Below are 115,343 nucleotides of genomic sequence, written 5' to 3' on the forward strand. Positions count from 1 at the left end.
CCTTCGTCGTCTTTGGCGCGGCGCAGATGGCAAACGTGCTGGATGCTGACTGGGCGAAAGCCCTGACGCTGGCGGTTGCCTTGTCGATGGCGGCGACACCGATTCTGCTGGTGCTGCTGACCCGTATGGAAGCACGTAAAAGCGGCGGTGAACAGCGCGAAGCGGATCAGATTGATGAAGAGCAACCGCGCGTAATTATCGCGGGCTTTGGCCGTTATGGTCAGATTACCGGTCGTCTGCTGCTCTCCAGCGGCGTGAAGATGGTGATCCTCGATCACGACCCGGATCACGTTGATACCCTGCGTAAATTCGATATGAAGGTCTTTTACGGCGATGCGACGCGCGTCGATATGCTGGAATCCGCTGGGGCGTCGAAGGCGGAAGTGCTGATTAACGCCATTGACGATCCGCAAACCAGCTTACAGCTTACTGAACTGGTGAAAGAACACTTCCCTAACCTGACGATTATCGCCCGTGCCCGCGATGTTGAGCATTATATTCAACTGCGCCAGGCTGGGGTGGAATCACCGGAACGTGAAACCTTCGAAGGCGCGCTGAAGTCGGGCCGCATGGCGCTGGAATCGCTGGGGCTGGGCGCTTATGAGGCGCGTGAACGTGCTGACCTGTTCCGTCGCTTTAACACCCGTATGGTGGAAGAGATGGTGGAAATGGCTGAGAACGATGCGTCGACACGTGCGGCGGTGTTCAAACGCACCAGCGCGATGCTGACGGAAATCATCAATGAAGATCGTAATCATCTGTCGCTGATTCAGCGTCACGGATGGCAGGGAACGGAAGAGGGCAAACACAGCGGTAACCCCGCGGATGAGCCCGAAATAAAGCCTTCTGCCTGAGCGTAAAAATGTGATGTTACGCAGGGTTTACGGCTAACTCGCTGTTTCTACTTACCTGTAATGCTGGCGGTCCACTTCACACTCGTGGACTCGCCAGCAATTCTGAAAATTTTCGTATTCTTTACTCTGCGCCCAGTCGACGAAAGATTATGCTTTCCGTATAGTGGCGACAATTTTTTTGTATCCGGGAAACACTCAATGATCAGTCTGATTGCTGCGCTAGCGGTAGATCGCGTCATCGGCATGGAAAACGCCATGCCCTGGAATCTCCCCGCCGATCTGGCGTGGTTTAAACGCAACACGCTTAACAAACCTGTCGTAATGGGTCGCCTGACCTGGGAATCGATCGGTCGCCCGCTGCCGGGCCGTAAAAACATCGTTATCAGCAGCCAGCCAGGCACCGACGATCGCGTCCAGTGGGTTAAATCTGTGGATGAAGCCATTGCCGCCTGTGGTGATGTGGAAGAGATTATGGTGATTGGCGGTGGTCGTGTTTACGAGCAGTTCCTGCCGAAAGCGCACAAGCTGTACCTGACGCACATTGATGCGGAAGTGGAAGGCGACACGCACTTCCCGGATTACGATCCGGACCAGTGGGAATCCGTGTTCAGCGAATTCCACGACGCGGATGAGCAGAATTCGCATAGTTATTGTTTTGAGATTTTAGAGCGCCGGTGATCCCTGAGGTATCAGGGCCTTCAAATGGAGCATTGGATGAATCATTTTTATCAGCTTAAAGTCTCGCTTAAAGGTGTCGAACCCTCCGTCTGGCGCAGAATTGTGGTTCCGGCAGACATCCCCCTTGATCGTCTCCACGATGTTATTCAGATAGTTATGGGGTGGCAGGATAGCCACCTGCATAGCTTTACGTTCAAGAAACGCAATTTCGTGGAGTGTCCGGATTCACCCAATGATGAAAATGAGGCTTTCATTCGATTGAATGAATTGCTGAAAAAGCATGGAAACACCCTGCGCTATGTTTATGACTTTGGCGATGAGTGGGAACATGAGATCTATCTTGAAGACAAAGCCTATTTCGACGATCAAATGCCCGGCCCGATTGAATGTATTGCAGGCCTGATGGCTTGCCCTCCAGAGGATTGCGGTGGGGCAGCGGCATATATGCATATTTTGCAGGCCATTTTTGATCCGCAAAATAATGAAGACGTGTATGAAGAATTTCTCGAAGAGATGGGTTTGCCGGATATTGATGTAGCTGAATTACAGGCCGTTATTTTTAATTATGATGTTGATGCCGCGAACTACGCTTTGGCACAGTATTTACGCTGGTCAAGGGAGCGAGCGCTGCCTTTGATGGAAGATGAGGGTTAAAAGATTCAGGTTTAGTGTCGTTTGTATCCCCTCACCCTAACCCTCTCCCTCAAGGGAGAGAGGACTGATTGAGCTTCATGGTTAGATGTGAGCGATTTTCTCCCTCTCCCTGCGGGAGAGGGCCGGGGTGAGGGCATTAAGACGCCACAGCCTCGCCCATTCCGGGATCGATATGTCGATTCGATGCCTGAGTAAAGTACTGCTTATCTTCCCAGCGCAGACAGGTTAAATCCCCGCCCCAGCAGCATCCGGTATCCAGTGCGTACACGCCTTCCGGTGTACCGCGACCTTCCAGAGACGCCCAGTGGCCAAACACTACGCTGTACTCCTCCGTAACCGGCCCTGGTATCGCAAACCACGGTTTGAGCGGCGCAGGGGCGTTTTCCGGCGCTTCTTTGGTATACATATCCAGTTGCCCGTTCGGGAAACAGTAGCGCATGCGGGTGAACGCGTTAGTGATAAACCGCAGACGCGCCAGGCCCGTTAACTGTGGCGACCAGTTATTCGGCATATCGCCATACATCGCGTCCAGGAAGAAGGGATACGAGTCGCTCGACAGCACCGCTTCGACGTCGCGAGCGCACTGTTTTGCTGTTTCCATGTCCCATTGCGGGGTGATCCCGGCGTGGGCCATCACCAGCTTCTTCTCTTCATCCACCTGCATCAGCGGCTGACGACGCAGCCAGTTGAGCAGTTCGTCGGCGTCCGGGGCTTCCAGCAGCGCATTAAGCCTGTCTTTGGGCTTATTGCGGCTGATCCCGGCAAACACCGCCAGCAGATGCAGGTCATGATTACCGAGGACGATACGCACGTCGTCGCCCATCGATTTAACATAGCGCAGCACGTCCAGAGAGCCAGGGCCTCGCGCGACGAGGTCGCCGGTCAGCCACAGCGTGTCTGTCCCAGGGGTAAACTCCACCTGATCGAGCAATGCGATCAACTCATCAAAGCAACCGTGAATGTCGCCAATAAGGTATGTAGCCATGTGTTTTTAATGGATTAGTGTCGGGACAAAGAGACGGAATACGGGAATGTCGATAGAGAACGGTTTGCCGTCGATATCGACCATTTCATAGTGGCCCTGCATGGTGCCAAGCGGGGTTTCGAGTACCGCACCGCTGGTGTACTGATATTCGTCACCGGGTGCGATATGCGGCTGGACGCCAACGACGCCCTCGCCCTGTACTTCGGTTTCACGACCATGGCCGTTGGTGATGAGCCAGTAGCGGCCCAGCAGCTGAACCTGAGTTCGCCCGAGATTGCGGATGGTTACCGTGTAGGCGAAGACATAACGCTCTTCGTCCGGTAGAGACTGCGATTCAATGTAAACACTTTGAACCTGGACGCAAACTCGAGGCGAATCAATCATGGTTTAGCTCTCCTTCGGCGGCGCGTTCTCTGCCAGATAGTTGGCCATCTTGCAGTACTGCGCAACAGAGATATTTTCTGCCCGCATCGTCGGGTCGACGCCCAGCTCTGTCAGAACTTCAACGCTGAACAGGTTGCCGAGACTGTTGCGGATCGTTTTACGACGCTGGTTAAACGCCTCTGTGGTGATGCGGCTCAGCACGCGAACGTCTTTCACCGGATACGGCTTGGTACTGTGTGGCACCAGACGCACGACGGCGGAATCGACTTTTGGCGGCGGCGTAAAGGCGCTCGGCGGCACTTCGAGTACCGGGATAACCTGGCAGTAATACTGCGCCATCACCGTTAAACGACCATACGCCTTGCTGTTCGGCCCTGCAACCAGACGGTTAACCACCTCTTTTTGCAGCATGAAGTGCATGTCGGCGATCGCATTAGTATAGCTAAACAGATGGAACATCAGCGGCGTCGAGATGTTATACGGTAGGTTGCCGAATACGCGCAGCGGCTGGCCCAGCGTTTGCGAAAGCTCACCGAAGTTCATGGTCATGGCATCCTGCTGATAAATGGTCAGCTTCGGACCCAGGAACGGGTGGGTTTTCAGACGTGCGGCGAGGTCACGGTCAAGCTCGATGACGGTCATTTCGTCAAGACGTTCGCCAACCGGCTCGGTCAATGCGGCAAGACCCGGGCCGATTTCAACCATCGCCTGGCCTTTTTGCGGATTGATCGCCGAAACGATGCTGTCAATAACGAACTGATCGTTAAGGAAGTTTTGCCCGAAACGTTTACGGGCTAAGTGGCCCTGATGGACTCGATTATTCATTTAGAGTTAACAATCATTTTGATGGCGAGATTAAGCGCCGTAATAAAACTGCCGACCTCTGCTTTTCCGTGACCTGCCAGTTCAAGGGCAGTGCCGTGGTCAACAGAGGTTCGAATAAAGGGTAAACCGAGGGTGATATTCACGCCACGGCCAAAGCCCTGGTATTTTAGCACGGGTAGGCCCTGATCGTGGTACATTGCGAGCACCGCGTCGGCATTATCAAGATACTTAGGCTGGAAAAGGGTATCGGCAGGCAGCGGCCCGCTCAGATTCATTCCTTTCGCGCGCAGCGTATTCAGCACCGGGATAATGGTGTCTATCTCTTCCGTGCCCATATGGCCGCCTTCGCCCGCGTGCGGGTTGAGGCCACAAACCAGAATATGCGGCGTAGCGAGGCCAAATTTGGTTTGCAGATCGTGATGCAGAATGGTGATCACTTCGTCGAGCAAATCGACCGTGATCGCATCGCTCACGTCCTTTAACGGCAGATGCGTCGTCGCCAGCGCCACGCGCAGTTCTTCCGTCGCCAGCATCATCACCACTTTCGGCGCGTGTGAGCGCTCTTCAAAGAACTCCGTATGCCCGGTAAAGGGCACGCCCGCGTCGTTGATGATGCCTTTGTGCACCGGCCCGGTAATCAGGGCGGCAAATTCGCCACTCAGACAGCCGTCACAGGCGCGTGCCAGCGTATCCACCACATAGTGACCGTTCTGCACGTTAAGCTCGCCTGGCGTCACTGGCGCGCGTAGCGGCACAGAGAGCAGGGTGAGTGTACCGGCGCGTTGCGGTTGGGCGGATTCGTCAGGGGAGTAAGGCAGAAGAGAAAGCGGAAGGCCGAGGAGAGCGGCTCGCTCACTGAGGAGTGCGCCATCGGCGCACACCACCAGTTCAACGGGCCAATCGCGCTGGGCGAGCTGGATAACCAGATCCGGACCAATCCCGGCGGGTTCGCCGGGCGTGATCACCACACGATGGGTTGTCGTCATTAGTTGCTCAGGATTTTGACATAGGCGCTGGCGCGTTGTTCCTGCATCCAGGTTGCCGCTTCTTCAGAGAACTTACGGTTCATCAGCATGCGGTACGCTTTGTCTTTCTGCGCGGCATCGGTGCGGTCAACCTTACGGGTGTCCAGCAACTCAATCAGGTGCCAGCCGAAGGAAGAGTGAACCGGGGCGCTCATCTGGCCTTTGTTCAGTTTCATCAGCGCATCGCGGAACGCAGGATCGTACATATCCGGCGTTGCCCAACCTAAATCACCGCCCTGGTTAGCAGAACCTGGGTCCTGAGACAGCTCTTTTGCCGCTTTATCGAAGGTGGTTTTACCGCTACGAATATCCGCAGCAACCTGTTCCAGTTTCACACGCGCCTGCTCGTCGGTCATGATCGGCGACGGTTTCAACAGAATGTGGCGAGAGTGAACTTCGGTCACGGAGATGCTCTGAGAGCCGCCACGCATATCGTTGATTTTCAGGATATGGAAGCCGACGCCGGAGCGGATCGGGCCGACGATATCGCCTTTTTTGGCGGTAGTCAGCGCCTGCGCGAAGATGCCCGGCAGTTCCTGAATGCGGCCCCAGCCCATCTGGCCGCCTTTCAGCGCCTGCTGGTCAGCAGAGTAGGAGATAGCGAGTTTGCCAAAATCAGCACCGCCGCGCGCCTGCTCAACGATAGACTCCGCCTGGCTCTGCGCTTCGTTCACCTGGTCAGAGGACGGGTTTTCCGGCAGCGGGATCAGGATGTGGCTCAGATTCAGTTCAGTGCTGGCGTCGTTCTGGTCGCCAATCTGGCTTGCCAGCGCGTCCACTTCCTGCGGCAGGACGGAAACGCGACGACGCACTTCGTTGTTACGCACTTCAGAGATGATCATCTCTTTGCGGATCTGGCTGCGATAGGTGCTGTAGTTCAGGCCATCGTAAGCCAGACGGCTACGCATCTGATCGGTTGTCATGTTGTTCTGCTTCGCGATGTTGGCGATAGCTTGATCCAACTGATCGTCAGAAATTTTGACGCCCATTTTCTGACCCATCTGCAGCATGATCTGGTCCATGATCAGACGTTCCAGGATCTGGTGGCGCAGAGTTGCGTCGTCCGGCAGTTGTTGCCCCGCCTGGCCCGCGTTGAGCTTGACGGATTGCATCAGACCGTTGACGTCGCTCTCAAGTACGACACCATTGTTTACGACGGCTGCTACTTTATCGACAACCTGTGGGGCGGCGAAACTGGTATTCGCGACTAACGCGATACCAAGAAGCAGCGTTTTCCAGTTCTTCATACTTTTTCCATTTCAATTAACAAACCGCTCGGCGGCTTAAGTTTCTGTCAGTGTCGTTACAATGAGTTCTGGTACGGCAGTATGTTCGAACGCAGCATCTGCTGGGTACCCAGTCCATAGTTCGAACTCAATCCACGAAGCTCAATATTAAAGCCGATTACGTTGTCGTAGACGGCGTGATCTTTCGCCCCTTCGTTATCCCAGCCGTTCAGCTTACGTTCGTAGCCGACACGGATGGCATAGCAGCAGGAGTTATACTGCACGCCCAGCATTTGATCGGCCGGTTTGTGACTGTTGGTGTCGAAGTAATACGCGCCCACAACAGACCAGCGATCGGCGATCGGCCAACTGGCTACGCCGCCCACCTGCGAAATCCCGTTCTTATACTGCTCTGACGTCGAGTAGTTAGACGGCAATGTCGCCTGGATATATTCCGGGCTGGCGTAACGGTAGCTCAACTGGACTAAACGGTCCTGGTCACGGCGATACTCAAGGGTGGTGCTGCTGGTGGAGATGTTATCCAGACGTTTGTCGTACTGGATGCCGCCACGCAGGCCCCAACGGTCGGTCAGACGTAAATAGGTGTCTCCCGCCCACACCAACGAACCGGTGTTGTCATCATTTTGCCAGGTCGTTGTATCATCACCGGTACGAGACTCGGTGAAATAGTAGATTTGACCAACAGAAACGTTAAAACGTTCAATCGCCGATTCATCATATACGCGAGATGTGAGGCCGGTCGTCACCTGGTTGGCTGACGCAATGCGGTCAAGGCCGCCGTAGGTACGGTCACGGAACAGCCCGCTGTAATCGGATTGCAGCAGCGAAGAGTCGTAGTTGTAGATGTTGCTCTGATCGCGATAAGGCACGTACAGGTACTGCGCGCGCGGTTCCAGCGTCTGGGTATAGCCCGCAGACCAGTCCATATCGCGCTCAAACACCATCTTACCGTCGACTTTAAACTGCGGCATCGTGCGGTTTACCGAGTCATCGTACTGGGTATTTTCAACGTTCTTTTGCTGATAATGAGTCGCTAACAGCTTCGCTTCAGTGTTCAGACTCCCCCAGCCGTTAGACAGCGGCAGGTTGATTGTCGGCTCAAGGTGCAGACGCGTCGCTTCCGGACGATTGCTGTTGGTGTTAACGAAATTCACCGCCTGGCCATAGATACGCGTATCAAACGGCCCAACATCGTTCTGATAGAAGTTCACATCCAGCTGCGGCTCAGCAGAGTAGGAGTTACTGTTGTTACGGTCGAAGACCTGGAACTGTTTCGTTGACACGGTGGCGTCGAAATTCTGCACCGCATAGCCGACGCTGAATTTTTGCGTCGCGTAGCCGTCGGTACTGGAACCGTATTTGGAGTCAAAGTCGTTGAAGTAGTTCGGGTCGCTGACTTTGGTGTAGTCGACGTTGAAGCGCCACACCTGATCCAGCACGCCCGCATGACGCCAGTAGAACATCCAACGACGGCTGTTATCGTCATCCGGGTGCTCATCGCTATAGACTTTATCCGATGGCAGGTAATCGAGTTCCATCAAACCCGCGCCCGCTTTGGTCAGATAGCGGAATTCGTTCTCCCACATGATGCCGCCACGCCGGTGCATATAGTGCGGCGTGATGGTCGCATCCATGTTCGGCGCGATGTTCCAGTAGTAAGGCAAATAGAACTCAAAGTAGTTCTTCGTGCTGTACCGGGCATTGGGGATCAGGAAACCAGACCGACGCTTATCGCCGATCGGTAACTGTAAATAAGGGCTATAAAAGACCGGAACCGGACCCACTTTAAAACGGGCGTTCCAGATTTCCGCAACTTCTTCTTCACGGTCCTGGATGACTTCAGAACCGACAACGCTCCAGGTATTTGAACCCGGCAGACACGACGTGAAGGTGCCGTTTTCCAGAATGGTATAACGGTTTTCGCCGCGCTGTTTCATCAGATCCGCCGTCCCGCGGCCCTGACGACCCACCATCTGGTAATCACCTTCCCAGACGTTGGTATCTTTCGTATTGAGATTCGACCAGGCTTTCGGACCTTTCAGGATCACCTGGTTATCGTCATAGTGTACATTACCGAGGGCATCAACCGTGCGCACGGGCGCCGTCTGGCCTTCAGGCTGTTTTTGATGAAGCTGAACTTCATCGGCCTGCAAGCGGCTATTTCCCTGGTTGATATCGACATTGCCGGTAAACACCGCGTCATCAGGGTAGTTCCCTTTTGCGTGATCGGCGTTTATCGTGACAGGCAGATCGTTAGTCTCGCCTTTCACTAATGGACGGTCGTAGCTCGGCACGCCCAGCATACATTGCGAAGCGAGATCGGCAGCCATGCCCTGCTGGCTGTACAAGGCACTGGCAATCATAGTCGCCAGGAGGGTGGGAATACGTTTTTTCATACGTTGTATTTGTTGTTCCGTCATCTATAGCATTGCGGCTTGCAAACGGTCAGAGACTAACGTACTCAACGGCTTGACGCTAGTACTTATCCTGCCCGTCCCGGCCAGAGGTGTTAGGCACGGCATTGAATGACGGGTATGATAATGCATATTTTAGCCGCTGGCATGACGATTTGGGGAGTATATGCAGTATTGGGGTAAAGTGATTGGTGTGGCCATCGCCTTAATGATGGGTGGCGGGTTCTGGGGCGTAGTCCTCGGATTGCTCGTGGGCCACATGTTTGACAAGGCGCGCAGCCGCCGGATGAACTGGTTTGCGAATCAACAGGAGCGTCAGTCTCTCTTTTTTGCCACCACCTTTGAAGTCATGGGCCACCTGACCAAATCGAAAGGGCGTGTCACGGAAGCGGATATTCATATCGCCAGTCTGTTAATGGACAGAATGAACCTGCACGGCGCTTCTCGCACCGCGGCACAGCAGGCGTTCCGCGTGGGCAAATCAGATAACTACCCGCTGCGCGAAAAAATGCGTCAGTTCCGTAGCGTCTGCTTTGGTCGTTTTGATCTGATTAGGATGTTTCTTGAAATTCAGATTCAGGCGGCGTTTGCCGACGGTTCACTGCATCCGAACGAACGTGACGTGCTGTATGTGATTGCCGAAGAACTCGGGATTTCGCGCGCGCAGTTCGATCAGTTCCTGCGCATGATGCAGGGCGGGGCGCAGTTTGGCGGCGGTTATCAGCAGCAGTCGCAAGGCGCAGGCGGCTGGCAACAGGCGCAGCGCGGCCCGACGCTGGAAGATGCCTGCAACGTGCTCGGCGTGAAAAGCACCGACGATGCGACGACCATCAAACGTGCGTACCGCAAGCTGATGAGCGAACATCACCCGGATAAGCTGGTGGCGAAAGGTTTACCACCCGAAATGATGGAGATGGCGAAGCAGAAGGCGCAGGAAATCCAGAGTGCGTACGAGCTGATTAAGGAACAGAAAGGGTTTAAGTAGGATTGTGCAGTGGGGACCCCTCACCCTAACCCTCTCCCACAGGGAGAGGGAACAGACGGTGCGGTTTTCTCCCTCTCCCTGTGGGAGAGGGCCGGGGTGAGGGCATCAGGCCGCAGAGGCCTCAAAAATCCACCGGTGCTTTAAACGTCATACTGTTGCCAAACTCAGGATGCGTAATGGTCAGCGTCTGCGCATGCAGCAGCAGGCGCGGAGCCATCGCCAGCGCTTCGGGCGTCGCGTAAAAACGGTCGCCCAGAATCGGATGCCCTAACGCTAGCATGTGCACGCGCAACTGGTGCGAACGCCCGGTAATCGGCTTTAACAGCACGCGGGCGGTGTTATCGTCCGCGTACTCCAGCACTTCATACTCCGTTTGCGCCGCTTTGCCGGTTTCATAACACACCTTCTGCTTTGGCCGGTTCGGCCAGTCGCAAACCAGCGGTAAATCCACCAGACCCTCTTGCGGTTTAGGGTGTCCCCAAACGCGCGCTACGTACTGCTTTTTCGGCTCACGCTCGCGGAACTGACGTTTGAGCTCGCGCTCAGCCGCTTTGGTCAGGGCCACCACAATCACCCCGCTGGTCGCCATATCCAGACGATGGACGGATTCGGCCTGCGGATAGTCGCGCTGCACGCGCAGCATCACGCTGTCTTTATGCTCTTCCTGGCGGCCCGGCACGGACAACAAGCCGCTTGGCTTGTTGACCACCATAATGTGCTCGTCCTGATAGAGAATAACCAGCCACGGGTCCTGCGGCGGATTGTAGTTTTCCATTCCCATTGCGGGCTCCTGTTACTGGTGCGTCACGACGATCAGGCGCAACGCATCCAGACGCCAGCCAGCCTGCGACAGGCTTTCCATCACCTGCTGGCGGTTGCTTTCGATAGCGGAAAGCTCGTCATCACGAATGTTCGGGTTCACCGCTTTCAGGGCTTCCAGACGCGACAGTTCGGCACTCAGTTTTTCATCGGCTTCACTGCGAGCAGAATCGATCAGCGCCTGCGCGGCTTTGGCAATCTGGCCTTCACCCAGTTGCAGAATCGCGTGAACGTCCTGCTGTACGGCGTTAACCAGCTTACTGCCCGTGTGGCGGTTAACCGCGCTCAACTGGCGGTTGAAGGTTTCAAACTCCACCTGAGCCGCCAGGTTGGTGCCATTTTTATCCAGCAGCATGCGTACTGGCGTTGGCGGCAGGAAGCGGTTGAGCTGCAGTTGTTTCGGCGCATTGGCTTCCACGACGTAAATCAGTTCTACCAGCAGCGTACCGACCGGCAGCGCTTTGTTTTTCAGCAGAGAAATCGTGCTGCTGCCCGTATCGCCGGAGAGGATCAGATCCAGGCCGTTGTGGATAATCGGGTGTTCCCAGGTGAGGAACTGCGCGTCTTCACGGGAAAGCGCAATATCACGCTCGAAGGTCACCGTACAGCCATCTTCCGGCAGGCCAGGGAAATCCGGCACCAGCATATGGTCGGACGGAGTCAGGACAATCAGGTTTTCGCCACGATCGTCCTGATTGATACCGACGATATCAAACAGGTTCATGGCGAAGGCGATCAGGTTGGTATCGTCATCCTGCTCTTCAATGCTTTCGGCCAGCGCCTGCGCTTTCTCGCCGCCGTTGGAGTGGATTTCCAGCAGACGGTCGCGGCCCTGTTCCAGCTGTGCTTTCAGCGCGTCATGCTGTTCGCGACAAGTTTTAATCAGCTCATCAAAGCCTTCACTGTTTTCCGGCGCGGCTAAGTAGTTGATCAATTGATCGTGCACGCTGTCATAGATGGTGCGACCGGTCGGGCAGGTATGCTCGAACGCGTCCAGACCTTCATGGAACCAGCGAACCAGCACGGACTGTGCGGTGCGTTCCAGATACGGCACGTGGATTTGAATATCGTGCGCCTGACCGATACGGTCCAGACGACCAATACGCTGTTCCAGCAGGTCCGGGTTGAACGGCAGGTCGAACATCACCAGATTGCTGGCAAACTGGAAGTTACGCCCTTCAGAACCGATTTCAGAGCACAGCAGCACCTGAGCACCGCTGTCTTCTTCTCCAAACCAGGCTGCTGCGCGGTCGCGTTCGATGATCGACATCCCTTCATGGAACACGGCGGCGCGGATACCCTCGCGCTCGCGCAGAACCTGTTCCAGTTGCAGCGCGGTGGCGGCTTTGGCGCAAATCACCAGCACTTTCTGCGAGCGGTGGCTGGTCAGGTAGCCCATCAGCCATTCCACGCGCGGGTCGAAGTTCCACCAGGTGCCGGTATCGCCTTCAAATTCCTGATAAATCTGTTCCGGATAAAGCATGTCGCGAGCGCGCTCTTCCGCACTCTTACGCGCGCCCATAATGCCGGAGACTTTAATCGCGGTTTGATACTGCGTTGGCAGCGGCAGTTTGATGGTGTGCAGCTCGCGTTTCGGGAACCCCTTCACGCCGTTACGGGTGTTACGGAACAGCACGCGGCTGGTGCCGTGGCGGTCCATCAGCATGCTGATCAGTTCCTGGCGCGCGGCTTCTGCGCCGTCGCGGTCGCTGTTCGCCGTTTGCAGCAGAGCTTCGATATCCTGCTCGCCAATCAGCTCGCCCAGGGTGTTCAGCTCGTCGTTGCTGAGTTTGTTGCCCGCCAGCAGCAGCGCAACCGCGTCGGCTACCGGGCGATAGTTTTTCTGTTCTTCGACAAACTGCTCAAAATCGTGGAAGCGGTTCGGGTCGAGCAGGCGCAGACGTGCAAAGTGGCTCTCCATCCCCAGCTGTTCCGGCGTTGCGGTCAGCAGCAGGACGCCCGGCACGCGTTCCGCCAGCTGCTCGATGCACTGATATTCACGGCTTGGCGCGTCTTCGCTCCACACCAGGTGATGCGCTTCATCGACCACCATGATGTCCCATTCGGCGTCGCACAAATGCTCCAGGCGTTGCTTGTTGCGGCGCACGAAGTCCAGCGAGCAAATGACCAGCTGTTCGGTTTCAAACGGGTTATAGGCGTCGTGTTGCGCTTCGGCATAACGCTCATCGTCAAACAGCGCAAAGCGCAGGTTGAAGCGGCGCAGCATCTCAACCAGCCACTGGTGCTGGAGGGTTTCCGGCACGATGATCAACACGCGCTGGGCCGCGCCAGAGAGCAACTGCTGATGCAGGATCATCCCGGCTTCGATGGTTTTACCTAAACCCACTTCATCGGCCAGCAGCACGCGCGGCGCGTGGCGGCGACCCACATCGTGGGCGATGTTGAGCTGGTGAGGGATCAGGCTGGTACGCTGCCCGCGCAGGCCGCTGTACGGCATGCGGTACTGTTCGCTCTGATATTTACGCGCACGGTAGCGCAGGGCAAAGCGGTCCATACGGTCGATTTGCCCGGCAAACAGGCGGTCCTGGGGTTTACTGAAAACCAGTTTGCTGTCGAGCAGCACTTCACGCAGCACGACATTGGCTTCTTCAGTATCCAGACGGGTGCCGACATAGGCCAGCAGGCCTTTTTCTTCAATAACTTCATCAATGTGCAACTGCCAGCCATCATGGCTGGTAATCGTGTCGCCAGGATTGAACATCACGCGGGTCACGGGGGAGTCGCTTCGGGCATACAGACGGTTCTCTCCGGTAGCCGGAAAGAGCAGGGTGACGGTGCGTGCATCCATTGCAACTACAGTACCAAGTCCCAGTTCGCTTTCTGTATCGCTGATCCAGCGTTGACCAAGTGTAAAAGGCATAAGTGTTCGGCTCTATCTCTTTGTAAATTGCAGGCAATACCCATCCACCGCCTGAAGGAGAGGCGGCGAATGAATGAGGTCCAGGAATGGAAAGGGCGCTATGGTACTGGATGGCGCGGCGTTAGTCACCTGTCAAAATAGCCCCAGTTGCCCTGTCACTATTGTAGCAAAATCGTCGTCGACAAAGGGGAGAATTCCTTCGGCAACGGGCTCTAATTGCTTAGTAAGGTAGTGCTCGTAATCAAGCGGCGACTGTTGATAATCCAGCGGTTCCGGGCCGCTGGTAGTCCAGACATATTTTATACTGCCGCGTTGCTGATACTGAAGTGGGCGGCCCAGACGCGCGTTGTGTTCGTCCGCCAGACGCGCGGCGCGCACATGCGGCGGCACGTTGCGCTGATATTCAGCCAGCGGGCGACGCAGGCGCTTGCGGTAGACCAGTTTACTGTCGAGCTTGCCCGACATCAGGTTATCAATGGTTTCAAGAATGTAGTCGCGGTAAGGCTCGTTGCGGAAGATGCGCAGGTAGAGCTCCTGCTGGAACTGTTGCGCCAGCGGCGTCCAGTCGGTGCGCACCGTTTCGAGACCTTTGTAGAGCATTCTTTGTTCCGTGCCTTCCTGAATCATCCCGGCATAGCGTTTTTTACTGCCCGTATCGGCGCCGCGAATAGTGGGCATCAGGAAGCGACAAAAGTGGGTTTCAAACTCCAGTTCCAGCGCGCTGGTTAAGCCCGATTTTTGTAGCTCATCGGCCCACCACTGGTTAACAAATTCAACGAGCTCACGGCCAATTTTCGCCGCGGCGTTTTCATCATGCGCTTTTTTAAGCCACACAAAGGTGGAGTCCGTATCGCCATAGATGACGTCGTAACCTTTGGATTCGATAAGCGCTTTGGTCTGGCGCATGATCGCGTGCCCGCGCATGGTGATCGACGACGCGAGGCGGGGATCAAAAAAGCGGCAGGCGCTGGTGCCGAGCACGCCGTAAAACGCGTTCATGATGATCTTCAGTGCCTGCGAGAGCGGTTTGTTTTTATGCTGTTTGGCGTCATCGCGAGCGTGCCAGATTTGGCCGACGATCCCCGGCAGGCAGTGTTTATCGCGTGAGAACCAGGCACCAAGAAAACCTTCGGTACTGTGTTCCGCATCCGGCTGGCTCATCCCTTCAACCAGCCCCACCGGGTCAATCAAAAACGAGCGGATAATCGACGGATACAGGCTTTTGTAATCCAGCACCAGCACCGAATCGTACAAACCGGGGCGTGAATCCATCACGTAGCCGCCGGGGCTCGCCTGCGGGGGCACTTCGCCTAAATTAGGGGCGACATAACCCAGGCGATGCATACGCGGGAAATAGAGGTGGCTGAAGGCGGCAACTGAGCCACCGTGACGGTCAACCGCCAGCCCGTTAACCGTGGCGCGTTCCAGCAGGAATGGCATGATCTCCGTTTTGTGGAAAATCTGCGTTACCAGCTCGCAATCTTTGAGGTTATATTTCGCCAGCGCGGGCTTATCTTCGGCGAAACGGCGGTCAATTTCGTCCATTCTGTCCCACGGATTATCAATCGCTTTGCCTTCGCCCAGCAGTTCCTGCGCCACCGCCTCCAGCGAAAACGAAGAGAAATTCCAGAACGCGGATTTCAGCGCTTCAATGCCGTCGAGAATCAGCCGCCCGTTCGCCTGGGCGAAGAATACGCCATTCTTAAACCCGTGTTCGCGCCACTCCAGCTCGCTGTTGCTACGGCCCAGCATCAGCGGAATACGGTAGCGCTCGGCATGTTTTTGCAGCACGCGTAAATCGAACTGCACCACGTTCCAGCCGATGATCACATCCGGGTCGTGCTGAGCGAACCAGGCATTCAGTTTTTCTAAGAGCTGCGGGCGGCTGGCGACATACTCCAGCTCAAAATCTATCGCCGACGCCTCACCGTTGGCCGGGCCGAGCATGTAGACCACGCGCTGGCCGCAGCCTTCAATGCCGATGCAATACAGCTCGCCGTGACGGGTGGTTTCGATATCGATAGAGGCCCATTTTAGCGCCGGGCGATAGGTGTCATGAGGTTTAAGCCGTGCATTCACCAGCCCATTACCGCGTGCGTCGCCATCGAACCACACCGGGGCGGTGATAAAGCGCTCCATCAGATAGCGTTCTGGCGGGCGAATGTCCGCTTCATAAACGGTGATGCCGTTTTCGCGCAGCAGTTTATCGAGGCGCATCAACTGGCGATGAGAACGGCAGTAGAGGCCGAACACCGGCTGGCGGTGAAAATCTTGTAAGGTGAGCGGGGCAAGGCGGGCATCTCGCTCACCCTGTAACAGGCGTTCCGTCTGCGCGCGCTGCGCTTCCGGGATAAAGGCGACCGACTCCTGCGGCGGCAGCGTCACGGCTCGCGGGCCTGCATCCGTCGCCAGCCAGAAGGTGACTTCTGTCCCCTGGGGAGTGTCCCGCCAGTGGCGGGTTAAGATAAAGCCAGCTTGCGCCTGCGCCACACGCGTTTCTCACCTGATGAATAAGCGCTGATTATAACCTGGTTTAGTTGGTTTTAACTGGTTTTTTGTACAGGTGCGTTTTCAATACGATTGAAATTTCCCCGGCTCGCCTTCGCAGTAAAACGCCACCTGCTCACACAGCGACTGGTAGTCGGAAAAAATGACCCACTTTGTCCCGTGGCCATATCCCAGAAACCAGGTGGTTTTCTGCCCCGCGTGGTCCGTGATCGCCAGATGGTATTTTTTATTCATTGGGTAAATATTTGGGGTGAGTTTTATGGTCTCAATGTTTTTCCATTGCCAGCTTTTATTATCTATGATGATGGCATCAGAGGTGAGAACGATTTGCGCCGGCGTTCTTGATTTTATCCAGTGAGAATAAAGAAAGATGGCCAGCGCCAGCAGAAGCTCGGCAACCAGTGTTACACCAAGCGCACCCAGCGCCATTGAGAGAAACGGTACGCCGATAAACATTGAAAAAATGAGTAGAATCAGAAGGCTGACGGGAATGGTTGCCACAATAAAAAAGTTATCTTCGAGAACGATACGTGAGATTACTTTTTTGTTGAGGGTATATTTTATTTCAGAGGCCAAGATAAAGGCTCCAATATATTCATGGTGTAAATGAATGACGGTTTTTGTTGGTGGGTAAAATAGCGTGATTGGTATTAAAATTAAAGGGTGCTGCCAGGCAAATCTAAAAATAACGATCTCTTATAGAGAATTATTTTTCTTTAAATGCAGATGTGTTATTTCTGAACAAGAATTTAACATGTGCGCAAAATGTTGAGTAGTTCTCGAAGACCATATCTTCAGAGGCAAAGCCGCAGCCTAAAAAGAAGCGATGCTTTTTGTTATCATTCCCTATGATGGTTAAGTAACATTTTTCATTCTTCGGGTAAATGTCTGGCGTCAGCTGTAGCGTTTTGATGTCGTTCAATGACCAGCACTGATTATCGACTCGAATATGATTTTGGGCGAGGGCTATTTCTGCGGGAGTACGTGATAAGGTTTTAACCTTCAAAGCGACGGTGAATGGATAAGTGAAAAACTGGAGTATCATGCTATAAACGAAGGTTAATAGAAAAACCAGTAAGCAGCCTACTAAAAATGACCACAGACTTTCGCTCAGAAAGATACCCATTGCACCATATAAAACCATTACACCGATTGCCGCACCGAACGGTGAAGCAAAATCAATTTTAAGTCTCTTTAGGAGAATTGATTTATGTAGCTTATATATTATCTCTTCCATGCTATTCATTCCATTGAATGCCACGGAATGACTATAAATGAAAGAGTAGAGGAATCAAAGTCAGCGCCTGCGATCAGGCGCTGATGCTAATATTCACTGCCCGTAATACGCCTTCGCACCATGCTTGCGCAGATAGTGCTTATCCAGCAGCGTTTGCTGCATATCCGGCAACTGCGGCGCAAGCTGGCGGCAGAAGATACCCATATAGGCCACTTCTTCCAGCACGATAGCGTTGTGTACCGCATCTTCCGCGTTTTTCCCCCACGCGAACGGGCCGTGAGAGTGCACCAGCACGCCCGGCATTTGCGCAGCGTCGATGCCTTGTTTCTCAAAGGTTTCGACGATCACGTTACCAGTTTCCCATTCGTACTCACCGTTGATTTCCGCATCGGTCATTTTGCGCGTGCAGGGAATGGTACCGTAGAAATAGTCAGCGTGGGTGGTGCCGGTCGCAGGAATAGCTTGCCCCGCCTGCGCCCAGATGGTGGCGTGGCGGGAATGGGTATGCACGATGCCGCCAATGGTCGGGAATGCCTGATAGAGCAGGCGATGGGTGGGCGTATCGGAAGACGGTTTTTTGTTGCCTTCTACCACCTCGCCGGTCGCGATGCTGACCACCACCATATCGTCGGCGGTCATCACGCTGTAATCTACGCCGGAGGGTTTAATCACAAAAACGCCTTTCTCCCGGTCAACGGCGCTGACGTTGCCCCAGGTGAGGGTGACCAGGTTATGTTTTGGCAGCGCCAGGTTGGCGTCGAGCACCTGGCGTTTGAGATCTTCTAGCATGTTGGCTCCTGTGTGCCCCCTCACCCTAACCCTCTCCCCGAGGGAGAGGGATGAGACAGTGCTCGGTGTGGGGTTTTCACCCTCTCCCTCAGGGAGAGGGCCGGGGTGAGGGTGTTAACGACGTAACCCGTAATAAACCTCGTTCCAGCGCAGCGCGTCTTTAAACGCTGGCAGGCGGGTGTCGTTGTCGATAACCGTGATCTCGATACCATGCAGTTCAGCGAACTGGCGCATATCGTCCAGCGTCAGGGCGTGGCTGAAGACGGTGTGGTGCGCGCCGCCGCCGATGATCCACGCTTCGGAGGCGGTTGCCAGATCCGGCTGCACTTTCCACAGCGCGTTGGCGACCGGGAGTTTCGGCAGATCGTGCGGCGTTGCTACCGTTTCGATAATGTTGACCAGCAGACGGAAGCGATCGCCCAGATCCACCAGGCTTGCGACAATCGCAGGGCCGGTTTGGGTATTGAAGATCAAGCGTGCCGGATCGGCCTTGCCACCGATGCCCAGCGGCTGCACGTCGAGGATCGGTTTCTCTTCCACGGCGATTGACGGGCACACTTCCAGCATGTGCGAACCGAGCACCAGGTCGTTGCCGTTATCGAAGTGGTAGGTGTAATCCTCCATAAAGGAGGTGCCGCCCTGCAGACCGGTTGACATCACCTTCATGATGCGAAGCAGGGCGGCGGTTTTCCAGTCGCCTTCGCCCGCAAAGCCGTAGCCTTGCTGCATCAGACGTTGTACCGCCAGGCCCGGAAGCTGTTTCAGGCCGTGGAGATCTTCAAATGTCGTGGTGAAGGCATGGAACCCGCCCTCTTCGAGGAAGCGTTTCATTCCCAGTTCGATGCGCGCGGCATCCAGCACGTTCTGGCGTTTGTCGCCGTTGATTTGCGCGGCAGGCGTCAGGCGGTAGCTGCTTTCATATTCATCAACCAGCGCGTTGATATCGCCATCGCTGACCGCGTTGACCACCTGCACCAGGTCTCCCACCGCCCAGGTGTTGACGGAGAACCCGAATTTGATCTGCGCCGCGACTTTATCGCCGTCGGTGACCGCCACTTCACGCATGTTATCGCCAAAGCGGCACACTTTCAGGTGACGGGTATCCTGCTTCGAGACCGCCTGACGCATCCACGAACCGATACGCTCATGCGCGTTTTTATCCTGCCAGTGGCCGGTCACCACGCTGTGCTGCTGACGCATACGCGCGCCGATAAAGCCGAATTCACGGCCGCCGTGTGCGGTCTGGTTCAGGTTCATAAAGTCCATGTCGATGCTGTCCCACGGCAGGGAAGCATTGAACTGGGTATGGAATTGCAGCAGCGGTTTATTGAGGATGGTCAGGCCGTTGATCCACATTTTCGCCGGTGAGAAGGTGTGCAGCCACACCACCATGCCCGCACATTTATCGTCGTAGTTGGCATCGCGGCAAATCGCGGTGATCTCATCCGGGCGCGTGCCCAGCGGTTTCAGCACCAGTTTGCACGGCAGTTTCGCTTCCGCATTCAGGGCATTGACCACCTGTTCTGCGTGCTGCGTAACCTGACGCAGCGCTTCCGGGCCGTAAAGGTGCTGGCTGCCAATCACAAACCAGACTTCATAATTATTAAAAATGGTCATCGTCGTATCCTTAATGAGTCAGCGCTGCTGTGGCGGACGGCGTGGTAGCCGATGGCGCAGCGACAGGGAGATAGTGTTGTTCGGCGCTCAGCGCCCATTGTTGGTAGCGCTGATAAAGCTGCTCGAAGCGTTTCGCCTGCAGCGGATCGGGCTGGAGCGTGCTTTCGACGCGACTGGCCATCAGCAACTGCGCGGCAGGGATATCGCGGTAAACGCCTGCGGCGACGGCGGCAAAGATGGCAGCGCCGAGCGCGCAACACTGGTCAGAGGCGACAATCTGTAACGGGCGATTGAGCACGTCGCAGCAGGCCTGCATGATGACGCGGTTTTTACGCGCAATGCCGCCCAGCGCCATCACGTTATTCACCGGGATGCCCTGGCGGGTGAAGCACTCCATAATGGCGCGCGCGCCGAAGGCGGTGGCAGCAATCAATCCGCCAAATAATGCCGGCGCGTCGGTGGCCAGATTCAGGTCGGTGATCACCCCTTTCAGACGCTGGTTGGCGTTTGGCGTGCGGCGACCGTTAAACCAGTCGAGTACCACTGGCAGATGATCGAGGGACGGATTGTTGGCCCAGGCTTCGGTCAGCGCAGGCAGGAGTTGCTTCTGGCTCTCTTTAATTTGCGTCTTCAGTTCGGGATGCTGAGCGGCGAGTTGTTCCAGCGGCCAGCCCAGCACGCGGCCAAACCACGCATAGATATCGCCGAACGCCGACTGGCCCGCTTCCATGCCGATGAAATCAGGCACTACGCTGCCGTCAACCTGGCCGCAAATGCCTTTCACCGTGCGATCGCCTACGCTCTCTTTCTCCGCGACAAGAATGTCGCAGGTGGAGGTCCCGATGACTTTCACCAGCGCGTTTGGCTGTGCGCCCGCGCCGACTGCGCCCATATGGCAGTCAAATGCGCCGCCGGAAATCACCACTTTTTCGGAAAGCCCTAAACGCTGCGCCCATTCCGCGGTGAGCGTGCCCACGGGAACATCGGCGGTCAGGGTGTCGGTAAACAGCGGGCAGGGAAGGTGCTGATTGAGGATAGGGTCGAGTTCATCAAAGAATGACGCCGGTGGCAGGCCGCCCCAGCTCTCATGCCACAGGGATTTATGCCCGGCGCTACAGCGGCCACGGCGAATATCCTGCGGGCGCGTGGTGCCGGAAAGCAGCGCCGGAACCCAGTCGCACAGCTCAATCCATGACGCGGCGGCCTGGGCGACCGCGCTGTCTTCGCGGGTGACGTGCAGAATTTTGGCCCAGAACCATTCGCTGGAGTAAATACCGCCAATGTAGCGTGAGTAGTCTTCTTTGCCCGGCTGATGGCACAGGCGAGTGATGGCTTCGGCTTCTTCCACGGCGGTGTGGTCTTTCCACAGCACGAACATGGCGTTCGGGTTTTCGGCGAACTCGTCGCGCAGCGCCAGCACGTTGCCGTCGGCGTCTATCGGTGCAGGGGTTGAACCGGTGCTGTCAACGCCAATCCCGACCACGTCGGCGCGTTGGGCGTCGGTGAGCTGTGCCAGCACGCTTTTCAGCGCCGCTTCCATCGACTCAATGTAGTCGCGCGGGTGGTGGCGAAAACGGTTATTCGGGGCGTCGCAGAAGCGGCCCTCCTGCCAGCGCGGATACCATTCAACGCTGGTGGCGATCTCTTCGCCATTCGCGCACTCCACTGCCAGGGCGCGGACCGAGTCGCTGCCAAAATCGAGGCCAATTGCGATTGCCATCGTGTCACTCCATCGTAATAAAACAGGATGAGTTAACACTAGCGATCGCCCGGAAAAATCGTCAGGCAGGAACCGCTAATCTTATGGATAATTTTGCTGTCACATCCCAAAGTGTGACGCTGTGCAAATATTCAATGTGGACTTTTCTGCCGTCTTTATAGACACTTCTGTTACACGCCAGAAACCGTATGTCTCGCGGAATTGTTATCAAAATCGCGGCTTGTCGCGGGGTTAAATGTTTATCGTGAGCGGTGATGGTTTGCACAGGTCGCCGGGAAGGGTGAAAACGTGAATATGGATAATTGGTTTCTTCACAACATGCGGAGAGCAGACTGAAAATGCCTGAATTGCAAAACGATCCCCTGCTGCCGGGTTACTCCTTTAACGCGCACCTGGTCGCCGGGCTGACGCCGATTGATGCCGGAGGTTATCTCGATTTCTTTATCGACCGGCCGTTGGGCATGAAGGGGTTTATTCTTAACCTGACGGTGAAAGGGGAGGGGGTGATTGAAAATCAGGGGCAGCAGTTTATTTGTCGGGAAGGCGATATGCTGCTCTTTCCCCCTGGCGAAATTCATCACTACGGACGTCATCCGGACGCCAGCGAATGGTATCACCAGTGGGTTTATTTCCGCCCTCGCGCCTACTGGCATGAATGGCTGAACTGGCCGACCATTCATGCGCAAACCGGTTTTTTCCGCCCGGATGAAGCGCATCAGGCGTCGATTTCCGCGCTGTTTGGGCAAATTATTGATGCCGGGCAGGGCGTTGGGCGTTATTCAGAATTGCTGGCGATCAACCTGCTGGAACAGCTTTTGCTGCGACGTATGGAAGCCATCAATGAATCGCTGCATCCGCCGATGGATAACCGGGTACGCGATGCCTGCCAGTACATCAGCGATCACCTGGCCGATAGCCATTTCGATATCGCAAGCGTCGCGCAGCACGTCTGCCTGTCGCCGTCGCGTCTGTCGCATCTGTTCCGTCAGCAGCTTGGCGTGAGCGTGCTGAGCTGGCGCGAAGATCAACGCATCAGTCAGGCGAAATTGCTGCTCAGTACCACGCGTATGCCGATTGCCACCGTGGGGCGCAACGTAGGCTTTGAAGATCAACTCTATTTTTCTCGCGTCTTTAAGAAATGTACCGGCGCAAGCCCGAGCGAATTCCGCGCGGGTTGTGAATAAAAAGTAAAGAAAAGGAAAGGCGGTGTGTGGAGTATTGTCTTTGCCAGTAAACTATTCAGACAATTGATGGCTTGACGAAAGGCGGGGTGATGACCAGAATCCCCGATTCGTTTTCAAACCGGACACACTATGCAAGCACTGCTGGAACACTTTATTACCCAGTCCACGACCTATTCACTTGTCGCGGTCGCGCTGGTGGCTTTTCTGGAATCATTAGCGCTGGTCGGTCTGATTTTGCCGGGCACGGTGATGATGGCGGGTCTGGGCGCACTGATTGGCAGCGGCGAGGTTAATTTCTGGCAGGCGTGGCTGGTCGGTATCGTGGGCTGTTTGCTGGGTGACTGGATCTCCTTCTGGCTCGGCTGGCGCTTTAAAAAGCCACTGCATCGCTGGTCGTTTATGAAAAAGAACAAGGCGCTGCTGGATAAAACCGAGCACGCGCTGCATCAGCACAGCATGTTCACCATTCTGGTCGGGCGCTTTGTCGGGCCAACGCGCCCGGTGATGCCGATGGTTGCCGGAATGCTCGACCTGCCGGTTTCGAAGTTTATTCCGCCGAATATTATTGGTTGCCTGCTCTGGCCGCCGATTTACTTCCTGCCGGGGATTCTGGCGGGGGCCGCGATTGATATTCCTGCTGATATGCAAAGCGGTGGCTTTAAGTGGCTGCTGCTGTCAGCGGCGTTGCTGCTGTGGATTGCTGCGTGGTTGTGCTGGCGCTTGTGGCGCAGCGGAAAAGCGGCGAAAGATCGTCTGACCGTTTACCTGCCGCGCCAGCGTTTGCTGTGGGTGGCCCCGTTGATGCTCGGTGTAGGTGTCGTGGCGCTGGTGGCGGCAATCCGCCATCCGTTGATGCCTGTTTACATCGAGATTTTGCGCAAGGTGGTTGGGCTTTAGCGCAGTTTGCCGGATGGCGGCGTAAACGCCTTATCCGGCCTACAAAAATAGATGCGAACGAGTAGGCCGGATAAGCGAAGCGCCATCCGGCGCAGCGATGCCGAGTAAATGCGACGCGCTGGCGTGACCGCTCAGCAGCGCCGTCGTTTCGCCATCCCACGCAATGCGTCCGTCGGCAACCACTATCGCGCGTGGCGCAATCCGCGCCGCATCTTCCACGCTGTGAGACACCATCAACAACGTCATCTGCTCACGTTCACATACCGCTTTCACCAGTTGCAACATCTCCTGACGTAGCGCCGGGTCGAGGGCGGAAAAAGGTTCATCCAGCAGCAAAATCGGCTGCTGACGGACCAAACAACGCGCCAGCGCCACACGTTGACGCTGGCCGCCGGAAAGCTCACCCGGCAGGCGCGTCAGCAAGGACTCAAGCCCCATCTGTTGGGCGATCGCCTGCAACTTCTGTTTTTGCGCATCGTTCAGTTTCAGCGAAGGCGACATCCCCAGCCCAATGTTTTGCTGCACGCTCAGGTGGCTGAACAGGTTGTTTTCCTGAAACAACATCGATACCGGGCGACGGGCGGGCGGCGTACGGGTATGCGTCTCGCCGTTAATCACAATTTCGCCGCTGGCAGGCGTCAGAAAACCGGCAACCAGATTCAGCAGCGTACTTTTCCCCGCCCCGCTCGGCCCAAGAATGGCGAGGGTTTCGCCCTGCGCCACGGAGAGACTAAAGCGCATCGGTAAATGCTGATAAAGCCAGGTAACATCATTGAGTTTTAGCATCGCGTCCCGGTAGTTTTTCAATCACGGTAAAAAGCAGGAAACAGAGCAGCAGCAGAAGCAGGGCGGTCACCGCGCCATCCTGGCTGCGATAAGAGCCTATTTGCTGGTAAAGATAAAACGGTAGCGTGCGGAAATCATCATTGCCAAACAGCGCCACCACACCGAAATCGCCAATCGACAGGACGCAGGCGAACGCCAGCGCCTGGGCGAGGGGCCGTTTAAGTGCGCGCAACTCCACGATTTTTAAACGGTTAAACCCTTCCAGCCCCAGCGACTCACACAACGGTGTATAACGCGCGGTAATATCGCGCATCGGCGTCTCCAGCACTTTCAACGCGTAGGGGATGGCCATCAGCGCATTGGCGAAAATCACGATGCCATCGGCGGAGTCAGGCAGCCCGATAGTATTATTCAGCAGCAGGAAAAAGCCGGTCGCCAGCACAATCCCCGGCATGGCAAGAATCAACATGCCGCTCAGTTCCAGCGTTTGCCCGGCAAGCGGCGCGTTACGCGCACGCAGTTCGCGGCTGCTCCACAGTAGCATCATGGTCAGCACCACGCTGAGCACGCCAGCGGAGACGGCGATGCGCAGCGAGGTCCACAGTGCCTGCCAGAGCGGCGGTTGTCGCAGGGCGTTGAGCATCGCCGTGTTGATGCCATCGACCAGTACCGCCAGCAGCGGCGGCAGCATTAATAACAGGGCCAGCGTAATCAGCAGGCCATCGCTAAGGCGGCTGTGCAGACGATCGTCCGGGTCGCGCCAGCCCTGCATTTGCGTATTACCGACGGCAATCGCCTTGCTCAGACGCTGGCTAACCAGCACCAGCGTCAGGCAGCACGCCATCTGGATCAGCGCCAGCATCGCCGCCCGCGCCGGGTCATAATCAAAATTGAGCGCCTGATAAATCGCCAGTTCAATGGTCGTGGCTTTCGGCCCGCCGCCCAGCGATAGCACGGTGGCAAAGCTGGCAAAACAGAGCATAAAGATCAGCGTGCTGATGGGCAGAATTTGCCGACGCAGCCAGGGCCATTCCACGAAGCGAAAGAAATTGAACCCGCGCATCCCAAGCTGAGCGGCAAGCTGGCGCTGCTCGCCGGGGATTTGCTGCAGCGCCTGAAGCAGCAGGCGGGTTGCCATTGGCATGTTGAAGAACACGTGCGCCAGCAGGATGCCCTGCAATCCATAAGGCGAGAAATGCCACTCCAGCCCGAGTGATGTGAGTATCTGCGCCAGCCAGCCCTGACGCCCGTAGACGCTGAGGATGCCGAATACCGCGACCAGTACGGGCAAAATCAGCGTCATTGCGCACAGGCGCAGCAATGTTTCGCGGCCAGGGAAACGACGGCGATAGAGCGCGCGGGCGAGGAAAATAGCGGGCACAACCGACAGCAGCGCGGAGAGAAACGCCTGCCAGAAGGAGAAACGCACGACGTGCCAGAGGTAGCTATCCGCCAGCAGCGTCTGCCCGCTGGCATCCGGGGCGCTAAACCACAGTGCCAGAAAGGCGGCCAGCGCCACGGCGACGATAAGCGTCGCCGCCGTCACTCCAGGCCAAATCCAGCCGGGAATTAACGGCTGACGGCGCGTTGCCATGTCGCGATCCAGTTCTGACGCTGTGCGGCGACGTCCTGCGGGGTAAATTCTAGGGCAGTTTTCGGTTTATCGAGCGTCTCAAAGCCGGCGGGCAGCGTCACGTCAGCCACCGGATACATCCAGTTACCCGTCGGAATGGCCTGCTGGAACGCAGGGGAAATCATAAACTTGAGGAATTTTTCGGCCAGTTCAGGCTGTTTGCTGGCGGCGGTCCGCGCCGCCACTTCCACCTGCAAATAATGCCCCTCGGCAAATGAGGCGGCGGCGTAGTTATCTTTTTTCTCTTCGATAATGTGATACGCCGGAGAGGTGGTGTAGCTCAGCACCAGGTCGCTTTCCCCTTTCAGGAATAAACCATACGCTTCGCTCCAGCCTTTGGTCACGGTGACGGTTTTCGCCGCCAGTTTCTGCCAGGCTTCAGCTGTTTTATCGCCATACACTTTTTGCATCCACAGCAGCAGGCCCAGGCCCGGCGTGCTGGTGCGCGGGTCCTGATAAATCACCCGCCATTTCTGGTCGCTCTCGACCAGTTCTTTCAGGCTTTTCGGCGGATTCTTCAGTTTGTTTTTATCGTAAACGAAGGCGAAATAGCCGTAGTCGAAGGGAACAAAGGTGTCATCTTTCCAGCCGCCGGGAACGGTAACGTTACTCGTCGGCACGCCGCTTTTGGCGAACAGATTTGTCTGGCTGGCGGCTTGCAGCAGGTTGTTATCGAGCCCCAGCACCACGTCGGCTTTGCTCTTTTTGCCTTCCATGCGCAGGCGGTTAAGCAGTGAAACGCCATCTTCCAGCGCCACAAATTTCAGCTCGCAGTCACAGTCGGCTTCAAAGGCTTTTTTCACCACCGGGCCTGGGCCCCAGTCGGCGGCGAAGGAATCATAGGTGTAAACCGTGAGTACCGGTTTGGCGAAAGCTGGCAGGGCGAGAAGCGCCAGCAGCGGCAGACATTTTTTTAACACTTTGCACCTCAGTGAGCAGGTGGCAAAGGATTTTGAGTTGGCCTCAAATCCCTCCGCCGGCGTTATCCGGATCAGGTTCGACGGGTATCTCTCAGCAAATTTATGCACCCCGTTGAGTAGCTCGCTATTGTAATGATTACGTGAATAAATCAAAAGCGCTATGGATCCGGCGGGGCAAACCACGCGGATTTAAAGTCGAACCAGCCGAGGGTGTTCATGCGCACGCCGCGCATACTGCGTTGCCCCTGAATGCGCAGCCAGTGGTGGATGAGCGGCACAATTGCCTGTTGTTCCAGCAACTGTTTGCACCAGGTCGGGAGATCCAGTTCGCCCGCATGCCACTGTCGGATATCTGCCTGCCAGTCACGGGCGATGCAGTGCTGAAGCAGCGGCACTTCGCAAAGATGCGCGAACAGGGAGAAGTTTAACGGTAGCGTGAAGTTGGCGCTGTTGAGCCAGACATCGCTGACCACCTCGCCGCTGTGCCATTCGTCATAGTCCACTTCGTTAATCTCAAGTGTGACCTGATGCTCGGCCAGCAGTTGTGCCATGATGCGGGCAATCACTTTATGTTCGACATGATCGCGATAGAAACCAATCGTGATGCGCTCCAGCCCGGCGGGTTTTTCGTGGGTTTTGCTGTGCGCGTGGTGCCAGCGGGGCAGCAGGCCGTAGGCCGGGAACCAGTACTGTTGGTACTGTTCGCTGGCGTGATAGAGCAAATTCGCCGGGGCCAGCACGTGGCTTAACCACTGGCGTACGTGCTGATTGGCGCCGCGCGACGAGCGGGCGTCAAACAGCAGATAGTAGCATCCCTCTTCAAGCCGGCTTTCGACGGCCTGTTCGCTCTGGGTAGTGCCCTGTAACGTCAGACCACAGCTGAGATCTTCCGCCACGTCGGGTAATACCCAAACATTCACCTCATCTATTAATGCGCGAAACCCGAAATACTCTTCAAAGGCGTGAATTTTGAGCTGATTCTGGTTATTGCGCACCACCGCGTAAGGGCCGGTTCCAACCGGCTGGCGGGAGAAATGCGGCATGGATGACCACTCGTGCGGCAGGATCATTGCCGGAGTATGACCGAGCAGCCACGGTAGCCAGCGGTCCGCGTGGGAGAGATGGATATCCAGCGTCCATGCGGTTGGTGACACTATTTGAGTGATATGAGAATAGAGCGGCAGCCTGTTAATGCGTTCCAGCGAATGGATGATGTCTTCTATCTCCAGCTCGCGGCCATTATGAAAATGAATGCCTGGACGCAAATAAAAGCGCCAGTGCAGAGGGGATATCTCCTTCCAGTGGTGCGCAATATCGGCTTCCAGTTCCCCGTTTTCCTCATTTATGCGCGTCAGGGCGCTGAAAATTTGCCGCGCGATATGGGTTTCAGATCGACGTAACGCCGTGCCGGGCAACAGATTTTGCATCGGGCGGTAGTAGAGCACACGCAGAATGTGTCGCCCCTGGCGGAAGCTACGGCCCAGGTGAGAAACCAGCATCTGTCGCACCGTCGATTTGTCGCCAACCAGCTGTACCAGTTGGTCAATTCTGTCCTGCTCCAGCAGGTCTTCCGCCCGCTGCTGCTGCAATGCCAACCCGGTATAGAGGAAGGTTAATCGCGAGCGTTTACCGCGCCCGGCCTCGGCTTCCCAGGTTAGCCAGCCGCGCGCTTCCATGGTGTTTAACAGGGTTCGCATATGGCGACGCGAGCAGCTCAGCAGCTCCGCCAGTTCGTTCAGCGTCGTTTCCTGCGCTTTGCCGTCGCAGCATTGCCACAGACGGATGAATTGTTGTTGCAGTCGACCAGAAGGCATAAAAGGGGAACTCCTGATAAAAACTCAGCAATTTATTAATCCCTATATTAAGCCAATAATCAATATCGATGAAGCGGGGAGGTGAATATGAAGAGGTCAACCACAGGTCAGTTTTATCAGCACTATTTTAACGCAACACGTCATGTTTCCTGGCTGGCCCGCCAGATGGCAGGGATGCGGTTCAAAATGCTTGATGATCTGATGCAGTGGGAGGTTACGCGCTCGACCTCTGAACACTAAATCGCCAAATCATGTGTGACTGAGTATTTGCCAGCAGGTATTATCTGCTGGCTTTTTTTATTTCTCGCGCGCTAAAGGATTTCTCATGCTCTGGATTATGACGATGGGACGACGTCTCAACGGTGTCTACGCGGCCTTTATGCTGGTGGCGTTTATGATGGGCGTGGCGGGGGCGCTGCAGGCGCCGACGCTGAGCCTGTTTCTCAGCCGGGAAGTCGGCGCTCAGCCGTTTTGGGTGGGGCTGTTTTACACGGTGAACGCCATCGCCGGGATTCTGGTCAGCCTGTGGCTGGCGAAACGCTCCGACAGCCAGGGCGATCGTCGCAAGCTCATTATGTTCTGCTGCCTGATGGCGGTGGGTAACGCGTTGTTGTTTGCGTTTAATCGCCACTATTTAACGCTGATCACCTGCGGCGTTTTGCTCGCGTCGATTGCCAACGCCGCGATGCCGCAGCTGTTTGCGCTGGCCCGCGAATATGCCGACAGCTCGGCGCGGGAAGTGGTGATGTTCAGCTCGGTGATGCGTGCGCAGCTCTCGCTGGCGTGGGTCATTGGCCCGCCGCTGGCGTTTATGCTGGCGCTGAATTACGGCTTTACGATGATGTTCGCCATTGCCGCCGGGATTTTTGCCATTAGCCTGGCGATGATTGCGCTGATGCTGCCCTCGGTGGCGCGCATTGAACAGGCGGCGGACGTTGAAATCACTCAGGTCAGCGGTTGGAACGATCCTAACGTGCGGATGCTGTTCATCGCCTCGACGCTGATGTGGACCTGCAACACCATGTATATCATCGACATGCCGCTGTGGATCAGCAGCGATCTTGGCCTGCCGGATAAACTGGCCGGGATCCTGATGGGTACCGCCGCCGGGCTGGAAATTCCGGCGATGATCCTCGCGGGGTATTACGTCAAACGCTTTGGTAAGCGTCGTATGATGGTGACATCGGTGGCGTTTGGCGTGCTGTTTTACGTTGGGTTGATTCTGTTCCACAGCGAAACGGCGCTGTTGATTTTGCAACTGTTTAACGCGGTGTTTATCGGCATTGTCGCCGGGATTGGCATGCTGTGGTTCCAGGATTTAATGCCGGGCCGTGCAGGGGCGGCGACGACGTTGTTTACCAACAGTATTTCCACGGGCGTGATTCTGGCCGGGGTGATTCAGGGGGCCATTGCGCAAAGCTATGGTCACGCGATGGTGTATTGGGTGATTGCCGGGATCTCGCTGGTGACGCTGTTTATGACCAGCAGGGTGAAAGACGTTTAAGGGTGTTGCGCATCAAACCGCCGGATGGCGGCTACGCCTTATCCGGCCTACAAAGGATTCACGTCCGTAGGCCGAACAAGCGAAGCATCATCCGGCAAAGCTGCACTAGCGCATAAACGCTGGCTGCTTATTCTCATACGCCGAAATAGCGTCTTCGTGTTGAAGCGTCAGACCGATGCTGTCCAGACCGTTCAACATGCAGTGGCGGCGGAAATCATCAATCTTAAAGCTGTAAGACTTCTCGCCAGCTTTCACCACCTGCGCTTCCAGATCCACCTCAAAGCTGATGCCCGGATTCGCCTGCACCAGCGCGAACAGTTCATCAACCTGCGCATCGCTGAGCGTCACCGGCAGCAGCTGGTTGTTGAAGCTGTTGCCGTAGAAGATATCGGCGAAGCTCGGGGCAATGACCACTTTAAAACCGTAATCGGTCAGCGCCCACGGTGCGTGTTCACGCGAGGAGCCGCAGCCAAAGTTTTCCCGCGCCAGCAGAATCGACGCGCCTTTGTACACCGGGAAGTTCAGCACGAATTCCGGATTCGGCTGCTCGCCTTTATCGTCCAGGAAACGCCAGTCGTTGAACAGGTGCGCACCAAAGCCGGTGCGCGTCACTTTCTGTAAAAACTGTTTTGGAATGATGGCGTCGGTATCGACGTTCGCCGCGTCCAGCGGAACCACCAGCCCGGTATGTTGGGTAAATTTCTCTGCCATGATGGTTTCCTTATTTCAGACTGCGAATATCGGCGAAATGACCGCTAACGGCGGCGGCGGCGGCCATTGCCGGGCTGACCAGATGCGTGCGGCCACCACGGCCCTGACGGCCTTCAAAATTACGGTTGCTGGTGGATGCGCAGCGTTCGCCCGGATTCAGACGATCGTTGTTCATCGCCAGACACATGGAGCAGCCCGGTAAGCGCCATTCGAAGCCCGCTTCGATAAAGATCTTATCCAGACCTTCCGCTTCCGCCTGCGCTTTTACCGGGCCGGAGCCTGGCACAACCAGCGCTTGTACGCCCGGTGCGACTTTACGCCCTTTGGCGATTTCAGCCGCCGCGCGCAAATCTTCGATGCGCGAGTTGGTACAGGAACCAATAAACACTTTATCGATCGCCACTTCCGTCAGCGGTACGCCCGATTTCAGGCCCATATAGGCCAGCGCTTTTTCCGCTGATGCGCGTTCCACCGGATCGGTAAACGAAGCAGGATCAGGGATATTGTCATTGACGGAGATCACCTGGCCTGGGTTGGTGCCCCAGGTGACCTGCGGGGCGATCTCTTCGGCCTGTAAGGTAACGGTAGCGTCAAATTTCGCGCCTTCATCCGTATGCAGGGTTTTCCAGTACGCGACCGCATCGTCGAAATCTTTCGCTTTCGGCGCGTGCAGACGGCCTTTGACGTAGTTAAAGGTGGTGTCATCCGGGGCGACCAGGCCCGCTTTCGCGCCCATTTCAATCGCCATGTTGCACAGGGTCATGCGGCCTTCCATGCTCAGGGCACGGATAGCGTCGCCGCAGAATTCCACCACGTGTCCGGTGCCGCCTGCGCTGCCGGTTTTGCCGATAATCGCCAGCACGATGTCTTTCGCGGTGATGCCCGGTGCGGCGGTGCCTTTGACTTCAATCTTCATGGTTTTGGCGCGACCCTGTTTCAGGGTTTGCGTCGCCAGCACGTGTTCCACTTCGGAGGTGCCGATACCAAATGCCAGCGCACCGAATGCGCCGTGGGTGGCGGTGTGGGAGTCGCCGCAGACGATGGTCATGCCCGGCAGGGTAATACCCTGTTCCGGCCCCATCACGTGCACGATGCCCTGATACGGGTGGTTCAGGTCGTACAGTTCGACGCCGAACGCGTTGCAGTTTTTAATCAGTTCCTGCATCTGAATACGGGCCATCTCGCCGGACGCGTTGATATCTTTGGTTTGCGTTGAAACGTTATGGTCCATGGTGGCGAAGGTTTTACCCGGCTGACGTACCGGGCGATTGTGCGCGCGCAGGCCATCAAACGCCTGCGGAGACGTGACTTCGTGCACCAGATGACGGTCGATGTACAGCAGCGGCGTTTCGCTGGGCGCTTCATAAACCACGTGGGCATCGAACAATTTTTCATACAGCGTCTTTGCCATGATTACACCCCTTCAGCGATATAGCGGGCCACGATATCGCCCATTTCATCAGTACTCACCGCCGCGCCGCCGCGTGCTAAATCGCCGGTGCGGATACCTTCTTCCAGCGCGCGGTTGATCGCGTTTTCAATGGCATCTGCCGCGTCGTTCGCGTCCAGGCTGTAGCGCAGCAGCAGCGCCAGCGACAGGATCTGAGCGATCGGGTTGGCGATGTTTTTCCCGGCGATATCCGGCGCAGAGCCGCCCGCCGGTTCATACAGGCCGAAACCTTGCTCATTCAGGCTGGCGGAAGGCAGCATGCCCATTGAGCCGGTGATCATCGCGCATTCGTCAGAGAGAATGTCGCCGAACAGGTTGGAGCACAGCACCACGTCAAACTGCGACGGATCTTTGATCATCTGCATGGTGGCGTTGTCGATATACATATGGTTCAGTTCAACGTCCGCATATTCCCGGCCAATTTCGGTAACGATTTCACGCCACAGAATGGAGGACTGCAACACGTTGGACTTATCAATGGAGGTCACTTTGTGACGACGTTTGCGCGCTGATTCAAACGCGATACGCGCAATACGCTCAATTTCGAAACGGTGATACACCTCGGTATCAAACGCTTTTTCGTACTGACCGCTGCCTTCGCGGCCTTTCGGCTGGCCGAAGTAGATACCGCCCGTCAATTCTCGCACGCACAGAATGTCGAAACCGTTGGCGGCGATATCGGCGCGCAGCGGGCAGAACTCCTCCAGCCCCTGATACAGTTTGGCCGGGCGCAGGTTGCTGAACAGTTTGAAGTGCTTACGCAGCGGCAGCAGCGCTCCGCGTTCAGGTTGATCGTTCGGCGGCAAATGTTCCCATTTCGGGCCGCCTACGGAGCCAAACAGCACGGCGTCAGCCTGCTCGCACCCTTCAACGGTGGCTTTCGGCAGCGGCGTACCGTGATTATCAATCGCGATACCGCCCACATCGTAGTGGCTGGTGGTGATACGCATATCGAAACGTTGACGAATCGCTTCCAGTACTTTCAAAGCCTGTGTCATGACTTCCGGGCCAATACCGTCACCTGGTAACACAGCAATATGGTAATTCTTCGACATTACACGGTTTCCTTTTTGTTCTCGTTATTCTGAGCTTTGCGTTGTAACTCTTTTTCCACTTCGGCGGCACGCCAGATGTTATTCAGGACGTGAACCATCGCTTTCGCTGAGGATTCAACGATGTCAGTCGCCAGGCCAACGCCGTGGAAGCGACGACCGTTATGGGTAACGACGATATCCACCTGACCCAGCGCATCTTTGCCGTGGCCTTTGGCGCTCAGGCCGTATTTCACCAGTTCGATGTCGTATTGCGTGATACGGTTAATCGCGTGGTAAATGGCATCGACCGGGCCGTTACCGTTGGCGGCTTCGGCTTTCACTTCATCGCCGCAGGCCAGCTTGACGGATGCGGTGGCGATATCGCTGGAGCCTGATTGCACGCTGAAGTAGTCCAGACGGAAATGCTCTGGCTCTTCCTGCTGTTTGTTGATGAACGCCAGCGCTTCCAGGTCGTAATCGAAGACCTGGCCTTTTTTGTCTGCCAGCTTCAGGAAGGCGTCGTACAGCTGATCCATGCTGTAATCGGACTCTTTGTAGCCCATCTCGTCCATGCGGTGTTTCACTGCCGCACGGCCAGAGCGAGAGGTCAGGTTCAGCTGTACCTGATTCAGGCCGATGGATTCCGGGGTCATGATTTCGTAGTTTTCGCGGTTTTTCAGCACGCCGTCCTGGTGAATACCGGAGGAGTGCGCGAAGGCGCCGCTGCCAATGATCGCTTTGTTGGCCGGGATCGGCATGTTGCAGATCTGGCTAACGGTCTGGCTGGTACGCCAGATTTCATTGTGGTTGATGTTGGTGTGCAGATCCATGATGTCTTTGCGCACCTTAATCGCCATGATGACTTCTTCCAGCGAGCAGTTACCGGCGCGCTCACCGATACCGTTCATCGCGCCTTCAACCTGACGCGCACCCGCATGGACTGCGGCGATAGAGTTGCCAACGGCCAGGCCTAAATCGTCATGGGTGTGAACGGAGATAATCGCTTTATCGATATTCGGCACGCGTTCATACAGACCAGTGATGATATTGCCGAATTCGAACGGCATAGTGTAACCGACGGTATCCGGGATGTTGATGGTGGTGGCGCCCGCGTTAATCGCTGCTTCAACCACGCGCGCCAACTGGTCAATCGGGGTACGGCCCGCATCTTCACAAGAGAACTCAACGTCATCGGTGTAGTTACGGGCGCGTTTCACCATATACACCGCGCGCTCAATCACTTCGTCCAGCGTGCTGCGCAGCTTGGTGGCGATGTGCATCGGTGAAGTGGCGATAAAGGTATGAATACGGAATGCTTCCGCCACTTTCAGGGACTCGGCTGCCACATCAATGTCGTGCTCGACGCAACGTGCCAGTGCGCAGACGCGGCTGTTTTTGATGTTGCGGGCAATGGTCTGTACCGATTCGAAGTCGCCCGGTGAAGAGACCGGAAAACCGACTTCCATCACATCGACGCCCATACGCTCAAGGGCGAAGGCAATCTGCAGCTTTTCTTTCACACTCAGGCTTGCCTGTAACGCCTGTTCGCCGTCACGTAAGGTGGTATCGAAGATAATGACTTGTTGGCTCATGTTTGAGGTCCTTAGTTCACTTGGGGCGCCTTGCTACGAGCGAAAAAAAACCCGCGCAACGGCGCGGGTTCTGATTCTTACTGGATGATGACTTAACGCTTAACGTCGTCCAGCAGTCTACCGCGCACAAAAGAGGCGTTTAGTAGTAGTAGACCGTTGAAACGAGTAGTGCGGATCATTGTCGTCATGCTCCAGATGAATTCGATATGCTTTTAGTGGTACTGGATATGATGATTGATGTCAACACTTGTTGGTTAAAAGCCTGTGCCAATGACCTTCCTGGATAGGGTTTAAATTAGCTAATTGTGCTGACGGATGTCACAAAATGCAGAGGATCGTTTTTTGGTCCGGCAATCATTTTTATATTTTGTCGCAAATAAAAATATTTTTTGGCAATTGCTTACGATGTTGTGGCGCCTGGGCCGCTGGCTTATCGCGCTGATTCAATGGTGTTTCTTCAACTTAAACATTTTTATTGTGAATATATCGGAAGGGGAATTGCTAAAAAAACGTTAATAAATTTCAACGGGAAATATAACAGTTTAATAAAACTTAAAGTATCGTTAATTATAAGTGCTGTTGTTTATTTACCAAATCTATGGGTACACTACATCTAATTAGTTTTCTTGATGTGAATTTCATTTATGGCCTGGATGACTCGCCGGCTTTCGCCTTTATGAATTCCTAATTTTATCAATTTCTCTTTTTTGGATCTTATATGCATGGTAAATCATATTGTCATAATATATTTCTGCGATTTTGCAAAGGGAGTTTAGCATGACAGTGGAGTCAGAAAGTGTAGTAATGAAACCGGAACAGCATAGCGGTAATCTTCATGAAAGTAGCAAACCTCAACTCAGAATGGTTGACCTCAACTTGCTGACTGTGTTTGACGCCGTGATGCAGGAACAAAACATTACTCGTGCCGCACATATGCTGGGTATGTCGCAGCCTGCGGTCAGTAACGCGGTGGCGCGTTTGAAGGTGATGTTTAATGATGAGCTATTTGTGCGCTATGGTCGTGGTATTCAACCTACCGCGCGTGCATTCCAGCTTTTCGGTTCTGTTCGCCAGGCTTTACAACTGGTGCAAAATGAACTGCCAGGGTCGGGTTTTGAACCTGTCAGCAGCGAACGCGTATTTAATCTTTGCGTATGTAGCCCACTGGATAACTATTTAACATCGATTATTTTTAACCGCGTTGCAGAAATAGCACCAAATATCCATTTAGTATTTAAGTCATCCTTAAATCAGAATACCGAACATCAGCTGCGCTACCAGGAAATTGAATTCGTTCTGGGATATGAAGAGTTCCGTCGCCCGGAATTTGCCTGCGTACCGTTATTTAATGATGAGATGGTATTGGTCGCCAGCAAAAAACATCTGCGCATCAACGGGCCGTTAACCGAATACTCAGTGTATCAGGAAGAGCATGCTGTCGTTGCGCTGGATCGCTACGCGTCATTTAGTCAGCCGTGGTATGACACGCCGGACAGACAAAGCCGCATTGCTTATCAGGGCATGGCGCTGATCAGCGTATTAAATGTGGTTTCGCAAACTAATCTTGTCGCCATTGCGCCACGCTGGCTGGCTGAAGAGTTTTCCGAGAAACTTGCGCTGCAAGTTCTGCCGCTGCCGATGAAGCTAAATAGCCGTACCTGCTATCTTTCCTGGCATGAAGCTGCCGGCAGAGACCGTGGTCATCAGTGGATGGAAGAGCTGCTGGTGAACGTTTGCCGTCATCAGTAATACAAAAGAATAGCCGGATGTGAAAGCATCCGGTTTATTTTGCACTGAAGTAAAAATAAAGAATTTTATTCTGTTGTTGCCCGTGATGATTTGTCGTCGGGTGATAAAAAATGGAGGTTTTGCTACGAAACGCGTATTCCTCCGAGTATCTGCCAAACGCTTTTCTTATCGTTGAATTATTCCACCACCTTTATTGTTGTTTGCTTTCTTTTCTTCTTTTTCCCCTTTAAGACTCCGTAGTTACGCCGATTGCCTGCCTGATGCTGAGCGGTTATGTTGTTTCATTATGGTAATTACATAAGCATGCGCGGTCAGTTGGCTGACCGTGCGGCATGATTGCGCGGAAATGAATTCTGCCATCATCAAAATATCAGCCTGGAGGCAAACCATGGAGATGTTGTCTGGCGCCGAGATGGTCGTCCGGTCGTTAATCGATCAGGGCGTGAAGCAGGTCTTTGGCTATCCCGGGGGCGCGGTCCTCGATATCTACGATGCGCTGCATACCGTTGGCGGAATCGATCATGTGCTGGTGCGCCATGAGCAGGCGGCGGTGCATATGGCGGATGGCCTTGCGCGCGCGACGGGCGAAGTCGGCGTGGTACTGGTGACATCCGGGCCGGGCGCGACCAACGCGATTACGGGGATCGCAACAGCTTATATGGACTCCATCCCGCTGGTGGTGCTTTCCGGTCAGGTGGCGACCTCGCTGATTGGCTATGACGCCTTCCAGGAGTGCGACATGGTGGGGATCTCCCGCCCGGTCGTGAAGCACAGCTTCCTGGTGAAGCAAACGGAAGATATTCCGGGTGTACTGAAAAAAGCCTTCTGGCTGGCGGCCAGCGGTCGCCCTGGTCCGGTCGTCGTGGATCTGCCGAAAGATATTCTCAACCCGGCGAATAAGCTGCCGTATCACTACCCCGATTCGGTCAGTATGCGCTCCTATAACCCGACCACCACCGGGCACAAAGGGCAAATTAAGCGCGCGCTGCAAACGCTGGTGGCAGCCAAAAAACCAGTAGTTTACGTTGGTGGCGGGGCGGTCAACGCCGAGTGCCATGAACAATTACGCACGCTGATTGAAAAACTGAATCTGCCGGTGGCGTCATCGCTGATGGGGCTCGGCGCATTCCCGGCAACGCATCAGCAGGCGCTGGGTATGCTGGGCATGCATGGCACCTATGAAGCCAACATGACGATGCACAATTCCGATGTGATCTTCGCCGTTGGTGTGCGCTTTGATGATCGCACCACCAATAATCTGGCGAAATACTGCCCGGATGCCACCGTGCTGCACATTGACATCGATCCGACGTCGATCTCGAAAACCGTTGCGGCGGATATTCCGATCGTCGGCGATGCGCGGCTGGTGCTGGAGCAGATGCTGGAACTGCTGGATCAAGAAGAGACAACGCAGCCGCTGGATGAGATCCGCGACTGGTGGCAACAAATCGAGCAGTGGCGCGCGCGTCACTGCCTGAGCTACGACAAAAACAGCGATCAAATTAAGCCACAGGCAGTCATTGAAACGATCTGGCGTTTGACGGAAGGCGAGGCTTACGTGACCTCTGACGTGGGGCAGCATCAGATGTTCGCTGCGCTCTATTATCCGTTTGCCAAACCGCGCCGTTGGATCAACTCCGGCGGTCTTGGCACGATGGGCTTTGGCCTGCCTGCTGCGCTGGGCGTGAAAATGGCGCTGCCGGACGAAACGGTCGTCTGCGTGACCGGCGATGGCAGTATCCAGATGAACATTCAGGAGCTCTCCACCGCCTTGCAGTACAACCTGCCGGTGCTGTTGCTGAACCTGAATAACGGTTATCTCGGCATGGTGAAGCAGTGGCAGGACATGATTTACTCCGGTCGCCACTCGCAATCCTATATGCAATCGTTGCCGGATTTCGTGCGCCTGGCTGAAGCCTATGGTCACGTGGGAGTACGCATCACCACACCTGACGAGCTGGAAAGCAAACTGGCGCAGGCGCTGGAGCAGGTGCGCAACAACCGCCTGGTGTTTGTCGATGTGGCGGTTGATGGCAGTGAGCATGTCTATCCGATGCATATTCGCGGTGGCGGAATGGACGAGATGTGGCTGAGTAAAACGGAGAGAACCTGATTATGCGTCGGATATTATCGGTATTACTGGAAAACGAATCGGGCGCGTTGTCACGCGTGATTGGTCTTTTCTCGCAGCGTGGCTACAACATTGAGAGCCTGACCGTTGCGCCAACCGACGACCCAACCCTCTCGCGTATGACCATTCAAACGGTCGGCGATGATAAAGCCATTGAGCAGATTGAAAAGCAGCTGCACAAGCTGGTGGATGTGCTGCGGGTGAATGAAATCGGCCAGGGCGCGTACGTTGAGCGTGAAATCATGCTGGTTAAAGTGCAGGCCAGCGGGTACGGGCGCGACGAAGTGAAACGCAACACGGAAATCTTCCGTGGGCAAATTATCGACGTCACACCCTCTATTTATACCGTTCAACTGGCAGGCACCAGCGACAAGCTGGATGCGTTCCTCGCGTCGCTGCGTGATGTTGCCCGAATCGTTGAAGTGGCGCGCTCGGGCGTAGTGGGGTTATCGCGCGGCGATAAGATCATGCGTTAGTGCAGAACTCATCCGTTTTACGTAGCCCAGCGTCGTGTTGGGCTTTTTTTTGCGAAACGGGCAATAACTGCGAACAAAAGCTATTGCCGCTGCCAGGAATCTGCGGTTAGATGTTATAAATTTTATTCCATAATTTAACAATGGTTATGGATTGTACTTTTTGAAGCAAGGGGCAATTGTGAAACTGGATGAAATCGCCCGGCTTGCCGGTGTGTCGCGAACCACCGCCAGCTATGTGATTAACGGTAAGGCCAAGCAGTATCGCGTCAGCGATAAAACAGTCGAAAAAGTGATGGCCGTGGTGCGCGAGCACAACTACCATCCTAACGCCGTCGCTGCCGGCTTACGTGCGGGACGCACGCGTTCTATCGGGTTGGTGATCCCTGACCTGGAAAACACCAGCTATACCCGGATTGCGAACTATCTTGAACGCCAGGCGCGTCAGCGTGGGTATCAGCTGTTGATCGCCTGTTCGGAAGATCAGCCCGACAACGAGATGCGCTGTATTGAGCATCTGCTGCAACGCCAGGTCGATGCCATCATCGTTTCCACTTCTCTGCCGCCGGAACATCCTTTCTATCAGCGTTGGGCGAATGATTCATTCCCCATCGTCGCACTGGACCGCGCGCTGGATCGCGAACATTTCACCAGCGTCGTCGGAGCCGATCAGGACGATGCCGAAATGCTGGCGGAAGAGCTGCGTAAGTTCCCGGCTGAAACGGTCCTCTATTTAGGTGCGTTACCGGAACTCTCCGTGAGCTTCCTGCGTGAGCAGGGCTTCCGTACTGCGTGGAAAGATGACCCTCGCGAAGTTCACTATCTCTACGCCAACAGCTATGAACGCGAAGCCGCGGCGGTGCTGTTTGAGAAATGGCTGGAAACCCATCCTATGCCGGATGCGCTGTTCACGACGTCATTTGCCCTGTTGCAGGGCGTGATGGACGTGACGCTGCGCCGCGAAGGGAAGCTGCCTTCTGAACTGGCGATTGCCACCTTCGGCGATAATGAACTGCTCGATTTCCTGCAGTGCCCGGTGCTTGCAGTGGCGCAGCGTCACCGCGATGTCGCTGAACGCGTGCTGGAAATTGTGCTGGCGAGTCTCGATGAACCGCGCAAACCGAAGCCAGGCCTGAGCCGCATTCGTCGTAATCTTTACCGTCGGGGCAGTCTGAGCCGTCGTTAAGCCTGCTGGCGATAGAGCATCTATATTGTCTTTATCGCCAGATCATTAGCTGCCTTATATTATTCAGAATAATCCTCATTTTTTTAAGGTTCTTATTTCATTTACCGCATTATCCGTTTGATACGTCGTCAATTAAGTAAATGGAAAGTAAAATTAACTCGATTATGAATTATTTTGTTACATTCATATCTGCGAATGCTGAAATAACAGCCACTTCTCCAGACCGGCCTCCGCGCCGCGCCAGACAAGCCTTTTAAATACCGATAACGGACATAACAAGGGCTGTTAACGGACATCAGAATGTCCTAAAATGCCGCTCGCGTCGCAAACTGACACTTTATATATTCTATCGATGATATTTAGTGACCTTAAAATGTTACGAATCTGTTGAGTTTTTTTCTTACACATATTCATGACGTTAATTTGCCTCGACAGTAGTACGGAATTTAATCGGGGCTATTAATGGCCGCAAAGAGTGGGTTTTTAAGCTCCGTTGGCAATGATGCTGGCTTGACAAGCTTTTCCTCTGCTCCGTAAACTCCTTTAGGTGGGAATTTGTGGGTTAAAGTGGCGAGAAGGGGTGAAGCTGGCATGTTCCGCGGGGCAACGTTAGTCAATCTCGACAGCAAGGGGCGTTTAGCCGTCCCTACCCGGTATCGGGATACGCTGATTGAGAACGCTACCGGTCAAATGGTGTGCACCATTGACATCCATCACCCATGCCTGCTGCTTTACCCCCTGCCCGAATGGGAAATCATCGAGCAAAAACTCTCGCGTTTGTCGAGCATGAATCCCGCAGAGCGCCGCGTACAGCGCTTGTTGTTAGGGCATGCCAGCGAATGCCAAATGGATAACGCGGGGCGACTCTTGATCGCACCGGTTTTACGGCAACATGCCGGATTGACAAAAGAAGTGATGCTGGTTGGGCAGTTCAACAAGTTTGAACTGTGGGATGAAACGACCTGGTATCAACGGGTCAGGGAAGATATCGACGCTGAGCAAACCGCTTCAGACGCGCTTTCGGAACGGTTGCAGGATTTGTCCTTATAAAATGATGGAAACTTTTAAACATAAAACGGTACTGCTGGACGACGCCGTCAACGGCCTGAATATTCGCCCGGATGGTAACTACATCGATGGTACTTTTGGTCGCGGTGGCCACTCGCGTCTTATCCTCTCGCAGCTTGGCGAGCAGGGGCGACTGCTGGCTATCGATCGCGACCCGCAGGCTATTGCCGTAGCAAACACCATTGATGATCCTCGCTTCTCCATCATTCATGGTCCTTTCTCCGCGTTGGCTGACTATGTTAGTGAGCGCGAACTTACAGGCAAGATCGACGGCATTCTGCTCGATCTTGGCGTCTCTTCACCGCAGCTTGACGATGCTGAACGCGGCTTCTCCTTTATGCGCGACGGGCCGCTGGATATGCGTATGGACCCGACGCGCGGCCAGTCTGCCGCCGAATGGCTGCAAACGGCGGACGAAGCGGATATCGCCTGGGTGATTAAAACCTATGGCGAAGAACGCTTCGGCAAACGTATTGCTCGCGCCATCGTTGAGCGTAATCGCATTGAGCCCATGACCCGCACCAAAGAACTGGCGGAAGTGGTGGCGGCGGCGATGCCGGTGAAAGACAAATTCAAACATCCCGCGACCCGTACCTTCCAGGCGGTGCGCATCTGGGTAAACAGTGAACTGGAGGAGATAGAGCAGGCGCTAAAAGGCTCGATCGACGTGCTGGCCCCGGGTGGGCGGCTGTCAGTTATCAGTTTCCACTCGCTGGAAGACCGTATTGTAAAACGCTTTATGCGTGAGCAAAGCCGCGGTCCGCAGGTTCCGGCAGGGTTACCGATGACTGAAGAGCAACTCAGGAAGCTGGGTGGCCGTCATTTACGAGCGCTAGGCAAGTTGATGCCGGGCGAAGAAGAAGTGGCTGAAAATCCACGTGCCCGTAGTTCAGTGCTGCGTATCGCAGAGAGGACGAACGCATGATCAGCAGAGTGACAGAAGCCCTAAGCAAAGTTAAGGGATCGATTGGAAGTAACGAGCGCCATGCCTTGCCTGGCGTTATCGGAGACGATCTTTTGCGGTTTGGGAAGCTGCCACTCTGCCTGTTCATTTGCATCATTGTTACGGCTGTTACCGTGGTGACGACGGCGCACCATACCCGTCTGTTAACCGCCCAACGCGAGCAGCTGGTGCTGGAACGTGATGCGCTGGATATCGAATGGCGCAACCTGATTTTAGAAGAGAACGCCCTCGGCGATCATAGCCGGGTTGAGCGTATCGCCACGGAAAAGTTGCAAATGCAACATGTTGATCCGTCAAAAGAAAACATAGTTGTACAGAAATAAGGATTATCGCAACGCATGAAAGCAGCGGGAAAGACGCTTAAACCAAAACGTCAGGAAGAACAGGCCAACTTTATCAGTTGGCGTTTTGCGTTGCTGTGCGGCTGTATTCTGGTGGCTCTCGGCTTCCTGCTGGGCCGCGTTGCCTGGTTGCAGATAATCAACCCGGATATGCTGGTGCGTCAGGGCGACATGCGTTCCCTGCGCGTCCAGGAGGTGTCAACTTCTCGCGGGATGATCACCGACCGCTCTGGTCGCCCATTAGCGGTGAGCGTACCGGTGAAAGCCATCTGGGCCGACCCGAAAGAAGTGCATGATGCGGGCGGTGTGAGCGTTGGCGATCGCTGGAACGCGCTCTCCACCGCGCTGAATCTGCCGCTGGATCAGCTGGCAAACCGTATCAATGCTAACCCGAAAGGGCGCTTTATCTACCTTGCTCGCCAGGTTAACCCTGACATGGCGGACTACATCAAAAAACTCAAACTGCCGGGTATTCATCTGCGTGAAGAGTCGCGCCGTTACTATCCGTCAGGCGAAGTCACTTCTCACCTTATTGGCTTCACTAACGTCGATAGCCAGGGGATCGAGGGCGTCGAGAAGAGCTTTGATAAGTGGCTGACCGGGCAACCGGGCGAACGTATCGTGCGTAAAGACCGCTACGGGCGCGTTATCGAGGATATCTCCTCAACGGACAGCCAGGCGGCGCACAACCTTGCGCTGAGTATCGATGAGCGTTTACAAGCGCTGGTGTACCGCGAACTGAACAACGCCGTGGCGTTTAACAAAGCGGAATCGGGCAGCGCAGTGCTGGTCGATGTGAACACGGGTGAAGTGCTGGCGATGGCCAACAGCCCCTCCTATAACCCGAACAACTTCTCCGGCACGGCCAAAGACACCATGCGTAACCGCGCCATCACCGACGTGTTTGAACCGGGTTCAACGGTTAAACCGATGGTGGTAATGACCGCGTTGCAGCGCGGCGTGGTGCGTGAAAATACCGTGCTGAATACCATTCCTTACCGTATTAACGGCCACGAAATTAAAGACGTGGCGCGCTACAGCGAATTGACCCTGACCGGGGTACTACAGAAGTCGAGTAACGTCGGTGTTTCCAAGCTGGCGTTAGCGATGCCGTCCTCAGCGTTAGTAGAGACTTACTCACGTTTTGGATTGGGAAAAGCGACCAATTTGGGGTTGGTCGGAGAACGCAGTGGCTTATATCCTCAAAAACAACGGTGGTCTGACATAGAGAGGGCCACCTTCTCTTTCGGCTACGGGCTAATGGTAACGCCGTTACAGTTAGCGCGAGTCTACGCAACGATAGGCAGCTACGGGGTTTACCGTCCGCTGTCGATAACCAAAGTTGACCCTCCGGTTCCTGGCGAACGTATCTTCCCGGAATCCATCGTACGTACCGTGGTTCACATGATGGAAAGCGTGGCGCTGCCTGGCGGCGGCGGCGTGAAAGCGGCGATCAAAGGCTATCGCATCGCCATCAAAACCGGTACGGCGAAAAAAGTGGGGCCAGACGGGCGTTACATCAATAAATATATTGCTTACACCGCGGGCGTTGCGCCAGCCAGCCAGCCACGTTTTGCGCTGGTGGTGGTCATCAACGACCCGCAGGCAGGTAAATACTACGGCGGCGCCGTTTCCGCGCCGGTCTTCGGTGCCATCATGGGCGGCGTTCTGCGTACCATGAACATCGAACCGGATGCGCTGGCAACGGGCGAAAAAAGTGAATTTGTGATTAATCAAGGCGAGGGAACAGGTGGCAGATCGTAATTTGCGCGACCTTCTCGCTCCGTGGGTGCCAAATGCGCCGGAGCGAGCACTGCGAGAGATGACACTCGACAGCCGTGTGGCTGCATCGGGCGATCTCTTCGTAGCGGTGGTTGGTCATCAGGCGGACGGGCGTCGTTATATCCCGCAGGCAATTGCGCAAGGTGTAGCTGCCATTATAGCCGAGGCAAAAGATGAAGCGACCGATGGCGAAATCCGTGAAATGCACGGTGTCCCGGTTATTTACCTCAGCCAGTTGACGGAGCGCTTATCGGCACTGGCCGGGCGCTTCTACCATGAACCGTCTGACCGTTTGCGCCTCGTGGGCGTGACCGGCACCAACGGTAAAACCACCACCACCCAACTGCTCGCACAGTGGGGGCAACTGCTGGGCGAAACCAGCGCGGTGATGGGCACGGTCGGTAACGGCCTGCTGGGTAAAGTGATCCCAACAGAAAATACCACCGGTTCAGCGGTTGATGTTCAGCACGTGCTGTCCGGCCTGGCAGACCAGGGCGCGACGCTGGCGGCAATGGAAGTCTCTTCCCACGGGCTGGTACAGCACCGCGTGGCGGCACTGAAATTTGTGGCTTCTGTGTTTACTAACCTGAGCCGCGATCACCTTGATTATCATGGTGATATGGAACATTACGAAGCAGCGAAATGGCTGCTGTACTCCACGCACCACTGCGGCCAGGCGATTGTTAACGCCGACGATGAAGTGGGCCGCCGCTGGCTGGCAAGATTGCCGGACGCGGTTGCAGTGTCGATGGAAGATCACATCAATCCGAACTGCCACGGGCGCTGGTTAAAAGCGACCGAGGTGAACTATCACGACAGCGGCGCAACCATCCGTTTCAGCTCCACCTGGGGCGACGGCGAAATCGAAAGCCGCCTGATGGGCGCATTCAACGTCAGCAACCTGTTACTGGCGCTGGCCACGCTGCTGGCGCTCGGTTATCCGCTGGCGGATCTGCTGAAAACCGCTTCCCGCCTGCAACCGGTTTGTGGCCGTATGGAAGTGTTTAGCGCACCGGGTAAACCGACGGTGGTTGTCGATTACGCTCACACGCCGGATGCGCTGGAAAAAGCGCTCGAAGCGGCGCGTCTGCACTGCGCAGGCAAACTGTGGTGCGTCTTTGGCTGCGGCGGTGACCGTGATAAAGGTAAACGCCCGCTGATGGGCGCGATTGCTGAGCAGTTTGCCGATATCGCGGTCGTTACGGATGACAACCCGCGTACCGAAGAGCCGCGCGCTATCATCAACGACATTCTGGCGGGCATGCTTGACGCCGGTCACGCGAAAGTGATGGAAGGGCGTGCGCAAGCGGTCACTAACGCCATCATGCAGGCGAAGCCTGATGACCTGGTGCTGCTGGCCGGTAAAGGTCATGAAGATTATCAAATTGTCGGCACTCAACGTCTCGACTATTCCGACCGTGTAACCGCAGCGCGTCTGCTGGGAGTGATCGCATGATTAGCGTAACGCTTAGCGAACTGGCTGGCATTCTGCACGGTGAACTGAATGGTGCTGACCTGCGTATCGAAGATGTCACCACCGATACGCGCAAATTAACGCCGGGCTGCCTGTTTGTGGCCCTGAAAGGCGAACGTTTTGACGCCCACGATTTCGTTGAAAAAGCGAAAGAGGGTGGGGCGGGTGCGCTGTTAGTCAGCCGCAAACTGGATATCGAACTGCCGCAACTGGTGGTGAAGGATACCCGTCTGGCGTTCGGTGAACTGGCGGCATGGGTTCGCCAGCAAGTGCCAACGCGCGTCGTCGCGCTGACGGGCTCTTCCGGTAAAACCTCGGTGAAAGAGATGACCGCCGCCATTCTGGGTCAGTGCGGCAACACGCTTTATACCGCAGGCAATCTCAATAATGACATCGGTGTGCCGATGACATTACTGCGCCTGACGAAAGAACACGAATTCGCGGTGATTGAACTGGGTGCCAACCATCAGGGCGAAATCGCCTGGACGGTAAGCCTGACTCGCCCGGAAGCTGCGCTGGTGAACAATCTCGCGGCGGCGCATCTGGAAGGGTTCGGATCGCTGGCGGGCGTGGCAAAAGCCAAAGGTGAGATTTTCACCGGCCTGCCGGTTAACGGTATCGCTATCCTGAATGCCGACAACAACGACTGGCTGAACTGGCAAGCGATTATTGGCTCGCGCAAAGTGTGGCGCTTCTCGCCGAATGCGGCGAACAGCGATTTCACCGCGACCAATATTCACGTTACCAGCCATGGCACCGAATTTACGCTGCAAACGCCAACCGGCGACGTAGACGTACTGCTGCCGCTGCCGGGTCGCCACAACATTGCTAACGCGCTGGCCGCGACGGCACTGGCGATGGCGGTGGGTGCGGACTTAAACGCGGTGAAAGCCGGGTTGGCGAAGCTGACTTCCGTTCCGGGGCGTTTGTTCCCGATTCACCTGAGCGACACCCAACTACTGCTCGACGACTCCTATAACGCCAACGTCGGTTCGATGACCGCTGCGGTGCAGGTGCTCGAAGAGATGCCGGGTTATCGCGTGCTGGTGGTAGGCGATATGGCCGAACTGGGTGCGGAAAGTGAAGCCTGCCACATTCAGGTTGGCGACGCTGCGAAAACGGCGGGCATCGATAAAGTCTTAAGCGTTGGTAAATTAAGTCAGGCAATCAGTTCTGCCAGCGGCGTCGGCGAGCATTTCACCGACAAAGCAGCAGCCATTGCGCGTCTTAAAACGCTCATTAATGAACAGCAAACCCTCACCATTCTGGTGAAAGGATCACGTAGTGCCGCCATGGAAGAGGTAGTACGCGCATTACAGGAGAACGGGACATGTTAGTTTGGCTGGCCGAACATTTGGTCAAATATTATTCCGGCTTTAACGTCTTTTCCTATCTGACGTTTCGCGCCATCGTCAGCCTGCTGACCGCGCTGTTCATCTCATTGTGGATGGGCCCGCGCATGATCGCCCATTTACAGAAACTCTCCTTCGGACAGGTTGTGCGTAACGACGGTCCGGAATCGCACTTCAGCAAACGCGGTACGCCGACAATGGGCGGGATCATGATCCTCACCGCGATTGTGGTTTCCGTGTTGCTGTGGGCTTATCCGTCCAACCCGTACGTCTGGTGCGTGCTGGTGGTGCTGGTCGGCTACGGCATTATTGGTTTTGTCGATGACTATCGCAAAGTTGTCCGTAAGGACACCAAGGGCCTGATCGCGCGCTGGAAATATTTCTGGATGTCGGTGATTGCGCTGGGCGTGGCGTTCGCGCTGTATCTGGCGGGTAAAGATACGCCAGCCACGCAGCTAGTGGTGCCGTTCTTTAAAGACGTGATGCCGCAGCTGGGGCTGTTCTACATTCTGCTGGCCTATTTCGTGGTAGTGGGCACCGGTAACGCGGTGAACCTGACCGATGGTCTGGACGGCCTGGCTATCATGCCAACCGTCTTCGTTGCCGGTGGTTTTGCTCTGGTAGCGTGGGCGACCGGTAACATGAACTTCGCTAACTATCTGCATATTCCGTATCTGCGGCATGCGGGGGAGCTGGTTATCGTCTGCACCGCGATTGTCGGGGCAGGGCTGGGCTTCCTGTGGTTTAACACCTATCCGGCACAAGTCTTTATGGGCGATGTCGGTTCGCTGGCGCTGGGCGGCGCATTGGGCATTATCGCCGTGCTGCTGCGTCAGGAGTTCCTGTTGGTGATTATGGGCGGCGTGTTTGTGGTTGAAACGCTGTCGGTGATTTTGCAGGTCGGTTCCTTCAAGCTGCGCGGTCAGCGCATCTTCCGTATGGCACCGATTCACCACCACTATGAACTGAAAGGCTGGCCGGAACCGCGCGTCATTGTGCGCTTCTGGATTATTTCGCTGATGCTGGTGCTGATTGGCCTGGCTACGCTGAAGGTACGTTAATCATGGCAGATTACCAGGGTAAAAATGTTGTCATTATCGGTCTTGGTTTGACCGGGCTCTCCTGCGTCGATTTCTTCATGGCGCGTGGCGTAACGCCGCGCGTGATGGATACGCGAGCCACTCCCCCTGGGCTGGATAAACTGCCGGAAGAGGTTGAGCGTTACGTTGGTAGTCTGAATGATGACTGGTTGCTGGCTGCGGATTTGATTGTCGCCAGCCCCGGCATCGCGCTGGCGCACCCGTCTCTGAGCGCGGCGGCTGATGCAGGTATCGAAATCGTCGGTGATATCGAACTCTTCTGCCGTGAAGCGCAAGCGCCGATCGTGGCCATCACCGGTTCCAACGGCAAAAGTACCGTTACCACGCTGGTCGGTGAAATGGCCAAAGCGGCGGGCGTGAATGTTGGCGTTGGCGGCAATATTGGCCTGCCCGCGCTGATGCTGCTCGACCCGACGCGCGAACTCTATGTTCTGGAACTCTCCAGCTTCCAGCTGGAAACCACGTCCAGCTTGCAGGCTGCGGCGGCAACCATTCTGAACGTCACCGAAGATCATATGGACCGCTACCCGTTTGGCCTGCAGCAGTATCGTGCCGCCAAACTGCGCGTCTATGAAAATGCCAAAACCTGTGTGGTGAACGCTGATGATGCGTTGACCATGCCGATTCGCGGCGCCGATGAGCGCTGCGTCAGCTTTGGCGTCGATGTCGGTGATTACCACCTTAATCGCCAGCAGGGGGAAACCTGGCTGCGCGTGAAAGGTGAAAAGGTCCTCAACGTTAAAGAGATGACCCTTACCGGACAGCACAACTACAGTAATGCGCTGGCGGCGCTGGCGCTGGCGGATGCCGTCGGCCTGCCGCGAGCCAGCAGCCTGAAGGCGCTGACCACCTTCGCCGGGCTGGCGCATCGCTTCCAGGTGGTGCTGAATCACAATGGCGTTCGCTGGATCAACGACTCAAAAGCGACCAACGTCGGCAGTACGGAAGCGGCGCTCAACGGCTTACACGTTGATGGCACGCTCTGGCTGCTGCTGGGCGGCGACGGGAAATCCGCCGATTTCAGCCCGCTGGCGCGCTATCTGACCGGCGATAATATTCGTCTTTACTGCTTTGGCCGCGACGGCAGCGAGCTTGCCGCTATACGTCCGGAAATCGCCACCGAAACGGAGACGATGGAACAGGCTATGCGCGCCATTGCGCCGCAGCTGAAAGCCGGAGACATGGTGCTGCTGTCACCGGCCTGCGCCAGTCTCGATCAGTTTAAAAGCTTTGAGCAACGCGGCGACGTGTTTGCACGACTGGCGAAGGAGTTAGGTTGATGCGTTTATCCCTCCCGCGCCTGAAAATGCCTCGCCTGCCAGGGTTTGCCATCCTGGCGTGGGTATTTGCCGCGCTGAAAGGCTGGGTGATGGGCTCCCGGGCACAGGATAACGACAGCCTGGTGATGTACGATCGCACCCTGCTGTGGCTGACCTTCGGCCTGGCGGCGATCGGTTTCGTGATGGTGACCTCGGCATCCATGCCGGTTGGTCAGCGTCTGGCGAACGATCCTTTCCTGTTAGCCAAACGTGATGGTCTCTATATCGTGCTGGCGTTTGCGCTGGCGATGATCACGCTGCGTCTGCCGATGGAGTTCTGGCAGCGCTACAGCACCTCGATGCTGATTGCGTCTATCGCCATGCTGTTGATTGTACTGGTCGTCGGGAGCTCGGTTAACGGGGCATCACGCTGGATTGCCTTCGGCCCGCTGCGTATTCAGCCAGCGGAGTTCACCAAGCTGTCGCTGTTCTGCTATATCGCCAACTATCTGGTGCGTAAAGCCGACGAAGTGCGTAACAACCTGCGCGGCTTCTTAAAGCCGATGGGCGTCATTTTCGTGCTGGCGATTTTACTGCTGGCACAGCCGGACCTCGGTACGGTCGTCGTGCTGTTCGTCACTACGCTGGCGATGCTGTTCCTGGCTGGTGCGAAGCTGTGGCAGTTCATCGCCATCATCGGTATGGGGATTTCAGCAGTGGTGCTGTTGATCCTCGCCGAGCCGTATCGTATTCGTCGTGTGACCTCGTTCTGGAACCCGTGGGAAGATCCGTTTGGTAGCGGTTACCAGCTTACCCAATCACTGATGGCTTTTGGTCGCGGTGAAATGTGGGGGCAAGGGCTGGGTAATTCGGTGCAAAAACTGGAGTATCTGCCGGAAGCGCATACCGACTTCATCTTCGCCATTATCGGCGAGGAACTCGGTTATATCGGTGTGGTACTGGCGCTTTTAATGGTATTCTTCGTCGCTTTCCGCGCGATGTCCATTGGGCGTAAAGCGCTGGAACTCAACCAGCGATTCGCCGGTTTTCTGGCCTGCGCGATTGGCGTGTGGTTCAGTTTCCAGGCGCTGGTTAACGTCGGCGCGGCAGCCGGTATGCTGCCGACCAAAGGTCTGACCCTGCCGCTTATCAGTTACGGTGGTTCCAGTCTGCTGATTATGTCGACAGCGATTATGTTCCTGTTACGTATAGATTATGAAACACGTCTGGAAAAAGCCCAGGCGTTTACCCGAGGTTCCAGATGAGCGGTGAAACGAAGCGGTTAATGGTGATGGCAGGCGGTACCGGCGGGCATGTGTTCCCCGGGCTGGCGGTTGCGCACCATTTAATGGACCAGGGCTGGCAAGTACGCTGGCTGGGTACCGCTGATCGTATGGAAGCGGATCTCGTGCCGAAACACGGTATCGAAATCGACTTTATTCGTATTTCTGGCTTGCGTGGCAAAGGTGTAAAAGCATTACTGCTTGCGCCGCTGCGCATCTTTAATGCCTGGCGTCAGGCGCGCGCGATCATGAAACGCTTTAAGCCAGACGTGGTGCTGGGCATGGGCGGCTATGTCTCTGGCCCTGGCGGCCTGGCGGCGTGGTCGCTGGGAATTCCTGTCGTGCTGCACGAACAGAATGGCATTGCTGGCCTGACCAACAAATGGCTGGCGAAGATTGCGAAAACCGTGATGCAGGCGTTTCCCGGCGCATTTCCTGATGCGGAAGTGGTGGGTAACCCGGTTCGCGTCGATGTACTGGCGCTGCCGCTGCCGGAACAGCGTCTGGCGGGGCGTGAAGGCCCGGTACGCGTGTTGGTCGTGGGCGGTTCGCAGGGTGCGCGCATCCTGAACCAGACCATGCCGCAGGTGGCGTCGAAGCTGGGCGAAACCATTACCATCTGGCATCAGAGCGGTAAAGGCGCGCAGCAAACCGTCGAGCAGGCGTATGAAGACGCGGGCGAGCCGCAGCATAAAGTCACCGAGTTTATCGATGATATGGCTGCCGCGTATGCCTGGGCTGATGTGGTGGTGTGCCGTTCCGGCGCGCTGACCGTCAGCGAAATCGCTGCGGCCGGTCTGCCGGCTATCTTTGTGCCGTTCCAGCATAAAGACAGACAGCAGTACTGGAATGCGCTGCCGCTGGAACAAGCCGGCGCGGCGAAAATTTATGAGCAACCGCAGTTTACCGCTGAAGCGGTTGCCACGACGCTGGAGCTCTGGGATCGCAAAACCCTGCTGGAAATGGCAGATCGCGCACGCGCGACGGCAATCCCGGATGCAACAGAGCGAGTAGCAAAAGCAGTAAGCCTGGCAGCTCAGGCTTAACCCTCGCGGCGCGCGTTGCGCTGCACGAATTTTAGAAGTCGATGGCGTTGAGAGAATGAATACACAACAACTGGCGAAACTGCGTTCCATTGTGCCCGAGATGCGTCGCGTCCGGCACATTCACTTTGTGGGTATCGGCGGTGCCGGTATGGGCGGTATCGCCGAAGTTCTGGCCAACGAAGGTTATCAGATCAGCGGTTCCGATTTGGCACCGAACCCGGTTACGCAGCAGCTGTCGCAGTTGGGCGCCACGATCTATTTCAACCATCGCCCGGAAAACGTCCGCGATGCGAGCGTGGTCGTGGTATCGACGGCGATTGCCGCCGATAACCCGGAAATTGTTGCTGCGCACGAAGCGCGTATCCCGGTGATCCGCCGCGCCGAAATGCTGGCTGAGCTGATGCGTTTTCGTCACGGCATCGCCATCGCCGGGACACACGGTAAAACGACCACCACCGCGATGGTCTCCAGTATTTACGCGGAAGCCGGGCTGGACCCGACTTTCGTCAACGGCGGTCTGGTAAAAGCCGCGGGCGTGCATGCGCGTCTGGGCCACAGCCGTTACCTGATTGCGGAAGCGGATGAGAGCGATGCGTCGTTCCTGCATCTGCAACCGATGGTGGCTATTGTCACCAACATCGAAGCCGACCACATGGATACTTACCAGGGCGACTTCGAGAATTTGAAGCAGACGTTTATCAACTTCCTGCACAACCTGCCGTTTTACGGTCGTGCAGTGATGTGTGTGGATGATCCGGTGATCCGCGAGCTGCTGCCGCGCGTAGGCCGTCAAACCACCACTTACGGTTTTAGCGATGACGCGGATGTGCGTGTCGAAGACTATCAGCAGGTGGGTCCGCAGGGGCACTTCACGCTGGTGCGTCAGGATAAAGAAAACCTGCACGTCACCCTGAATGCACCGGGGCGTCACAATGCGCTGAACGCTGCCGCCGCCGTCGCGGTCGCCACGGAAGAGGGCATTGAAGACGATGCGATTCTGCGCGCGCTGGAAAGCTTCCAGGGTACAGGCCGCCGCTTCGATTTTCTTGGCGAATATCCGCTGGACGAGGTGAATGGCAAAGCGGGTACTGCGATGCTGGTTGATGACTATGGCCATCACCCAACGGAAGTGGACGCCACCATTAAAGCCGCACGCGCGGGCTGGCCGAATAAAAATCTGGTGATGGTGTTCCAGCCGCACCGTTATACCCGTACGCGCGACCTGTACGATGATTTTGCCAACGTGCTGACGCAGGTTGACGCGTTGCTGATGCTGGATGTGTATCCGGCTGGCGAAGCACCGATTCCGGGCGCAGATAGCCGCTCGCTGTGCCGTACGATCCGCGGTCGCGGTAAAGTTGACCCGATTCTGGTCTCCGACCCGGCTCAGGTTGCTGAAATGCTGGCGCCGGTACTGACGGGTAACGACTTAGTGCTGATTCAGGGTGCTGGAAATATCGGCAAAATCGCGCGTAACTTAGCTGAAATCAAACTGAAGCCGCAAACTCAGGAGGAAGAGCGTCATGGCTGATAAAATCGCTGTCCTTCTGGGAGGCACCTCCGCAGAGCGTGAGGTTTCGCTGAACTCCGGGGCCGCCGTGCTGGCTGGCCTGCGTGAGGCGGGTGTCGATGCGCATCCGGTCGATCCGAAAGAGGTCGATGTTACCCAGCTGAAAAATATGGGTTTTCAGAAAGCGTTTATTGCACTTCACGGTCGAGGCGGGGAAGATGGCACGTTACAGGGATTACTGGAACTGCTAAAACTGCCTTACACCGGTAGCGGCGTGATGGCATCGGCCATTTCGATGGACAAACTGCGCAGCAAATTGCTGTGGCAGGGCGCGGGTTTACCGGTCGCACCCTGGGTGGCGATCACGCGTAAAGAGTTTGAATTAGGGCTGAATGACGAAGTAAAACAGCAGCTTACCGAACTTGGTTTGCCGCTCATCGTCAAGCCGAGCCGTGAAGGCTCAAGCGTTGGGATGTCAAAAGTTAACGAGAGTGGTGAATTGGCCCAGGCGTTAACGCTGGCGTTTCAACATGATGAAGAAGTTCTGGTGGAGAAATGGCTCAGTGGCCCCGAATTCACCGTTGCGGTGCTTGGCGAAGAAATTTTACCGTCAATTCGCATCCAACCTGCCGGAACCTTCTATGATTATGATGCGAAGTATCTCTCTGATGAGACGAAGTATTTCTGTCCTGGTTGCGAAGATAACGCCCAGGAAGCAGCAATGCAGTCTCTGGTGTTAAAAGCATGGACTGTTCTTGGCTGTCGTGGCTGGGGTCGAATTGACGTGATGCAAGACCGTGATGGTCAGCTTTATCTGCTGGAGGCGAATACCTCTCCGGGGATGACCAGCCACAGTCTGGTGCCGATGGCGGCGCGTCAGGCGGGAATGAGCTTCTCGCAACTGGTAGTACGAATTCTGGACCTGGCGGGGTGATATGTCGCAGGCTGCGCTGAATACGCGGAACCGTGAAGAAGAAGAGTACAATTCTTCGCGGCGCAATAATGGAACGCGTCTTGCAGGAATTGTCTTCCTGCTGGCGGTGTTGTTGACCGTGTTGATTAGCGGCTGGGTCGTGCTGGGCTGGATGGAAGATGCGCAGCGTTTGCCTATCTCGAAACTGGTGGTCACCGGCGAGCGGCACTACACGCGCAACGACGACATCCGCCAGTCTATTCTGGCGCTGGGATCGCCAGGAACCTTTATGACTCAGGACGTGAATATCGTTCAGGGGCAAATTGAACGCCTGCCGTGGATTAAACAGGCGAGCGTAAGAAAGCAGTGGCCAGACGAATTGAAGATTCATCTGGTTGAATATGTGCCGATTGCACGTTGGAATGATCAGCATATGGTGGATGCCGAAGGCAACTCCTTCAGCGTACCCGCCGATCGCGCCAACAAGCAGAGTTTGCCCATGTTGTATGGCCCTGAAGGCAGCGAAAGCGAAGTCTTGCAGGGATACCGCGACATGGGGGCCGTGCTGGCGAAAGGGAAGTTCACATTAAAAGTGGCGGCAATGACGGCACGCCGTTCCTGGCAGTTGACGTTGGGCGATGGTATCAAGCTCAACCTGGGACGGGGTGACACCATGAAGCGGCTTGAGCGCTTTTTAGAACTGTATCCGGTTCTTCAGCAGCAGGCGCAAACAGAAGGTAATCGGATTAGCTACGTTGATTTGCGCTATGACTCAGGGGCGTCAGTAGGTTGGGAGCCTGCCCCTGTCGAAGAAACCAGTCAACAACAGAATCAGGCACAGGCAGAACAACAATGATCAAGGCGACGGACAGAAAACTGGTAGTTGGACTGGAGATTGGCACCGCGAAGGTCGCCGCTTTAGTAGGGGAAGTTCTGCCCGACGGCATGGTCAATATCATCGGCGTGGGCAGTTGCCCATCGCGGGGTATGGACAAAGGCGGGGTAAATGACCTCGAGTCGGTAGTGAAATGCGTACAACGCGCTATCGACCAGGCTGAATTGATGGCGGATTGCCAGATCTCCTCTGTATATCTGGCGCTTTCCGGCAAACACATAAGCTGTCAAAATGAGATTGGCATGGTGCCTATCTCAGAAGAAGAAGTGACGCAGGAAGATGTCGAAAACGTGGTGCATACGGCGAAATCCGTTCGCGTCCGCGATGAGCACCGTGTTTTGCACGTGATTCCGCAGGAATACGCGATTGATTACCAGGAAGGCATCAAAAACCCGGTCGGCTTGTCTGGCGTGCGTATGCAGGCCAAGGTCCATCTGATTACCTGCCACAACGATATGGCGAAAAACATCGTCAAAGCCGTGGAACGTTGTGGTCTGAAAGTTGACCAACTGATATTTGCCGGGCTGGCAGCCAGTTATTCGGTCCTGACGGAAGATGAACGTGAGCTGGGTGTCTGCGTAGTGGATATCGGTGGTGGTACAATGGACATCGCCGTTTATACTGGCGGGGCGCTGCGCCACACCAAAGTCATCCCTTATGCAGGGAACGTGGTCACCAGCGATATCGCTTACGCCTTCGGTACGCCACCGAGTGATGCCGAAGCGATTAAAGTGCGCCATGGTTGTGCACTGGGCTCCATCGTGGGCAAAGACGAGAGCGTTGAAGTGCCGAGCGTGGGTGGTCGTCCGCCGCGCAGCCTGCAGCGCCAGACGTTGGCAGAAGTCATTGAGCCGCGCTACACCGAGCTGCTCAATCTGGTCAACGAAGAAATTTTGCAGTTACAGGAACAGCTTCGCCAGCAAGGGGTCAAACATCACCTCGCGGCGGGGATTGTACTCACCGGTGGCGCGGCGCAAATTGAAGGCCTGGCGGCCTGCGCCCAGCGCGTGTTCCATACGCAGGTACGTATTGGCGCGCCGCTGAATATCACCGGTTTGACGGATTACGCCCAGGAGCCGTATTACTCAACGGCTGTGGGCCTGCTGCACTATGGGAAAGAGTCCCACTTGAGCGGTGAAGCAGAAGTAGACAAGCGTGTGACCGCATCGGTTGGTTCATGGATTAAGCGATTGAACAGCTGGCTGCGAAAAGAGTTTTAATTTTTTAAGAGAGCGCAGAAAATTAGCGCTTTCAGGCGACAGGCACATACACGATGTCTTTCAGGCTGTGGTAGAGCGGTCTGATTGAAAAAGTGTATAAAACGGAGAGAGACTATGTTTGAACCTATGGAACTGACCAACGACGCGGTGATTAAAGTCATCGGCGTCGGTGGCGGCGGCGGTAATGCCGTTGAGCACATGGTGCGCGAGCGCATCGAGGGTGTTGAATTTTTCGCAGTGAATACCGACGCTCAGGCGTTACGTAAAACGGCTGTTGGCCAGACTATCCAGATCGGTAGCGGTATTACCAAAGGTCTGGGTGCGGGTGCAAACCCGGAAGTGGGCCGTAACGCTGCTGATGAAGACCGCGAAGCACTGCGCGCTGCATTAGATGGCGCAGACATGGTCTTTATCGCCGCAGGCATGGGTGGTGGCACCGGTACGGGTGCAGCGCCGGTTGTGGCTGAAGTGGCTAAAGATTTAGGTATTCTGACCGTTGCTGTCGTGACTAAGCCTTTCAACTTTGAAGGCAAAAAGCGTATGGCATTCGCGGAACAGGGTATCACTGAACTGTCCAAACACGTGGACTCCCTGATCACCATCCCGAACGACAAGCTGCTGAAAGTGCTGGGTCGCGGTATCTCTCTGCTCGACGCTTTCGGCGCGGCAAACGACGTACTGAAGGGCGCGGTTCAGGGTATCGCCGAGCTGATTACTCGCCCGGGCCTGATGAACGTCGACTTTGCTGACGTGCGTACCGTGATGTCAGAAATGGGCTATGCCATGATGGGCTCTGGCCTGGCAAGCGGTGAAGACCGTGCTGAAGAAGCGGCTGAAATGGCGATCTCTTCTCCACTTCTGGAAGATATCGACCTGTCTGGCGCTCGCGGCGTGCTGGTCAACATCACTGCGGGCTTTGACCTGCGTCTGGATGAGTTCGAAACTGTGGGTAACACCATCCGTGCATTTGCATCGGATAACGCGACCGTGGTTATCGGTACTTCCCTTGACCCGGATATGAACGACGAACTGTGCGTGACTGTTGTTGCAACCGGTATTGGTATGGACAAACGTCCGGAAATTACCCTGGTGACCAACAAGCAGACTCAGCAGCCGGTTATGGATCGCTACCAGCAGCACGGCATGACGCCGCTGACGCAGGAGCAGAAACCAGCCGCTAAAGTGGTTAACGACAATACGCCGCAGACCACCAAAGAACCGGACTACCTGGATATCCCGGCGTTTTTACGTAAGCAGGCTGATTAAGAATTAGCTCAAAGTTGGGAATGCCCGCTCTTTGTGCTAAACTGGCCGTCCGAATGTATAGTACACTTCGGTTGGATAGTTAATTTGGCGAGATTATACGATGATCAAACAAAGGACACTTAAACGTATCGTTCAGGCGACTGGCGTCGGTTTACACACCGGCAAGAAAGTCACACTGACCTTACGCCCTGCGCCGGCCAATACCGGGGTCATCTATCGTCGCACCGACTTGAATCCACCGGTAGATTTTCCGGCCGATGCCAAATCTGTGCGTGATACAATGCTCTGTACTTGTCTGGTGAACGAGCATGACGTGCGGATTTCGACCGTAGAGCACCTCAACGCCGCATTGGCGGGGCTGGGTATCGACAACATCGTTGTTGAAGTCGATGCGCCAGAAATCCCGATTATGGACGGCAGTGCTGCACCGTTCGTTTATCTGTTGCTGGATGCCGGCATCGATGAACTGAACTGCGCGAAGAAATTTGTTCGCATCAAAGAGACCGTGCGTGTCGAAGATGGCGACAAGTGGGCTGAATTCAAACCGTACAATGGTTTTTCGTTGGACTTTACCATCGACTTTAACCATCCGGCGATTGATGCCAGTACCCAGCGCTATGCAATGAACTTCTCTGCCGACGCATTTATGCGCCAGATTAGTCGTGCACGTACCTTCGGTTTCATGCGTGATATCGAATATCTGCAGTCCCGTGGCCTGTGCCTGGGCGGCAGCTTCGATTGTGCCATCGTTGTTGACGATTATCGCGTACTGAACGAAGACGGTCTGCGTTTTGAAGATGAATTCGTTCGTCACAAAATGCTGGATGCGATCGGTGACTTGTTCATGTGTGGTCACAACATTATTGGTGCATTTACCGCGTTCAAATCCGGTCATGCGCTGAATAACAAACTTCTGCAGGCGGTCCTGGCAAAACAGGAAGCCTGGGAATATGTGACCTTCGAAGACGACGCCGAACTGCCACTGGCGTTCAAAGCACCGACAATGGTTCTGGCATAAGCCTGACCATTTCATAAATTCGACTGGCAACCTGGCACTCTCTCCGGTCAGGGAACCGGTCGTTTTTTATTTCCCCTCGAAAATTCCTGTTTTTGTGCGATTGCTGTTTTCTTGCGCACTTTTCAGCGACGTTCTCTTCATTGATGCTGTCGATATCCAGCATTAATGGTAATATCTGTGCGCGAAAAATAATAATCTCTGGGGTAGACATTACGTGAGTGGGTTACTGACGCGTTGGCGACAGTTAGGTAGACGCTATTTCTGGCCGCATCTCCTGTTGGGGATGGTTGCTGCCAGTTTCGGCCTGCCTGCGCTCGCAAATAACGCCGAACCTGCTTCGCCTGCCCGCGAGACGTCCAGCAATCATAACCCTGCCGCGAAAGTCAATTTCACGCAGCTGGCCCTGCTGGAAGCGAATCGTCGCCCATCGTTTAACGTGGATTACTGGCATCAGCATGCCATCCGCACGGTGATTCGCCACCTCTCATTTGCCATGGCGCCACAAGCGCTGCCCGTCGCTGAAGCGACGGCCACCACGCCATTGCAGGCCGCCCAGCACCTTGCCTTGCTGGACACCCTTAATGCGTTACTCACGGTTGAAAGCAAGCCGCCGGCCATTGTGCGCCAGGCAGCTGTTGCCCCGTCGGTCGCACCTTCCGTATTTAGCATCCCTGCGTGGGTGAGCCAGGTTCAGGGCATTCGCGCCGGGCCGCAGCGCCTCGTCTGAAAATAGTCGTCTTTCTTTAATTTTCCTGACTCCGCAAAGCGGGGCGTTTGAGATTTTATTATGCTAATCAATTTATTAACGAAAGTATTTGGTAGTCGTAACGACCGTACCCTGCGCCGTATGCGCAAAGCGGTAGCTGTCATCAACGCGATGGAACCGGAGATGGAAAAACTCTCCGATGACGAGCTGAAAGGCAAAACCGCAGAGTTCCGCGCTCGCCTGGAAAAAGGCGCCAGCCTGGAAAGCCTGCTCCCGGAAGCATTCGCGGTCGTCCGAGAAGCCAGTAAACGCGTCTTTGGCATGCGTCACTTCGACGTGCAGCTGCTGGGTGGTATGGTCCTTAACGATCGCTGCATCGCGGAAATGCGTACCGGTGAAGGTAAAACCCTGACCGCGACCCTGCCGGCGTATCTGAATGCGCTGACCGGTAAAGGCGTTCACGTCGTGACCGTCAACGACTACCTGGCGCAACGTGACGCCGAAAACAACCGTCCGCTGTTCGAATTCCTCGGTATGAGCGTTGGCATCAACATGTCTGGCCTGCCAGCTCCGGCAAAACGCGAAGCGTACGCGGCTGACATCACCTACGGCACCAACAACGAATACGGTTTTGACTATCTGCGCGACAACATGGCGTTTAGCCCTGAAGAGCGCGTACAGCGTAAACTGCACTATGCGCTGGTGGATGAGGTCGACTCCATCCTTATCGATGAAGCGCGTACCCCGCTTATCATTTCCGGCCCGGCTGAAGACAGCTCGGAAATGTATAAGAAAATGAACAAAATTATTCCGCATCTGGTTCGTCAGGATAAAGAAGACTCCGAGACTTTCCAGGGCGAAGGCCACTTCTCTGTTGATGAGAAAGCGCGTCAGGTTAACCTGACTGAACGTGGTCTGGTACTGATTGAAGAGTTGCTGGTTAAAGAAGGCATCATGGAAGAGGGCGAATCGCTGTACTCCCCGGGCAACATCATGATGATGCACCACGTTACCGCTGCGCTGCGCGCGCACGTGCTGTTCACCCGTGACGTTGACTACATCGTGAAAGATGGCGAAGTCATCATCGTCGATGAACATACGGGCCGTACGATGCAGGGGCGCCGCTGGTCCGATGGTCTGCACCAGGCCGTGGAAGCGAAAGAAGGCGTGGAAATCCAGAACGAGAACCAGACGCTGGCATCCATCACCTTCCAGAACTACTTCCGTCTGTACGAAAAACTCGCCGGTATGACCGGTACCGCAGATACGGAAGCCTTCGAATTCAGCTCTATCTACAAGCTGGATACAGTGGTGGTGCCGACCAACCGTCCGATGATCCGTAAAGATATGCCGGACCTGGTCTACATGACCGAAGCGGAAAAAATTCAGGCGATCATTGCGGACATTAAAGAACGTACTGCCAATGGTCAGCCGGTGCTGGTTGGTACTATCTCCATCGAGAAATCCGAAGTGGTTTCTAACGAGCTGGTGAAAGCGGGCATCAAGCATAACGTTCTGAACGCCAAATTCCATGCCAACGAAGCGGCGATTGTTGCGCAGGCAGGTTATCCGGCAGCGGTTACCATCGCTACCAACATGGCGGGTCGTGGTACCGATATCGTGCTCGGTGGTAGCTGGCAGGCGGAAGTTGCCGAGCTGGAAAATCCAACGCCGGAACAGATCGCACAGATCAAAGCCGACTGGCAGGTTCGCCACGATGCCGTGCTGGCATCCGGTGGTTTACACATTATTGGTACCGAACGTCACGAATCTCGCCGTATCGATAACCAGCTGCGTGGCCGTTCAGGCCGTCAGGGTGATGCCGGTTCTTCCCGCTTCTACCTGTCGATGGAAGATGCGCTGATGCGTATTTTTGCCTCTGACCGTGTTTCCGGCATGATGCGTAAACTGGGCATGAAAGAAGGCGAAGCCATTGAACACCCGTGGGTGACCAAAGCGATTGCCAACGCGCAGCGTAAAGTTGAAAGCCGCAACTTCGATATTCGTAAACAGCTGCTGGAATACGATGACGTCGCCAACGACCAGCGTCGCGCCATCTACACCCAGCGTAATGAACTGCTGGATGTGAGCGATGTTAGCGAAACCATCAACAGCATCCGTGAAGATGTCTTTAAAGCGACCATCGATGCGCACATTCCGCCGCAGTCGCTGGAAGAGATGTGGGATATCCCAGGCTTGCAGGAACGCCTGAAAAACGACTTCGACCTCGAACTGCCGATCTCTGAATGGCTGGACAAAGAGCCGGAACTGCATGAAGAAACTCTGCGTGAGCGTATTCTGCAGAGCGCAGTTGAAGTCTACCAGCGTAAAGAAGAAGTCGTTGGCGCTGAGATGATGCGTCACTTCGAAAAAGGCGTGATGCTGCAAACCCTCGACTCCCTGTGGAAAGAGCACCTGGCGGCGATGGACTACCTGCGTCAGGGTATCCACCTGCGTGGCTATGCGCAGAAGGATCCGAAGCAGGAGTACAAACGCGAATCCTTCTCCATGTTCGCGGCGATGCTGGAATCACTGAAATATGAAGTGATCAGCACCCTGAGCAAAGTACAGGTTCGCATGCCGGAAGAAGTGGAAGAGATGGAACAGCAGCGTCGTGAAGAGGCCGAGCGCCTGGCACAGATGCAGCAGCTTAGCCACCAGGACGAAAATACCGCCGCCGCGCAGGAACTGGCAGCGCAAACGGGCGAGCGTAAAATTGGCCGTAACGACCCGTGCCCGTGTGGTTCCGGTAAAAAATACAAACAGTGCCATGGCCGTCTGAGCTAAGGTCTGCTAAAAGAGCAAAAGGCGCAGAGATCTGCGCCTTTTTTTTGGATGAGACAAAATGAAAATACTGCAAATCGCCGTCGGCATTATTCGCAACGACGCGGGGGAGATTTACATTACCCAACGCGCCGCTGATGCTCACATGGCAAATAAATGGGAATTTCCGGGCGGTAAAATTGAAGCGGGTGAAACAGCTGAAGAGGCGATGATCCGCGAGCTTGAGGAAGAAGTTGGCATTACCGCCAGCGAACCGCAGCTGTTTGATAAGCTGGAGTATGAATTTCCCGATCGACACATCACGCTGTGGTTCTGGCTGGTGGAAAACTGGCAGGGTGAGCCATGGGGAAAAGAGGGGCAACCGGGACGATGGGTTGCACAGAGCGCGTTGGTTGCCGAAGAATTTCCGCCAGCGAATGCACCGATTATCGAAAAATTAGGGCAAACCCCGTAGGCCTGATAAGCGAAGCGCATCAGGCATTGTGCGCGTTAAGTGTCGGATGCGGCGCAAGCGCCTTATCCGACCTACAGTTAAGCGCGCAGGATTACTGCGGGGTTTCACTCCAGTCATCCGTGTCGGACATATCGCCTGCGCTCGGAATGCGCTTCTCTTCTGCCGCCCATTCTCCTAAATCAATCAGTTGGCAGCGTTTAGAGCAAAACGGACGGTACGGGCTTTGCTCGCCCCAGACAACCGGCTTCTGGCAGGTGGGGCAGTTAACGATAGTTTCTTCAGACATAGTGTCTCCTTAGCAACAAGCCAGTTCGAAATCCAGACGTTCAGGAATGACGCCATTCTCGCTGTCCAGCGGCACAAAGCGGATGGCAAAGCGGCTTTTATGCCCGGAAATTTGCGGGTAAAGCTGTGAGGACAAGTCTAACTGTAAGCGCAGCAGATCGGCATCTTCGCCGTTATCCTGGTAGAAACCGTTAAGGCTGGTCTGCTTGCGGAAAGGCGCGGAGTTACGCACCAGATCGAGGATCAGATCCAGCGCCTGATTCAGCGGCTCGAGGCTGGCAAGCCAGATTTCTACCTGCGCATCGCGCTGCTGCTGTGGCGCATGCAGCCACATGTGCAGCGTGGGCAGATCGAAACTGCAACAGCCGCCGGGAATACTTAAACGCTGACGCACAAGGGCAATCAGGCGATCTTCGCGCAGGAACTGACCGATGCGCGGCGCGGCCATCAGAATGCTGCCGCTGTTTTTCAGCTGCTGACGGACCGCATCAATACGGCTCTGGTCAACGCCTGGCACTTCATTCCAGGCCTGCAATTTACGTTGCTGGCGCTCCAGCTCTTTGAGCATCTCTGTGCGAACATCGCCACGTTCAAACACATCCAGTAAATCCCCTAAATTACGAAAAAAGTGTAATGCGCTGGCGTGATCCGTGATGGGTAACTGGGTGCGTAGCTGCTGGTTGAGAAATTCAATACGCAGCCAGGTACGCATTTTTTCGTTCAGGGGGTGCTCAAAAAGGATGTGGGTGTGCATTAAGGTTTTTCCTGTGATACAGCCTGCGCCGCGAGCTCAAGATAGCGTGCGTGAAGGCGAGCAACATCCGAAGCAATCGCTTCTGGTGTGCCGTTGTTATCAATGACGTCATCAGCTACCGCAAGCCGCTGTTCGCGCGTCGCCTGGGCGGCAAGTATGTGCTCAGCATGCTCTCGCGACACCTGGTCGCGCTGCATGGTACGAAGAATTTGCGTATCGCGTGTAACATCCACCACCAGCACGCGATCGGCACGGGCAGCAAGATTGTTTTCTACCAGCAATGGCACCACCCACAGAACGTACGGCGAGGTGGCCTGCTGCATTTGCTGCTGGGTTTCCCGCTGAATAAGCGGATGAAGCAGGGCGTTAAGCCAGGCTTTTTCATCAGGGTTAGCGAAAATGCGCTCGCGTAAAACGCGGCGATTAAGGGCGCCATCCGGCGTCAGGGTCTGAGGGCCAAAGTGTTCCACAATGGCTTGTAAAGCCGGGGTTCCCGGTTCGACAACCTGACGGGCGAGGATATCGGCATCAATAACGTTAATTCCCAGGTGAGAAAATGCATCAGCGACGGTACTTTTGCCACTGCCAATGCCACCCGTTAACGCTACGGTATACGCCATTCCTGTGAATCCTGATGAGAATTGATTAGATAAATCAATTGGTTAAAAACAAAACACTTTAGCGCCTGTTTGCCTGCGCTCATGTTCACCGAACTAATGGTAAATTTATAGGATTGTAGCGTAAAAAAAGTGAAAATCGCAGTCTTGCGAAGCCCTGATTAGTGCGTATGATAACGTTACTGGAGTTGTGCTCTTATAATTAATGCCATTAACCCCAGGAATCCGCACATGCGTATCGAAGAAGATCTGAAGTTAGGTTTCAAAGACGTTCTTATCCGCCCTAAACGCTCTACTCTTAAAAGCCGTTCCGATGTTGAACTGGAACGCGAATTCACCTTTAAACATTCTGGCCAACGCTGGTCCGGTGTGCCGGTTATCGCCGCGAATATGGATTCCGTGGGTACCTTCGCAATGGCAAAAGCGCTGGCTTCTTTCGATATTCTGACGGCGGTGCATAAACACTATACCGTTGAAGACTGGAAAGTTTTCGCGCAGAACGAATCTGAAGAGGTTCTGAAACACGTGATGGTGTCTACTGGCACCTCTGACGCCGATTTCGAGAAAACCAAACAGATTCTGGCGCTGCACCCAATGCTGAACTTCGTGTGCATCGACGTCGCAAACGGCTACTCCGAGCACTTCGTTCAGTTCGTAGCGAAAGCGCGTCAGGCCTGGCCGACCAAAACCATCTGCGCGGGTAACGTGGTAACTGGCGAGATGTGCGAAGAGCTGATTCTTTCCGGTGCGGATATCGTAAAAGTGGGCATTGGCCCGGGTTCCGTTTGCACCACGCGTGTAAAAACCGGCGTCGGTTATCCGCAGCTTTCCGCTGTGATTGAGTGCGCGGATGCAGCGCACGGCCTGGGCGGCCAAATCGTCAGCGATGGCGGTTGTACGGTTCCTGGCGACGTGGCGAAAGCCTTCGGCGGCGGCGCAGACTTCGTGATGCTCGGCGGTATGCTGGCAGGCCATGAAGAGAGCGGTGGCACCGTGGTTGAAGAGAACGGTGAAAAATTCATGCTCTTCTACGGCATGAGCTCTGAATCTGCGATGAATCGTCACGTTGGCGGCGTTGCTCAGTATCGCGCAGCAGAAGGCAAAACCGTTAAGCTGCCGCTGCGCGGCCCGGTAGATAACACCGCGCGCGATATCCTTGGCGGCCTGCGTTCAGCGTGCACCTACGTCGGTGCTTCTCGCCTGAAAGAACTGACCAAACGCACCACCTTTATCCGCGTGCAGGAACAAGAGAACCGCGTGTTCAACAGCCTGTAATGCTTAGCGCTGGCGCTTCCCGCGCCAGCGCTTATCCCGCTCCGCTAATCGCATCCCCCAAATGAAATATCGGCAGATACATGGCGACCACCAGCGTGCCGATGATGGTGCCTGTCACCACCAGTAACATGGGTTCCAGAAGTGACGTCAGATTTTCCGCCAACTGGTGCGTCTTCTCACTGTGGTAGTCCGCCAGATTTTGCAGCATCTGGTCCAGCGCGCCGGACGCTTCCCCGGTTCGTACCAGTTGAATACACAGCGGCGTGAAAACCTGGCCATTTTCCATCGCCTGCCAGATGGGGCTTCCCTGCGAAATGTCATGATGAAGTCTGCTAATGACTTCCCGCCAGAGCGGTTGAGCGACGGTTTCCTCGACGGTTTCCAGCCCCTGTAAGAAGGCAATGCCCGCGCTTTGCGTCAGTGATAGCACGGTAAAAATGTGGCTCAGCATCTGCCCGCGTACCAGATTGCCCATCACCGGCAGTGAAAGTGCGACCCGCGCCTGAAGTCGCTGCCAGCGCGGATTGTTTTTCAGTATTCTGCCGGGAAGAAAAGGCAGCGTCAGGAGCAGCGCGATCAGCCCGTAATGCAGTTTAACAGCATCCGCCATGTTCATGACGACTTGCGTGAGCATGGGCAGCGGCGTATTAAAGGTGCGATAAATTGCCGTGAATTCGGGCAGCACAAAACCCAGCATCGCCACCACCACAGCGATAGCCAGCAGCAAAATGATGCACGGATAGCGCAGCGCTTTTTTCACCTTCTGCGTCATGGCTCGCTGCGATTTTTGTTGTTGTGCCAGCGCGCGACAGCAGATATCCAGCTTGCCCGTTACCTCCCCGGTGCGAATCATCGCCAGATAGAGCGGCGGAAAAGCTTCCGGCCACTGTCGCAACCCGTCGGAAAGCGAAACACCTTCCGCCAGCCGTTGAGAGAGCGTGCCGAGCAGGGCCTGCCACTGCGCAATAGGATGCTGGCGAGCCAGCATCTCCAGCCCATCCGAGAGCGTGAGGCCGGCATGCAGCAGCGTCGCCAGCTGTTCAATAATCTCGCAGCGCCAGTTTGTCTGCCAGTATGTGGCCCTGACGGTACAGCGGCGAAGCGTCAGCGCCGTGATGCCCTGCTGCTGCAATGACACCAGTGCTTCCGGGCGATTAGGCGCCCACAGCGTTCCGTGCCGTTCTTCAACCTGAAGCGTCAGGCCGCGCCAGTGCCAGAGTTGATTAGCTGCCATGCGGAAGCCCCATCACGCGCAGTAACTCTTCCTGCGTGGTAAGCCCGCGCTCGACGGCCATACAGCCGTTCTCGAACAGGGTTGTCATTCCCGCCAGACGCGCTTTCTGTAGCAGTTCTTCGGTCCCGCGACCTGCGGCAATGGCGTGGCGTAGATCGTTGTTAAGCGGCAGGATCTCGAAGATCGCCGCGCGACCAAGATAGCCGTGATAGCAATGCTGACAGCCGGCTGCCTGCCAGTGTGGCAATGCACGGGGCCAGAGCGCGTGCGGCAGTGGCGCTTCCATGCCGTTTTTCTCCCGGCAGTGCGGGCACAGCTTACGCACCAGCCGCTGGGCGACGACAAGCTGGAGCGCCGATGAGATCATCCAGCGCGCTACGCCCATTTGTTCCAGGCGCACCAGCGTTTCAACGGTTGAGTTGGTGTGCAGCGTAGAGAGCACCAGGTGCCCGGTTTGCGCGGCTTTGATGGCAATTTCTGCTGTTTCGCCATCGCGAATTTCGCCAACCATCACAATATCCGGGTCCTGCCGCAGCAGGGCGCGCAGTACGCTCTGAAACGTCAGCCCGGCGCGAGGGTTGATTTGCGTTTGATTCAGCCCTTCGATCGGGATTTCAACCGGGTCTTCCACGCTGCAAATATTGACGTCGCTGCGATTACGCCGTTGCAGGGCGCTATACAGCGTCACGGTTTTACCGCTGCCCGTCGGCCCGGTCACCAGGATCAGCCCCTGCGGTTGATTGAGCGTATCGCCAAACAGCGCCAGTTGATCGCCGCTCATGCCGAGTTGATTGATATCCAGCGCCTGTTCAACGTTATGCAGCAGACGCAGAACCACCTTTTCACCGTATCGACACGGCAGCGTCGCGATACGAAAAGAGACGGACTGGCGGGCGATCTCCACGGTAAATTGACCATCCTGCGGAATGCGACGTTCGGCAATATCGAGATTGCCCAGCACCTTTAAACGTGCGGTGAGCGTTGCCGCCAGCGAAAGCGGTAGCGTAGAAAATACATGCAGCACGCCGTCTACGCGAAGCCTGAGGCGCAGGTGATGCTCGCCGGGTTCAAAATGAATATCTGATGCGCGCTGTAGCAACGCCTGCTCCAGCGAGCGGTTCAGCAGATCGACCGTGCTGCGGGAGTCGTCATTGGCGGCGGGTTGGCTGGCGGTTGCCGTGAGCTGCAAATGTTTATCCATCCGCTCCTGGCTCCAGCATTCGATATCGACGCGTTTTTGTGTGGCAAAACGCAGCGCATCCATCAGTTCATCCGATGGCGCACCGACAACGGCGATGCTTAACACGCTCTGATCGTTGCCGATCAACAGGGCGTGATGCTTTTTACACAGAGCAAGCAACTGATCCTGATTCATCGCGGCCTCCGGCTTACTGCACATCGAAGCGGAAGACATCTTCGCAGGCTTGTTGCAGGGCGCTGTCGCTCTGGATATCGCAAACGCGCGTCCAGCCGGTCACGCCATTGGCGTTATCCCAGCCCGGCGTCATGGTGACCGATAGGCCGTTCAGGCTCTCCTGGCCGGTGAGAATGACCACGCCTTTGGCGATACTCATGCCAGAGACATAACGCGTGGTGGTGGGCGAGGGAATGCCGTTACTGCCGCCATCGCAGCTGTTCAGCCCGCCGTGGTCGAGGGCGCACAATTCAATTGCCGTACGATAGGGGACGAAGGTTTGCAACATGTCGGTGAGCGCGGCTTTGCGCAGGTAGTTTTGATACGCCGGGATCCCAATGGCGCTTAAGATGGCGATGATGCCGATCACCACCATCAGCTCGATAAGGGTAAATCCTTTTTGCTTTTCCATAATGCACTCCTGGTTGAGATGGCGGGAGTGTGTCAGGGGCGTGAAGCGGGCGCGAGGGGCAAAAAGGAATTCAGGAAAGCGCGTTCCAGAGAGTTTTTCTGCGTTGCAGAAGACAACATGAAAAATGGAAGGGAGTGCGGAAAATTGCCGGAGGGGCTGTGCTTGTCCGGCCTGCGAAGGAGGCAGGCCGGATTGCGGGAATTAACGGAAACGCATGGAGAGGTCTAATGCGCGCACGTGTTTGGTCAATGCGCCAACGGAGATGTAATCCACGCCGGTTTCGGCGAATTCGCGAATGGTGTCAAAGGTCACATTGCCGGAGACTTCCAGCCGTGCCTGGCCTTTGGTGATGGCGACGGCTTTGCGCATCAGTTCAGTGTCAAAGTTATCAAGCATGATGATGTCGGCCCCGGCTTTCAGCGCGTCTTCCAGCTCTTCCAGATTTTCCACTTCCACTTCCACCGGCACATCCGGGTGCAGCCAGAAGGCTTTTTCCACCGCCTGACGCACGGAGCCGGAGGCGATAATGTGGTTTTCCTTAATCAGGAACGCATCGGAAAGACCCAGGCGGTGATTCGCGCCGCCGCCGCATAGCACGGCATATTTCAGTGCGGTTCGCAGGCCAGGCAGGGTTTTGCGGGTATCCAGCAGCTGCGTTTTGGTGCCTTCCAGCAGGTCAACATAGCGACGAACCTCACTTGCCACGCCCGAGAGGGTTTGCACGAAATTCAGCGCGGTACGCTCGCCGGTCAGCAGGACGCGGGAAGGACCATCGATTTCAAACAGCGGCTGATCGGCTTTCAGCAGGTCGCCATCTTCCACGTGCCAGGTCAGCGCAACATCGTCGCCCGCCAGTTGAATAAACACCTCTTCAACCCAGCGTTTACCGCAGAACACGCCGTCTTCGCGGGTGATCACCACCGCGTGAGAGCGCGTTTCCGCAGGCAGAAGTTGGGCGGTAATGTCGTTATTGGCATCCACTTCTCCGCCCAGATCTTCACGGAGCGCCTGTGCCACAGCGTTGGGAATGTCGAGATTGATACGTTCCAGAAGCGCGTCACGTCGGTGGTCTGGGTTGTAGCGGCGAGGCGGCATGATAAAACTCCAAATTGGTAACGATTCGAAAGGTTTAAACATGCTACTCTGAACCGAGAATCAGCACCACACATAAGGAGATCCAGCATGTTGTTAGATGAGGGATGGCTGGTGGGCGCGCGTCATGTACCGTCGCCACACTTTGACTGCCGCCCGGACGATGAAACCCCGTCATTGCTGGTTGTTCACAATATCAGTTTACCCCCTGGCGAATTTGGCGGCCCATGGATAGATGCGCTGTTTACCGGCACGCTCGACCCGAACGCCCATCCTTTTTTCGCCGAGATTTCTCACCTGCGCGTTTCTGCCCATTGTCTGATTCGCCGCGATGGGGAAATTGTGCAGTATGTTCCTTTCGATAAGCGCGCCTGGCACGCGGGTGTGTCGGAATATCAAGGCCGCGAGCGCTGCAATGATTTTTCGATTGGCATTGAGCTGGAAGGCACCGATACGCTGGCCTACACCGATACGCAGTATCAGCAACTGGCGGCGTTAACCCGATTGTTGATAACGATTTATCCGGCTATCGCCGATAATATGACAGGACACTGTGATATCGCGCCCGTGCGCAAAACCGATCCGGGCCCGGCGTTTGACTGGGCTCGCTTTCGCGCACTGGTCACCCCTTCGTCAGATAAGGAGATGACATGACGCTGTTTACCACGCTACTGGTGCTGATTGCCGAGCGTTTATTTAAGTTGGGCGAGCACTGGCAGCTCGACCACCGTCTGGAAGTACTGTTCCGTCGTATCAAACGCTTCTCTTTTGTCGCTACGCTTGCGATGACCGTGGTGGCGATGGTAGTGGTGTTTTTGATTCAGCGTGCGCTCGACGGGCTGCTGTTTAACGTGCCGCTGCTGGTGTTCTGGATTTTACTCGGCCTGCTGTGTATCGGGGCAGGGCGCGTGCGGCTGCACTATCACGCTTACCTGAAGGCGGCATCGCTCAATGATAGCCACGCGCGGGATGCGATGGCCTGCGAGCTGACGATGATCCACGGTGTGCCATCGGGTTGCGATGAGCGCGAGTTTCTGCGCGAGCTGCAAAATGCGCTGCTGTGGATTAACTACCGTTTCTATCTTGCGCCACTGTTCTGGTTTGTGGTCGGCGGCCCGTGGGGCCCGGTGATGCTGATGGGCTATTCTTTCCTGCGTGCATGGCAGTCGTGGCTGGCGCGTTACCAGACGCCGCATCACCGTTTGCAGTCTGGCATTGATGCCATTTTGCATATTGTGGACTGGCTTCCGGTGCGGCTGGTGGGTGTGGTTTACGCCCTGCTTGGCCATGGTGAGAAGGCGCTACCCGCGTGGTTTGCTTCGCTGGGCGATCGCCATACTTCCCAGTACCAGGTCCTGACGCAGCTGGCGCAGTATTCGCTGGCGCGCGAGCCACACGTTGACCGCGTTGAGACGCCAAAAGCGGCGGTATCGATGGCGAAGAAAACCTCATTTGTGGTGGTGGTGATTATGGCGCTGCTGACCATTTATGGGACGCTGGTGTAAGAGTTTGCAGGGTGCACGAGTATTGCCGGATGGCGCTGACGCTTATCCGGCCTACGAGTGAGTGCGGATTTGCCGGATAGACGTGTTTTGTAGGCCCGGTAAGCGCTAGCGCCACCGGGCACCGGCTCAAATCGTATCCGCTGGCGGCTCGCCGAAATCCGGCATGCCATCTTCCTGCCAGCGCACCAGTTTCAACCGCGTATGGCGATTTGGGTCGTACAGCGGGTCGCCTTCAATCTCCGTGTAATTCCTCGCGTGATACACCAACACATCTTCCCCGTCCGGCGTTTGGGTAAAGCTGTTGTGCCCCGGACCGTACTGGCGGTTTTCATAGCTGGTAGTGAACACCGGTTGCGATGATTTATGCCAGTTTCCCGGCTTCGTCATGTCAGCGTTCAGGTCAATCCACAGCAGACCCATGCAGTAGTTTTCATCCGTAGCACTGGCGGAGTAGCTGACAAAGAGCTTATCGCCATGCATCAACACCGCAGGCCCTTCATTGACCAGAAAACCCCGACATTCCCAGTCAAACTCTGGTTTGCTGAGCATCACCGGCTCGCCTTTAATCGTCCACGGGTTTTCCAGTTCTGCCAGATAGATATTGGAGTTTCCGGCAATATCTGGCGATTTTTGCGCCCACAGATACCACTGTTTTCCCTGATGATGGAATGTGGTGGCATCCAGACAGAAAGTATCGAACGGCGTTTTCACCTGGCCTCGCTCAACCCAGTTTCCACTGAGTGGATCGGCATCATCGCAGGTCAGTGCATACATCCGGTGCTGGAACATACCGAGAGAGTCCAGCGCCTGCGTATGCGCAGCGGCGAAGTAGATCACCCATTGACCGTTTATGTGATGCAGTTCTGGTGCCCAGATAAGTTCACACATCGGCCCGCTTGCGGGTTTACGCCAGACCACAACCGCGTCGGCGCTGCGCAGCCCTTCAAGCGTGCTGGCGCGGCGGATCTCCAGCCGATCATATTCCGGTACCGACGCGATAAAGTAGTACGCTCCCTGATGCTGCAAAATGAAAGGGTCGGCGCGTTGTTCTATAAAAGGATTGGGCCAGCGGTTCATTATGCTTTCCTTACGTGTTCGGTGATTTTACCGGTCTGGTAGTCATTCAGTTCGCGATAGTTCTCGCGACGTTTTTCCAGATCGGACTGAATCTGTTTCATTAGGTCGCGATCCACCTTAAGCATCCGCACAATCCCGGCGGTAAGCAGATACCCGACGCCCGGAATGACGGTAAACAGCAGCATTATACCATTGAGCGTGGTTTCGCTTTGCTGCTTCGCGCCCGCATCGTAGCCATACCAGGAGAGCAGGAAGCCCACCATTGCGCCTGCAATTGCCAGCCCGACCTTCAGGAAGAAGAGGTTGCCGGAGAAGCTGATCCCGGTGATGCGTTTACCGGTTTTCCATTCGCCGTAGTCATCGACGTCCGCCATCAGCGACCAGTGTAGTGGGGAAGGGATCTGATGCAGGATGTTGAGCAGGAAGTAGAGCACCACGATCATGACCGTCGCATGCGGGTCGAAGAAGTAGAAGGCGATAGAGAAAATCGCCAGCGCGATGTTAGTCCAGAAGAAGACCTTGAGCTTACACCAGCGGTCGGTGAGCACCTTCGCCAGCATGCTACCGAACATCATGCCGACGACGCCGAGGCTGATAAACAGCGTGGCGAAATGCGTGCTCTGGCCCATCACCCAGGTGACGTAATACATGGTCGCCGCCATACGGATAAAACCGGGGCAGACGTTACACAGCGTCAGCAGCAGGATGCGCACCCACTGGTCGTTTTTCCACACATCTTTCAGGTCTTGCTTCAGTTCATCGTTGGTCTGTACGGCGGGCTTCACGCGCTCACGCACGGTGGCAAAGCAGAACAGGAACATGCACATGCCGATAAAGGCCAGCACGGTCATCGCTATCTGGTAGCCTTTGGCTTTATCGCCACCGCCAAACCAGTCAACCATCGGTAGCAGGCTCAATGAGAGCAGCAACGTGGCAATACCCACCAGCACGAAGCGATAAGACTGGCAGGCGACGCGCTCTTTGGGGTCATTGGTGATGACGCTACCCAGCGAGCAATAGGGAATATTGATGGCGGTGTAGGTAATCGACAGCAGGAAATAGGTGACAAACGCATAGATAACTTTGCTGCTGTAGGTCCAGTCCGGGGTGGTAAACATCAGTACGCTGAATAGCGCGTAAGGGAACGCTATCCACAGCAACCATGGACGAAATCGCCCATACTTACTGCGGGTACGGTCGGCCAGCGCGCCCATGATGGGATCGGTGACGGCATCAATTACGCGAACGGAAAGCAGCAGAACGCCGACCAGCGCCGGGGCGAGACCAAAAATATCGGTATAAAAGTAGTTAACGAACAGCATGATAGCGCCGAAGATGATGTTGCATCCGGCGTCGCCCATGCCATAACCAATTTTCTCTCTGACTGATAACTTATTGTTATTCATTGCCGAAACTCCCTCTGACGGTATGGAGAGAATTATTGGCTGGTGGCCCGCGAAATGCGTTGCAGTATAACGGTGAGGATATGGACGAAATAGCTGAGCAGAGGAAAGTGTGAAGCGGGTAACAGAGTCGGCCCCTTCCACAGGGAAGGGGCCAGAGAAGAGATTAATGCGCCTTCACGGCCGTTTTCGCACCCTTCTGTTTAACCATGTAGCCAACACCCAGAATACAGATCCATACCGGGATTAAGTACACGGAAATCGCCATCCCCGGCGTCATCAGCATGATAACCAGCACCGCCGCCATAAACAGCAGGCAGACCCAGTTACCGACCGGATAGAGCAACGCAGGGAAGCGTGGTTTGACGCCCTGAAGCTGCTTCGCTTTGCGGAATTTCATGTGCGCAAGGCTAATCATCGCCCAGTTGATCACCAGCGCAGAGACCACCAGCGCCATCAGCAGGCCAAATGCGGATTCCGGTGCCAGGTAGTTGATCAGCACACACAGCGCGGTCACTACAGCGGAAACCAGAATGGTGTTGACCGGTACTCCGCGTTTATCGACGGAGAGCAGCGCTTTCGGCGCGTTCCCCTGCTGGGCGAGGCCGAACAGCATGCGGCTGTTACAGTAGACGCAGCTGTTATAAACGGAGAGCGCCGCGGTCAGAACCACAACGTTCAGCGCGTTAGCCACCAGCGTATCGCCCAGTTCGTGGAAGATCAGCACAAACGGGCTGACATCTGCGGTGACGCGCGTCCACGGCATCAGAGAGAGCAGGACCGCCAGCGAACCTACATAGAAAATCAGGATGCGATAGATAACCTGATTGGTGGCTTTTGGAATGCTTTGCTCCGGGTTATCGGCTTCTGCGGCGGTGATCCCTACCAACTCAAGTCCACCGAAGGAGAACATGATGATGGCCATCATCATCACCAGGCCTTGCATGCCATGCGGCAGGAAGCCGCCCTGTTCCCACAGGTTGCGAACTGTCGCCTGCGGGCCAGCGCTACCGCTGAACAGCAGCCAGCCACCGAACAGGATCATGCCAACAACGGCGACCACTTTAATGATGGCGAACCAGAACTCCATTTCCCCAAACACTTTTACGTTGGTGAGGTTAATGGCGTTAATCAGAATAAAGAAGGCCGCTGCGGAAGCCCAGGTCGGGATTTCCGGATACCAGAACTGGATGTATTTGCCAACTGCGGTGAGCTCCGCCATGGCAACCAGCACGTACAGTACCCAATAGTTCCAGCCTGACGCGAAGCCGGCGAAACTGCCCCAGTATTTATAGGCAAAGTGGCTGAATGACCCGGCTACCGGCTCTTCCACGACCATTTCACCGAGCTGGCGCATGATCAGGAAGGCAATAAAGCCTGCAATGGCATAACCCAGAATAATGCCCGGACCGGCTGACTGGATAACGGAGGCACTGCCGAGAAACAGGCCGGTACCGATAGCTCCACCCAGCGCAATCAGCTGGATATGGCGGTTTTTGAGGCCGCGCTTCAGCTGGTCGCTGTGCTGTTGACCTTCCATCATGAAACCTCGTGTGTGGTTGTTATTTGTACGTGTGTAATCAAGGAATTCCGTTTCCTGTATTTTTATGTTTACGAAAGAGAGTGAATAAAAATGAGAGGAACTCTTTCGTCCTGGGAAGAATAGTGGTAAGTGCGCGGAAATGCACCTGCTTTATGAATGGTTGATGACGGATTGAATAAAAAGAAACCAGTTGTAAGTGTAGCAGCCAGCCCCAGAAGTGGGTAAGCATGTACATTTTGTCAGCAATAAGTGCATAACTATTCATTAATTGGCAAAGTGAAACGCTTCAGTGTGCGTAATTTTCGTATATTTTTCGTTAATTGTACTTCCAACGTGGTAAAGACATTTTTTGTGCAAGGTTACAATTCTGAAACATCATTTCTGTAATGTTGTTAAAAAGTGCGTGGTTTACTGATTTCAATCAAAACCTGTATGGACAGAAGGTGAATACTTTGTTACTTTAGCGCTACGAACTTGAAATTGGTAAGACCAATTGACTCCGGGCTAATGGCAGGTACAGGGAACTATGGCCTACAGCAAAATCCGCCAACCAAAACTTTCTGATGTGATTGAGCAGCAGTTGGAGTTTTTGATTCTTGAGGGGACATTACGCCCCGGCGAAAAACTTCCACCTGAACGCGAACTGGCGAAACAGTTCGACGTATCCCGTCCCTCGCTGCGTGAGGCGATTCAACGTCTCGAAGCGAAAGGGTTACTGCTTCGTCGCCAGGGCGGCGGGACTTTTGTCCAAAGCAGCTTGTGGCAGAGCTTCAGCGATCCGCTGGTAGAGCTTCTGTCCGACCACCCTGAATCCCAGTTTGATCTGCTTGAAACCCGTCACGCGCTTGAAGGTATCGCGGCTTATTACGCGGCACTGCGCAGCACTGATGAAGATCGCGAACGTATTCGCGAACTGCATCAGGCCATCGAACGGGCTCAACAATCGGGCGACCTCGACGCAGAGTCGAGCGCCGTCGTCCAGTATCAAATCGCCGTGACCGAAGCCGCCCACAATGTGGTGTTGCTCCATTTGCTAAGGTGTATGGAGCCAATGTTGGCACAAAACGTTCGGCAGAACTTCGAGTTGCTGTATGCCCGTCGGGAGATGCTCCCGCAGGTCAGCAATCATCGCACCCGGATTTTCGAGGCGATTGTCGCCGGTGAACCGGAGCAGGCGCGTGAAGCGTCGCACCGTCACCTGGCCTTTATTGAAGAGATTTTGCTGGACAGGAGCCGTGAACAGAGCCGTCGTGAACGCTCGTTACGTCGCCTGCAACAGCGCAAGGATTGAGTTTTTTCTGGCAGCGGTTTTACCAGAAGATGAGAAAAGCGCCATCAGGCGCACGGCAACTAAACACAGAACCTGTCTTATTGTGTTTTCCACTGAAAGCACAATGGGACAGGTTCCAGATAAATCAACGTACTAGATAGATAAGGAAAACCCCATGTCAGAACGTTTCCCAAATGACGTGGATCCGATCGAAACTCGCGACTGGTTACAGGCGATCGAATCGGTTATCCGTGAAGAAGGTGTTGAGCGCGCTCAGTATCTGATCGACCAGGTGCTGTCTGAGGCCCGTAAAGGCGGCGTTCAGGTAGCTGCTGGTGCAGGTGCTAGCGGTTATGTAAACACTATTGCCGTTGAAGACGAACCGGAATACCCGGGCGATCTGGATCTGGAACGTCGTATTCGCTCTGCTATCCGCTGGAACGCGATCATGACCGTTCTGCGCGCATCCAAAAAAGATCTGGAACTGGGCGGCCACATGGCATCCTTCCAGTCTTCTGCAACCTTCTACGAAGTGTGTTTCAACCACTTCTTCCGTGCGCGCAATGAGCAGGATGGCGGCGATCTGGTTTACTTCCAGGGCCACATTTCTCCGGGCGTTTACGCACGTGCGTTCCTTGAAGGCCGTCTGACCGAAGAGCAGATGAACAACTTCCGTCAGGAAGTTCACGGTAAAGGTCTTTCTTCTTACCCGCACCCGAAACTGATGCCGGAATTCTGGCAGTTCCCGACCGTATCAATGGGTCTGGGCCCAATCGGTGCGATCTACCAGGCTAAGTTCCTGAAATATCTGGAACACCGTGGCCTGAAAGATACCTCTAAACAAACCGTTTACGCGTTCCTCGGTGACGGCGAGATGGACGAACCGGAATCCAAAGGTGCGATCACTATCGCCACCCGTGAAAAACTGGATAACCTGGTCTTCGTTATCAACTGTAACCTGCAGCGTCTGGATGGCCCGGTCACCGGTAACGGTAAGATCATCAACGAACTGGAAGGCATCTTCGGTGGTGCTGGCTGGAACGTTATCAAGGTTATCTGGGGCGGTCGTTGGGATGAGCTGCTGCGTAAAGACACCAGCGGTAAACTGATCCAACTGATGGAAGAAACCGTCGACGGCGATTACCAGACCTTCAAATCCAAAGATGGCGCTTACGTGCGTGAGCACTTCTTCGGTAAATATCCGGAAACCGCAGCTCTGGTTGCAGACTGGACTGATGAGCAGATCTGGGCGCTGAACCGTGGTGGTCACGATCCGAAGAAAGTTTACGCTGCACTGAAAAAAGCGCAGGAAACCAAAGGCAAAGCGACTGTTATCCTGGCCCATACCATTAAAGGTTACGGCATGGGTGATACCGCTGAAGGTAAAAACATCGCTCACCAGGTTAAGAAGATGAACATGGACGGCGTGCGCTATATCCGCGACCGCTTCAATGTTCCGGTAACCGACGAGCAGGTGGAAAACCTCTCTTACCTGACCTTCCCGGAAGGTTCTCCAGAGCATACTTATCTGCACGCTCAGCGTCAGAAACTGCACGGTTACCTGCCGAGCCGCCAGACCCACTTCACTGAGAAGCTGGAAATGCCGACTCTGGAAGATTTCGCACCGCTGCTGGAAGAGCAGAATAAAGAGATCTCTACCACTATCGCTTTCGTTCGTGCCCTGAACGTGATGCTGAAGAACAAGTCGATCAAAGATCGTCTGGTTCCAATCATCGCCGATGAAGCGCGTACTTTCGGTATGGAAGGTCTGTTCCGTCAGATTGGTATCTACAGCCCGAACGGTCAGCAGTACACCCCGCAGGACCGTGAGCAGGTTGCTTACTACAAAGAAGACGAGAAAGGTCAGATCCTGCAGGAAGGTATCAACGAACTGGGTGCCGGCGCATCCTGGCTGGCTGCTGCGACCTCTTACAGCACCAACAACCTGCCGATGATCCCGTTCTACATCTACTACTCCATGTTCGGGTTCCAGCGTATCGGTGACCTGTGCTGGCAGGCAGGCGACCAGCAGGCTCGCGGCTTCCTGGTAGGTGGTACTTCCGGTCGTACGACTCTGAACGGCGAAGGTCTGCAGCACGAAGATGGTCACAGCCATATTCAGTCTCTGACTATCCCGAACTGTATCTCTTACGATCCGTCTTACGCGTACGAAGTTGCGGTCATCATGCATGATGGTCTGGAGCGTATGTACGGTGAGAAACAAGAGAACGTTTACTACTACATCACCACGCTGAACGAAAACTACCACATGCCGGCCATGCCGGAAGGTGCTGAGGAAGGTATCCGTAAAGGTATCTACAAACTCGAAACCGTTGAAGGTAGCAAAGGTAAAGTTCAGCTGCTGGGCTCCGGTTCTATCCTGCGTCACGTCCGTGAAGCAGCACAGATCCTGGCGAAAGATTACGGCGTAGGTTCTGACGTTTATAGCGTAACGTCCTTCACTGAACTGGCGCGTGATGGTCAGGATTGTGAGCGCTGGAACATGCTGCACCCGATGGAAACCCCGCGCGTTCCGTACATCGCTCAGGTGATGAACGACGCTCCGGCAGTGGCATCCACCGACTATATGAAACTGTTCGCCGAGCAGGTCCGTACTTATGTACCGGCTGATGACTACCGCGTACTGGGTACTGATGGCTTCGGTCGTTCCGACAGCCGTGAGAACCTGCGTCACCACTTCGAAGTTGATGCTTCCTATGTGGTTGTAGCGGCGCTGGGCGAACTGGCTAAACGTGGCGAAATCGATAAGAAAGTGGTTGCTGACGCAATTACCAAATTCAACATCGATGCAGAAAAAGTTAACCCGCGTCTGGCGTAAGAGGTAAAAGAATAATGGCTATCGAAATCAATGTACCGGATATCGGGTCTGATGAAGTTGAAATCACCGAGATCCTGGTCAAAGTTGGCGACAAAGTGGAAGCTGAACAGTCGCTGATCACCGTAGAAGGCGACAAAGCCTCTATGGAAGTTCCGTCTCCGCAGGCTGGCGTCGTAAAAGAGATCAAAGTCTCTGTCGGCGACAAAACCGAGACCGGCAAACTGATCATGATTTTCGATTCCGCCGACGGTGCAGCTGATGCTGCACCTGCCAAGGCAGAAGAGAAGAAAGAAGCGGCTCCGGCAGCAGCACCTGCTGCGGCAGCGGCGAAAGACGTTCACGTACCGGACATCGGCGGCGACGAAGTTGAAGTCACTGAGATCATGGTTAAAGTGGGCGACACCATCGCGGCTGAACAGTCTCTGATCACCGTAGAAGGCGACAAAGCCTCTATGGAAGTTCCGGCACCGTTTGCGGGCGTGGTTAAAGAGATCAAAATCAACACCGGCGACAAAGTGTCTACCGGCTCGCTGATCATGGTCTTCGAAGTGGCAGGTGCTGCACCTGCTGCGGCTCCGGCGAAAGCGGAAGCTGCTCCGGCGGCGGCTGCTCCGGCAGCATCCGGCGCGAAAGACGTTAACGTTCCAGATATCGGCGGCGACGAAGTTGAAGTTATCGAAGTGATGGTGAAAGTTGGCGATAAAATCGAAGCCGAACAGTCTCTGATCACCGTAGAAGGGGACAAAGCTTCTATGGAAGTACCGGCTCCGTTCGCCGGTACCGTAAAAGAGATCAAAATCAGCACCGGCGATAAAGTAAAAACCGGTTCCCTGATTATGGTCTTCGAAGTGGAAGGCGCTGCGCCTGCTGCGGCTCCGGCTGCTGCACCGGCTCAGGCTGCTGCCGCTCCGGCTCCTGCGGCAGCTCCGGCTCCGGCGGCGAAAGCCGAAGGCAAGTCTGACTTCGCAGAAAATGACGCTTACGTCCACGCAACGCCGGTGATTCGTCGCCTGGCGCGCGAATTCGGCGTGAACCTGGCGAAAGTGAAAGGTACGGGTCGTAAAGGCCGTATCCTGCGCGAAGACGTTCAGGCTTACGTGAAAGACGCGGTGAAACGCGCGGAGTCTGCACCGGCTGCTGCCACTGGCGGCGGTATCCCTGGCATGCTGCCATGGCCGAAAGTTGACTTCAGCAAGTTCGGCGAAATCGAAGAAGTGGAACTGGGCCGTATCCAGAAAATCTCGGGCGCTAACCTGAGCCGTAACTGGGTGATGATCCCGCACGTTACGCACTTCGACAAAACCGATATCACCGATCTGGAAGCGTTCCGTAAGCAGCAGAATGCTGAAGCTGAGAAGCGCAAACTGGATGTGAAATTCACCCCGGTTGTGTTCATCATGAAAGCGGTTGCCGCGGCTCTGGAACAGATGCCTCGCTTCAACAGCTCTCTGTCCGAAGATGGCCAGAAACTGACGCTGAAGAAATACATCAACATTGGTGTGGCGGTTGATACCCCGAATGGCCTGGTCGTTCCGGTCTTTAAAGACGTGAACAAGAAGAGCATCACCGAGCTGTCTCGCGAACTGACCACCATCTCCAAAAAAGCGCGTGATGGTAAGCTGACGGCTGGCGAAATGCAGGGCGGTTGCTTCACTATCTCCAGCATCGGCGGCCTGGGTACGACCCACTTCGCACCGATTGTTAACGCGCCGGAAGTGGCTATCCTCGGTGTCTCCAAATCGGCGATGGAGCCGGTATGGAACGGGAAAGAGTTTGTACCGCGTCTGATGATGCCTATCTCTCTCTCCTTCGACCACCGCGTGATCGACGGTGCTGATGGTGCGCGCTTTATCACCATCATCAACAACACACTGTCTGACATTCGTCGCCTGGTGATGTAATCGAAAAAGCCGGCCTGACGGCCGGCTTTTTTCTGATAATCTCTTCGTAGTTTTGGGGTTATTAGCAACAAAGGACAAAATCGTTTGCCGTTTGTTGTTTCAAAATTGTTAACAATTTTGTAATATAAACGCGGATAGAACGTCCCGGTGGATATGGGCGACAAGAGTACCCAGGACCGCCGGAAATAATTAAGAGGTCATGATGAGTACTGAAATTAAAACTCAGGTCGTGGTACTTGGGGCGGGCCCGGCAGGCTACTCTGCTGCTTTCCGTTGCGCGGATTTAGGTCTGGAGACCGTCATCGTAGAACGTTACAGCACCCTCGGTGGTGTTTGTCTGAACGTCGGCTGTATCCCTTCTAAAGCACTGCTGCACGTAGCAAAAGTTATCGAAGAAGCCAAAGCACTGGCTGACCACGGTATCGTCTTCGGCGAGCCGAAAACCGATATCGACAAGATTCGTACCTGGAAAGAAAAAGTTATCACCCAACTGACCGGTGGTCTGGCCGGTATGGCCAAAGGCCGTAAAGTGAAAGTGGTTAACGGTCTGGGTAAATTTACCGGGGCCAACACCCTGGAAGTGGAAGGCGAAAACGGCAAAACCGTGATCAACTTCGACAACGCGATCATCGCGGCGGGTTCCCGTCCGATCGAACTGCCGTTTATTCCTCATGAAGATCCGCGCGTGTGGGATTCCACCGATGCGCTGGAACTGAAAGAAGTACCGAAACGTCTGCTGGTTATGGGCGGCGGTATCATCGGTCTGGAAATGGGTACCGTGTACCATGCGCTGGGTTCACAGATTGACGTGGTTGAAATGTTTGACCAGGTTATCCCGGCTGCCGACAAAGACGTGGTGAAAGTCTTCACCAAACGCATCAGTAAGAAATTCAACCTGATGCTGGAAACCAAAGTGACTGCCGTTGAAGCGAAAGAAGACGGTATTTACGTTTCCATGGAAGGCAAAAAAGCACCTTCTGAAGCACAGCGTTACGATGCCGTGCTGGTAGCTATCGGCCGTGTACCGAACGGTAAAAACCTCGACGCAGGCAAAGCTGGCGTGGAAGTGGACGATCGTGGCTTCATCCGCGTTGACAAACAGCTGCGCACTAACGTGCCGCACATCTTTGCTATCGGCGATATCGTCGGTCAGCCGATGCTGGCGCACAAAGGTGTTCACGAAGGTCACGTTGCCGCTGAAGTTATCGCCGGTAAGAAACACTACTTCGACCCGAAAGTTATCCCATCCATTGCCTACACTGAACCAGAAGTGGCATGGGTTGGCCTGACTGAGAAAGAAGCGAAAGAGAAAGGCATCAGTTACGAAACCGCCACCTTCCCGTGGGCTGCTTCTGGCCGTGCTATCGCTTCCGACTGCGCAGACGGTATGACCAAACTGATTTTCGACAAAGAATCTCACCGTGTTATCGGTGGTGCGATTGTCGGCACCAACGGCGGCGAGCTGCTGGGCGAAATCGGTCTGGCTATCGAGATGGGTTGTGACGCGGAAGACATCGCGCTGACCATCCATGCTCACCCGACGCTGCACGAATCTGTTGGCCTGGCCGCAGAAGTGTACGAAGGTAGCATCACCGACCTGCCAAACCCGAAAGCGAAGAAGAAGTAAGTTTCTGCGCGACGATGCCTGATGGCGCTTCGCTTATCAGGCCTACGAATGAGTAGGCCGGATAAGGCGTCAGCCGCCATCCGGCAAATAAAAAGCGGCTAACCAGCCGCTTTTTTTACGCCTGTTACTCTTCCGGCTGCCACGGCGCTTGCGCATCAAAGCGGGTTATTGCCGCCACTTTCTCCGCCGTTTCCTCACCGAAGTCTGCCTGATAGACCCGATCGTCCTGGCTGACCATAAAGCTCATCACCCCGGTTTCACCATACTCTACCGGCCAGGCTATCAGGGCAAAGCCATCGGATTGATTACTGTCGATAATGCGAAAACGGTAGCCGTGATAACCTTCACCCGGCGTTACCGGGCTGAACGCTGGCCCCAGCGGGCTCGGTGCTTCGCCGGGCTGCATCGGCCAGTAAAGACCGTCCTGCTGACCTTCGCTGCTGATAAGCTTGCTGGCGTAACGCTGTTTTCTCAGGTGGTAATCTTCCTGCGCATCAACGTAGGCGTGCATTGCGCCAATAGCCGAAAGCTCGTTGCGCCCGATGGTGCGGGTAATGATTTCATCCTGCGCCGCCTGCATATCAAAGTGCCAGCCCGCCTCAGTTTTGACGATAGGCAAAGGCAGTTGCCAGCTATCGGCACCGACATTGATATGGGCGGTATCGCCTTTTTGGTCAATACGATGGCTGATTTTCCAGTCTCGTTCAAAGCGGGCGACCGCTTCCGGGTCAGCCCCATCCGGCGGTAAAAATTGCCGCCAGTCATCGCCCAGCAACGCGTTAAGCTGCGGTTCATTGCGGGTGGTCACCGCGTCGGCAAAAGCCGTTGCGGCGTCGAGCGGGTTAGCAAACTGCTGCTGGGCAAAACTCACCAGGGGAAGCGAGAACAGCAGCGTGCTGAGAAGGATCTTTTTCATGGTGCGCTCTCTTATCGACGGTGGAATTCACGCTGCCCGGAAGACCGTTCGCGAACGGCTTCCCGGTTGCTACTACGCACAACGTTGCGACTTTGCTGCCCGCGCTGCGCCTGCTGCTGCCAGGAAGGCCCACGGCTTTCGTTACCGCTAAAGACGTTCGCATTTCGCGTATTCACATGCTGGCGAACATTTTCCTGTCGCTGCTGGCGTTGCTCTGGCGTGGTGGTGCTGCGACGTTGCTGCACCACTTCCTGGCGTTGCTGGCGCTGTTCCGGCGAGCGCTGCTGGACCTTCTCTTTTCGCTGCTCCGGCGTACTGTTATTCAGCCGCTGCTGCATCTGCGCTTTTGATGCTTCACGCTGAGTGGACGTGCGCGGCGTGTCGTAACCACGGTAGTTATCGCGCTGGGCAATTTGCTGTAGCTGTTTTGAGGCGGCCTGACGCTGCGCATCTTTTGGCGCGGCGGCGATGGGCTGCGATGGCGTTTTAATGCCGCCCTGCGACAGTTTATCCATGGCCGCCTGGCGCTGGCTGTCGCGGGTCACCGGCGTCTGGGTTGCGCTCAGGCCGCCCGGTACGTTGGTCTGGCGGAATTGATTGGCGACGGTATTGCTGGGATACGGCACCTGATTGCGGTACGCCGGATTATGCTGCCAGCGTGCGTTCTCGCCGCGCAGGTTCTGCCCGGTGATATGGTTAAGGTTTTCGACATTAATATTGATGTTGTTATCACCGTTGCGGTTGTAGCCCCCGCCGCCGTGGTAATCATCGTTATCATGGTGATGATGATCGTCATCGTCGTCCCAGTCGATATTGCTGAACAGCGCGTAGGTGGTAGCGACGCCCAAGCTGTAGCCAAAGCCTTTCACCAGGCTATTGGTAAACTCTTCACCGGGAGAAGGCGGAATATAAACGGGCGGATAGGCGGGCGTCGGCCAGGTGCCGTACACCGTTGACGGGTTGTAGCTTGGCACGTACACCACCTGCGGGTCGGCAGGCTCGATTTTAATCACCGTTGACGACGATGCCGGGGCCGATTTTTGCCCGGTTGATTGTGCAACAGACGCAGACGTCGAGACCGGGGCTACCGCCGTTTTGGGCACGCTGGTGACCGTTTGCTGCGGCGTCGATTTCAGTGAGCCGGTTTGCTGCGCCAGCGCACGCAACTGTTGCACCGCGTTCATTACATCCTGCGGCTGCGCCAGGAAAGCATTCCCCAGATTTTCTACCCACACCGGGTCCTGACCCATCATGGTCATCAAGGGCGGGAAGGCCACCAGCGATTTTACACTGGCATCCCACGGTTGGTCAGACACGCCCTGGATAGCGGCATCTCCCTGCAAGGAGGGATGATCCTTCGACCACTGCACCGCCTGAACAACGTTTGCCGGATAGGTGGCGGCCATCAACACTTGCGACAGCAGGGCATCAGGGTAAAGCGCAATCGGGGCGACCCACTGGTTAATTTGCGCCGGAGTGTAGGTGGTTTTCACCTCAGGCGCGGAAGCGGGTACGGGAGCAGGAACCGGGGTTGTCACCGGCGGCGCAACGGTTGTTGCAGGCGCGGGCGCGGGTTCTTCTGGCGCGCGGCTTTTAACGTACAGCGTACCGGCAGCGGCAAGCAATCCCGCGCTGCATATCAGCGCGAGCACATGAGGCTTAAAGGGCAGATTCATATTCATACTCCCGATTTCTGATGAAATCGCCAGGTCGAAGCGCCTGCATTCGGCAGGTACGATGAAGCGTGAGTATAAAGAGACGATAGTTTAATTTTTGACTAATCTTGGGATAAATTGCACAGATGAATAATCAAGGCAGGGAATTATGTGAGCAAACATTGCAGCTAAAAATTCCCCGTTTAAGGGAAGGGTACTGTTTATAGACCATCCTTAACGATTCAGCCAATATTTTATGTTGCTTTTTTGTAAACAGATTAACACCTCTCTAAAATCCTGCTATTCTGCCCATTGCGGTATCCGGCATACCCCCTACAAACTGCTGTCTCACAGGAGCGTGAAGAAGAGCCGACCGCATATGACAATGAGAGCGAGGAGATACCGTCGTGCTAAAAGAATACCGTGAGCACGTAGCTGAGCGTGCCGCCGAAGGGATTGTTGCTAAACCCCTGGACGCAACCCAAATGGCCGCGCTGGTTGAGCTGCTGAAGAACCCGCCTGCTGGCGAAGAAGAATTCCTGTTAGACCTGTTGATTAACCGTGTACCGCCGGGCGTTGATGAAGCTGCTTACGTCAAAGCCGGATTCCTTGCTGCTGTCGCCAAAGGCGAAGCGACTTCCCCGCTGATCACTCCTGAAAAAGCCATTGAACTGCTGGGCACCATGCAGGGCGGCTACAACATTCATCCGCTGATCGACGCGCTGGACGATGCGAAACTGGCACCGATTGCTGCCAAAGCGCTCTCCCACACCCTGCTGATGTTCGATAACTTCTACGACGTAGAAGAGAAAGCGAAAGCGGGCAACGCTTACGCGAAGCAGGTGATTCAATCCTGGGCTGACGCCGAATGGTTCCTGAACCGTCCGCAACTGGCTGAAAAAATTACCGTTACCGTCTTCAAAGTGACCGGCGAAACCAACACCGATGACCTCTCTCCGGCACCGGATGCGTGGTCGCGCCCGGATATTCCGCTGCACGCGCTGGCGATGCTGAAAAACGCCCGTGAAGGGATCGAACCGGATCAACCGGGCGTGGTTGGCCCGATCAAACAGATCGAAGCTCTGCAACAGAAAGGTTTCCCGCTGGCTTACGTGGGCGATGTTGTGGGTACCGGTTCTTCGCGTAAATCCGCGACTAACTCCGTGCTGTGGTTCATGGGCGACGATATCCCGCATGTGCCGAACAAACGCGGCGGCGGCCTGTGCCTGGGCGGCAAAATTGCACCGATCTTCTTCAACACCATGGAAGATGCGGGCGCACTGCCAATTGAAGTGGACGTTAATGACCTGAACATGGGCGACGTGATTGACGTTTACCCGTTCAAAGGCGAAGTGCGTAACCACGAAACTGGCGAACTGCTGGCAAGCTTTGAACTGAAAACCGACGTGCTGATTGACGAAGTGCGTGCCGGTGGCCGTATCCCGCTGATCATCGGTCGCGGTCTGACCACCAAAGCGCGTGAATCACTCGGCCTGCCGCACAGCGATGTGTTCCGTCAGGCGAAAGACGTGGCGGAAAGCGACCGTGGCTACTCGCTGGCGCAGAAAATGGTTGGCCGTGCCTGTGGCGTGAAAGGCATTCGTCCGGGCGCGTACTGCGAACCGAAGATGACTTCTGTTGGTTCTCAGGACACCACCGGTCCAATGACCCGTGATGAGCTGAAAGACCTGGCGTGCCTGGGCTTCTCGGCTGACCTGGTGATGCAGTCCTTCTGTCACACCGCGGCGTATCCGAAGCCGGTTGACGTCACCACGCACCACACTCTGCCGGACTTCATCATGAACCGTGGCGGCGTGTCGCTGCGTCCGGGCGATGGCGTCATCCACTCCTGGCTGAACCGTATGCTGCTGCCGGATACTGTGGGTACCGGTGGTGACTCCCACACCCGTTTCCCGATTGGGATCTCCTTCCCGGCGGGCTCCGGTCTGGTGGCGTTTGCTGCTGCAACTGGCGTCATGCCGCTGGATATGCCGGAATCCGTTCTGGTGCGCTTCAAAGGCAAAATGCAGCCGGGCATTACTCTGCGCGATCTGGTTCACGCCATTCCGCTGTATGCCATCAAACAAGGTCTGCTGACCGTTGAGAAGAAAGGTAAGAAAAACATCTTCTCTGGTCGCATCCTCGAAATCGAAGGTCTGCCGGATCTGAAAGTTGAACAAGCGTTCGAACTGACCGATGCGTCCGCTGAACGTTCCGCTGCGGGTTGTACCATCAAGCTGAACAAAGAGCCGATTGTAGAGTATCTGAGCTCCAACATCGTTCTGCTGAAGTGGATGATTGCCGAAGGTTACGGCGACCGTCGTACGCTGGAACGTCGTGTTCAGGGCATGGAGAAATGGCTGGCGAATCCTGAGCTGCTGGAAGGTGATGCCGATGCAGAATACGCGGCGGTGATCGACATCGATCTGGCCGATATCAAAGAGCCGATTCTGTGCGCGCCGAACGATCCGGATGACGCGCGTCTGCTCTCTGACGTTCAGGGCGAGAAGATCGACGAAGTGTTTATCGGTTCCTGCATGACCAACATCGGTCACTTCCGTGCCGCGGGTAAACTGCTGGATGCGCATAAAGGCCAACTGCCGACGCGCCTGTGGGTGGCACCGCCAACCCGTATGGACGCTGCGCAGCTGACGGAAGAGGGCTACTACAGCGTCTTCGGTAAGAGCGGTGCGCGTATCGAGATCCCGGGCTGTTCACTGTGTATGGGTAACCAGGCGCGTGTGGCAGACGGCGCGACGGTGGTTTCCACCTCAACCCGTAACTTCCCGAACCGTCTGGGTACCGGCGCGAACGTCTTCCTGGCTTCTGCGGAACTGGCCGCCGTTGCGGCGCTGATTGGCAAACTGCCAACGCCGGACGAGTATCAGACCTATGTTGCACAGGTGGATAAAACCGCTGTCGATACTTACCGCTATCTGAACTTCGATCAGCTTTCTCAGTACACCGAGAAAGCGGACGGGGTGATTTTCCAGACCGCGGTTTAAGGTTTTAGCTTGCTGTGAAAAGCCACTTCTTGGGAAGTGGCTTTTTTTTTGCCGGATGGCGCTACGCTTATCCGGTCTACGGGGACTTTATTGTAGGCCGGATAAGCGTAGCGCCATCCGGCACCGATATGCTCAGAAGTTGACCCATCGTCCCTCTTTTCGCCACAGAGAGGCACTTTATTTCCATTCCTTCAACCCGCTCCGCTTTTATTCTTCCTGTCGACTGCGATAATTACAGCATGGGTACAATGCAGCGCTGACGCATTGCCTTTGCAGAGGAAGACGATTATGGATTACGAATTTCTGCGCGATGTTACCGGAGGGGTAAAGGTGCGTATGTCGATGGGCCACGAAGTGGTCGGTCACTGGTTTAATGAAGAAGTAAAAGAGAATCTGGCGCTGTTGGATGAAGTCGAAGAGGCGGCGCGTGCGGTAAAAGGTAGCGAGCGCTCCTGGCAGCAGGCGGGCCATGAATACACGCTGTGGCTGGATGGCGAGGAGGTGATGATCCGCGCAAACCAGCTGGAATTCACCGGCGACGAAATGGAAGAGGGGATGAACTATTATGATGAAGAGAGTTTATCCCTGTGTGGCGTCGAAGATTTTTTACAGGTGGTGGCGGCGTATCGCGATTTTCTGAAGCAGCGCTAACGGTTGGCGCTTCGCTTATCCGGCCTACAAACCTAAAGTGACTGTAGGCCGGACGGCTTCTCTGAGTTCAGGCAATATTGCGCGCGTAATAAATCTCGCGCATCTCCTTCCATAGCGCAGCGGTAATTTCTTTGCGCTCGGTGTCGGTTAAATCTTCCGGTTTGGTGTGGAACATGTAGTGTTTCAGGTCGAACTCTTTGAGCATCATCTTGGTGTGGAAGATGTTTTCCTGGTACACATTCACGTCCACCATGTCATACAGCGACTTCATGTCATCCGACATAAAGTTCTGAATCGAATTAATCTCATGATCGATAAAGTGCTTCATGCCGTTGATATCGCGGGTGAAACCGCGTACGCGATAATCAATGGTGACAATATCGGATTTCAGCTGGTGGATGAGGTAGTTCAGCGCGTTCAGCGGTGAAATGACGCCACAGGTCGAGACTTCGATATCTGCGCGGAAGGTACACAGGCCGCCTTCCGGGTGGCTTTCCGGATAGGTGTGTACGCAAATGTGGCTCTTATCGAGATGTGCCACCACCGCTTCCGGCAGCGGGCCGGGATGTTCGGTTTTATCAATTAATTGTGGATCAACGGGTTCTTCGCTCACCAGAATGGTGACGCTCGCGCCCTGCGGTTCGTAATCCTGGCGGGCGATGTTGAGAATGTTCGCGCCGATGATGGAACAGGTTTCTGACAGGATCTCGGTCAGACGATTGGCGTTATAGAGTTCATCGATGTAGGCGATGTAGCCATCGCGCTCTTCTGCGGTTTTTGCATAACAGATATCGTAAATACAAAAACTCAGGCTCTTGGTCAGGTTGTTAAAGCCGTGCAGCTTCAGTTTTTTCAATTTTCCTCACCCCCTTAGCGTCACTGTGCGGACAGTGCGTCATGTAGATATTGCGGCAGCGCGAACGCCGCGGTGTGAATGGCCGGATTGTAGTAGCGACACGCAAGCTTCGCGGTGTGGAAGCGCGCCTGGATAATCTCAGTCGATAAATGACGTAGTGCCGGGTTATCGGTCGCCCAGGCAAAGGTCATAATGCCGCCGTAATAGGTAGGAATTGCCGCCTGATAGAAACAGACATCAGCAAAGTAGTGGCTCAGTTTGCGATGGCTGTCGAGGGCTTCGTCCTGCTGGAGGAAGCAAACGCCGTTTTGTGCGACGAAGACACCGCCGGGGTTCAGGCAGCGTTTGCAGCCTTCGTAGAACGCGGAGGTGAACAGGCTTTCGCCGGGGCCAATCGGGTCAGTGCAGTCGGAGATAATCACGTCGAAGGTTTTCGCCGTTTGAGTGACGAAATTCACGCCATCGTCAATCACCAGCGTAAAGCGCGGGTCGTCGTAGGCACCGGCATTGTGATTGGGGAGATACTGGCGACAGAAGGAGACTACGCCTGCGTCGATTTCCACCATGGTGATGGTTTCGACATTCTTATGACGGCTGACTTCACGCAGCATCGCGCCATCGCCGCCGCCGATAATCAGTACATGCTTCGCCTGGCCGTGGGCCAGCAGCGGAACGTGGGTCATCATTTCGTGATAGATAAACTCATCGCGCTCGGTGGTTTGCACCACGCCGTCCAGCGCCATTACGCGACCAAAGGCGGCGTTCTCGAAAATGATCAAATCCTGATGATCGGTTTTCTCATGATAAAGCACGTTATCCACGGCAAAGTACTGACCAAACTGGTCATGCAGCGTTTCATGCCACACGGTGTTATCGGACATCGCTTGAACCCTCCATTGTTAACACCTTTGAAACAGGCGCAACATCATAGCTAACAATGACCGTGGGCGCACGGTCGTTTTTTCAGCAGGAAGGTAGAGAGAGTTACTTCACGTAGGCGAGCAGGCTCAGGGAGTCGCGAGCCAGCGATTTGCATTTTTTTGCAGTCGGGATGCCAATACCGCTGAGATCGCGATAGCTGTCTTCGCCAAGCGATTTCATGTCAAAGGTATCGTAGTTGCTGAGATCCCACTGATTTTGCTGGGCAAAGAAAACGAGGGCACGACGAATCTGGCCATTCGGTAGATTTTGGTAGCCACAGTCGTTTTTCAGGAACACAAACACCGCAGTGAGATCGGCCATGTCTTCTGCTTCAGACTCGCTTAATGCATAGCTGTGGCTGGACGTGGCTAACAGACATCCAAGCAGCATTGTACGGAAAAACGTCTTCATTTCTTCTACCTTACCTCGTCGAGATTCAACGTTAGCACACTTCCAGACGGGACGCAGAGCCTTTTTCAACGCTTCTTACTTGACCTTACCGCAAGGGTAGGGTTTAAGCTCAAATATTCACCCGCAGCCAGCAAAAGGATGTAATGATGCACCGTCGTGAATTTCTGAAATTGAGCGCCGCCGTCAGTGTGGCGAGCGCATTACCGCTCTGGAGTCGCGCGGTTTTCGCCGCCGATCGTCCCGCACTTCCTGTTCCCGCTTTGCTTGCCGCCGATGCGCGAAGCCAGGTGACCCTCACCGTTCAGGCGGGGAAAACGCAGTTTGGTGCGAAAAGCGCCACGACATGGGGCTATAACGGTAACTTACTGGGCCCGGCCATTCAGTTGACGAAGGGGAAACCCATCACCGTCAATATTCATAACCAACTGGCGGAAGAGACCACCGTTCACTGGCACGGCCTTGAAGTACCCGGTGAGGTAGACGGCGGCCCGCAGGGCATCATTAAACCTGGCGGCCAACGTACGGTCACCTTCACGCCCGCTCAACGTGCCGCAACCTGCTGGTTCCACCCACATCAGCATGGCAAAACGGGGCATCAGGTGGCGATGGGGCTGGCGGGGCTGGTCGTGATTGAGGATGACGATATTCGTCGTCTGATGCTGCCAAAGCAGTGGGGCATCGATGATGTGCCGGTCATTATTCAGGATAAAAAATTCAGCGCCGACGGTGAAATTGATTATCAGCTCGATGTGATGACTGCCGCCGTCGGTTGGTTTGGCGACACGCTGCTGACCAATGGCGCCATCTACCCGCAGCACGCCGCACCGCGCGGCTGGCTGCGCCTGCGCCTGCTTAACGGTTGTAACGCGCGTTCCCTGACCATTGCTGCCAGCGATAATCGCCCACTGTATGTGGTGGCAAGCGATGGAGGCTTGTTGGCCGAACCTGTCAAAGTGACGGAACTGCCGATGCTGATGGGCGAACGTTTTGAAGTGCTGGTCGAGACCCGCGACGGGAAGCCATTTGATATCGTCACGCTCCCGGTCAATCAGATGGGAATGGCCGTTGCGCCATTCGATAAAGCGCATCCGGTTCTGCGCGTACAGCCGGTCACGATCAACGCATCGGGTGAATTGCCGGATATGTTGTCATCACTGCCTGCTCTGCCATCATTAGACGGCCTGACCGAACGCAGACTCCAGCTTTCTATGGACCCGAAGCTCGATATGATGGGCATGCAGGCGCTGATGAAAAAGTATGGCGCGGGCGCGATGGGCAATATGCAGCACGGCCAGATGATGGGCCACGGCAATATGGATCATGGCAACATGGGCCATATGAATCATGGCGGTGGGGGTTTTGACTTCCACAGCGCTAACCGTATTAACGGCAAAGCGTTTGACATGAACACGCCGATGTTTGCCGCCAGCAAAGGGCAGTATGAGCGCTGGTTTATCTCTGGCAAGGGCGACATGATGCTGCACCCGTTCCACATTCACGGAACCCAGTTCCGGATTGTGTCGGAAAACGGCAAGCCACCTGCGGCCCATCGTGCAGGTTGGAAAGACACGGTTCGCGTGGAAGGCGATGTCAGCGAGGTGTTAGTGAAGTTCGATCACGATGCGCCGAAGGAGCACGCCTATATGGCGCACTGCCATCTGCTGGAGCATGAAGATACGGGGATGATGTTAGGGTTTACCGTATAAAAAAAGCCGGGGGCGCAGCGCCCCCGGCAATATGTATTACTTCACTTCATCCGGCAGCGCATACGCGACAATATAGTCGCCCATCTTCGTACCAAATGAACCATGGCCGCCTGCGGAGATGACAACATACTGCTTGCCATTCGCTTCATAGGTCATTGGCGTTGCCTGACCGCCTGCCGGTAAACGGCCCTGCCACAGTTTTTCACCATTGCTCATGTTGTACGCGCGCAGATAGTTATCGGCGGTTGCCGCGATGAACAGAACGTTACCTGCGGTGGAGATAGGCCCGCCCAGCATTGGCATACCCATGTTAAACGGCACCGGAACCGGCATCGGGAACGGCATGCTGTCTTGTGGGGTACCTATACGTTTTTTCCACACTACTTCGTTGGTTTTCAGATCCAGCGCCGAGATGTAACCCCAGGCTGGCTGCTTGCACGGCAGGCCGAACGGCGACAGGAACGGGTTCAGCGTAACGCCGAACGGTACGCCGTACTGCGGCTGAATACCGGATTCGGTACCGCTGCCTTTCGCGTCTTTTGGCGGCTCCATCGGGTTGCCTGGGCCGCGCGGGATCAGTTTAGAGACAAACGGCAGCGCCATCGGGTTAGCAATCGCCACCTGACGGTTCGGGTCAACGGAAATACCGCCCCACTCGAACATCCCCAGGTTACCCGGGAACACCAGCGTGCCCTGCTCAGACGGCGGGGTGAAGATGCCTTCATAGCGCATCTGATGGAACATCACGCGGCACACCAGTTGGTCGAACATGGTGGCGCCCCACATATCCGCGCCGGTCAAATCTTTCTTCGGACGGAAGCTCAGTTCGGAGAACGGCTGCGTCTTAGTGACGTAGTCGCCTTTTGCCGCGCCCTGCGGAACTGGTTTTTCCGGGGCCGGAACAACCAGTTCGCCGTTACGGCGATCGAGGACAAAGATGTTGCCGGTTTTTGCCGGTGCGTAAATCACCGGTACTTTCTCGCCTTTCACCGTGATATCCGCCAGCGTCGGCTGGGACGGCATATCCATATCCCACAGATCGTGGTGAACGGTCTGGTAGCTCCACACCAGTTTGCCGGTAGTGGCGTTCAGCGCCACGATGGAGCTGGCGTAGCGTTCCTGTTCCGGCGTACGGTTGCCGCCCCAGATATCCGGGGTGGTCACGCCCATCGGCAGGTAGACCAGATCCAGCTTCGCGTCATAGGCCGCCGGGGCCCAGGAGTTGGGTGAGTTGAACGTGAAGGTGTGTTCATCCGACGGAATAGCGTTCGGATCTTTCGCGCCTGGATCAAACGCCCACAGCAGCTTACCGGTGTTCACGTCGAAGCCACGAATAACGCCAGAGGTTTCACGGGTTGAGAAGTTATCGGTCACCGAACCGGCAATCACGATAGTTTTATCGGTGATAATCGGTGGAGAGGTGGGTTCATACAGGCCTGGCGTGGTATCCGGCATGTTGGTTTGCAGGTTGAGGATACCTTTGTTGGCAAAGGTTTCGCACAGCTTGCCGGTTTCAGCGTTGACCGCAAACAGACGACCATCATTCACAGGCAGAATGATACGACGTGGACAGTCGGCTACCACTTCCGGGCTCGCTGTTTCAGCGCGCGCTTCGTGGTATGAAACACCACGGCAGGTGACGTGCTGGAAGCTGGAATTGGAATTCAGTTGTGGGTCGAAATGCCACTTCTCTTTCCCGGTGGCCGCATCAAGCGCGAACAGACGCTGGTGGGCGGTACAGAGATAAAGCATGTTGCCGACTTTAATCGGCGTCACTTCGTTGGTCAGCTCACCCGGATCGTCCTCGCGCTTCAGGTCACCCGTGCGGAAAACCCAGGCTTCTTTTAACTTGTGAACGTTCTCGGCGTTGATCTGCTTGAGGGGGGAGAAACGCTGGCCTTCCTGATTACGACCATAGGCAGGCCAGTCTTGATCCGCCACGGTGGAAATCGGTTCGGCTGGGGTCGCATCAGCACTCAGCGTGCCATTGACTTCCTGCGGGTCATTGAAGCCAGCCCAGGTCAGGATGCCGCCGCTAATCAGCAGCGCGACAACCAGCGCGGCAACGGCTCCGCCGGAAGGGATAATCAGGCGACGCCAGACAAAGGGCAGAATCAGCCAGATACCGAAGAAGACCAGAATATCGCTGCGCGGAGTCAGCGCCCAGAAGTCAAAGCCGACTTCCCAAACGCCCCAAATCATGGTCGCCAGCAGGAAAGCCGCATATAACCAAAGCGCCGCACGCTTGCCGCGCCACAGCATCGCTGCAACGGCCAGCATCACCAGACCTGCAATAGGGTAGTACCAGGAGCCGCCAATGGCGACCAGCCAGCCTCCTCCGATGAGAAGATAGAGCCCACAGATAGCCGCAAAAATGGCCGTGAGCACCACGAGTAACCGTGGTTGTTGTGAATTTGTTTCTGCCATAGAGAATACTCGCGTCAGTTTGTTAATTATTGCTTTCAATAGATTATAGGATTTAACAAGTGTGACGGGTATCACAAAATTTGCTTTATTATCCAATTCAGCGGAGAAATCGATTTGCTGGTATACTGACGCGCTTGCCGAACGACGTCTGGGCGTAGCGCCGGGATGTCGATAGATTTACCTCTAAAATCATATGGTTAGTTTTATGAAACATACTGTGGAAGTGATGATCCCGGAAGCGGAGATCAAAGCGCGTATCGCTGAATTGGGCCGTCAGATTACTGAGCACTATAAAGACAGTGGCAGTGAAATGGTGTTAGTGGGTTTGCTGCGCGGCTCATTTATGTTCATGGCTGACCTGTGCCGTGAAGTGCATGTCTCCCACGAAGTCGATTTTATGACGGCTTCCAGCTACGGCAGCGGTATGTCCACCACCCGTGACGTGAAGATCCTCAAAGACCTGGATGAAGACATTCGCGGTAAAGATGTTTTAATCGTGGAAGACATTATCGACTCCGGGAACACGCTGTCGAAAGTACGCGAAATTCTCAGCCTGCGTGGGCCGAAATCACTGGCAATCTGTACGCTGCTGGATAAACCGTCCCGCCGCGAAGTGAACGTGCCGGTTGAGTACGTGGGCTTTGCCATTGAAGATGAGTTTGTGGTGGGTTATGGCATCGATTACGCACAGCGTTATCGCCATCTGCCGTATGTCGGAAAAGTGGTCCTGCTGGACGAGTAATTGACGTTTGGTGTCGGATGGCGCTTCGCTTATCCGACCTACCTGTCCTGAGCCGGGTGAGGCGATGCCGCCGCCCGGCTTTTTAACAGGTATTACTTGTGATTAGCGTGTTTCAGCTTGAGGTTGGAAATCCCGTGGCGATAGCGCTGCTCCAGGGTTTCGCGGTTGGTTGCCGTCACATCGAGATCGCGCAGCAGGCCGTCGTGAATACCGTAGGCCCAGCCGTGAACCGTCACTTTCTGCCCACGTTTCCACGCTGACTGCATAATGGTAGAGTGACCCAGGTTATACACCTGTTCCATGACGTTCAGTTCGCAAAGCGTGTCCAGACGGCGCTCCTGCGGCATTTCGCCTAACAGTGAACTGTGTTTGAACCAGATATCGCGAATGTGCAGTAACCAGTTGTTGATAAGACCCAGCTCTGGGTTTTCAACGGCTGCCTGAACACCGCCGCAGCCGTAGTGGCCGCAAATGATGATGTGCTCAACTTCCAGCACATCCACCGCGTACTGAACCACGGAGAGACAGTTCAAATCGGTGTGAATGACCAGGTTGGCAACATTTCGGTGAACAAATAATTCGCCCGGCTCAAGGCCGGTTAAACGTTCGGCGGGAACGCGGCTGTCGGAACATCCAATCCATAGAAAGCGCGGTTTCTGCGCTTGTGCCAGTTTCTCGAAAAATCCGGGGTCCTCTTCCACCAGCATTTTTGACCATAGTTCATTGTTGCTGATGAGTGTATCTATGTCTTTCATGGAGGTTAACGACCTGTAACCAAGTAAGTGCGTTGCGCTAATATAGGTCAACTCGACTTTTTTTAAAACCATACATTGAACGCAAGAATTCAAAAGAGATATTCAATGACCATTGCACTGGAACTAAAACAGCTTAAAAAAACCTATCCTGGGGGCGTCCAGGCACTGCGCGGAATCGACCTGCAAGTGGAAGCCGGAGACTTCTACGCGCTGCTCGGGCCGAACGGTGCGGGTAAATCGACCACTATCGGCATTATCAGCTCGCTGGTGAACAAATCGTCGGGCTCTGTGAGCGTGTTTGGCTACGATCTGCAAAAAGATGTGGTGAATGCGAAACGCCAGCTAGGCCTGGTGCCGCAGGAGTTTAACTTCAATCCGTTTGAAACCGTGCAGCAGATTGTGGTGCATCAGGCGGGCTATTATGGCGTTGAACATAAAGATGCCGTTGAACGCAGCGAAAAGTATTTAAAACAGCTCGATCTGTGGGAAAAACGTAACGAACGTGCGCGTATGTTGTCCGGTGGGATGAAGCGTCGTTTGATGATTGCCCGCGCGCTGATGCACGAGCCAAAACTGCTGATTCTGGATGAACCGACGGCGGGTGTGGATATCGAACTTCGCCGCTCAATGTGGGGATTTTTGAAGGATTTAAACGACAAAGGCACCACAATCATTCTTACCACTCACTACCTGGAAGAAGCTGAAATGCTGTGCCGCAACATCGGCATCATTCAGCACGGTACGCTGGTGGAAAATACCTCGATGAAGAATCTGCTTTCTAAACTGAAATCGGAAACCTTCATCCTGGATTTAGCGCCGAAAAGCCCGCTGCCAACGCTTGAAGGCTATCAGTATCGACTGGTTGACACCTCAACGTTAGAAGTGGAAGTGCTGCGTGAGCAGGGGATCAACAGCGTATTCGCTCAGCTTAGCGCGCAGGGCATTCAGGTATTAAGTATGCGTAACAAAGCGAACCGACTGGAAGAGCTGTTTGTCTCGCTGGTCCATGAAAAACAAGGAGAGCAGGCATGATGCAGCTTTACTGGGTGGCGCTGAAAAGCATCTGGGCGAAAGAAATTCACCGTTTTATGCGTATCTGGGTGCAAACCCTGGTGCCGCCGGTCATCACCATGACCCTCTACTTTATTATTTTCGGTAACCTGATTGGTTCGCGTATCGGCGAAATGCATGGCTTTAGCTATATGCAGTTTATTGTGCCGGGGCTGATCATGATGTCTGTTATCACTAACGCTTATGCTAACGTCGCGTCCTCATTCTTCAGCGCGAAATTCCAGCGTAATATTGAAGAGCTGCTGGTCGCACCCGTACCGACGCATGTGATCATTGCCGGTTATGTCGGCGGCGGCGTGGCGCGCGGGCTGTGCGTCGGCATTCTGGTGACGGCAATTTCCCTGTTCTTTGTGCCATTCCAGGTGCATTCATGGGTGTTTGTGGCGTTAACGTTGATTCTGACGGCGGTGCTTTTCTCGCTGGCGGGCCTGCTGAATGCGGTCTTCGCTAAAACCTTTGATGATATTAGCCTGATCCCAACCTTCGTGCTGACGCCGCTGACCTATCTTGGCGGGGTGTTCTACTCTCTGACGCTGCTGCCGCCGTTCTGGCAGGGGCTGTCGCATCTGAACCCGATCGTCTACATGATCAGCGGTTTCCGCTACGGCTTCCTCGGCATTCATGATGTGCCACTGGTGACCACTTTCGGCGTGCTGGTGATCTTTATCATCGCTTTCTACATGCTCTGCTGGTATTTGATTCAGCGTGGGCGTGGCCTGCGCAGCTAATTTACTGCCTCCCCCGGTTCTTCCGGGGGAAAAAGTAGACCGCTATCACCGACTTATCTCGTTATTCCCGATACAGTACGCTTTTACCAGGGAGGTAAGCGATGTTAGGTTGGGTGATAGCCTGCCATGATGATAAAGCAGAGGAACTGCTGGAGCGTCTGGAGAAAAAATTTGGCCCGTTGGCTCAGTGTCGGGCAGTAAATTACTGGCGCGGAATGAGCGCTAATATGCTCAGCCGTATGATGTGTGATGCGTTGCATCAGGCCGATTCCGGCGATGGCGTCATTTTCCTGACCGATAAAACCGGGGCTGCGCCTTACCGCGTTGCGGCTTTAATGAGCCATAAGCACGATCGCTGTGAAGTGATTTCCGGCATCGATTTCCCCTTACTCGCCCAGTACTATCCTTTGCGGGAAACGCTCAGCAGCGAGGCTTTCCGTAATGCGATTGTCGATCGCGGCCCGGCAGGCGTCAGCAGTCTTTGGCACCAGCAGCAAAAGAATCCTCCCTTTGTCCTGCTGCATGATGCGTATAAATATTAACCGTAGTTATTGATGTCGCTTTTGTTACAATAGCGACAGTTATTTGCTGCGGTTCTTATCCATGTTGATGCGCTTTGTATTCGTGCTGACGTTGCTGCTTTCCGGCAACGCGGCTGCTGCTCTGACAGCCCCACAAGGGCTTCCTCCTCGCTATATGCAAACCACTGAAGATGCGGCTGTTTGGGCGCAGGTTGGGGATCGTGTCATTACGGTGGGCAATATTCGCGCCGGGCAAATCCTTGATGTGGTGCCCACGGCGGCGGATTACTATGAGTTTCGCTTCGGGTTCGGCACCGGATTTATCGATAAAGATCATCTTGAACTGGTACAAGGGCGGCAGCGCGTCGAGGATGGGCTCGGCGATTTACATCGGCCTTCAAGCAATCAGAACCTGATCACCTGGAAAGATACGCCGGTGTATAACGCGCCGGATGCCGGCAGCGCGCCTTTCGGTACACTGGCGGAGAACTTGCGTTATCCCATACTGAGCGCGTTGAAAGGGCGCTTAAACCAGACCTGGTATCAAATCCGCATTGGCAATCGGCTGGCCTATGTGAGCTCGCTTGATGCACAAATCGACAATGGTATTCCCGTGCTCACCTATCATCACATCCTGCGTGATGAAGAAAATACGCGCTTCCGCCACACCTCCACCACCACCTCGGTACGTGCTTTCAACAACCAGATGACCTGGCTGCGCGACAGGGGCTATACCACCCTGAGTATGTATCAGCTGGAAGGTTACGTGCGAAACAAAATGAATCTTCCGGCGCGGGCGGTGGTTATCACTTTTGATGATGGCCTGAAATCGGTCAGCCGCTATGCGTATCCGGTGCTGAAGCAGTACGGCTTTAAAGCGACGGCGTTTATTATCTCGTCGCGCATCAAAGCGCATCCGCAAAAGTGGGACCCGAAATCGCTGCAATTTATGAGTATTTCTGAACTGCGTGGGATTCAGGATGTGTTTGATTTCCAGTCACATACCCACTTCCTGCATCGTGTTGACTACTCTCGTCATCCGATATTATTGAGCCGCAGTTATCACAATATTCTGTTCGACTTTAAACGCTCGCGCCGGGCGCTGGCGCAGTTCAACCCGCACGTGCTGTATCTCTCTTACCCCTTTGGCGGCTATAACGCCACGGCGGTGCAAGCGGCAAACGACGCGGGGTTCCATCTGGCGGTGACGACGATGAAAGGGAAGGTGAAGCCGGGGGATAATCCGTTCCTGTTGAAACGACTCTACATCTTAAGAACGGATTCGCTGGAGACGATGTCGCGGCTGGTCAGCAACCAGCCGCAGGGGTAGGGCAATCAGGCAACCTGAACCGGAATTGCTTTCGCGGTGCGTTTCATCTCGTTGTCGCCTTCGAAGTAAGCGACTTTCGGACGCCAGGTGCGGGCTTCTTCATCCGGCATGGTGACGAAGCTTGCGATGATCACGATATCGCCCACTTCCGCACAATGCGCTGCTGCGCCGTTTACGGAGATGATGCGGGAACCGCGCTCTGCCGCGATCGCGTAAGTGGAAAAGCGCTTACCATTGGTCACGTTCCAGATATCAATGGCTTCGTTTTCAAGAATACCGGCAGCGTCAAGGAAATCCTGGTCAATGGCGCAAGAGCCTTCGTAGTGCAGGTCAGCCTGGGTCACTTTGACGCGATGGAGCTTACCTTGCAGCATAGTGCGAATCATAACTTCTACCTTTCTACCATAACGATAACAAAGCTGATGTGAATATCAGCTTCAGGAAATTCCTGGCAGTATTGCCCGATTTTGGTTGGGTGTCTACTCATCTGGTGTCGTTTCTTCGCACAGTTTGCGTACAGCTGCGAGAAACTGACGGTAATGAATGTATGCCGTTGATTTTTATCCCGAGCCTGCTCGAGGCGCTAACAATACCTGGCTGACGCCGCGCAGTTGTTCCAGCGATACTGCGCGTACAGGATGCAGGACAAAGGCCGGGATAATGGAAACAGTCGCCACTACGCCGCATGATGCGGTATTCAAAAACTTTTTGACGCACACCGATACGGCACGGGATTTTCTGGATATTCACTTGCCGGAGGAAATCAAAGCGATTTGCGATCTGAGTACGCTCACGCTGGAATCCGGGAATTTTGTCGAAGAGAGTTTACAGGAGCAGTACTCTGACGTGCTTTACTCCGTATCGATGCAGGGACATCCAGGTTATCTGCATATTTTGATCGAGCACCAGAGCACGCCGAGCAAGAAAATTGTCTTTCGGATGATGCGCTATGCTATTGCCGCGATGCACCGCCATCTCGAAGCGGGGTTTCAGCAGTTACCGCTGGTGGTACCTATCCTTTTCTACCAGGGAAAAACATCGCCTTACCCCTACTCGATGTGCTGGATGGATATGTTTGCCTCCCCGGAACTGGCGCGACGCCTTTACAGCGAACCTTTCCCGCTGGTGGACATTACCACCATACCGGACGATGAAATTATGCAGCATCGTCGCGTGGCCATACTGACCAGCCGAAAATATTCTACCGTGAACTGGGAAGGCGCTTGCCGAAGGAGAAAACAATGGGGACTGTTGCTGAGTGGCTTGAAGAGCAGGGGATGCTGAAGGGAATTCAACAGGGCATGCTGCAAGGCGAAAGCAATGCCACGCATCGGGTTGCGGCCCGTATGCTGAAAAGCGGCATGTCGCCAGAACTCGTTGCGGAGATGACCGACTTAACCCGCGAAGAAATCGACAAAATCCCCGACTGGCGCTAACCGTCGTCAGCGCCAGTTTCGGTCAATCAGCCTAATTCGACAATTTTGTTGTCGATCAGGCGTGCCTGTCCGAGCCATGCGGCCATCAGGATCACCGCACGTTTGCTGCTGTCGGTCAGGTCGAGCAGGGTATCGGCATCGCGGATCTGAATGTCGTCGGCGCGGAAGCCTTTTTCATTCAGTTCCTGCTCGGCGATGGCGATAATTTCCGGCTGGTCGCGTTCACCGTTTTGCAGTTTTTCTGCCACGTTACTGAGCACTTTATACAACCCAGGGGCGATCTTACGCTGATCTGACGTCAGGTAGCCGTTACGTGAACTGAGCGCCAGGCCATCTTTGGCGCGAATAATCGGCACGCCCACGATTTCAATATCGAAGCCCATGTCGGCAACCATCTTGCGAATGAGCGCCAGCTGTTGGAAATCTTTCTCGCCGAAGCAGGCGATATCCGGCTGGATCAGGTTAAAGAGCTTGCTGACGATGGTGGAGACACCGCGGAAGTGCCCCGGGCGGCTGGCGCCTTCGAGCATGGTCGAGAGACCCGGAACATCAACAAAGGTATGGTTTTCGGTGCCCTGAGGATAGATTTCCTGGGCTGACGGCGCGAAAACCAGATCCACTTTGCGCTTGTTCAGCTTTTCGCTGTCTTCCTGCAAAGTGCGCGGGTAGCGCGCCAGATCTTCCGGGCGATCAAACTGCATCGGGTTAACGAAAATACTGACCACTACCACATCGGCCCGCGCTTTCGCTTCATCAACCAGCTTCATATGACCATCATGCAGATTGCCCATGGTGGGCACCAGCGCCACGCGCTTGCCTTCCATACGCAGACGGCGGATATGTTGACGCAGCAGCGGCAGGGTTTCGATAATTAACACAACGTGACTCCTTAATGGAAACTGTGTTCTTCGCCCGGATAAACGCCGGACTCGACTTCAGCCATATACTGCCGCACCGCCGCGCGGATGTCGCCCGTTTCGGCAAGGAAATTTTTGGCAAATTTAGGGATATGACCGCCGGTAATACCGAACGCATCGTGCATCACCAGAATCTGCCCGTCGGTGACGTTGCCTGCACCAATACCGATAACCGGGATCGTAAGCGCTTCGGTAATACGTTTCGCCAGCTCAACCGGCACACATTCCAGCACCAGCAGTTGTGCACCTGCGGCTTCCAGCGCCAGCGCGTCGCTCAGCAACTGCTCGCCCGCATCGCCGCGCCCCTGCACTTTATAACCGCCGAAGACGTTGACCGACTGCGGCGTTAGTCCCAGATGGCCGCACACTGGCACAGCACGTTCGGCCAGCATTTTAACCGTGTCGGCGAGCCATGCACCGCCTTCAATTTTGACCATGTTCGCGCCCGCGCGCATCACGATAGCCGAGTTTGCAAACGCCTGTTCCGGTGTGGCATAGGCCATAAACGGCAGGTCAGCCAGCAGCAGGCAGTTTGGCGCGCCGCGACGTACGGCGGCGGTGTGATAGGCGATGTCTTCAACGGTCACGGGAAGGGTGGATTCATGCCCCTGAACGGTCATGCCCAGCGAATCGCCGACCAGCATCACGTTCAGACCTTCGTCAGCAAACAGTTTGGCGAAGCTGTAGTCGTAAGCGGTGATGGTGGCGAAGCGTTTTTTTTCTTGTTTGTATTTGTTCAGTAAGGAGATGGTGGTCGGTTTCATCATAACCCCTGTTAGCCATAAGTGTTATCGATAGGATTGGCGCATTGTAGGGGATGTGAGTGATGAGTGTTAGCCCTTTATGGTCAAAACCGGCAGCGTTAGCTGCCGGGATTTTACTCAGGGGTAGGTGATGGAGAAGACGCCCGTCGCTTTGAAATCTCCGCCCTGGATTTGCTGATTACCATCCTGCTTGAGCGTCGCGGTGAAATTCAGTGTTTGATCGGACGGAGACCCCGAAGCATTACTGCCAATAATACCGTTTGAGGTATCCGGGTTATCGCCATACGCTTTATAGATTGAGGAGGCGTCGTTTGGCTTGAGCACCACTTCCGGATAATGCGAGTTGGACTCGCCTTTAATTTCTACGCCTACGCCGCTGGCGGCATCTGTTGTCAGCGAGTTTCCCAATAGTGAGGTTGATACTGCAGGCGCCCCGGTGGTCAGTTTGACCTCAATGTTAGTCACCCGATAACACCCTTTCAGCACAATTGAAAAAGGCACGCCATTTACACCGTCGATAACCTCTTTCGAACTGTATTCACCCAACCCTACCGTATCGCCCTTACTGACGCTGCTGCCGGAGAGTATCGCCGACGTACAGGTTGGAGACGTTAATGTGACATTCCCCATATTGAAGGTCTGAAAAATAGTGTGGGTATTGAGGTTTCCGCCCGGAGACTGGTTTTTCAACGCGTAGTGATAGGTGGTATCACTCAGCAGGGCAATACTGCCGCTGGTGTCAGGATCGAAGGTAGCGTCGTTATAAAAGTCGATGTCGATATTAGAGACTAAGCCACCAAGGGTCTGATACCAGCCAAGATCGCTCGGGCAGCTTGTTGAGTGAAGGTTGAGTGATTGCGGATTAGTATCACCGATATAAAAGTCGTCTGGTGACGTCGTGGCATACGACCAAAGATTATACATGCGCATGGTGAAATACAGCCCTTGCATGTTGGTTTTCAAAAGTTGGTGACCATTGTAGATATACGGGCTTTTAATAAAATGACTCTCCAGTGAAATCTGTCCGCCCATACCGCCAGGGGAGCAGTAAATGACCCCCGTATTACCATTGCCAGCGGTATCGGCCTGTAGCTGGATTTTTACATTACTGTATTGCAGTGCTGTGGCGCGTCCGATCACCACCTGGCTGTTGCCCGTAGTAAAAGTGGTTGTGGAATAACCATCACCAGCCGGACCTTTGTTTTTCTCACTGCCACCACCATCAACGGTTGTTTTACTGCCAACAATCAATGTATTTGCGGCCTGCAGGTAGCCTGAATATAAGGGCAGTAAAAGCAGAAGTATTTTGCCCCATTTGGGTAACAGAAAACGGTTCATTTCATCATCCTTGAGAACGAATAACATTATTCATAATAAACACCCACAAACACGCTGGCTCTTACTAAGCCGCCGGTCACGGCTTGTGCCAGATCGATCTTCTGCATCCGAGCATAAAAATGGTAGGTGGCATTGGCTAACTGATCCGCGCTCACGGGGTAAATACTTTGCGGTTGGCCGTGGGTGTTCAGCACATTGAAAATACTTTGCGCATCCTGGGTGGATAAAATCACGATGCCGACGTTTTTAGCGCCATTGGCAGCCTGATTGGCGAAAACTTGCTGATTGGTTGCGCCGAGGGTGCCGGCGACGGGCGTAAAACTCACCGTAAGACGTGAAGGATTCTTCCCTGCAACCTGCGCGCAGTCGCTGACCGTAATGTAGAACGACTGACCTCCGGTATAAACGCGATCAACGGAAGTATTCGTGTTCAGATAGTTGTAATCCACCGTGCCTAAATCAATGCTCCCACTATTATCGAGCGTGACCTTGCAACTGGTGCTGACAACGTTGGCGGTCATATTAATGTTGGTATTGGCGACGCAGACCCCTGATATAAGCCATAAGCTGGTGACGAACAGGCGAAAAAGTGATTTCATCGTCATTTACTCATAGGTTACTGAAAAGACAGCGTTAGTGGAGAACTGTCCCGCGCGTACATCGGCGATGGTATTGTCTGTGGCGACGACAATTCTGGCGCTTAACCACCAGTGAACGATGTTCATGCCCGCAGCGCCCGTTAGATCCACAATGCTGGTCGGTTTTGTTTTGCAGTTTAGCTGCACACTTCCCTGACCTTCCGGCTGATTGGTTGTCCATACTTCAATCGATACGCCGGTTGCAGCATCATCGTTGCTGGAAGCCAGGGCGTTGCGAAATCCGCCGCCCGTGCTGGAAGCGCCATCGCATCCGGTTTGTGGCGAGAGGGTAACTTTGGCCTGATCTTTGGCTAAACCTTCACAATTTGAAAACACCAGGCTGAAATTCTGATATTTAGTCTTATTCGCGAGTTCGTTCAGATAGACATCGCCAATATCGATAGTTGTCGCTTGCAGGTCCTGCGCGTTGTGAAGTTCTGCTGTGCAGGTACTGGCGGTAACGGTTGTCCTCACCGTCACGTTCAACGTACTGGAACCGGCCAGGCATTGCGTGTTTATTCCGATGATCAACAGTAGCGCCACAATTATGCGTTGATAATTCATACACTATCCCTGTTAGTTATAAGTAAAAACGAATATCGCTTTTGTCTGAATCACGCCGGGTATCATGTTGTAAGAATTGGTTGTCCGGCGAACTATCCCTGTAATATCAAAGCCGTTGGCGATATCGTTGCGTGTCCAGTTAATAGGCGTCGTTCCATCCACTTTAAACCGCAGGCTGTCATCATCATTAAGCCGTTTAAAGCCCACGCCAATGTAACTGGCTCCGCCTGTTAGCGAGGAATCATTCACCAGTAACGAGTCGGTATAACCGCTGTGTTTACCGCCAATGGTCATCGACATGCTGGAGATGTAGTTATTACAGTTAATCGGCAATAGCTTAAAGCTGGCTTCGGTTTTGGAAGTTTTATTGGTGACATCGGAAACCCCCATCGTCGGTAAATCCAGAAAGTAGTTCTCTGACGATGAGTCACCGCTGAGATTCGCGCCATTGAGCGCACTCACCGTCATCGCGCAGGTGGTCTCTTTGATAGTCGCGGTAAAGTTAACCGACATATCGACGGCCAATACCCACGGTGCATTGAGCAGCGTCGTCAGTAACAGGGTTAACCGTAAAAAGGATCTCATTTCCTCTCCTGTGATTGCAGGGTGCAGGGAACTGCATTTAATACAATGGTTTTGCCCGTCATGGTGGGAGAGGGCGGTATCTGGTAGTGAATGCGGCACTGTTGCTGGCTATTTTTCTCATACCAGGAAACCACCAGTTCCCCTTCGTCGGCAATACCGCGAACGAAAGCCTGGCTCCCCTGCCCAACCGTGCCGATGGACTTCCCGCTGCTGTCCGTCACATCGGAAGCAAACGGTACGGGCTGCTTATCACTGCGCAGCAGATTGAGAATGGCGCTGCGCCCGGTATCGGTGTCGAATTGGCTGAAGATAACCGCCCCCTGGCGCGGGATCGCGACGGTGCTGGTACTTTTCAGTTCCACATCTTCATCCAGGTTGTCCACATTGAGGGCGACGGTATTTTCGTGATACGGCGAGAGCGCGCTGGTCACGCCGTAGCCAAATCGGTCAACGGTACTGCTGCCAAAGTTGATTTGCGCCCCTTTCGCGCCGGGCGCGTTAACCAGCGCCAGCGTGTCTGAATCGGTAAAGCTGTCGTTACTGAACGTTAGCCCGTGGCGGTGTAACACAAAGCCGCCATCGGTGCTCACGCCGTACTGACGACTGTGGTCACTACTGGCGGAGACGGAACCAGAAAGGGTTCCCCAGGGCGACTCATAGCTGGTGAAGCCACTGACGGTTTTCAGGCTCTCCGTCTCTTTCATTGCGTTATAAGAGGTGTTGACGCTGTAGTTCCAGCGGTTGTCCCTGCTGTAGCCGGTGGCGTTAGCGTTGTATTGCGAACTGCCCTTCATATCGCTGTTGACGCTGGTATTGAGCGTTCTGAACCCTCCTTCTCGGCTATCGCGGCCAAACAGTTTGTCCAGCGGAATGGTCAAGCTGAGATAGATAGAGTCATCTTTGTTATTGTCTTCGTCATAGGTACGTTGCAGGCTGACGCTGTAGCTGGCCCAGTCAAAGCCGTTGCTGTAACCAAACGCAAAACTACTCTGCGATTCATTAGTGACCCAGTAGTCCGTCCAGGTCCCGTTCAAATAGAAGGAACCATAATCCTGATCGCCATTTTTTAACGTCTGGTTGAGGCTGACGCTGAACTGGTTTTTCATACGCCCATAGGAGACGATTCCGTTGTAGCCATCATCATAAGGATGGTTAGCGGCGTTAATCAGCGTTAAGGCGTCGTTCAGGCCGAGATAGTTTTTTGTCGAGTAGCGATACGCTGCAATGTTGAGTGACGTTTCGGTCGGCGCAAAATATTTGTTCCACGAAATACGATAGCTCTGGCCTTCATAGGTTTTGTCGTTGGGGATTTCGGTGTGCGACTGCGTCACATCCAGAGAAAATGCCCCCAATGAGGTGTTCATCCCAAGCCCTAACAGCCCGGCCCAGTAGCCGTTATCGGTCATTTGCAGGCCGGTATAGCCGGTAAAGGTATTGCTTAACCCGTAGTAGTACGTTCCCTGTATCAGGTTGGGCTTGTCCTTCAGCTCATCTTTTTTGACTTCACCCGCGCTGATGTCCCATTTGCCCACGCCGGGGCGCATCATCTGGATCACCGACGAATAGGCCTGGGTGAACGTCCGCTGTGAGCCGTCAGACTCGGTGACAGTAACTTCGAGGTCTGCGCCAAACCCGGCTGGCGACAAATCATCGATAGCAAAGGGGCCTGGTGGCACCGTCGTTTCGTAAATCTTGTAGCCGTTCTGGGTAATCGTCACTTTGGCGTTGGAGTTCGCGACCCCGCGGATCACCGGCGCATAAGAGGCGAGCGTCGGCGGCAGCATGCGGCTTTCGCTGTAGAGGCGAACCCCACGAATACGAACGGAATCAAAGGTTTCGCCCGTGGTGTTGGTTTCACCGACAACCAGTTGCGACCGCAGCCTGGTGATATCACGTTGCAGGTACTTATCCTGAAACTCGAAGCTGCCGCCGTTGTCCTGGTCCCACGAATAGTTGCCGTGCGACCGGAAATGCCATCCCCATAAATTAAAGCCGCCCATCAACCCGGCATAGGTACTCTCTGAGGTTTGATTTGGCGACTCACTGCGCCAGCCATTCAGCGTGTAAGAGAGCATTGCCGCGTTGATCCCCTCGTCCCACAGGGAAGGATCCACATAGTTGGCGTAGGTTTTTTGCAGCCAGAGCTGGGGAACATTAATGTCCAGCCGCTGATCGTTACTGTTATAGCTGAGGCTGGATTGGGGAATGGCGACCTCAAGATTAAGACAGTCCTGTGCTGCACTGTCCCGTTTTTGCAAAATCGCGGTATCGTCGAGATTATCCGGCTGGCGAATATGCAGTTGTAGCAGCGTGTTGGCAGAGATACAGGGTTTGGCGCTACGGCTTTTTGCTATTTCAATAAACTCGACAGACAGGTTGCTGGTCGGTTTATTGTTGATAAACACGCTAACGTCGTGACGACCAGGCAAAGCGGGATTGCCATCACTGTAGCGATCAACGTCGATGTTTTTGGCACCGGCGCCCATCAGGAAGGTGTTATCAAATTCAACGGCTTCCTCTGCCGCCACGGCGCTTTGCGCGCAGGGCAGCAGACTGCACGCCACCAGACAGGCGAGTGGAGAGAGGGGAAGTTTTGTGCCGTTGAAAGGCGTCGTCATTGTGCAATCCCTGCGTATTCAGTCAGCACGTCAAAGCTTCACTTTGCCGTCAATGGCGCCGCCAAAGTCGTTGATGGCGGTATATTCAATCGTCGCGCCAGCAGGTGCCGTGCTCAGACCTTTCACCGTCATATCAGCGCTGCTTTTCGGGGAGACCATCGTGGCGTCTACGGTGTATTTTTTTCCACCCGAAATCAGGCTAATGCCGCTAAAAGAGACGTGATACGGCGTTGGGTTAGTGGCCTGAAGCACGACTTTTCCGCCAGAGGATTGCAGATGCCAGGTCAGTTGTTTCGGTGAGTCCGGTGCGCTACCGGTCAGGTTAGCCGGACGGTAAAACAGTTTGATGCGGGTGCGGAAAGCCAACTGCAGGATATTTTTCCCCTGAGCATCGGCTTCGCTCATTTTGGGTGGCACTTCCAGCGCATTGAACCAGAAAACGCTTTCGCGATCGGCAGGCAAGGTTTGGCTGGTATTCCAGGCGATTTTCACCGTCTGCCCACGTTTACCGTCCACACGAGAGACCGGCGGCGTGACGGTAAAAGGCACGGTGATGGTGCTGGGGTCCGCGTTTTCGCTGCCGGTATCAATCCAGGTTTGCACTAGTAGCGGGCGGGTGCCTTTGTTTTCCATACGTAGGGAAACCTCTTTCTGGCCCGCGTTGTAAATAATACGCGTGCCGGAAAGCACAATATCGGCACAGGCGGAAAAGCTGGCTAATGCGCCTGCGCAGGTGAAAAGTGAAGCAAGGAGTAACTGACGCGTCCTGGTCATAACGATATCCTTAATGAGGTTATACAGGCAGCCCGACATCGACTGCCTGGTCGGTATCATGAATTACGGGTAAGTCACCGTATAAGCCGCGTTGGTTTTCACAAACCCGGCAACGACAGGAATCGTCGATGCCTGCTTAACGTAAGACGCCTGGAAGTTCCAGGTCCCTTTACCGTTGGTTAACGTGAGGGATTTAACATCGGTGCTGTCGTTAATTTTGACCTGTTCGTAGGTGCCAGCGCTTGGAACGTAGTGAACGGCAATGGCAACGCCGCTTGCCGCCTGGCTTACGGACATATCGTTATTCAGGGTGCCCTGGCTGTTACTGAAGAAGACCGAGCTCATATTCAGTTTGGCTTCAGCGGCCGGGGGCAAGTTTGCTGAGCAGTCCACCGTAATGGAGAATGGCTCAGCTTTCGCACCAACAGCGGCAGCATTGACTACGCCAGCATCGTTAACTTCAGCCGTTGTTGCGGTTTCCAGGCCAATTTGCCCATCCTGTGCACCACCGTTGACGTGCAGGTTACAGGTGTTATCACTCACCAGACCTGCGAAATCCAGTTGGCCGCCATCCAGCGCGAAGGCCGAACTGGTAAACATAACTAATGCCGCAGCAATAGCGCTTTTCTTCAACATAAAAATATCCTTATAAAAGTTTATGGAGGTGATGGTATTCACCTGCGCGGATTATAAATAACGCCGAAACTGAAGAAAAATAATCACGTTGAATGAAAGCTCTGCGAATTATTTAGTTATTCATTATTTGTATGTTTTTGGTTTTTTCTCGCTATTTCGCACGGTATATCGTGTTACCGTGCGAAGAATAGCGCGACTCTTTAAGGATACGTTATCGTGTAAGCAGCATTGGTCTTAACAAAACCCGCAACGACAGGAGTAGATGCTGCCTGTTTGACATAGGAAGCCTGGAAGTTATAGGTACCTTTGCCGTTCGTTAATGTCAGTTTCTTTGTATCGGTACTGTCATTAATTTTGACTTGCTCAAATGTGCTGGCGGCAGATTGATAGTGAACAGCAATTGCCACCCCGTTTGCCGCCTGACTCACAGACATATCGTTATTGAGTGTGCCCTGACTGTTACTGAAAAAGACTGAACTCATGTTCAGATTAGCTTCAGCAGAAGCGGGCGTATTTGCGGAGCAATCTACCGTGATGGAGAAGGGTTCTGGCTTAGCGCCTGTGGTTACAGCATTCACCACCCCGGCAGCGTTTACCTCCGTGGTGGTTGCGGTTGCAAGGCTGATTTGCCCATCCTGTGCCCCCCCATTGACGTGCAGGTTACAGGTGTTATCACTCACCAAACCGGAGAAATCGAGTTGCCCTCCATCCAGCGCTAACGCCGGTAATGAAACGAGAGAAAAGAGAATGCCAAGAGCGAGTTTTTGTTTTGCCATTAAAATATCCTTATTAAACAATAGATAGAAAAATAACCAGTAATGATACTTCTCGGCGCAGTTATACCGATGACTTTGTTTTTTGTAAAATTCACAAATTCAATGTTAAATTATGTTTCATTCGTTGTTTGCATTAAATTTCATATGGTTATATTTTCTTTTTTTATCATATTTTTGCTTTGATGATTTCAAAATGGGGATGGATGGCTCAGGTTTTATCCTAACGTCATGAAAGTACAGGTGGTATTTCCGTGTTTGTTAGGGTTTGCTAAGAAGTTATAATATATTTGCGGTGTGTATTTTGTTGTTGTTATATATTTTGATTATGAATATTATTTGCTATGGTGTATTGATTGCAGCAAACCATTAATTATATTTAAATGAGAATTAAGAAAATATAATTTCCTGGAGTCAAGGGATATTCAGTAAAATGTAAACATTAACAATAAAGATTAAAATAATCTTACTAAAACCGCCGCCCGTGCTGTACAGGCGATGTAACGGAAGGATTACCAGCGAGAAGGGCAGGGGGCGTTTATTACCGCAAGGCGTTGGCGTAATGCCTCACCATTCGGGAACACCAGCTCCGGCGCAATCTCAAACAGCGGCCACAGCATAAACCCACGATTCTTCATATCGTAGTGCGGCACCGTCAAACGCTCGGTGTTAATCACCGCATCCCCAAACAGCATGATATCAAGGTCCAGTGTACGGGGCCCCCAGCGTTCCGCTTTACGTACGCGGCCCTGCTGCAATTCGATGCGTTGGGTATGGTCGAGCAGTGCCTCAGGGGCAAGAGAGGTTTCCAGCGCCACGGCGGCGTTGAGGTAGTCTGGCTGATCCTGCGGCCCCAGCGGAGGGGTGCGGTAAAAAGACGAGAGCGCGACAATTCGGCTGTATGGGATCTCGCCCAGCGCCTGAATTGCCGCATTGACCTGCTCCAGCGGAGAGGCCAGATTACTGCCGATTGCGATATACGCAAGGGTCATGCGTTGTTGCTCTCGCGACGCGGCGCGCGTTTGCGCGGGCGACGATGGCGACGGCGGGTATCCGGCTCGTCATCCAGGTTGGTAAGCATGTCTTTCTGCGCCGGCGGCGCGGCCACCTGGAATTCGCCCCACCATTGGGTCAGACGTTGCAGCTCCGTGTTGCGTTCCGCTTCGGCGCGCAGCGCCAGCAAATCGTAGGCGGCACGGAATTTCGGATGCTCCATTAACTTCCACGCACGTTTACCCTGGCGACGAGACATTCGCAGCTGTAATTGCCAGATATCGCGAACCAGTGAGGTAATGCGTTTTGGAATGGCCAGCGATCGGCAGGCTTCATCCAGCACGTCGTTCATTGCCAATGCGAACGCATCGTGATAGGTCAGGCCGCTTTCCTGGGTGATTTTTTGCGCCATCTCCAGCAGCGGATACCAGAACATCGCCGCAAACAGGAACGCCGGGTTCACACGCATATCGTTACGGATGCGGTTATCGGTATTTTTGAAGACCTGGCTGATGATCCGTTCCATCGCACTGTCGCCTTCTTCAGTGAAGTAGCGAGTAATGGTCGGGAACAGCGGCTGGAACAGATTGTATTCACGCAGCAGCTTATAGGTATCGTAGCCGTAGCCTGCCTGCAACAGTTTCAGCGACTCTTCAAAGAGGCGCGCTGGCGGGACGTCGTTAATCAGCGTCGCCAGACGTGGGATCGGCTCGGCGGTCTCTTCACTGATGCGCATGCTCAGCTTGGCAGCGAAACGCACGGCGCGCAGCATTCGCACCGGATCTTCGCGATAACGCGTTTCTGGATCGCCGATCAGGCGAATCACGCCTTCTTCCAGGTCCTGCATACCGCCGACGTAATCACGAACGGTAAAATCGGCCACGCTGTAATAAAGGCTGTTGATGGTGAAATCGCGGCGCTGGGCATCTTCTTCGATGGAACCGAAAATGTTATCGCGCAACAGCATGCCGTTTTGCCCACGCTGAGAGGTGGTACGGTCAGATTGCGTCTCTTCGTGGTGCCCACGGAAGGTGGCGACTTCAATGATTTCCGGGCCAAACATGACGTGGGCCAGACGGAAGCGACGACCGACCAGGCGGCAGTTGCGGAACAGTTTACGCACTTGTTCCGGCGTCGCGCTGGTGGTGACATCGAAATCTTTCGGTTTTTTGCCCAGCAGCAGGTCGCGAACACCGCCACCGACCAGATAGGCTTCGTAACCCGCCTTGTTCAGACGATAGAGAACCTTCAGGGCGTTTTCGCTGATATCTTTGCGGGAAATAGCGTGCTGCTCGCGCGGAATGACCGTCATTTGAGGACGGGCGACGGCATTGGCAGCCTCGCTTTCCTCACGGCTTAGCACCTTGCGGCAAAAATTAGCGACTCGGGTAAAAATGGTACACCTCGGTAGTGTCAGTCTTATGGACTAAAAAAATAGCGGCTAATCATAGCTCAGCATCATGCATTTGAGAATGGCGGATTTACAATCGCCCTTTCCGGCACGGTGTCAAGCGTCCAGTTATCTACAGCATTTTTCAGCAATTCGGCAAGCGTAAGATCCTGCCACTGCGCCACGACGTCCTGCCCTAAAAAGCGTAACGCCTGGGTTAAAATTGGGCGAGGATCGCCTTGTGGTAAGGCAGGCGCATGATTTTGCTTGGAAAGTTTAGCGCCTTCTGCGTTGAGCGCCAGCGGCAAATGAATATATTCGGGCTCGGGCCAGGCAAAATGGCGATAGAGAGAAATCTGGCGCACCGTCGGCTCGATTAAATCTGCGCCGCGGACAATTTCCGTCACGCCCTGAAAGCGATCGTCAACCACAACAGCAAGATTATAGGCAAACAGACCATCACGGCGATGAATAATAAAATCTTCCGTGGCCAGTCGCGGGTCGGCGATAATTTCACCGCGCAGGTTATCGTGGAACGCCAGCACAGGCTCATTCTGACGAATACGCAGCGCGGCGTTTTCCGCCCCGAGGGCTAAATCCCGGCAGTGCCCGTCATACATACCGCCAATACTCTGAATGCGTGCGCGGGTGCAGGTGCAGTAATAGCTGAGCCCTTGCTGATGCAGCCAGGCCAGCGCCTCGCGATAGGCATCATGGCGCTGCGATTGCCACAGCACATCACCGTCCCACTCCAGCCCATAATGTTCCAGCTGGCGCAAAATTGTGGTTGCGGCACCGGGAACTTCACGAGGGGGGTCGATATCTTCAATGCGGACCAGCCAGCGGCCCTGCC

Annotated in this window: 102 protein-coding genes and 1 riboswitch (2 of these 103 cut by a window edge); of the genes, 48 read left to right on the top strand and 54 right to left on the bottom strand. The window is 54.8% G+C overall.

The features are described 5' to 3' along the window. The 3 genes from kefC to ACWWFX_RS14140 all read left to right on the top strand — a co-directional run. A protein-coding gene (kefC, locus tag ACWWFX_RS14130; RefSeq protein ID WP_473224081.1) for a glutathione-regulated potassium-efflux system protein KefC crosses the window boundary here: on the top strand, positions 1 to 854 show its 3' portion. The gene continues 1,015 nt to the left of window position 1, outside the view; only the last 854 of its 1,869 coding nucleotides appear in the window; the start codon falls outside the window, past its left edge; it ends in the stop codon at positions 852 to 854. A 198-nt stretch (positions 855 to 1,052) separates the two neighbouring features. Next, entirely contained in the window at positions 1,053 to 1,532 is a 480-nt protein-coding gene (gene folA / locus ACWWFX_RS14135; protein WP_041686321.1) for a type 3 dihydrofolate reductase, read from the top strand. A gap of 36 nt (positions 1,533 to 1,568) precedes the next feature. Further along, positions 1,569 to 2,186: a plasmid pRiA4b ORF-3 family protein gene (locus tag ACWWFX_RS14140; RefSeq protein ID WP_473224082.1), complete on the top strand. Its 618-nt coding sequence runs from the start codon at positions 1,569 to 1,571 to the stop codon at positions 2,184 to 2,186. 136 nt (positions 2,187 to 2,322) lie between these two features. On the opposite strand, the gene apaH is transcribed toward ACWWFX_RS14140, so the two are convergent. The 6 genes from apaH to lptD are packed head-to-tail and all read right to left on the bottom strand — an operon-like array spanning position 2,323 to position 9,048. Then, positions 2,323 to 3,171: a bis(5'-nucleosyl)-tetraphosphatase (symmetrical) ApaH gene (apaH, locus tag ACWWFX_RS14145; RefSeq protein ID WP_276221983.1), complete on the bottom strand. Its 849-nt coding sequence runs from the start codon at positions 3,169 to 3,171 to the stop codon at positions 2,323 to 2,325. Positions 3,172 to 3,177: 6 nt separating this feature from the next. After that, positions 3,178 to 3,555 (bottom strand): Co2+/Mg2+ efflux protein ApaG, encoded by a 378-nt coding sequence (gene apaG / locus ACWWFX_RS14150; RefSeq protein WP_276221985.1) that lies wholly within the window; start codon positions 3,553 to 3,555, stop codon positions 3,178 to 3,180. Positions 3,556 to 3,558: 3 nt separating this feature from the next. Then, positions 3,559 to 4,380 carry a 16S rRNA (adenine(1518)-N(6)/adenine(1519)-N(6))-dimethyltransferase RsmA gene (rsmA, locus tag ACWWFX_RS14155; RefSeq protein WP_015965957.1) on the bottom strand — a complete coding sequence of 274 codons (822 nt, stop codon included), beginning with the start codon at positions 4,378 to 4,380 and terminating at the stop codon, positions 3,559 to 3,561. Further along, positions 4,377 to 5,366: a 4-hydroxythreonine-4-phosphate dehydrogenase PdxA gene (gene pdxA, locus ACWWFX_RS14160; RefSeq protein WP_456147115.1), complete on the bottom strand. Its 990-nt coding sequence runs from the start codon at positions 5,364 to 5,366 to the stop codon at positions 4,377 to 4,379. Before pdxA ends, rsmA begins: the two co-directional genes overlap by 4 nt. Beyond that, complete coding sequence (surA, locus tag ACWWFX_RS14165) at positions 5,366 to 6,652, bottom strand: peptidylprolyl isomerase SurA (protein ID WP_015965955.1); 1,287 nt, start codon at positions 6,650 to 6,652, stop codon at positions 5,366 to 5,368. Before surA ends, pdxA begins: the two co-directional genes overlap by 1 nt. 56 nt (positions 6,653 to 6,708) lie before the next feature. Next, a complete protein-coding gene (lptD, locus tag ACWWFX_RS14170) occupies positions 6,709 to 9,048 on the bottom strand; it encodes an LPS assembly protein LptD (RefSeq protein ID WP_276221991.1) in 2,340 nt (779 codons plus the stop codon). A gap of 184 nt (positions 9,049 to 9,232) precedes the next feature. Between lptD and djlA the strand changes: the two genes are divergently transcribed. Then, positions 9,233 to 10,051: a co-chaperone DjlA gene (djlA, locus tag ACWWFX_RS14175; RefSeq protein WP_276221994.1), complete on the top strand. Its 819-nt coding sequence runs from the start codon at positions 9,233 to 9,235 to the stop codon at positions 10,049 to 10,051. Positions 10,052 to 10,172: 121 nt separating this feature from the next. Here the strand turns inward: djlA and rluA are convergent, their stop codons facing one another. From rluA to araB, 8 genes are all read right to left on the bottom strand, one after another. Continuing rightward, positions 10,173 to 10,832 carry a bifunctional tRNA pseudouridine(32) synthase/23S rRNA pseudouridine(746) synthase RluA gene (gene rluA / locus ACWWFX_RS14180; protein ID WP_276221997.1) on the bottom strand — a complete coding sequence of 220 codons (660 nt, stop codon included), beginning with the start codon at positions 10,830 to 10,832 and terminating at the stop codon, positions 10,173 to 10,175. A gap of 12 nt (positions 10,833 to 10,844) precedes the next feature. After that, positions 10,845 to 13,751, bottom strand: a complete 2,907-nt coding sequence (gene rapA, locus ACWWFX_RS14185; RefSeq protein ID WP_473224083.1) for an RNA polymerase-associated protein RapA — start codon at positions 13,749 to 13,751, stop codon at positions 10,845 to 10,847. 132 nt (positions 13,752 to 13,883) lie between these two features. After that, positions 13,884 to 16,241 carry a DNA polymerase II gene (gene polB, locus ACWWFX_RS14190; RefSeq protein WP_473224084.1) on the bottom strand — a complete coding sequence of 786 codons (2,358 nt, stop codon included), beginning with the start codon at positions 16,239 to 16,241 and terminating at the stop codon, positions 13,884 to 13,886. An 81-nt stretch (positions 16,242 to 16,322) separates the two neighbouring features. Next, positions 16,323 to 16,835 carry a hypothetical protein gene (locus ACWWFX_RS14195; RefSeq protein WP_473224085.1) on the bottom strand — a complete coding sequence of 171 codons (513 nt, stop codon included), beginning with the start codon at positions 16,833 to 16,835 and terminating at the stop codon, positions 16,323 to 16,325. Positions 16,836 to 16,965: 130 nt separating this feature from the next. Beyond that, positions 16,966 to 17,496, bottom strand: coding sequence for a hypothetical protein (locus ACWWFX_RS14200; protein WP_473224086.1), 531 nt, complete (start codon positions 17,494 to 17,496; stop codon positions 16,966 to 16,968). Positions 17,497 to 17,589: 93 nt separating this feature from the next. Then, on the bottom strand, positions 17,590 to 18,285 hold the full coding sequence (gene araD, locus ACWWFX_RS14205) for an L-ribulose-5-phosphate 4-epimerase (protein WP_108475519.1): 696 nt from the start codon (positions 18,283 to 18,285) through the stop codon (positions 17,590 to 17,592). Between the two features lie 114 nt (positions 18,286 to 18,399). Next, entirely contained in the window at positions 18,400 to 19,902 is a 1,503-nt protein-coding gene (araA, locus tag ACWWFX_RS14210) for an L-arabinose isomerase (RefSeq protein WP_473224087.1), read from the bottom strand. A 10-nt stretch (positions 19,903 to 19,912) separates the two neighbouring features. Further along, on the bottom strand, positions 19,913 to 21,622 hold the full coding sequence (gene araB / locus ACWWFX_RS14215; RefSeq protein ID WP_473224088.1) for a ribulokinase: 1,710 nt from the start codon (positions 21,620 to 21,622) through the stop codon (positions 19,913 to 19,915). A 338-nt stretch (positions 21,623 to 21,960) separates the two neighbouring features. Between araB and araC the strand changes: the two genes are divergently transcribed. Together araC and ACWWFX_RS14225 are read left to right on the top strand one after the other, a co-directional pair. Further along, entirely contained in the window at positions 21,961 to 22,806 is an 846-nt protein-coding gene (gene araC, locus ACWWFX_RS14220; RefSeq protein ID WP_015965945.1) for an arabinose operon transcriptional regulator AraC, read from the top strand. A gap of 129 nt (positions 22,807 to 22,935) precedes the next feature. After that, positions 22,936 to 23,703 carry a DedA family protein gene (locus ACWWFX_RS14225; RefSeq protein WP_473224089.1) on the top strand — a complete coding sequence of 256 codons (768 nt, stop codon included), beginning with the start codon at positions 22,936 to 22,938 and terminating at the stop codon, positions 23,701 to 23,703. 39 nt (positions 23,704 to 23,742) lie between these two features. Here ACWWFX_RS14225 and thiQ read toward each other — a convergent pair whose 3' ends face one another. The 4 genes from thiQ to sgrR form a co-directional block, all read right to left on the bottom strand. Beyond that, positions 23,743 to 24,489: a thiamine ABC transporter ATP-binding protein ThiQ gene (gene thiQ, locus ACWWFX_RS14230; protein WP_473224090.1), complete on the bottom strand. Its 747-nt coding sequence runs from the start codon at positions 24,487 to 24,489 to the stop codon at positions 23,743 to 23,745. Next, complete coding sequence (thiP, locus tag ACWWFX_RS14235; RefSeq protein ID WP_473224091.1) at positions 24,473 to 26,083, bottom strand: thiamine/thiamine pyrophosphate ABC transporter permease ThiP; 1,611 nt, start codon at positions 26,081 to 26,083, stop codon at positions 24,473 to 24,475. The genes thiQ and thiP overlap by 17 nt, the downstream gene beginning before the upstream one ends. Next, positions 26,059 to 27,042 carry a thiamine ABC transporter substrate binding subunit gene (gene thiB / locus ACWWFX_RS14240; protein WP_473224092.1) on the bottom strand — a complete coding sequence of 328 codons (984 nt, stop codon included), beginning with the start codon at positions 27,040 to 27,042 and terminating at the stop codon, positions 26,059 to 26,061. The genes thiP and thiB overlap by 25 nt, the downstream gene beginning before the upstream one ends. 30 nt (positions 27,043 to 27,072) lie before the next feature. Continuing rightward, a riboswitch (TPP riboswitch) is annotated at positions 27,073 to 27,164 on the bottom strand. A gap of 36 nt (positions 27,165 to 27,200) precedes the next feature. Then, a complete protein-coding gene (gene sgrR, locus ACWWFX_RS14245; RefSeq protein WP_473224093.1) occupies positions 27,201 to 28,856 on the bottom strand; it encodes an HTH-type transcriptional regulator SgrR in 1,656 nt (551 codons plus the stop codon). Positions 28,857 to 28,943: 87 nt separating this feature from the next. Between sgrR and sgrT the strand changes: the two genes are divergently transcribed. Then, positions 28,944 to 29,096, top strand: coding sequence for a glucose uptake inhibitor SgrT (gene sgrT, locus ACWWFX_RS14250; protein WP_473224094.1), 153 nt, complete (start codon positions 28,944 to 28,946; stop codon positions 29,094 to 29,096). 85 nt (positions 29,097 to 29,181) lie between these two features. Next, positions 29,182 to 30,360, top strand: coding sequence for a sugar efflux transporter (locus tag ACWWFX_RS14255; RefSeq protein ID WP_276221773.1), 1,179 nt, complete (start codon positions 29,182 to 29,184; stop codon positions 30,358 to 30,360). A gap of 105 nt (positions 30,361 to 30,465) precedes the next feature. On the opposite strand, the gene leuD is transcribed toward ACWWFX_RS14255, so the two are convergent. From leuD to leuL, 5 genes are all read right to left on the bottom strand, one after another. Further along, complete coding sequence (gene leuD, locus ACWWFX_RS14260; RefSeq protein WP_276221771.1) at positions 30,466 to 31,071, bottom strand: 3-isopropylmalate dehydratase small subunit; 606 nt, start codon at positions 31,069 to 31,071, stop codon at positions 30,466 to 30,468. 10 nt (positions 31,072 to 31,081) lie between these two features. Further along, on the bottom strand, positions 31,082 to 32,482 hold the full coding sequence (gene leuC / locus ACWWFX_RS14265) for a 3-isopropylmalate dehydratase large subunit (protein ID WP_276221769.1): 1,401 nt from the start codon (positions 32,480 to 32,482) through the stop codon (positions 31,082 to 31,084). A gap of 2 nt (positions 32,483 to 32,484) precedes the next feature. Next, positions 32,485 to 33,576 carry a 3-isopropylmalate dehydrogenase gene (leuB, locus tag ACWWFX_RS14270; protein ID WP_015965936.1) on the bottom strand — a complete coding sequence of 364 codons (1,092 nt, stop codon included), beginning with the start codon at positions 33,574 to 33,576 and terminating at the stop codon, positions 32,485 to 32,487. Continuing rightward, positions 33,576 to 35,147, bottom strand: a complete 1,572-nt coding sequence (gene leuA, locus ACWWFX_RS14275; RefSeq protein WP_276221766.1) for a 2-isopropylmalate synthase — start codon at positions 35,145 to 35,147, stop codon at positions 33,576 to 33,578. The genes leuB and leuA overlap by 1 nt, the downstream gene beginning before the upstream one ends. 92 nt (positions 35,148 to 35,239) lie before the next feature. Beyond that, positions 35,240 to 35,335 carry a leu operon leader peptide gene (gene leuL / locus ACWWFX_RS14280; RefSeq protein ID WP_199538657.1) on the bottom strand — a complete coding sequence of 32 codons (96 nt, stop codon included), beginning with the start codon at positions 35,333 to 35,335 and terminating at the stop codon, positions 35,240 to 35,242. Positions 35,336 to 35,924: 589 nt separating this feature from the next. Between leuL and leuO the strand changes: the two genes are divergently transcribed. The 23 genes from leuO to mutT all read left to right on the top strand — a co-directional run bounded on the left by leuO (position 35,925) and on the right by mutT (position 63,121). Then, positions 35,925 to 36,896, top strand: coding sequence for a transcriptional regulator LeuO (leuO, locus tag ACWWFX_RS14285; RefSeq protein ID WP_473224095.1), 972 nt, complete (start codon positions 35,925 to 35,927; stop codon positions 36,894 to 36,896). 388 nt (positions 36,897 to 37,284) lie between these two features. Further along, positions 37,285 to 39,009: an acetolactate synthase 3 large subunit gene (gene ilvI / locus ACWWFX_RS14290; RefSeq protein WP_473224096.1), complete on the top strand. Its 1,725-nt coding sequence runs from the start codon at positions 37,285 to 37,287 to the stop codon at positions 39,007 to 39,009. 2 nt (positions 39,010 to 39,011) lie between these two features. Then, positions 39,012 to 39,503: an acetolactate synthase small subunit gene (gene ilvN / locus ACWWFX_RS14295; protein ID WP_015965932.1), complete on the top strand. Its 492-nt coding sequence runs from the start codon at positions 39,012 to 39,014 to the stop codon at positions 39,501 to 39,503. 178 nt (positions 39,504 to 39,681) lie between these two features. Then, positions 39,682 to 40,686, top strand: coding sequence for a catabolite repressor/activator (gene cra / locus ACWWFX_RS14300; protein ID WP_015965931.1), 1,005 nt, complete (start codon positions 39,682 to 39,684; stop codon positions 40,684 to 40,686). 591 nt (positions 40,687 to 41,277) lie between these two features. After that, positions 41,278 to 41,736 carry a division/cell wall cluster transcriptional repressor MraZ gene (mraZ, locus tag ACWWFX_RS14305; protein WP_041686318.1) on the top strand — a complete coding sequence of 153 codons (459 nt, stop codon included), beginning with the start codon at positions 41,278 to 41,280 and terminating at the stop codon, positions 41,734 to 41,736. 1 nt (position 41,737) lies between these two features. Further along, positions 41,738 to 42,679, top strand: a complete 942-nt coding sequence (gene rsmH, locus ACWWFX_RS14310) for a 16S rRNA (cytosine(1402)-N(4))-methyltransferase RsmH (protein WP_473224097.1) — start codon at positions 41,738 to 41,740, stop codon at positions 42,677 to 42,679. Then, positions 42,676 to 43,041 carry a cell division protein FtsL gene (gene ftsL, locus ACWWFX_RS14315; protein WP_015965928.1) on the top strand — a complete coding sequence of 122 codons (366 nt, stop codon included), beginning with the start codon at positions 42,676 to 42,678 and terminating at the stop codon, positions 43,039 to 43,041. Before rsmH ends, ftsL begins: the two co-directional genes overlap by 4 nt. 15 nt (positions 43,042 to 43,056) lie before the next feature. Beyond that, positions 43,057 to 44,823, top strand: a complete 1,767-nt coding sequence (ftsI, locus tag ACWWFX_RS14320; protein WP_149463100.1) for a peptidoglycan glycosyltransferase FtsI — start codon at positions 43,057 to 43,059, stop codon at positions 44,821 to 44,823. Then, positions 44,810 to 46,297, top strand: a complete 1,488-nt coding sequence (gene murE, locus ACWWFX_RS14325) for a UDP-N-acetylmuramoyl-L-alanyl-D-glutamate--2,6-diaminopimelate ligase (RefSeq protein WP_473224098.1) — start codon at positions 44,810 to 44,812, stop codon at positions 46,295 to 46,297. Before ftsI ends, murE begins: the two co-directional genes overlap by 14 nt. Continuing rightward, complete coding sequence (murF, locus tag ACWWFX_RS14330) at positions 46,294 to 47,652, top strand: UDP-N-acetylmuramoyl-tripeptide--D-alanyl-D-alanine ligase (RefSeq protein WP_473224099.1); 1,359 nt, start codon at positions 46,294 to 46,296, stop codon at positions 47,650 to 47,652. Before murE ends, murF begins: the two co-directional genes overlap by 4 nt. After that, positions 47,646 to 48,728, top strand: a complete 1,083-nt coding sequence (mraY, locus tag ACWWFX_RS14335) for a phospho-N-acetylmuramoyl-pentapeptide-transferase (protein ID WP_015965924.1) — start codon at positions 47,646 to 47,648, stop codon at positions 48,726 to 48,728. Before murF ends, mraY begins: the two co-directional genes overlap by 7 nt. 2 nt (positions 48,729 to 48,730) lie before the next feature. Continuing rightward, on the top strand, positions 48,731 to 50,047 hold the full coding sequence (murD, locus tag ACWWFX_RS14340) for a UDP-N-acetylmuramoyl-L-alanine--D-glutamate ligase (protein ID WP_276221748.1): 1,317 nt from the start codon (positions 48,731 to 48,733) through the stop codon (positions 50,045 to 50,047). Next, complete coding sequence (gene ftsW / locus ACWWFX_RS14345; protein WP_473224100.1) at positions 50,047 to 51,291, top strand: cell division protein FtsW; 1,245 nt, start codon at positions 50,047 to 50,049, stop codon at positions 51,289 to 51,291. Before murD ends, ftsW begins: the two co-directional genes overlap by 1 nt. Then, the gene (murG, locus tag ACWWFX_RS14350; RefSeq protein ID WP_276221744.1) at positions 51,288 to 52,355 is read left to right on the top strand and encodes an undecaprenyldiphospho-muramoylpentapeptide beta-N-acetylglucosaminyltransferase; all 1,068 of its coding nucleotides are present in this window, start codon (positions 51,288 to 51,290) and stop codon (positions 52,353 to 52,355) included. The genes ftsW and murG overlap by 4 nt, the downstream gene beginning before the upstream one ends. Positions 52,356 to 52,410: 55 nt before the next feature. Then, a complete protein-coding gene (gene murC, locus ACWWFX_RS14355) occupies positions 52,411 to 53,886 on the top strand; it encodes a UDP-N-acetylmuramate--L-alanine ligase (protein ID WP_473224101.1) in 1,476 nt (491 codons plus the stop codon). Continuing rightward, entirely contained in the window at positions 53,879 to 54,799 is a 921-nt protein-coding gene (locus ACWWFX_RS14360) for a D-alanine--D-alanine ligase (protein ID WP_473224102.1), read from the top strand. The genes murC and ACWWFX_RS14360 overlap by 8 nt, the downstream gene beginning before the upstream one ends. Position 54,800: 1 nt before the next feature. Further along, positions 54,801 to 55,634: a cell division protein FtsQ gene (ftsQ, locus tag ACWWFX_RS14365; protein ID WP_149463109.1), complete on the top strand. Its 834-nt coding sequence runs from the start codon at positions 54,801 to 54,803 to the stop codon at positions 55,632 to 55,634. Further along, positions 55,631 to 56,893, top strand: a complete 1,263-nt coding sequence (ftsA, locus tag ACWWFX_RS14370) for a cell division protein FtsA (protein WP_015965917.1) — start codon at positions 55,631 to 55,633, stop codon at positions 56,891 to 56,893. Before ftsQ ends, ftsA begins: the two co-directional genes overlap by 4 nt. A gap of 114 nt (positions 56,894 to 57,007) precedes the next feature. Continuing rightward, complete coding sequence (gene ftsZ, locus ACWWFX_RS14375) at positions 57,008 to 58,159, top strand: cell division protein FtsZ (RefSeq protein ID WP_473224103.1); 1,152 nt, start codon at positions 57,008 to 57,010, stop codon at positions 58,157 to 58,159. 100 nt (positions 58,160 to 58,259) lie between these two features. Then, positions 58,260 to 59,177: a UDP-3-O-acyl-N-acetylglucosamine deacetylase gene (gene lpxC / locus ACWWFX_RS14380; RefSeq protein ID WP_015965915.1), complete on the top strand. Its 918-nt coding sequence runs from the start codon at positions 58,260 to 58,262 to the stop codon at positions 59,175 to 59,177. 214 nt (positions 59,178 to 59,391) lie between these two features. Then, positions 59,392 to 59,904 carry a secA translation cis-regulator SecM gene (gene secM / locus ACWWFX_RS14385; RefSeq protein WP_015965914.1) on the top strand — a complete coding sequence of 171 codons (513 nt, stop codon included), beginning with the start codon at positions 59,392 to 59,394 and terminating at the stop codon, positions 59,902 to 59,904. 60 nt (positions 59,905 to 59,964) lie between these two features. Next, on the top strand, positions 59,965 to 62,670 hold the full coding sequence (gene secA, locus ACWWFX_RS14390; RefSeq protein WP_276221736.1) for a preprotein translocase subunit SecA: 2,706 nt from the start codon (positions 59,965 to 59,967) through the stop codon (positions 62,668 to 62,670). 58 nt (positions 62,671 to 62,728) lie between these two features. After that, entirely contained in the window at positions 62,729 to 63,121 is a 393-nt protein-coding gene (gene mutT, locus ACWWFX_RS14395) for an 8-oxo-dGTP diphosphatase MutT (protein WP_276221734.1), read from the top strand. A gap of 91 nt (positions 63,122 to 63,212) precedes the next feature. Here the strand turns inward: mutT and yacG are convergent, their stop codons facing one another. Genes yacG through coaE form a run of 3 tightly spaced genes read right to left on the bottom strand, consistent with a single transcriptional unit; the run spans position 63,213 to position 64,780 of the window. After that, on the bottom strand, positions 63,213 to 63,407 hold the full coding sequence (gene yacG / locus ACWWFX_RS14400) for a DNA gyrase inhibitor YacG (protein ID WP_276221732.1): 195 nt from the start codon (positions 63,405 to 63,407) through the stop codon (positions 63,213 to 63,215). A gap of 9 nt (positions 63,408 to 63,416) precedes the next feature. After that, a complete protein-coding gene (gene zapD, locus ACWWFX_RS14405) occupies positions 63,417 to 64,160 on the bottom strand; it encodes a cell division protein ZapD (RefSeq protein ID WP_276221730.1) in 744 nt (247 codons plus the stop codon). Then, positions 64,160 to 64,780 carry a dephospho-CoA kinase gene (gene coaE, locus ACWWFX_RS14410; RefSeq protein WP_473224104.1) on the bottom strand — a complete coding sequence of 207 codons (621 nt, stop codon included), beginning with the start codon at positions 64,778 to 64,780 and terminating at the stop codon, positions 64,160 to 64,162. The genes zapD and coaE overlap by 1 nt, the downstream gene beginning before the upstream one ends. A 228-nt stretch (positions 64,781 to 65,008) precedes the next feature. Between coaE and ACWWFX_RS14415 the strand changes: the two genes are divergently transcribed. Next, positions 65,009 to 66,052 (top strand): GMP reductase, encoded by a 1,044-nt coding sequence (locus ACWWFX_RS14415; protein WP_253897345.1) that lies wholly within the window; start codon positions 65,009 to 65,011, stop codon positions 66,050 to 66,052. 31 nt (positions 66,053 to 66,083) lie between these two features. Here ACWWFX_RS14415 and hofC read toward each other — a convergent pair whose 3' ends face one another. The 4 genes from hofC to nadC form a co-directional block, all read right to left on the bottom strand. Then, on the bottom strand, positions 66,084 to 67,286 hold the full coding sequence (hofC, locus tag ACWWFX_RS14420; protein ID WP_473224105.1) for a protein transport protein HofC: 1,203 nt from the start codon (positions 67,284 to 67,286) through the stop codon (positions 66,084 to 66,086). After that, positions 67,276 to 68,661 (bottom strand): type II secretion system protein GspE, encoded by a 1,386-nt coding sequence (gspE, locus tag ACWWFX_RS14425; protein ID WP_473224106.1) that lies wholly within the window; start codon positions 68,659 to 68,661, stop codon positions 67,276 to 67,278. The genes hofC and gspE overlap by 11 nt, the downstream gene beginning before the upstream one ends. Positions 68,662 to 68,674: 13 nt before the next feature. Then, positions 68,675 to 69,112 carry a prepilin peptidase-dependent pilin gene (gene ppdD / locus ACWWFX_RS14430; protein ID WP_473224107.1) on the bottom strand — a complete coding sequence of 146 codons (438 nt, stop codon included), beginning with the start codon at positions 69,110 to 69,112 and terminating at the stop codon, positions 68,675 to 68,677. Positions 69,113 to 69,313: 201 nt separating this feature from the next. Next, a complete protein-coding gene (gene nadC, locus ACWWFX_RS14435; protein ID WP_276221719.1) occupies positions 69,314 to 70,207 on the bottom strand; it encodes a carboxylating nicotinate-nucleotide diphosphorylase in 894 nt (297 codons plus the stop codon). 87 nt (positions 70,208 to 70,294) lie between these two features. Between nadC and ampD the strand changes: the two genes are divergently transcribed. Beyond that, positions 70,295 to 70,858, top strand: a complete 564-nt coding sequence (gene ampD, locus ACWWFX_RS14440; RefSeq protein WP_473224108.1) for a 1,6-anhydro-N-acetylmuramyl-L-alanine amidase AmpD — start codon at positions 70,295 to 70,297, stop codon at positions 70,856 to 70,858. Continuing rightward, a complete protein-coding gene (gene ampE, locus ACWWFX_RS14445) occupies positions 70,855 to 71,709 on the top strand; it encodes a beta-lactamase regulator AmpE (protein WP_276221714.1) in 855 nt (284 codons plus the stop codon). The genes ampD and ampE overlap by 4 nt, the downstream gene beginning before the upstream one ends. 126 nt (positions 71,710 to 71,835) lie before the next feature. On the opposite strand, the gene ACWWFX_RS14450 is transcribed toward ampE, so the two are convergent. The 3 genes from ACWWFX_RS14450 to aroP form a co-directional block, all read right to left on the bottom strand. Further along, on the bottom strand, positions 71,836 to 72,786 hold the full coding sequence (locus tag ACWWFX_RS14450) for a glycoside hydrolase family 43 protein (RefSeq protein WP_473224109.1): 951 nt from the start codon (positions 72,784 to 72,786) through the stop codon (positions 71,836 to 71,838). Next, positions 72,786 to 74,192 carry a glycoside-pentoside-hexuronide (GPH):cation symporter gene (locus tag ACWWFX_RS14455; protein ID WP_276221710.1) on the bottom strand — a complete coding sequence of 469 codons (1,407 nt, stop codon included), beginning with the start codon at positions 74,190 to 74,192 and terminating at the stop codon, positions 72,786 to 72,788. Before ACWWFX_RS14455 ends, ACWWFX_RS14450 begins: the two co-directional genes overlap by 1 nt. A 163-nt stretch (positions 74,193 to 74,355) precedes the next feature. Continuing rightward, entirely contained in the window at positions 74,356 to 75,732 is a 1,377-nt protein-coding gene (gene aroP / locus ACWWFX_RS14460) for an aromatic amino acid transporter AroP (protein WP_456147146.1), read from the bottom strand. 526 nt (positions 75,733 to 76,258) lie between these two features. On the opposite strand from aroP, the gene pdhR reads away from it, so the two are divergent. The 4 genes from pdhR to lpdA all read left to right on the top strand — a co-directional run bounded on the left by pdhR (position 76,259) and on the right by lpdA (position 83,369). Then, positions 76,259 to 77,023, top strand: coding sequence for a pyruvate dehydrogenase complex transcriptional repressor PdhR (pdhR, locus tag ACWWFX_RS14465; protein WP_015965898.1), 765 nt, complete (start codon positions 76,259 to 76,261; stop codon positions 77,021 to 77,023). 154 nt (positions 77,024 to 77,177) lie between these two features. Next, positions 77,178 to 79,841 carry a pyruvate dehydrogenase (acetyl-transferring), homodimeric type gene (gene aceE / locus ACWWFX_RS14470; RefSeq protein ID WP_276221705.1) on the top strand — a complete coding sequence of 888 codons (2,664 nt, stop codon included), beginning with the start codon at positions 77,178 to 77,180 and terminating at the stop codon, positions 79,839 to 79,841. Positions 79,842 to 79,855: 14 nt separating this feature from the next. Next, positions 79,856 to 81,742, top strand: coding sequence for a pyruvate dehydrogenase complex dihydrolipoyllysine-residue acetyltransferase (gene aceF / locus ACWWFX_RS14475; RefSeq protein WP_473224110.1), 1,887 nt, complete (start codon positions 79,856 to 79,858; stop codon positions 81,740 to 81,742). A gap of 202 nt (positions 81,743 to 81,944) precedes the next feature. Then, positions 81,945 to 83,369 carry a dihydrolipoyl dehydrogenase gene (gene lpdA, locus ACWWFX_RS14480; RefSeq protein WP_149463131.1) on the top strand — a complete coding sequence of 475 codons (1,425 nt, stop codon included), beginning with the start codon at positions 81,945 to 81,947 and terminating at the stop codon, positions 83,367 to 83,369. A gap of 124 nt (positions 83,370 to 83,493) precedes the next feature. Here the strand turns inward: lpdA and ACWWFX_RS14485 are convergent, their stop codons facing one another. Together ACWWFX_RS14485 and ACWWFX_RS14490 are read right to left on the bottom strand one after the other, a co-directional pair. Next, complete coding sequence (locus ACWWFX_RS14485; protein WP_276221701.1) at positions 83,494 to 84,285, bottom strand: DUF2950 family protein; 792 nt, start codon at positions 84,283 to 84,285, stop codon at positions 83,494 to 83,496. Between the two features lie 11 nt (positions 84,286 to 84,296). Beyond that, positions 84,297 to 85,961 carry a DUF3300 domain-containing protein gene (locus tag ACWWFX_RS14490; protein ID WP_473224140.1) on the bottom strand — a complete coding sequence of 555 codons (1,665 nt, stop codon included), beginning with the start codon at positions 85,959 to 85,961 and terminating at the stop codon, positions 84,297 to 84,299. A 386-nt stretch (positions 85,962 to 86,347) separates the two neighbouring features. On the opposite strand from ACWWFX_RS14490, the gene acnB reads away from it, so the two are divergent. Together acnB and yacL are read left to right on the top strand one after the other, a co-directional pair. Next, complete coding sequence (gene acnB / locus ACWWFX_RS14495) at positions 86,348 to 88,945, top strand: bifunctional aconitate hydratase 2/2-methylisocitrate dehydratase (RefSeq protein WP_276221697.1); 2,598 nt, start codon at positions 86,348 to 86,350, stop codon at positions 88,943 to 88,945. Positions 88,946 to 89,233: 288 nt separating this feature from the next. Continuing rightward, positions 89,234 to 89,596: a protein YacL gene (yacL, locus tag ACWWFX_RS14500; RefSeq protein WP_473224111.1), complete on the top strand. Its 363-nt coding sequence runs from the start codon at positions 89,234 to 89,236 to the stop codon at positions 89,594 to 89,596. 67 nt (positions 89,597 to 89,663) lie between these two features. On the opposite strand, the gene speD is transcribed toward yacL, so the two are convergent. From speD to ACWWFX_RS14515, 3 genes are all read right to left on the bottom strand, one after another. After that, positions 89,664 to 90,452: an adenosylmethionine decarboxylase gene (gene speD / locus ACWWFX_RS14505; protein ID WP_473224112.1), complete on the bottom strand. Its 789-nt coding sequence runs from the start codon at positions 90,450 to 90,452 to the stop codon at positions 89,664 to 89,666. Positions 90,453 to 90,472: 20 nt separating this feature from the next. Next, the gene (speE, locus tag ACWWFX_RS14510; protein WP_473224113.1) at positions 90,473 to 91,333 is read right to left on the bottom strand and encodes a polyamine aminopropyltransferase; all 861 of its coding nucleotides are present in this window, start codon (positions 91,331 to 91,333) and stop codon (positions 90,473 to 90,475) included. 103 nt (positions 91,334 to 91,436) lie between these two features. Beyond that, positions 91,437 to 91,784 carry a YacC family pilotin-like protein gene (locus ACWWFX_RS14515; RefSeq protein WP_015965884.1) on the bottom strand — a complete coding sequence of 116 codons (348 nt, stop codon included), beginning with the start codon at positions 91,782 to 91,784 and terminating at the stop codon, positions 91,437 to 91,439. Between the two features lie 146 nt (positions 91,785 to 91,930). Between ACWWFX_RS14515 and cueO the strand changes: the two genes are divergently transcribed. Further along, complete coding sequence (gene cueO, locus ACWWFX_RS14520) at positions 91,931 to 93,490, top strand: multicopper oxidase CueO (RefSeq protein WP_473224141.1); 1,560 nt, start codon at positions 91,931 to 91,933, stop codon at positions 93,488 to 93,490. A gap of 36 nt (positions 93,491 to 93,526) precedes the next feature. On the opposite strand, the gene ACWWFX_RS14525 is transcribed toward cueO, so the two are convergent. Next, the gene (locus tag ACWWFX_RS14525; RefSeq protein ID WP_473224114.1) at positions 93,527 to 95,917 is read right to left on the bottom strand and encodes a glucose/quinate/shikimate family membrane-bound PQQ-dependent dehydrogenase; all 2,391 of its coding nucleotides are present in this window, start codon (positions 95,915 to 95,917) and stop codon (positions 93,527 to 93,529) included. Positions 95,918 to 96,122: 205 nt separating this feature from the next. On the opposite strand from ACWWFX_RS14525, the gene hpt reads away from it, so the two are divergent. Then, complete coding sequence (gene hpt / locus ACWWFX_RS14530) at positions 96,123 to 96,659, top strand: hypoxanthine phosphoribosyltransferase (protein ID WP_015965881.1); 537 nt, start codon at positions 96,123 to 96,125, stop codon at positions 96,657 to 96,659. 92 nt (positions 96,660 to 96,751) lie between these two features. Here the strand turns inward: hpt and can are convergent, their stop codons facing one another. Then, positions 96,752 to 97,414: a carbonate dehydratase gene (gene can / locus ACWWFX_RS14535; RefSeq protein ID WP_149463140.1), complete on the bottom strand. Its 663-nt coding sequence runs from the start codon at positions 97,412 to 97,414 to the stop codon at positions 96,752 to 96,754. Between the two features lie 105 nt (positions 97,415 to 97,519). Here can and ACWWFX_RS14540 point away from each other — a divergent pair, with 105 nt between their 5' ends. The 4 genes from ACWWFX_RS14540 to ACWWFX_RS14555 all read left to right on the top strand — a co-directional run bounded on the left by ACWWFX_RS14540 (position 97,520) and on the right by ACWWFX_RS14555 (position 101,064). Next, on the top strand, positions 97,520 to 98,446 hold the full coding sequence (locus ACWWFX_RS14540) for an ABC transporter ATP-binding protein (RefSeq protein WP_473224115.1): 927 nt from the start codon (positions 97,520 to 97,522) through the stop codon (positions 98,444 to 98,446). Then, positions 98,443 to 99,213 (top strand): ABC transporter permease, encoded by a 771-nt coding sequence (locus tag ACWWFX_RS14545; RefSeq protein ID WP_276221683.1) that lies wholly within the window; start codon positions 98,443 to 98,445, stop codon positions 99,211 to 99,213. Before ACWWFX_RS14540 ends, ACWWFX_RS14545 begins: the two co-directional genes overlap by 4 nt. A gap of 101 nt (positions 99,214 to 99,314) precedes the next feature. Then, positions 99,315 to 99,755 carry a PTS sugar transporter subunit IIA gene (locus ACWWFX_RS14550; RefSeq protein ID WP_276221681.1) on the top strand — a complete coding sequence of 147 codons (441 nt, stop codon included), beginning with the start codon at positions 99,315 to 99,317 and terminating at the stop codon, positions 99,753 to 99,755. Between the two features lie 61 nt (positions 99,756 to 99,816). Continuing rightward, positions 99,817 to 101,064: a polysaccharide deacetylase family protein gene (locus tag ACWWFX_RS14555; protein WP_276221679.1), complete on the top strand. Its 1,248-nt coding sequence runs from the start codon at positions 99,817 to 99,819 to the stop codon at positions 101,062 to 101,064. Positions 101,065 to 101,069: 5 nt separating this feature from the next. On the opposite strand, the gene panD is transcribed toward ACWWFX_RS14555, so the two are convergent. Next, entirely contained in the window at positions 101,070 to 101,450 is a 381-nt protein-coding gene (gene panD, locus ACWWFX_RS14560; protein WP_015965876.1) for an aspartate 1-decarboxylase, read from the bottom strand. A 274-nt stretch (positions 101,451 to 101,724) separates the two neighbouring features. On the opposite strand from panD, the gene ACWWFX_RS14565 reads away from it, so the two are divergent. Then, positions 101,725 to 102,348 (top strand): Rpn family recombination-promoting nuclease/putative transposase, encoded by a 624-nt coding sequence (locus ACWWFX_RS14565; protein ID WP_473224116.1) that lies wholly within the window; start codon positions 101,725 to 101,727, stop codon positions 102,346 to 102,348. Then, entirely contained in the window at positions 102,306 to 102,500 is a 195-nt protein-coding gene (locus ACWWFX_RS14570) for an Rpn family recombination-promoting nuclease/putative transposase (protein ID WP_473224117.1), read from the top strand. The genes ACWWFX_RS14565 and ACWWFX_RS14570 overlap by 43 nt, the downstream gene beginning before the upstream one ends. A 26-nt stretch (positions 102,501 to 102,526) precedes the next feature. Here ACWWFX_RS14570 and panC read toward each other — a convergent pair whose 3' ends face one another. The 13 genes from panC to gluQRS form a co-directional block, all read right to left on the bottom strand. Continuing rightward, positions 102,527 to 103,378 carry a pantoate--beta-alanine ligase gene (gene panC, locus ACWWFX_RS14575; RefSeq protein WP_456147159.1) on the bottom strand — a complete coding sequence of 284 codons (852 nt, stop codon included), beginning with the start codon at positions 103,376 to 103,378 and terminating at the stop codon, positions 102,527 to 102,529. Between the two features lie 11 nt (positions 103,379 to 103,389). Then, entirely contained in the window at positions 103,390 to 104,181 is a 792-nt protein-coding gene (panB, locus tag ACWWFX_RS14580) for a 3-methyl-2-oxobutanoate hydroxymethyltransferase (protein ID WP_276221786.1), read from the bottom strand. A gap of 117 nt (positions 104,182 to 104,298) precedes the next feature. Further along, complete coding sequence (locus tag ACWWFX_RS14585) at positions 104,299 to 105,519, bottom strand: fimbrial protein (RefSeq protein WP_276221672.1); 1,221 nt, start codon at positions 105,517 to 105,519, stop codon at positions 104,299 to 104,301. A 26-nt stretch (positions 105,520 to 105,545) separates the two neighbouring features. After that, positions 105,546 to 106,118 (bottom strand): fimbrial-like protein, encoded by a 573-nt coding sequence (locus tag ACWWFX_RS14590; protein ID WP_276221669.1) that lies wholly within the window; start codon positions 106,116 to 106,118, stop codon positions 105,546 to 105,548. Positions 106,119 to 106,124: 6 nt separating this feature from the next. Beyond that, positions 106,125 to 106,721 (bottom strand): fimbrial protein, encoded by a 597-nt coding sequence (locus ACWWFX_RS14595; RefSeq protein ID WP_276221667.1) that lies wholly within the window; start codon positions 106,719 to 106,721, stop codon positions 106,125 to 106,127. Between the two features lie 12 nt (positions 106,722 to 106,733). After that, positions 106,734 to 107,306, bottom strand: coding sequence for a fimbrial protein (locus tag ACWWFX_RS14600; RefSeq protein WP_276221665.1), 573 nt, complete (start codon positions 107,304 to 107,306; stop codon positions 106,734 to 106,736). After that, entirely contained in the window at positions 107,303 to 109,924 is a 2,622-nt protein-coding gene (locus ACWWFX_RS14605) for an outer membrane usher protein (protein ID WP_473224118.1), read from the bottom strand. Before ACWWFX_RS14605 ends, ACWWFX_RS14600 begins: the two co-directional genes overlap by 4 nt. Positions 109,925 to 109,954: 30 nt before the next feature. Continuing rightward, on the bottom strand, positions 109,955 to 110,698 hold the full coding sequence (locus ACWWFX_RS14610; protein ID WP_276221661.1) for a fimbrial chaperone: 744 nt from the start codon (positions 110,696 to 110,698) through the stop codon (positions 109,955 to 109,957). 63 nt (positions 110,699 to 110,761) lie between these two features. Further along, a complete protein-coding gene (locus ACWWFX_RS14615; protein ID WP_473224119.1) occupies positions 110,762 to 111,334 on the bottom strand; it encodes a fimbrial protein in 573 nt (190 codons plus the stop codon). A 200-nt stretch (positions 111,335 to 111,534) separates the two neighbouring features. Continuing rightward, on the bottom strand, positions 111,535 to 112,110 hold the full coding sequence (locus ACWWFX_RS14620) for a fimbrial protein (protein ID WP_473224120.1): 576 nt from the start codon (positions 112,108 to 112,110) through the stop codon (positions 111,535 to 111,537). Positions 112,111 to 112,619: 509 nt separating this feature from the next. After that, positions 112,620 to 113,099 (bottom strand): 2-amino-4-hydroxy-6-hydroxymethyldihydropteridine diphosphokinase, encoded by a 480-nt coding sequence (gene folK, locus ACWWFX_RS14625; RefSeq protein WP_473224121.1) that lies wholly within the window; start codon positions 113,097 to 113,099, stop codon positions 112,620 to 112,622. Next, complete coding sequence (pcnB, locus tag ACWWFX_RS14630; RefSeq protein ID WP_276221785.1) at positions 113,096 to 114,496, bottom strand: polynucleotide adenylyltransferase PcnB; 1,401 nt, start codon at positions 114,494 to 114,496, stop codon at positions 113,096 to 113,098. The genes folK and pcnB overlap by 4 nt, the downstream gene beginning before the upstream one ends. A 62-nt stretch (positions 114,497 to 114,558) precedes the next feature. Next, positions 114,559 to 115,343, bottom strand: the 3' portion of a protein-coding gene (gene gluQRS, locus ACWWFX_RS14635) for a tRNA glutamyl-Q(34) synthetase GluQRS (protein WP_276221652.1). Its footprint extends 106 nt past the window's final position; the window shows 785 of its 891 coding nt (coding positions 107-891); its start codon lies off the right edge, out of view — the gene reads right to left on this strand; it ends in the stop codon at positions 114,559 to 114,561.

Source organism: Pseudocitrobacter sp. 2023LY-00077 (genome assembly GCF_055796175.1).

What these genes read in the sequence shown, in the direction of transcription:
- surA (WP_015965955.1), bottom strand. Translation starts at nt 6,652, where the DNA reads ATGAAGAACTGGAAAACGCTGCTTCTTGGTATCGCGTTAGTCGCGAAT.
- ACWWFX_RS14565 (WP_473224116.1), top strand. Translation starts at nt 101,725, where the DNA reads ATGGAAACAGTCGCCACTACGCCGCATGATGCGGTATTCAAAAACTTT.
- araD (WP_108475519.1), bottom strand. Translation starts at nt 18,285, where the DNA reads ATGCTAGAAGATCTCAAACGCCAGGTGCTCGACGCCAACCTGGCGCTG.
- panB (WP_276221786.1), bottom strand. Translation starts at nt 104,181, where the DNA reads ATGAAACCGACCACCATCTCCTTACTGAACAAATACAAACAAGAAAAA.
- murD (WP_276221748.1), top strand. Translation starts at nt 48,731, where the DNA reads ATGGCAGATTACCAGGGTAAAAATGTTGTCATTATCGGTCTTGGTTTG.
- ACWWFX_RS14595 (WP_276221667.1), bottom strand. Translation starts at nt 106,721, where the DNA reads ATGAATTATCAACGCATAATTGTGGCGCTACTGTTGATCATCGGAATA.
- ACWWFX_RS14555 (WP_276221679.1), top strand. Translation starts at nt 99,817, where the DNA reads ATGTTGATGCGCTTTGTATTCGTGCTGACGTTGCTGCTTTCCGGCAAC.
- speE (WP_473224113.1), bottom strand. Translation starts at nt 91,333, where the DNA reads ATGTCCGATAACACCGTGTGGCATGAAACGCTGCATGACCAGTTTGGT.
- lpxC (WP_015965915.1), top strand. Translation starts at nt 58,260, where the DNA reads ATGATCAAACAAAGGACACTTAAACGTATCGTTCAGGCGACTGGCGTC.
- ACWWFX_RS14360 (WP_473224102.1), top strand. Translation starts at nt 53,879, where the DNA reads ATGGCTGATAAAATCGCTGTCCTTCTGGGAGGCACCTCCGCAGAGCGT.
- mraY (WP_015965924.1), top strand. Translation starts at nt 47,646, where the DNA reads ATGTTAGTTTGGCTGGCCGAACATTTGGTCAAATATTATTCCGGCTTT.
- yacL (WP_473224111.1), top strand. Translation starts at nt 89,234, where the DNA reads ATGGATTACGAATTTCTGCGCGATGTTACCGGAGGGGTAAAGGTGCGT.
- leuA (WP_276221766.1), bottom strand. Translation starts at nt 35,147, where the DNA reads ATGAGCCAACAAGTCATTATCTTCGATACCACCTTACGTGACGGCGAA.
- leuL (WP_199538657.1), bottom strand. Translation starts at nt 35,335, where the DNA reads ATGACGACAATGATCCGCACTACTCGTTTCAACGGTCTACTACTACTA.
- ACWWFX_RS14590 (WP_276221669.1), bottom strand. Translation starts at nt 106,118, where the DNA reads ATGAAATCACTTTTTCGCCTGTTCGTCACCAGCTTATGGCTTATATCA.
- leuO (WP_473224095.1), top strand. Translation starts at nt 35,925, where the DNA reads ATGACAGTGGAGTCAGAAAGTGTAGTAATGAAACCGGAACAGCATAGC.
- ampE (WP_276221714.1), top strand. Translation starts at nt 70,855, where the DNA reads ATGACGCTGTTTACCACGCTACTGGTGCTGATTGCCGAGCGTTTATTT.
- ftsZ (WP_473224103.1), top strand. Translation starts at nt 57,008, where the DNA reads ATGTTTGAACCTATGGAACTGACCAACGACGCGGTGATTAAAGTCATC.
- lptD (WP_276221991.1), bottom strand. Translation starts at nt 9,048, where the DNA reads ATGAAAAAACGTATTCCCACCCTCCTGGCGACTATGATTGCCAGTGCC.
- ACWWFX_RS14225 (WP_473224089.1), top strand. Translation starts at nt 22,936, where the DNA reads ATGCAAGCACTGCTGGAACACTTTATTACCCAGTCCACGACCTATTCA.
- ACWWFX_RS14610 (WP_276221661.1), bottom strand. Translation starts at nt 110,698, where the DNA reads ATGACCAGGACGCGTCAGTTACTCCTTGCTTCACTTTTCACCTGCGCA.
- aceF (WP_473224110.1), top strand. Translation starts at nt 79,856, where the DNA reads ATGGCTATCGAAATCAATGTACCGGATATCGGGTCTGATGAAGTTGAA.
- folK (WP_473224121.1), bottom strand. Translation starts at nt 113,099, where the DNA reads ATGACCCTTGCGTATATCGCAATCGGCAGTAATCTGGCCTCTCCGCTG.
- sgrR (WP_473224093.1), bottom strand. Translation starts at nt 28,856, where the DNA reads ATGCCTTCTGGTCGACTGCAACAACAATTCATCCGTCTGTGGCAATGC.
- lpdA (WP_149463131.1), top strand. Translation starts at nt 81,945, where the DNA reads ATGAGTACTGAAATTAAAACTCAGGTCGTGGTACTTGGGGCGGGCCCG.
- ACWWFX_RS14540 (WP_473224115.1), top strand. Translation starts at nt 97,520, where the DNA reads ATGACCATTGCACTGGAACTAAAACAGCTTAAAAAAACCTATCCTGGG.
- coaE (WP_473224104.1), bottom strand. Translation starts at nt 64,780, where the DNA reads ATGGCGTATACCGTAGCGTTAACGGGTGGCATTGGCAGTGGCAAAAGT.
- ACWWFX_RS14585 (WP_276221672.1), bottom strand. Translation starts at nt 105,519, where the DNA reads ATGAACCGTTTTCTGTTACCCAAATGGGGCAAAATACTTCTGCTTTTA.
- ACWWFX_RS14140 (WP_473224082.1), top strand. Translation starts at nt 1,569, where the DNA reads ATGAATCATTTTTATCAGCTTAAAGTCTCGCTTAAAGGTGTCGAACCC.
- sgrT (WP_473224094.1), top strand. Translation starts at nt 28,944, where the DNA reads ATGAAGAGGTCAACCACAGGTCAGTTTTATCAGCACTATTTTAACGCA.
- panD (WP_015965876.1), bottom strand. Translation starts at nt 101,450, where the DNA reads ATGATTCGCACTATGCTGCAAGGTAAGCTCCATCGCGTCAAAGTGACC.
- aceE (WP_276221705.1), top strand. Translation starts at nt 77,178, where the DNA reads ATGTCAGAACGTTTCCCAAATGACGTGGATCCGATCGAAACTCGCGAC.
- rsmH (WP_473224097.1), top strand. Translation starts at nt 41,738, where the DNA reads ATGATGGAAACTTTTAAACATAAAACGGTACTGCTGGACGACGCCGTC.
- ACWWFX_RS14525 (WP_473224114.1), bottom strand. Translation starts at nt 95,917, where the DNA reads ATGGCAGAAACAAATTCACAACAACCACGGTTACTCGTGGTGCTCACG.
- leuD (WP_276221771.1), bottom strand. Translation starts at nt 31,071, where the DNA reads ATGGCAGAGAAATTTACCCAACATACCGGGCTGGTGGTTCCGCTGGAC.
- apaH (WP_276221983.1), bottom strand. Translation starts at nt 3,171, where the DNA reads ATGGCTACATACCTTATTGGCGACATTCACGGTTGCTTTGATGAGTTG.
- ftsI (WP_149463100.1), top strand. Translation starts at nt 43,057, where the DNA reads ATGAAAGCAGCGGGAAAGACGCTTAAACCAAAACGTCAGGAAGAACAG.
- araB (WP_473224088.1), bottom strand. Translation starts at nt 21,622, where the DNA reads ATGGCAATCGCAATTGGCCTCGATTTTGGCAGCGACTCGGTCCGCGCC.
- gspE (WP_473224106.1), bottom strand. Translation starts at nt 68,661, where the DNA reads ATGAATCAGGATCAGTTGCTTGCTCTGTGTAAAAAGCATCACGCCCTG.
- thiP (WP_473224091.1), bottom strand. Translation starts at nt 26,083, where the DNA reads ATGGCAACGCGCCGTCAGCCGTTAATTCCCGGCTGGATTTGGCCTGGA.
- cueO (WP_473224141.1), top strand. Translation starts at nt 91,931, where the DNA reads ATGCACCGTCGTGAATTTCTGAAATTGAGCGCCGCCGTCAGTGTGGCG.
- nadC (WP_276221719.1), bottom strand. Translation starts at nt 70,207, where the DNA reads ATGCCGCCTCGCCGCTACAACCCAGACCACCGACGTGACGCGCTTCTG.
- ACWWFX_RS14570 (WP_473224117.1), top strand. Translation starts at nt 102,306, where the DNA reads ATGGGGACTGTTGCTGAGTGGCTTGAAGAGCAGGGGATGCTGAAGGGA.
- zapD (WP_276221730.1), bottom strand. Translation starts at nt 64,160, where the DNA reads ATGCACACCCACATCCTTTTTGAGCACCCCCTGAACGAAAAAATGCGT.
- rapA (WP_473224083.1), bottom strand. Translation starts at nt 13,751, where the DNA reads ATGCCTTTTACACTTGGTCAACGCTGGATCAGCGATACAGAAAGCGAA.
- ilvI (WP_473224096.1), top strand. Translation starts at nt 37,285, where the DNA reads ATGGAGATGTTGTCTGGCGCCGAGATGGTCGTCCGGTCGTTAATCGAT.
- ftsW (WP_473224100.1), top strand. Translation starts at nt 50,047, where the DNA reads ATGCGTTTATCCCTCCCGCGCCTGAAAATGCCTCGCCTGCCAGGGTTT.
- ACWWFX_RS14615 (WP_473224119.1), bottom strand. Translation starts at nt 111,334, where the DNA reads ATGTTGAAGAAAAGCGCTATTGCTGCGGCATTAGTTATGTTTACCAGT.
- ACWWFX_RS14450 (WP_473224109.1), bottom strand. Translation starts at nt 72,786, where the DNA reads ATGAACCGCTGGCCCAATCCTTTTATAGAACAACGCGCCGACCCTTTC.
- ACWWFX_RS14620 (WP_473224120.1), bottom strand. Translation starts at nt 112,110, where the DNA reads ATGGCAAAACAAAAACTCGCTCTTGGCATTCTCTTTTCTCTCGTTTCA.
- ftsQ (WP_149463109.1), top strand. Translation starts at nt 54,801, where the DNA reads ATGTCGCAGGCTGCGCTGAATACGCGGAACCGTGAAGAAGAAGAGTAC.
- apaG (WP_276221985.1), bottom strand. Translation starts at nt 3,555, where the DNA reads ATGATTGATTCGCCTCGAGTTTGCGTCCAGGTTCAAAGTGTTTACATT.
- ACWWFX_RS14415 (WP_253897345.1), top strand. Translation starts at nt 65,009, where the DNA reads ATGCGTATCGAAGAAGATCTGAAGTTAGGTTTCAAAGACGTTCTTATC.
- folA (WP_041686321.1), top strand. Translation starts at nt 1,053, where the DNA reads ATGATCAGTCTGATTGCTGCGCTAGCGGTAGATCGCGTCATCGGCATG.
- ACWWFX_RS14550 (WP_276221681.1), top strand. Translation starts at nt 99,315, where the DNA reads ATGTTAGGTTGGGTGATAGCCTGCCATGATGATAAAGCAGAGGAACTG.
- pdhR (WP_015965898.1), top strand. Translation starts at nt 76,259, where the DNA reads ATGGCCTACAGCAAAATCCGCCAACCAAAACTTTCTGATGTGATTGAG.
- ACWWFX_RS14605 (WP_473224118.1), bottom strand. Translation starts at nt 109,924, where the DNA reads ATGACGACGCCTTTCAACGGCACAAAACTTCCCCTCTCTCCACTCGCC.
- ftsA (WP_015965917.1), top strand. Translation starts at nt 55,631, where the DNA reads ATGATCAAGGCGACGGACAGAAAACTGGTAGTTGGACTGGAGATTGGC.
- ACWWFX_RS14200 (WP_473224086.1), bottom strand. Translation starts at nt 17,496, where the DNA reads ATGGAAGAGATAATATATAAGCTACATAAATCAATTCTCCTAAAGAGA.
- ACWWFX_RS14485 (WP_276221701.1), bottom strand. Translation starts at nt 84,285, where the DNA reads ATGAAAAAGATCCTTCTCAGCACGCTGCTGTTCTCGCTTCCCCTGGTG.
- pdxA (WP_456147115.1), bottom strand. Translation starts at nt 5,366, where the DNA reads ATGACGACAACCCATCGTGTGGTGATCACGCCCGGCGAACCCGCCGGG.
- ACWWFX_RS14455 (WP_276221710.1), bottom strand. Translation starts at nt 74,192, where the DNA reads ATGAATAACAATAAGTTATCAGTCAGAGAGAAAATTGGTTATGGCATG.
- leuC (WP_276221769.1), bottom strand. Translation starts at nt 32,482, where the DNA reads ATGGCAAAGACGCTGTATGAAAAATTGTTCGATGCCCACGTGGTTTAT.
- ppdD (WP_473224107.1), bottom strand. Translation starts at nt 69,112, where the DNA reads ATGGAAAAGCAAAAAGGATTTACCCTTATCGAGCTGATGGTGGTGATC.
- araA (WP_473224087.1), bottom strand. Translation starts at nt 19,902, where the DNA reads ATGACCATTTTTAATAATTATGAAGTCTGGTTTGTGATTGGCAGCCAG.
- yacG (WP_276221732.1), bottom strand. Translation starts at nt 63,407, where the DNA reads ATGTCTGAAGAAACTATCGTTAACTGCCCCACCTGCCAGAAGCCGGTT.
- ACWWFX_RS14600 (WP_276221665.1), bottom strand. Translation starts at nt 107,306, where the DNA reads ATGAGATCCTTTTTACGGTTAACCCTGTTACTGACGACGCTGCTCAAT.
- leuB (WP_015965936.1), bottom strand. Translation starts at nt 33,576, where the DNA reads ATGTCGAAGAATTACCATATTGCTGTGTTACCAGGTGACGGTATTGGC.
- djlA (WP_276221994.1), top strand. Translation starts at nt 9,233, where the DNA reads ATGCAGTATTGGGGTAAAGTGATTGGTGTGGCCATCGCCTTAATGATG.
- ilvN (WP_015965932.1), top strand. Translation starts at nt 39,012, where the DNA reads ATGCGTCGGATATTATCGGTATTACTGGAAAACGAATCGGGCGCGTTG.
- thiQ (WP_473224090.1), bottom strand. Translation starts at nt 24,489, where the DNA reads ATGCTAAAACTCAATGATGTTACCTGGCTTTATCAGCATTTACCGATG.
- hofC (WP_473224105.1), bottom strand. Translation starts at nt 67,286, where the DNA reads ATGGCAGCTAATCAACTCTGGCACTGGCGCGGCCTGACGCTTCAGGTT.
- mraZ (WP_041686318.1), top strand. Translation starts at nt 41,278, where the DNA reads ATGTTCCGCGGGGCAACGTTAGTCAATCTCGACAGCAAGGGGCGTTTA.
- araC (WP_015965945.1), top strand. Translation starts at nt 21,961, where the DNA reads ATGCCTGAATTGCAAAACGATCCCCTGCTGCCGGGTTACTCCTTTAAC.
- hpt (WP_015965881.1), top strand. Translation starts at nt 96,123, where the DNA reads ATGAAACATACTGTGGAAGTGATGATCCCGGAAGCGGAGATCAAAGCG.
- rluA (WP_276221997.1), bottom strand. Translation starts at nt 10,832, where the DNA reads ATGGGAATGGAAAACTACAATCCGCCGCAGGACCCGTGGCTGGTTATT.
- murG (WP_276221744.1), top strand. Translation starts at nt 51,288, where the DNA reads ATGAGCGGTGAAACGAAGCGGTTAATGGTGATGGCAGGCGGTACCGGC.
- ACWWFX_RS14545 (WP_276221683.1), top strand. Translation starts at nt 98,443, where the DNA reads ATGATGCAGCTTTACTGGGTGGCGCTGAAAAGCATCTGGGCGAAAGAA.
- ACWWFX_RS14255 (WP_276221773.1), top strand. Translation starts at nt 29,182, where the DNA reads ATGCTCTGGATTATGACGATGGGACGACGTCTCAACGGTGTCTACGCG.
- can (WP_149463140.1), bottom strand. Translation starts at nt 97,414, where the DNA reads ATGAAAGACATAGATACACTCATCAGCAACAATGAACTATGGTCAAAA.
- aroP (WP_456147146.1), bottom strand. Translation starts at nt 75,732, where the DNA reads ATGATGGAAGGTCAACAGCACAGCGACCAGCTGAAGCGCGGCCTCAAA.
- secA (WP_276221736.1), top strand. Translation starts at nt 59,965, where the DNA reads ATGCTAATCAATTTATTAACGAAAGTATTTGGTAGTCGTAACGACCGT.
- ampD (WP_473224108.1), top strand. Translation starts at nt 70,295, where the DNA reads ATGTTGTTAGATGAGGGATGGCTGGTGGGCGCGCGTCATGTACCGTCG.
- murC (WP_473224101.1), top strand. Translation starts at nt 52,411, where the DNA reads ATGAATACACAACAACTGGCGAAACTGCGTTCCATTGTGCCCGAGATG.
- ACWWFX_RS14515 (WP_015965884.1), bottom strand. Translation starts at nt 91,784, where the DNA reads ATGAAGACGTTTTTCCGTACAATGCTGCTTGGATGTCTGTTAGCCACG.
- rsmA (WP_015965957.1), bottom strand. Translation starts at nt 4,380, where the DNA reads ATGAATAATCGAGTCCATCAGGGCCACTTAGCCCGTAAACGTTTCGGG.
- ACWWFX_RS14490 (WP_473224140.1), bottom strand. Translation starts at nt 85,961, where the DNA reads ATGAATCTGCCCTTTAAGCCTCATGTGCTCGCGCTGATATGCAGCGCG.
- murF (WP_473224099.1), top strand. Translation starts at nt 46,294, where the DNA reads ATGATTAGCGTAACGCTTAGCGAACTGGCTGGCATTCTGCACGGTGAA.
- mutT (WP_276221734.1), top strand. Translation starts at nt 62,729, where the DNA reads ATGAAAATACTGCAAATCGCCGTCGGCATTATTCGCAACGACGCGGGG.
- ftsL (WP_015965928.1), top strand. Translation starts at nt 42,676, where the DNA reads ATGATCAGCAGAGTGACAGAAGCCCTAAGCAAAGTTAAGGGATCGATT.